Genomic DNA, 107,568 nt, shown 5'->3' with positions numbered 1-107,568 from the left:
GCGTCACGTGTTGGTGTGTCCTACGGGCACCGCTTCAACAGTGATAAGGCTGTGGCAAGCGATGTAGCTACAGTGTCCTTCTCTGTGGGCTTCTGACCCTCGCTGGATGACAAAACGCTCCGCAAGTGCGGGGCGTTTTTTGTCCATCCAAAATAGATTTCAAAAACTGCGGACATAAAAAAGCCACTGACATGCAGTGGCTTGGGTGAAACGTTAGTTTACGGTCGGCGCAGGTTTGTTCACCAGCTCCCACCATTCGATGAAATCAGCAGCAATGCCTGGCTCACTCAGCGGAAAGTCGAGAACGACCTTGTTGAGATGATCGATGGTGTGCGAAGGCTCACCGTCCCCTGTGCAGTACAGCAGTTCAAACTTCTTGCGACTGGCGAGTTGGAAACAAAGCAACCGTTTTTTCGGGTCAGTGTAGTAGACGCGGCAATTACCCGAATCAACCATCTTGAACTTCAGTTCAAGTTTAGGAATGGACGGTTTTACACGAAGCAGTTCACGATTGGCGGTTACCAGCGTGCGCAGCACCTCGAGGTCGATATCAAATCGAACACCATCCGGAAACAGCTCAGCTGCAAACAGCTCGGATAGATCCCACTTCAGTGAATCCGATACGAGTGAACACTCCATTGAGTCCGCGGCACGCTCGGCGATCCACGCCTCACGATCAGCCTCGTCCTCGAATGCCTGATAACTACCTTCGGATTCCTCCTCGCGAGCCTCGGCCATTATCCGTGCGGTCAGAACACATGCTTCCCAGGGATCGGTGGCATGTACATTTTGAGAGAAGGAACCCTCATCGTTATTTGGCCAGCGAAGGGTCACGTAGTACAGCTGAGCAGCGGTTGCAGTCAAAGTAGCTTGTTGAGTCATTTTGTTCACCATTCAAATAGTTGATTCGAGTGAGCAGCGATTGCAATCGAGAGCTAGTGTTTGTGCACCGGCATGGAAGGCATTCATCAGATCTGGAACGTCATTGAAAAATGCGGACGGCTCAGAAGAAGCGCCCCACCCGTACGCCCAGGCACGATCGCGAGCTTCCTGAAATTTAATTTCGGCGGACTCTTTCCCAGCGGTTTCCCGGGACAAGAGGACACCTAACGCCCAATCAGCACGTGCAGAGAAAGCGAGTTGAAATAGGGTGTTCATAGGGGCTCCAAGTGCGTTTGCTTTACACTTGGGTGATGTTGCACAGGCAGCCATAATGAAATTTGAGCAGCGCGGGCCTATGGGAAAAATAGCGACTCTCCAGACGCATGTTTTCCTTGTAGGAAGCAGAGCGATGCTAAAGAATCATGGCTTATTGATATCGGGGACAAAACAGCTATGTTGCTGACCATCGGGATGTTCATCGCGGCCTTTGCTGTTATCTGGCTGATGCTCGTTTTCTTGTTACTCATACACGAATCAGGTCACTTGATACCGATGCAGAAGATGGGCATCAAGCCCGACAAATTGATCATCGGCGGGGTGAAACTCTTTTCATTCCGGAAGTCAGGGATCATTCACGAGGTCGGCTTGATACCGCTTTGGGCCTACGTGGTAAGCACGGACTACGAAAAGGCGTCTTCTCGCCAGAGAGCGATCATTGCGGCCGGCGGCCCTCTGATCTCGGCCCTCACCGGCATTCTGTTTTTTGGCGTTTATTACTTGTTTCCTAACTGGCAGACGCTGGTTGCCGCACAGGGTTCGATTCTTCTGGCGGTCACAAACATCATCCCCCTGCCTCCACTGGATGGTTGGACCATTGCGGAACACTTTCTAAAGCAGCGCGGGATCCACATCGGCGACCGCAACCGCAAAGTGCTCCTGGGCATCGGGATTTCGACGATTGTTTTGATTACCCTGGTGCTCTAACCAATTACATTCCGCTGTGCGACCTCTCCTGTGGCAAGTAACCCCTCAGGAGATCGACAAATGAACACCCCTTCCGCAGCACTATCCCCCCAAAAACCACGCCCTGGCTTCTTCGAGGAAGCCTTTCGCGATGCTGTATTACCGCAACAACTTCGCACCTTTGCGGAAGCCTTCTGCACTCGCTTCGAGGTTCGTGGAATTTGTGATCCCATGTACTGCGCCAACGTCGCCGCCTTTGAAACAGGACTCGGGGATGGCCGCGGAAATTTCAACACTGTCAAAACGCCCACGGAAGCAGACATCGCCAATGTGGCCGACCGATTGCTTTTCGCATATTCAACCTGCATTTCCTCCGCCTCCACCGGCACAACGCAAGAGACCATCGCGACAATGCTGCGTAATGCCCTAAATGGTTCCAGCCTCGAAGAACTGCTGCCGGCCCCTGCGATAGCCCTGCAATCCCATTAACCATCAACCAGCCGCCTGCATCCGCAGGCGGTTTTTTTTTGCACCAAACATACTGTTTAATCGATTCGGATACTGATCGCGTATTGTTGAGTGTTAATATTCGGAAATATTCTGACAAGGAGTTGACCATGCTCAGCCCGCAGCACATTCCTACCCTCGACACTCAGCAGCCCAGTGTTTGCGAGAGCGGCGTAGCCTGGCTACCACAGGTGGTCATCGATCTTTCTTTTTGGCATGGCGGGCGCAAGTTAAAGGACCTGGAGCGTTTCGAATGGCCCGGGGATATCGTCGAGGCGCCGGCGCTGGAGCATGCTCAAAAAAATTGCGCAATTTTCGGCATTGAGCAGTCATCCACTCTCGAAATGTGGGCGTTCCGCTCGGACTGGATCATCGCCAACACACGCTCGGAGATCGATCACCATTGGTCCTCGGTAGCGCCTAATCCACGCGCAGCACACAAAATCTTGGTGAGTCATCGGCCGGTATGGTCGTCGAAACAAGGTGCGCTGCCGCCGTTACCACAGTGGCGAAAGTTCGAGGCCGGGTTCATGAAATTTGTATCCGTGAAAAGCACCTTGTCCCCCGATGATGATTGGACGGATCAGATCACCGCTCTACTCGTCGAGCCGGCGCTGATGGCTGGCCTGCAAGACCTGGCGCTCGTCGATGGGCGGATCACCGACCTCAAGGTAGTTCATCGTGGCAATTGCGACGGTGGTTCCCAGCTCATCCTGGTGACGGGTACCGTGCGGGTGGCCATCGGCCCGCATGCAAACCGGTCAAGTGAGCCAGACGTTGAGCAGGCGGTAAACAGCTTCTTGGATGTTCAACTGTTACCAACCACCGAGCTCCTCGAGCTGGATACGAGCGATACCGTCTTGAGGCCAACGGCCTGGCGCATAGCGATTATCCCAGAATCGATTTAAAGGATACATAACACGTAGCAATACTTCTGTTATGATCAGCGCGCCGTTGAATCTTTCTGCTCAATGCCCACCATCGTGGCCGGGGGCAAGACACCGCTTACATGCTCCTGTCTAGCATCACCGAAAGCAAGTTCAACGATTTTTGACTTTTGGAGATATTCCGATGGACGCTATCACCGTGCAACAAACTGAAGCTGAGCATCAGATGGACCTGGACTTCCGGCTGCAAATTTTCCCGGGCAGTATCAAGAAAGCGATGGCCAACGGAAATCGGGATGTTGTTGAAGCAGAAGAGGTTCCGATACTTAAATTCGGCTCCAGCGACCTCTGGAACATCGACCCACGGTGCATAGAGGTAATCCCCGGCTACAACGTTCGGGTTAAGAACGCTAAGTACTACGAGAAGGTGGAGATTCTCAAACAAAACATGATGGAATTTGGGTTTTCCAAAGACAGCCCATTGAGTGTCTTCGTTACTGATGAAGGTGATGGAAAAACCTCGTTCAAATTGAAACGTGGCCACCGACGCCTCGAAGCTGTTCTAGCAGTTATTGCTGCCGGAAAACCGATCAAGACTGTTCCATGTATAGTCGTAAAAGACGCGATATCCGAGCAGGATTTGACTGAAGATCTGGCAACCGGAAATAGCGGGGATCCTCTCTCCTCATACGAAAATGCCATCGTGTGTAAGCGTATGAGCCGCTGGCACCCTGACGATCACGCCATGATTGGTTTGAGGCTTGAACTCTGGCCATCGCAAGTGAGTGATTGTTTGCTTTTGATGAACGGCCCGGCCGAAATCGCGAACTGTGTTCGCGACGACCTTATTTCTTTCACGCACGCTATAGAACTGCTGAAAGAACACGGCCCTAAAGCCTTGGATGTCATCGAACAATCGCTGGCACGATCGAGAGCCGCCGGCAAGACAAAGCTAATGCCACGCTTTGTTCCGGGGAAGGTGATCAAGAAGGCTGTTACTGCTGCGGCGCCGGCGATGAAAGCGGCGATCGACGATATCAAAAAAGACAAGGCGTTCAGCCAGCTGTCCCCTGAGAACCAACAGAAACTAGAAGCGATCTTGGAGCAGTTCAAGAAAGCGGAAGAAGCTGAGGCTCAGTTGAACGCAGAAAATCCAACGGATGAACCTGAGCTCAACCTCAACCAAGCAGAGGTATAAGTGTTGTTGCAGCCCCTACAGTAACCACTGTAGGGGCTTTTTCATGTCCGCCTGGAAAGCCAGGCAGCCAGTCTCGTCAACCAGGTAGCCCTGACCTGTGTCCGCTCAACCCTGCCGCCCTTCTTCCATTCCACAGTGACCACGCCATCCGTTCCCGAACACAAAAACGAAAAACGTGTGAAGCTGCGGCACTGATCGCACGCTGCCAGGCCTTTGAGCCTGTAGGTATCTGCCATGACCATGCAGACCATACCTCGCTGATGCTGTGCACGCAGAACCCGGGCGCAGTTGGCGCAATCAATTTCTAAGTGATCAAGGCGTGTGCCATCTGCGAACCGTAGGGGCAGCACCTTACTCATGGGCTTCTCGGATTTCCATTGCGCAACTGCATTGATGACCGCTTCGTCAGGCACTGCTGCTCTCCGTACTGTGCTCTCTATTCCACCCATCGTTGACTGCCTGAAGATAGACCAACACCCAACCTGGTGCTCGCCGCCCTCCTCGCTCCCATTGCCCGACCGCCGCGTATGCGCGATCAAGCTCTGCGGCAAGCTGTTGCTGAGTCCACTTCAGGATCTGGGTTCGGATACGGCGAATATCATCGCCTGTAATTTCAGCAGTGGGGCAAACGACCTGTTGCGACAGCAAGGCGCCGGCTAACGACAGCACGGCACCAGGCACTGCCCCACGTTCCCATTTGGCAATTTGCGAACTGGACACACGAAGGATCTGGGCGAGATCGCGCTGAGTCTGACCAGCACCGCGACGCAACACTGCCAGATCGCCATTGCTTGCGGCCGTGAGGACGATGCTGTGCTCCTTGGCCATATCGTCGCGGTAACAGCGTGCGGCCTTCTTGGCACGCTGTGGGCCGCCGTAAGCCTGGTCGCGGAAATGGCGATCGGCGACGAATTGGCTGTCCTTCATCAACCGAACACGCCAACCAGCATCTGATGGGGCGGCGGCCCGGTGATCCCGCGTGATTCCCTGGAGCTCAGGATCGGTAATACGACGTGCGGCTCGTGCCGACCGAGTGGCTGTTCGAGGAGCTGCATTCAACGGGAGATCAGTCGACATAATTCGTCCTGGTAAGGTCGATCACTCCAAACCGCCGTCAACCGTGCTGCCGGCGAGCTCGCTGCCCTGGTCATCAGCTGCGTAAAACATCCCACCTCCCAATAGGATTGACGTCATTCCCAGATCAGGCAGGGTCAGCTTCGAAGCGTCATCGGCATTGGCGCCTTTGGGCTGCACCTTCGCTGGCATGGGGATGGTTGCTGCTTGAAGATGGATTGGCTCCAATGAGCTCAATGCATCTTGTGGGCGTGACTGAGGCTTCGGCCGTGGCAATGGATTGGAACGTCGTGGCATCAGCAATGGTTCACTGCCCTCCTCACTCTCCGGCACTGCGGTCGTCATTGAGGTGTCAAGGATGTCGAACAACTCATCAGACCGGGACATCAACTTGCGGAATATTGAATCTGGGAGGTCCTGATGTCGGCGCAGATTACCGATTGCTCGGACGGTATCTGTAGATATCGCGTCCAGAGCATGTCGAAGTTCTGTCCTGGTCGCGTGTGTCAGGTAGTTGCTCTTGAACAACGTGCGTTCAGCCTCTTCGATGCGAATTGCAAGCTTTTCCATCGCCCTCAGCTGCCGCTGCTCTCGTTGTTCCTGAGATTTGGAGAAACGCCGGACGCGTTGAACCCAGTAATACCCGCCGGCCAGCAGGGCGATGGCCATGCCCGAAGCGAGCAACGGGGATGCACCAGATTGAGTGCTCTCAGGGAACAGAGAAAAACCGTACGATGTCGACGCCAAAAGAGGCGCTGACAACACCCCTGTTACCACTGCCAAGACCATTGGTTTGTGCATATGAGCTCCAACCCCAAGCTTGTTTATTAGGATGTTTGTTTAGATACATAACGCGTAAACGTACGCAGCGTGCATTACACCCTTTCAACGCTTTCTTGTCACGCTGAAACAACTGAGCTTGAGGTGAAAAGTCTGTCGCAGGAGAAGATTTAAGTCTGTCGAGCACGTTGTACTTTGAACATCAGGGTGGATTCAGGTTGCTTGCAAGTGAGTTGTCTAGCGAACCCAAGCCAACCTCGATGGACGCTGGCCAGCCACCTGTTACGGGAACCTGAGGAGCAGGCCTACCAGGCCGTTGCGGCGGGATGAACGGAAAAACTGGTGTTTAAAAGAAAAGACGCGATCAAATCCAGAGGATCTGACCGCGCCTACGAGCCGGCTTTGGTGCGGTGCGGTTGTGGCAATTGCACCTTCGTAAGCGCGCTTTCTACACTGAACGAGTGTTCGCGACAGACTTAGTTCTTCCGAATGAAAAACTACATCTGGTCCAATTTGAACGATCCAGCCTTGGCGCCGGCGATAACGTCTGACTTCAAATTGCTCAGTACCGTTTCGCTCTCCTGAGCAACACCGTGGCCACGAATGCCCCCGGTTGGCACCCAATATGGCTTACCTGTACCTGACTCAATCACCTTCCGGTGAAGGGTCACCGAGTAACTGTAGAGCCGCTGCCCAGGCATGTAGTCGCCGGTCTCGACGATGGCGAACAACTGGTAGTCACTCCCGAGCTGAGAAACGGCTGTAGGCAAGTTTGAAATGATCGCGTCCTTAATCTGGCCCTGGGGAATTTCGGTCGCGTTCGACGACAAGGTCATTTCAACCGCTTGAGCGTTCGCCCAGAACAGGCAACCCCATAGGATGGCTGACCACTGAAGCTGTTTAGTCATCATGAAATCTCAAGATTGAAGTTAGGCTTCACAGGCAACCGGGGCGAGCTCAATGCACTCCCCGCGTTGTTGAAGCATCATGCTAAAAATGCCGATATCGATCGGATCGCCCTTTTCCACGTGCTCCCGCAGCATGCGACTCAAGGTTGCGGATGAGCACTGATCCTTCCGGTGCCACCCATCACGGCCCTTTGCGCGAGACTTGGCCATCTTGACCTTCAGCTGCACTGCAAACTCATTAATGGCCTCCTCGTCCTTTTCGGACTCAGCAGCGGCCTCAGGCGCGTTATAACGGCGAATCAGCGAATTCCCCTCACCTTTCACCGGAATCAACACGTCGACAGCGCCTATCGCTTCCAGAGCGCGTAATACCTGATCAGCGTTCGCTCGGTACGCAGTGCTCAACGCATCGAGCCAAACGCGCTCGACCGTGATTCCGTCGGTACCGGTCAACGCGAGGGAGCCCGCCTCGTTTCTGGCGTCCATCAACCACAACATGGTGTTGCAGCATGGGCATGGCTTAGCATGTTCTGGAGACATAACGGTGTATTTGGGGTCGGAGAGGAATCCACTACCGTCGCATTGCCGCACACCGTCGTGATAACGGCACGGGTGGTCTTGAGCCGCGGACTCGCCCAGGTTGAATTCATCTTCTGCCAAGACAGTGGCATCCGCTGTCCGTGCTATGCGGGCGAGTTCGCGGGCTGCTTCATCTGGTGGGAAGTCAGCAAGATCACGAATCAAACGGTTGAGTTTCCGCTTGAGGTAATCCATGTCGAGCCCAAACCGATTTTTCCCCGCGCTGGCCGGGCGGACTTGAGCCAGTCCATCGATAACCGCTTGGCTGATACGTGTGAGGTACACGAAGTCTGGATTCGGTCCTTCCGCATGCCCCGCGGCGTAAAACCACTCGTCACCGAACAGGTCAGTCATGAGAGTTGAGGGCAGCGATTCAAAAGCCACATAACCACGCAAGCTTTCGCAAGCGTTGTAGAGCCGGCGAGCTTCATCCTTCTCTAGAGAATCGTAATCGAGGCTGATGCCGAGACGCCGCTCCACGACGACACGTTTGGCATAGGCCACAAGCAGAGACCCGTCGTATACCGTCTGCCTCATCATCGGTGCCAGTGCTGATGCCAAATGTTCAGCGTTCTGCCAGGCAACGAACTCAGCGATTGAGTTGGCACCGGTGTTGTTCCAGTGATGGGTCCAGCTTCGCCCAAAGCAGGTAACTGTGAGGCTACCGCGGTACCGCCCTAAGTCTTGCAAGATACACGTCACAGGATCGAGGGCATCCGCGTCTGTAATCTCGAGTTTTTGGATCGTTGATGCCTCAACCTGCATAGTGAGCCTCCGAGTGATGGTGAGTGTTAAAGAAAAATGGATTGAGCTGTAGCTGGCTGCGAGGGGGCCTGAGCTTCAAAAACAGCTTGGGCTGCTGGTACGACGTCAACGTCTATTACCGCGCTAGCCGCTACCTTGGCGGCGGCAATAACCGAGTGATCCGCCTGGGACCAGTACACAAACGCGGAGCTACCGCTCAGGCGCACGGTGCTCGTCGGGCGAGGCCGCATCAGGTGCTCCACTTCAAATACAACCCATGCGCAATCGAACGGAAATTCGCGGTTTTCAATCCAAAAAAGGGCAGTTGGAATCTTGAAGAGCATTTCGAAGGTCGCAAGAGCCGCTGTCGCCAGAGGATCCTGACTCTTCTTGAGCTGGGCCATTACTGGCCCCAATTTCCTCAAAAGCTTGAGCCGGATGTCTTTCGCCCAGCAGACCGCGTTTTCACGCCCGGCGAGCGCTGGAAGGGCTAGCGGGAAGAAGCCTGCATCAGGATTCGCGATCAAACCGCCAAGCCTGGCTCGACACTCGCCACAGACAGTGGCGGTTGCGTACAAGGTGTCACTACGGCGCCCACTGCGGCCTTTGCTGCTGAAGCTGTACATGTCGATGTGACCGCACAGCCTTTTCGTCATCGCAGAGATATGGGCGTTGTTCATCAAAATCTCCTTTCACACCAGAGTGCTCATGGTTCGATACGCGTCTTGCATTGCAAGGATTCATAACACGTATACTTAATCTGTGATCGAAAGAAGTCAATCAGCAAAGCGTGTTCAAGCAGTTGGGAGCAGGGAAAGTATCAAAGGCCCCATGTCTTGTGCGGCGAACGATTCGGTGATGGACACCTTCACCAGAAAAGGAATAGGCCTACGCCCATCGCGTAGATCAGTCAGTTCGGTCAGTGACAGCCCCAAACGCTCCGCCAGACAGACCAGGTCAACGCCGGCTATCGTCGCAAGGCCATCAAAAAAACCAGCAACGACGTCTGCGTCCTCTCCGGCATCGAGGCGATCAAAGAAGCCGTAGATCAGCGTTCGGCGCACGAAGGAAGATTGGCCGTCAGCTGCTACAACGGCTTCCTTGACAGCAGTTGGCAGCGCTGCAATGAGGGATGATCGAGTCATTTCGACGCCCATTGCGGCAAGGATGCGTACTTTTGCCGCCGGTGGCAGGGGGCGCATCTGGATCCGGCACTGCCGGATCATGGAGATGCTGATGCCGATATGTTTACCCAGTTGGGTATCGGTCCACCCCTGTTCCACGCGAAGCAAATCCATCAGCTCAGCCCACTGGGCATTGCTTAACCCAGTGGGTGCAAGCGAGAAAAACTTGCTCCTGGAGGATAGGTAGCGAACGGGCTCTTTGGCTACCGCCACCACCTCGCTGAGACCGAACATTTCAATTTCTCCCTTCTGGCCCAGCAGCCATCGAATCGTCTTGTGGGCTGGTGCTGTCGCTTGAGATGAAGGCCTGCACCATGTTCAGCAGGGCGCCGCCGACGATCAGCACAAACATCCCCATGAAAATGTTTTTCGGAGAGAGATCGATCAATCCTGCGCGGGTGGCCATCAGAGCGATGAGGGCAGCAACCAGCACCACAAGGGCGGTAACAACTTTCATGATCAAACGGCGAGATGCATTGCTATCCATCGGATTAAGCCTTTTATGATTCGTAACGTGTACCAATATACACCCCACCATTCAAGCGGTAAAAACAAACCTTTCAGAATCCGCAATCAGGCACGCTGCAAGCCATCAGTTTTCACCAGCCTGCCGTTTGCCCAGTTTGAGCATCAGCACTTCTGTGCTGCCCACCCACTGGCCGCCCAAGTCCCCATCGGCGCCGCAGCGGGTGATCGCTTCATGCTGTACTGCAACAGCCATAAGCAGCTCATGCGTCCAGCCAGTGGAAGGTGCATTGACGGCTTTGAGTGCTTCGCCGTCGAGGGAGCGGATCTCGAACACCGCATGCATCACCTTGCGCAAAATGTCCGGTTCACCTGGTCGTTGATCGATTACGAGTTTCAGCATGGTGCTTTCCTTTCGCCCAAAAAAAACCACCCTCGCTATGCAAGGGTGGTCGATGTTGCAGTTACAGGATTGGCAGACAGGCGTGGGTCCCGAGTTGAGTGCCAATGAAGAAACCGCCCGAGCTGTTTTCGCTGCTGAGGCTTGTCGTCGTTTGAATCACTACCGAAGCGAGGCAACCGGTCTCCGCACTGGCGATGCCGATTGTGCGTTGCTCCAGGTGCGTTAGGCCTACCGGGGGACGATAGAGAACACGGAAAAAATCGTACGCTAAGCATTCGACCTGTCAGGTTGAGGCCAAAGAGGTTGACTCCTCTGCGTCAGCAAATGCAGAAAGCGGCCGTACTCTGACACGGGGCGAGTGATCCATCTGAGGGGTCATGCCGAGATAAGGGAAAATTAGGACATCAGGCCTGTAACTTAATGATTTTATTATCTTTTTATGGATCGTCATTTCACACAAACAAAACGCAAGCTTCGGCCCCTTCTGCAATGGTTATAGGCCCTTCTTGAGGTCCGCCGTCAATGCATAAGATTTTCCGGATGCTACTCCCTGACGTAGCCTGCATAGGCTTGGAGCTGGTTCACCAATACCCCAGTTAGCATGGATTGAGTCCAAGGTTTTGCCGGCATGTCACCTTGGATTGAGTGCCTTAGAACGCCAATACTCCAACCAGGTCTAATCGAACCTCCAACCCAGCGCCCTCAAGATCGAGGGCTAGATTAATGGTTTACGCCGTAAGAGCGAGCCGGCGGCGTTTTCTTCGAAGGCTCTAGCCTCCTCGATATAGCCGTGTACGGTGCCATCGTGCCGCCAGCCACCCTGGCGCTTGATCTCGAGAAAGTCAGCCCCAGCCCGGTAAGCGCTGGTGGCCAACCCTCGGCGCAGGCTGTGGCTGCTCATTTCGGGTACAGACAACAGTCCCGCGGCTTCGGCACGTACCGCCAGGATGGTATTCACGCTGCCCTCGTGCAGCGCCACCTCGCCGATCACGCCCCAGCGACTGACTCGCCGGAACAGTGGCCCCTGCTCGATCTGAGCGGCATCCAACCAACACCGTAGCGCCTTTGCCGGGCAGCAGACGCAGTCGCCGAACGGGATCGCCTTGTCCAGTCCCTCGCCCTTCTGATCGGTCTTGGAGCGCGGCAGCGTGATCCGCAGACCTTCCCGCTCCCACTGAAGGTACTGCACCTCCAACGTGACCAGCTCGCTGCGGCGGAATGCTCCGAAGTACCCCAGCTGTAGCAGCGCACTGTCGCGCCGCGCGGCAAGCCCTTCGACTGTGTCCAGGTGCGAAACGATGAGCTCGAGATCCTCCAGCAGCAGCGCCTTGGCTTTGTGTCGCGGCCGCCCGTTTACTCGCTCAATCCCGCGCATGGTCTTGCGGACGGTGGCGCTGGCGGCCGGATCGGGAAAGCCCTGATAGCGGTGCCATTGCGCCAGCGCGGTGAGGCGCAGCGCCAGGGTCCGCGGGTTCAACACGCCCGCGAAGGCCAGCAGGTAGCGAATCAGCGCGGCTTCATCGCACGGCAGCACGCCGCCCCAGGCCTGAAAGTGGCGGATGGCCGAGCGATAGGTGCGCCGAGTGTTGTCGGAAGTGGCTGCCGCGAGAAAGCTTTGATGTTGCTGGGCCCATTGCTCGGGCGTGGCAAGCGTACCGCGGGTACGGCCAAGCGCCGTTGGCTCGTTGGACCGGACTGGCGGCAGATTTTCGTCGTGATTGCGGGTCGTCATCCCAAAACGCCTGTTTAGGCCTCGTGTACCGCCGAGTATAGAGGCCAATGCCGAATTTGTGCGTATAACCCACGATAACCGCGCTTATCGTGGGTGAATTGGCAGTCTCACCGGGCTTAACTATTCTGTACTTAAATCGATGTATTACGTTCTTCATAATACGGTACGAAAAAATCCGAGGTAACAATGGCCCGTTCCGGCGTCCTCTATGTGCATGTCGCCCAGGCGGCAACCCGTCTCGTGGCCGAGGGCCACAATCCGACGATCGACGGTATCCGGGCCGCCCTGGGTGGGACCGGCAGCAAAAGCACGATTGCCCCCTTGTTGAAACGCTGGAAAAGCGCGCATCTCGGAACGGTCGCTCAGGCCGAACTGGGATTGCCCGCGGAGCTGGTCCTGGCGCTGAAAGGACTGTGCGAAAAAGTACAGGCAGAGGCGGCGCAGCAAGTCGAGCAGGCTGAGCAGGCTCATCAGGCCGCCACCGCCGTGTTGCAGGAGCAGTTGCAGCAAGCTTGCGTGGAGCGCGATGCGTTACTCACCGTTCAGGAACAGCAGGCCCAAGCGCTGGCCGCCGCCACTACGCACAGCCAAGGGCTGACTGAAAGCGTGCAGCGTCAGGCGATCGCCCTGGCCGGTCTGGGCAGCGAAAAGCTCGGGCTCGAACAGCGCCTGGTGGACCGCGCCGCCGAGGTGGCCTCACTGACCCAGCAGTTGCAGCAAGCACGGCTGCAGTTCGAGCATTACCAGGAGTCGGCTGCTCAACAACGCTCCGACGAACGCCAGGCAGTGGAACAACACCGCCAGCGCCTGGCGCTCGAACTGACTGAACTCCGGCAACGCCTGCTCGCCCAGCAAACTCGCCTGGGCGAACTGCAGGCTCAGGAACAACACCTGGCGCAGGGCAATGAACATTTACAAAACACCCTGCGCACAACCCAAGAGGCGCTCACCCAGCACCGCAGCGCGCATGAGCACGTGGTACTTCAACTCTCCGAGCTGAAACAGATTCATCAGGCACTGGAACAGCGACATAGCCACGGAAAGCAGTCTTTGGCTGAGGCGCAGACGAACCTGGCCGTGATCGCGCGGGAGCGAAGCCTACTGGCGCAACGTTTAACTCAAACTGAAACCCAACTGACCGAACTGGCCACAGTAAAGCAGCTCCTCCTGCAAGACAAAGCGGTGCTATCCAGTCAACTCGCGGAATGTCGGACTGAGGGTGACCGGCCCTGACCCTTGGGATCAATGAGAATCATCCCTAGGCGACCTGCATGTGTGTTGCCGTACTGTTCAGCACGAGCTGACGCAAATGTAATTTCGGCCTCAGCTACCTGTCAGGGATGAGTGTCTAGTTTGACATCAGGAGCGCTGCACTAGCGTTCCTCCCGGCCACCGAGCATTAACCCCAGAGTGCCGGGTAATCTGTACCCGCTTGAGGAGAATGTCTCATGAAACTTCTGAAACCTGTGCTTCTGATTGGCTCGATCCTGTTGTCGTCTGCGGTGTGGGCCGAAGGCGGCAGTGACCGAGCTTTGGCACGCCACGCCGCGCAACGCGATACGGTCGGAACCGTGATGCTGCAAGCTGAGCAAGCGCAGCCCGACCAGCGTCTCGGGCAGATGGTTGCGTGCAAATAAGTGTCTCGGTGCTATCTGATCGCTTTGTGGGTCGTAGCGGCGGTTTCAGCGGTACCCCTATGACCCTGCGGAGCGATTGGCGTCACTGGTTCCGCACTTGCCCTTAGTGTTGAGGAGCTTATCCATGCGTGTACGACCAGCTCATCGTTTCCCTGAGAAGCTGCGCATTGCTGTAATCGAGTCATGCACCGAACGGTCATGCTCTGACAGTGACACAGACGAGCTTTTGAGCTAGCCTCAAGGCGTGCTCTGCAAAAGTTGAGGGAGCGATATGTTGTGATGACTCGAAAGCTGGATAAAACGTTGATCAAGCTTGTTATGGTGCTGCTGCTATTTTTCGTGGCCGCACAGAGCGGAGTTTTGATGTTTAAATCCGAGGCTTCGAGTGTTTCCCTCAATTGTGTTGCTGCGGAAAGTATGCAGACCGAGTACAGTCAGGCCGATACCTGTTGCCCAGACATCCAGAGCCAAGTAGCTTGCTCGATAAGCTGTGCAACTCCTTACGCTGGGCCTATCGCATATCCTACTGAATCCTCTCTAATCTTAGTTTCTCCTCAGAACTTCTGCTATACGCCCTTCCTCGGCCGCATGGCGGTTGCTCCTGATCCTTTCCCACCCAAGATCACCAGCCTGTCCTGATCAGGACCTGAGTATGCTCGCTTGTTCTTCCAGCTAGTACAGCCAAAAGAACATCGAGATACAAACATGGTACCTGCAACTAAGACGTCTGTCGCCAATGGAAAAGGATTGGGTATTCACCATGAACAAGTCATTCACGCTTTTGGGTGGGATGTTACTGGCATTCGCCTCCCTTGCGATGCCGATCGCCCATGCTGCTTCTGGAGAAGCCGCTCTTTATAAGAATCCAAGCTGCAAGTGCTGCGATAAATATGCCGAGTACCTGCGCGAAGGTGGCTTCAAGGTTTCGGTTATCGCGGATTCCGCACAGTTTCAGCGCGTCAATACGGCGTCTGGCGTCCCCCCATCCTTGGCAGGCTGCCATGCCATGACGGTTGATGGCTACGTCGTTGGCGGTCACGTCCCGCTTGCGGCCGTTAATAAGTTGTTGACGGAGCGCCCAGCAATTCGCGGTATCACCCTGGCAGGTATGCCTGCGGGCTCGCCCGGCATGAACGGCACTCAACAGAAACCGTTTGAAATTTACGCCTTTGACGGAGCTAAAGCCTGGCTCTACATGACCCAGTAGGTATGTGCTGATCTATAGCTCGGCGACTGGAGTATGGAAGGCAATAAATGCTTAAACAAACTTTGAGGATTACCCCATGATCAAGAACATGACGCTGTACCTACAGGGCCTATTGCAACGTCACCCGCTGCTTGCGGGACTTGCTGTTGCAATAACGTTCACCTTGCTCTTTAACCTGCACAGCCTGTTTGCAGCAGCAACTCTGCCTGTTCTGTTTTGCCTGTTAATGATCGGGCTCTGCATGAAAAGTATGGTCGGAGAAACCGCCTGCGAGCAAAAAACTCCGGGTCAACCGTTATCTGCCCGGAGCCTGTCAGAAACCAAGGTCGTTGATCAGGAGAACCGCCATGCGTAACTCAAAAACTTGCACAACTGTACTTGCCGCTCTCATAACTCTTGGCGCCGTTTCCACGGGCTTTGCCGAGCAGTCTAAGAACACTGCAAAGGACAGTTCCGACATGATGAAAGGAGAGGATATGCACATGATGGAAGGCAATAAAATGCCGATGATGGACATGATGCAGGAGATGTCCTCAATGATGAAGGACTGCAGCAAAATGATGCAGAGTATGAGCATGATGAATATGGGGGATAAGGGACCTCAAGGCGACAGTAAGGCGCAATAGAGGTCAGATCTCTTGTCGCCAGTCTCTGTACCCCTCAGGTAGAGGGACATAAGAAATAAGCTCTGGGTAGCGGTACCGCATTAGCAGTGTCGCTACTCAGATGCTCCCATGTTGGTTCCAGGTGTCGGCGCTGCATGCCGATCCTCTGCTGATCTAGAAGGAGCCTGACCATGAATGACTTTGCCATGCACTATGGACACTGGAGTTGGGTGCTCATCACTGTGCTGATCGCATCCTGGCTTCTCTATCGCTTCGTCGCCCCACGCAGTTGGCGTGAGTGGATGGGCGCCGGCTTGGTGCAAGCGTTCATCATCGCGTTATACGCCGAGATGTATGGCTTCCCGCTGACTATTTATCTGCTGACTGGTTTTCTGGGCATTGATCTTCCGCTGACGGGCTTCTCCGGCCATCTCTGGGCCACCCTGCTGGGCTACGGCAGCACCGGGGCCATGCTGGAAATGCTGTTGGGCGGAGTATTTATCGTCATTGGTCTGGTGCTATTGATCCGCGGCTGGGTCCAGGTCTATCGCGCCAGTCTGGAAGGCCGACTGGCCACACAGGGAGTCTACGGTCTGATCCGACACCCGCAATACACCGGGATCATGCTGGCTGTTTTCGGTCAGATCATTCACTGGCCGACCCTCATTACGCTGCTGTTGTTTCCCGTGATCATCTACGCCTATGTTCGCCTGGCCAGGCGGGAAGAATCGGCGTTGGCCGCGCGCTTCGGGGAAGCGTATCAGACCTATCGGCAGCGCCTGCCGATGTTCTTTCCGCGTCGGCAGGATTGGCGTGGTTTTTCCCGCGCACTATTCTCCCCTCATCCGGAATAGTGGGGCGCCACTGAAGCACTTTGCCTTGTCCCGCCCCAGAGCGGGACAAGGCTGCCATACTGAAGCCTATGTCCTATGTGTCGGTTTCTTCGTTTTGAAGGCTGATGCACGTCGTTATACACAACTATCTGAAACGCTGAGGTTGATCTGACCGCAGTGACCATCAAAATGGCCCACGGTCAGATCAAGGTTAAGCGTCTATCGCGGACGAGCCGCTTGGCAGCAGTTAACCGGCTGCCGATCCGGTTGGTCAGGCTTTCAATGCCAGGATTCGGCGCGCGCCATTCAGTACGATGAGGCCAACCACCGTACCAATCACCAAATCTGGGTAGGGAGAACCTGTCCACGCAACCAATGCACCTGCTGCGATGACGCCAATATTCGCGAGCACATCGTTGGCCGAAAAAATCCAACTCGCTTTCATGTGTGCACCACCTTCGCGGTGGCCATAGATCATCAAGAGACAGCTGACGTTGGCAACCAGTGCGACTGCGCCAATCCCCATCATCAGCATCGACTCAGGTTCGCTGCCGTAGAGAAAGCGTCTCGCCACTTCCACGAGTACACCCAGAGCCAACACGATCTGAAAGAAACCCGCCAGGTGCGCAGCGCGAACCTGCAGCCGTGCACTCCGGCCGACTGCATAGAGAGCCAGGCCATAGACGGCAGCATCAGCAAACATGTCCAGTGAGTCGGCCACTAGGCCAGCCGATTGGGCGATCAAACCTGCGCCCATCTCGATGACAAACATCGCAGCATTGATACCGAGTAGGATTTTGAGCGTGCTTGCCTCCTTGGAAGCAGTCAGCTCTTCACTGGCACTATTGGCCGAGGCTGCTTCCTGACTGGCCGATTGAGTATCCAGTAACGTTGCGCCCAGGCCAAGTGACTCCAGTTTTGTAGTGATCAGATCAACAGGTCCGTCATGGAAAGCACGTACCTGCCTGCTGGTCAGATCAAAGGACAATGAATTGAGCTCAGACAAGCCATTCAATACGAGCCGAATCATCCGTTCTTCTGACGGACAATCCATCTTGGGCACAGAAAAACTGCTGACCCATGTTCCTTCATTCGACGACGCGGTTGCCGCTTCAGTGGTTGCCGACACTGGGCCACAGCCACAGGATTTCTCACAAGAACTCATGATCCGTTGCTCCTATTGGACTTGATTCTGCCGATTGAAAACCATATAGCAGGTATAGGGTCAAGCGTGGATATACTGGCTTTTTTACCAAGGGGCAGATAATGCGCATTGGCCAACTTGCACAGCTGGCGGGGGTGGACATTCAGACGATCCGTTTTTATGAACGCCAGGGACTGCTTCCCCCTCCTAATCGCCAGGACAACGGCTACCGAACCTATAAAGCAGACCATGCGGAAAAACTGCTGTTCATTCGCCGATGCCGCTCTTTTGGCATGTCACTGGAAGAAATTGGTGTTTTGCAGAGCTATCAGGAACAGCCGCAGCAACCCTGCACGGCGATCAATGCGCTCCTTGATAGACATATCGCCCAGGTAAGGACTCAGATCGCATCCCTGCACACCCTCGAAAACCAGATGGTGACGTTGCGGGGCTGTTGCGATAACGAGCGGCAAAGCCTGGACTGCGGAATACTTTCGGGTTTGGAGGGCGGCAAACCTCATTCGTAACTCACGGCTTAACGTCATTTTTCGCTTCGCCCCAATCCATAGCGCTTGACCCTGTAGCGGCTATAGGGTGTTCACTCGCCCATCTGTTGCGCAAGTGAGATCCAGATGAATACCACCCTTCGCATTGCCATCGATGAGGCCTTCTTTCGGGCAAGGAAAGCACTCGATAAAGAGGAGCCAACCGAGGCTTTCCCTTGGCTGGAACGAGTCCACATTTTGAGCCAGCGACTGCCTGTTCTTCATGCTCAGAGCCATTGGCTGATGCTGAGGGCTGGCTGGCAGTTGCGCGACTTTCGGGAGGTGCTCAGCCAAACACCGCGAATCATGGCGGCCCTGCTGTTCTCAAAGATCTGGGTGCCGCTCGGTAACACCGGGCGCGCTAGTGTCAGTGCTTTCGCGCCAATGCCCCTCTCACAGGAGTTGCAGCGACTTCTTGAAGGAGAGGAACCATGAAGTCGCCTCTTGGAATGGCACACTTTATTGCTCCATGGCTTTGGTGGACGCTATCGCTGGGCATTGCCTCGGCCGACCAAGCGTTCAAGAGTGCAATTGAGGGCTCGCTCCCGGTTGGCACCGTAATTCCTCTCGCCCCGTTCTTCAATCTGGTTCATTTCTGGAATACCGGTGCAGCGTTCAGCTTCCTGGCTGACGCGGGTGGTTGGCAGCGTTACTTTTTCATCGTCATCGCCTTGATCGTTTCGATGGTGCTGGCTCTGATATTGCGTAAACCCAGAGCCAACAGCGAAGCCCTGGGTTATAGCCTCATCTTGGGCGGGGCAGTTGGGAATCTGATCGATCGCGCATTTCGAGGCCATGTAATCGACTACCTGGATTTTTCCTGGCAGTCCTGGTATTGGCCTGCGTTTAACCTGGCGAATATTGGTATCGTCGGTGGCGCCGCCATGTTGATCCTGAGCAGTTTGCTGAGCCCGAATGCGGAAGCCGGCCGAGCCAGAGAATGAAAAGCTCGTCTTCAACGGACACGGTGCGCTGGGCAGGCCATGCATGGGTCGGGCCCGGCATCGGAGTCTTTCATGGCCGTGCCGGCCACCAGGACTGGCACCACCATCAGGCGCATCAGATTTCAGTGGGCCTCGATTCACCTGTATCGGTTGAAACCCCGTTGGGCATTCAAACAGGATCAGCCATCTTCATTCCGGCCGGCTTGAAACACCGGCTCAACGCAAGTCGAATTCTGTCGATCTATGTGGATGCGCTATCCGATGAAGCGCGTGCTTTACGGGGTACTGAAAAAGCGAGGGTGATCGAGATCACGCCGGGGGACATCGCACCGATTCTCGACGCGCTGCGCGAGACAGGGCATACCGCTCTCCAGGTTAGGGCGGGGGTGCGCCAGGCGCTACGGCTTCCCGATCCACCGCCCCCAGATCCTCGATTGACCAAGGTGGTAGAGGCGCTGCGTAGAGGTCAAATGGGACGCGACGAAATGGCCGCGTTGGTGCATTTGTCCCCCACACGCTTTTCCCATTGGTTCGTGGAACAGACCGGCCTGCCACTGCGCAGCTATGCGAAATGGCTACGCCTCACGCAGGCCCTCCAGCACTTGGCCAAAGGAGTACGGCTGACCGAAGCGGCTCATGAGGCGGGCTTTTCTGACTCGGCGCATTTCTCCCGGACATTCCGGACGCTGCTGGGTATTGATCCTTCCTCTGCCCTGGCTGAAGTCGATCTTCAGGAGTCGTAGCTCTTTCATTCAAGTCGAAAACGGGCCTCCCCACATACAGTCATGGCTCCCTATTCAGGAGCTGAGCGATGCCTATTTCCCTGCGATTCGCCATACGGTGGCTGAGCTATCCACTTGTGTTTGGCTGCTGTGCCGCCTTCATGATCTGGGCGCTGTATGCGGGAGTGCCGTATTGGCCCACCACACCCATAGTCGCCGCGGCGGGGCTGTTACTCATTGCTGGCTTGGAGCGCATCCAGCCTTTTCGCAAAGCCTGGCTTGAGGATCATCAAGACACCGCGACCGACCTGCTGCACCTGCTGGTGAACCTTTCTGTCATTCAACTCACCGCTGAAATTCTGGCCAGGCTTGGCGATGCGGTGCCGGCCTCGGTTCGACTCTTTCCGATCGAGAGTCCACTGTGGCTGCAGTTGTTCCTGGTTGCCGCCGTGCTCGATCTGGGCCTGTATTCCATGCATCGAATTAGTCACCGAGTGCGCTGGCTGTGGCGTTTCCACATGATTCATCACAGCGCCGAGCGGCTGTACTGGATCAACGGAGAGCGCCGACATCCCCTGCACGCCGCGCTCATGGCCGGTCCCGGGCTGGTGGTACTGGTTGCATCTGGCGCGCCGTCTGCAATGGTCGCCACCTGGTTTGGCATTCTGACCGTGCACTTGGCCTTCCAACATTCGAACCTGGACTACCGGCTGGGATGGCTGCGTCACATCATCGGGGTTGCTGAAATTCATCGTTGGCATCACAAGCGCGATTTTGAAGATGCCCAGGTCAATTTTGGTGAATTTATGATGGTGTGGGATCGACTGTTTGGCACGTTCTACGACGGTGCGGGGAAGCTGGGTGATGCCGAGGTCGGATTGCATGAAAAGGACTATCCAAAAGACTACCTTGGACAGTTCGCCAAACCCTTTGGGCGAGACCGTACAAGCAAAGGCTAACGGATTCTCTTGCAGTGCGGCCGCAACCAGACACGGCACGATGCCTCTGGAGAGTGGCTCTGGTTAGTTGCAAAAGCGTGAGCCCATTGAGATTGAATGCAAGCCGATGCCGCTGAATACAAGCTCGCTCGCAGTGAAGCGGCTGTTTTCAAACGTGAGCCGTTACACCTAGGGCTTCTTTCAGATTCGCAGTCGCCCGCGATACCCTTGCCTTCGGCTAACACTTCCCCTCGCCGGGTGTGTAGAGGACTTTCACCTCCAAGTCACCAGCGTGGCCACCACAGCCAAGCTGGTTGCGCTTACGCGCAACGCGCCATGCCTGGCGCACCAAAAAAAGGCGCCTAACTCAGGCGCCTAAAACCATCCTCCAAACCAAAGGAGCAAAACAAGAGGACGGTGGAGCAATCAACTCTTCATTACACAGCTTGGCTGCAAGACTTTCGCGAGCCAATGCGCCGATGAATGGCGGATGGCTGGTCCGGTATCAGCTTGTGAATGTCGAACCGGCCAGCCATGCCATTGCTACTTCAGAGTCTTGATAGATACGACGGTGGCTGCCATTCCCTCGGCGCGAAACTCAAACGCTACTCGATCCCCAACCTTCAGGCCTGCCTGTTGCTTGGCTGTTGCGTTGAATGCCATGGTCATGGCAGGCCACTGCACGGACGGCACAGCGCCATGGGCGATAGTCACCGTGTGTTTCGCGGTATCGACGGCCTTGATCGTACCCTCGGCTTTGGCCACTGGAGCCTGCTTTGTTTCCTGCTTCATCTGCATGCCTTCCATGGGCATATCGTCCATTTTCATACCCGGCATGTCCTCTGCCTGAGCAGAAAGGGACAATGCGACAAGGGTGCTTGCAACGGCGATCAGGGTCAGTTTCATACTACTTTTCCTTGAGGGTTGGTGGGTACAACCGGGAGGTGCCGGCGGCGCATCAAGCGGTAGGCCGCCGGAATGACGAACAGGGACAGTAAGGGGGCGGTGATCATGCCGCCGACCATGGGCGCGGCGATGCGACTCATCACTTCGCTACCGGTACCGCTGCCCCAAAGGATGGGTAACAGGCCAGCGATGATGACGGCCACGGTCATGGCCTTGGGTCGAACCCGCTGCACCGCACCTTCACGAATCGCGGCGATCAACCCACGCTCAGTGTTATCACCGACGTCTTCACGTTCGGTCCAGGCGTTCTTCAGGTAAAGCAGCATGATCACGCCAAATTCGGCAGACACGCCGGCCAATGCGATAAAGCCGACTCCGGTGGCCACCGACAGGTTGAATCCCAACAGATACAGGAACCATGCCCCGCCAGTGAGGGCGAAGGGCAAGGTAGCCATGATCAGCAAAGCCTCGTCGAAGCGGGCGAACGTCAGGTACAGCAGCACGAAAATGATCAGCAACGTGGCCGGCACTACCAGTTTGAGCCGTGCGTTGGCTCGTTCGAGAAACTCGAACTGTCCTGAGTAGTTCAGGCTCATGCCTGGCTGCAGCTTGACCTGCTCACTGACGACCCGGCGCAAGTCAGCAACCACTGAGGCAATGTCCCGGCCGCGCACGTCGATATACACCCAGCCGGAAGGTCGGGCATTTTCGCTCTTGAGCATCGGCGGGCCTTCACTGACCTTGACCTTCGCCACCGTGCCCAGGGTGATCTGGCTCCCCAGCGGGGTGTAGATCGGCAGTTGCTCCAGAGCGCCAAGCGAATCACGCCACTCTCGGGGATAACGCACGTTGATCGGGAAGCGTGCGAGCCCTTCAATGGTCTCGCCGACGTTTTCACCGCCGATAGCGCCGGCCACGATCGACTGCACATCGGCGATATTCAGCCCGTAGCGGGCAGCAGCCTTACGATCAATATCCACATCGATATAACGCCCACCCGTCAATCGCTCGGCCAGGGCCGAACTGACCCCGGGCACGTCCTTGGCCACCCGCTCGACCGCCTGAGTAACCGCATCGATCTCCGTCAGGTTGGTGCCGGCAACTTTCACCCCGATCGGACTCTTGATCCCGGTGGCGAGCATGTCGATGCGGTTGCGGATCGGTGGTATCCAGATATTGGTCAGGCCAGGGACGCGTACCACTCGATCCAGTTCTTCTACCAGCTTTTCCTGGGTCATCCCTGGACGCCATTGCTCGTGCGGTTTGAACTGGATGGTGGTTTCGAACATCTCCAGCGGGGCCGGGTCGGTGGCGGTTTCGGCGCGGCCAGCTTTACCGAAGACGTGTTCGACTTCGGGCACTGTCTTGATCAGGCGATCAGTCTGTTGCAACAGTTGCGACGCTTTCTGTGCTGACAACCCCGGCAGAGCCGAGGGCATATAGAGCAGATCGCCCTCGTCCAGCGCAGGGAGGAATTCGCCACCCAAGCGAGAGATCGGCCATAGCGTGCTGAGAAAAATCAGTAGCGCGACCAGCAGGGTGATTTTGGGGCGACGCAGCACTGCGTCCAGGGCCGGTTGATAGATCCTGATCAACCAACGGTTCAATGGGTTCTGTTGCTCATTGGGAATCCGTCCGCGAATCCAGTAACCCATCAACACCGGCACCAGGGTCACCGACAGTCCGGCCGCCGCGGCCATGGCGTAGGTCTTGGTGAAGGCCAGTGGGCCGAACAGACGGCCCTCCTGCGCCTCTAGGGTGAACACCGGAATGAACGACAGGGTGATAATCAGCAGGCAGAAGAACAGCGCCGGCCCCACCTCGGTCGCCGCTTCGGTCATCACATGCCAGTGATGTTCGCCCTTCAGCTCTTCCCCTGGATGGGCCGCGTGCCAGGCCTCGACCTTTTTGTGGGCGTTTTCGATCATCACCACGGCGGCATCGACCATGGCGCCGATGGCGATAGCGATCCCGCCCAGGGACATGATGTTGGCGTTGATCCCTTGGTAACGCATGACGATGAAAGCAATCAGTATCCCCACCGGTAGCGAGATAATGGCCACCAGAGATGAGCGCAGATGCCAAAGGAAGATCGCGCAGACCAGCGCGACGACGATGAACTCCTCGAACAGCTTGTGGCTGAGGTTTTCCACGGCGCGGTCGATCAGCTTGCTGCGGTCATAGGTGGTGACGATTTCCACCCCGGCCGGCAGACTGCTTTTCAAGTCGTCGAGTTTGGCCTTGACCGCCGCGATGGTCTCGCGGGCGTTCTTGCCACTGCGCAGAATCACCACGCCACCAACGGTCTCGCCTTCGCCGTCGAGTTCGGTGATGCCGCGACGCATTTCCGGCCCCAGTTGGATCGTGGCTACATCGCCAAGGGTCACCGGTACGCCAGCAGCACCGAGCTTGAGTGGAATCGCGCGAAAGTCATTGAGGGTCCTCAGGTAGCCGGAGGCGCGCACCATGAACTCGGTCTCCGCCAGCTCCAGCACAGCACCACCGGTTTCCTGATTGGCCTTGCCGATAGCTTCGGTCACTTCAGCCTGAGTGATACCCAGGCTGGCCAGTTTGAGCGGATCAAGCTGCACCTGGTACTGCTTGACCATGCCGCCGACGGTGGCCACCTCCGCAACGTTCGCCAGGGTCTTGAGTTCGAACTTGAGGAACCAGTCCTGCAGGGCCCGCAGTTGCGCCAGGTCGTGTCCGCCGCTGCGATCCACCAGGGCGTACTGATAGATCCAGCCCACCCCGGTGGCATCCGGGCCCAGCGCCGGTTTGGCGCTGGCCGGCAAGCGGCTTTGTATCTGGCTCAGGTATTCCAGGACCCGTGAACGCGCCCAATACATATCGGTACCGTCTTCGAACAGCACGTAAACGAAGCTGTCGCCGAAAAATGAATAGCCGCGCACGGTCTTCGCCCCCGGTACCGAAAGCATGGTGGTGGCTAACGGATAGGTCACCTGGTTCTCAACGATCTGCGGCGCTTGTCCCGGATAAGGGGTGCGAATGATCACCTGAACATCGGAAAGGTCTGGCAATGCATCGATCGGAGTGCTCTGAACCGACCAAATGCCCCAGGCGGTGACAAAGAGCGTCGCCAGCAGCACCAGGAAGCGGTTGGCTACTGACCAGCGGATAAGGGCCGCGATCATGGCTGGCCCCCTAGTTTTTCCAGGCGCTCAATGCGCAAACCATCATCGGTTTGACTGGCTGATACACGAACCTTGTCGCCCGACTTGAGCCCTTGCATGAGCGTAGGGTCGGCTAACGGAAAGGTCATGGTCATGCCTGGCATACCCAATGTCTTGAAGGGGCCGTGGGCGAGCGTCACGTCTTTACTATTGATCTCGACGATTTGCCCCTCTGCCTCATGTAAGGCGGAGGCTGTGGCGGCAGGTGGTGATGTTTCCAGCGTGCTGGCGATGATGCCCTTGAGGCTGGCCTCGGAGTCGAGCAGGAACTGGCCGGAGCTGACCACCTGTTGACCTTCTTGCAAGCCTTTCAATACCGCCGTCTTGCCGTCGTTTTCCTGCCCAAGTTGCACTTCTACCGGACGGTAGCGACCCGCATCTTCAGCGAGCATGACCAGCGTGCGCCGGCCGGTGCGGATGACCGCCTCGCTCGGCACCCACAACACACTTTGCTCGGTCGTATGGTTCAGGCGCACCTGAGCCGTCAATCCGGGTCTGAGGCGCCCGTCAGGGTTGGGTAGTTCGACGCGTACGCGAAGGGTGCGACTGTCCGGATTGGTTTCGGGAAGAATCGCGCTGACCGTGCCGTTGAGCACAGTCCCAGGGAAGGCTGGCAGGCGTGCTTCGACCGTTTGACCGACGACGATCGATCCCGTCTGCGACTCTGGAACCGCTACAGCTAGCCAGACGCTGCTCAAACCATTGACACGGGCCAGCGTCTCGCCGGTGGCCACGGTCATACCCGAACGTACATCCAACGCTTGCAGCACACCACCAATGGGACTGGTGAGCGTCAGGTTCGGCTGAACCTTGCCGCTGCGCTCTACCTGAGTAATCAGAGCCGTTGGCATCCCCGTGAGGCGTAGCCGTTGGCGTGCCGCCGCCAACAAGTCGGCATCGCCATTACGCTTCAGTGCGAGGAATTCTTCCTGAGCAGCCGCCCATTCCGGTACCAGGATATCCGCCAATGGCGCATTGGCTTTGAGCACATCGCCTGGAGCATGGGCATACACCCGTTCCACAAAACCCGCGGTACGCGCCTGAATCACGGCGACATTCCGCTCGTTGAACGCCAGCACACCGACCACGTCCAGGCTGGAGGCGAGGACTCCGCGAGTGACGGTTGCAAGGCGCAGGCCGAGATTCTGGGTCAGGCTGGGGTCGATACTCATGGCTGCACCGTCTGCCGCTGCATCAGCGTATCGGGGCACCAACTCCATATCCATGAAGGGCGATTTGCCCGGTTTATCGAACTTCTGCTGCGGGACCATCGGATCGTACCAATACAGCACCTTGCGTTCGTCTTGCGTCTTGGGACTCTGCTCGGCGGCCGCATCAGGCATTGCGTTCATGCGCTGCTGAGCGAACCAGTAACCGCCGCCAAGGCCTACGGCTACCGAGAGGCCTGCGAGCAAAGCCCCTTTCCAGATTCGAGTGCTCATTGGCTGGTTTCCCCGTAAGTGAAATACAGGCGCGCACTGGTCAGTGCTCGCTGTTCTTCGAAGTCAATCTGTTTGAGGCGGGCCTCGATGAGTTCACGCCGGGCAGCGATGACCGGTGCTAGCTCACCTTTACCGGCGCGGTAGCTGGCCATGCTCAGCCCGACCTTTTCCTTGGCCAGGGGCAACAGGCTGTCGTGGCTGCGGCGTACGGCGCGGTTCAGGCGTTCGTATTCGGCCAGATCCGCCTCCAGTTGCTCGGTATGCTCGCGTGTCAGGGCTTCGCGCTCGGCCTCCAATTGATTCAACTCGGCGTATTTGGCGGCGATCTTCGGGTTCTGTCGAGAGCCGGGGAACAGTGGCAGGTCGAAGGTGAATTGCACGCTGACCATGTCGCCAAATTCCCGCCCGCGGCGCTGGTAATCGAGTTCCCAGCTCCAGTCGGACTGTTTTTCCGCTTGCGCCTCACGCACCTTGGCCTGCGCTTCACGGGTCATCGGGGCGAAGGCCGTCAGCGCAGGATGATGTTGCAGCTTATGGGCGTACCCCGAAGTATCGATGGGCCACTCCGGCAGATTGCCTACTGGTTGGTCATTGGCGGCCGGACCAATCCAGCGTTTGAGCGCGGCTCGGGCTTGCGCACGCAGGCGAATCAGTTCGTCCTGTTGCTCCGCCAACTGAGCGGCTTCCTGTTTCGGCGTGACAGCATCGGCTGGCTGAGCACGGCCGCCGGCGATCTGTGCCCGGACGGTATCGGCCAACAGACGGTTCTCTCGATAGAAGTCCTGGAACAGTGCCTCTTTACGCTCGACTGAATAGCTGCTGATCCAGGCCAATGCGGTGGCCTGGCGGACATTCAGGCGCTCCACACGGCCTTCAGCCGCAGCTCGATCGACGGCCGCCTCGGCGACCTCAACACGTGCTTTACGTTTGTCGCGGTTGGGCACTTCCTGCATGACCCCGACCATTTGCATGGTCATGAAGTCCTGGTCTATGCGCCAGCGATCGGGACCGCCAATGGGGTAATTCTGCACGCCCAGCAGTAATTTCGGATCGGGTAATTCGCCGGCTGGAATGGCCGCGCTGCTGGCGGCTTGCAGTTTGGCCGCTTGGGCCGTCAGTGATGGGGCGTTGTTTTCGGCCAGCCGCAAGGCTTCATCGAGTGTCAGCGGGGCGGCGACGCTCGGCAATGCCAGTACGCTTGCCACCAGGCCGGCCACGAGGGACCAGCCTGTGCAATAGCACTTGGAGTTCATGCTCACGATTCCTGTGATGAATAACTGCGCGCCTCTTAGACATGCACGCAGAAATGCCATCCCGCCAGGGCGGGATGAGACTCAGTGTGGTACAGGAATCAAGCGCGAGGCGGTCGCCACACCCCGGAAGGGCTCTGGGCAGGCAGGAAGTCGCTGGAGAAGGAAAGCACTACGGGGCTGGACAAGGTGACAGGAGGCTTGATGATCGAGACTTGCAGCATGCCACCAGTCTTGCATTCCTGGCCAGGCTTGCAGGGTTTGCCATGATCGGAGGGGCTTTTCATGTCGTGGCAACAGTCCTGGGCCATATCCCCCATCATCGCCATGCCCATGGTTTCCATCGGGCAAGGTTCTGTCGGTGCCTGGACGCCCGCCATCCCGCTGAGGGGAAGCACCAAGCTAATCAGAAAAATGAGGCAGCACCGCAGGTAGCGTTTCATGTGGGGGAGTCTAGCCGCTGGTCGCGGGCCACACAACTACTGTTATGTGAAGCTTGCATGCAGGACAGTCATGATGAAGCACCGCTCGTTAAGGCGTATTTGTCAGTCAAGCGGGCCGCCCGTGTCACGATTGAATGCAGGCGGAGATGCTCCTCATGCATAAGGATGCGCCCGTTTCTGTGAGGCCCCGCGCGGCCTCTGCGTCTGAAAGCCTGCATGCTCATTAGGCGCTGGCACATAACCGGAGGAGTGGGAACTAGAGAGACGAGCCTGGACGTTCAAGCGTACCCTCGCTGATCCACTGCTTAAGCCAAGTGGCGGCCTGTAGCGGCGCGGCATCGCTATAGGCGGTCAGTACGACACACAGCTCGCCGAAGTTCCAGCCGTCGACGGCCATGCCGTGCAGCGCCTTGGTCTCCGCCGCGCCCAGGCTGCGGTAGCGGCTGACCAGGCCCTGGCGCCAGATCAGGCAGACCTCTCCCTGCTCCAGCGCCAGGCTGGCTGGAAAGTCTTGCGCCTCGGCTTCGGCCTTGCCCGCGCGCCAGAGCGCCAGGCTGTTGTAGCGGCAGACCTGCCACTGCACGCTGGGCACCAGGCGTACCTGCAGGCTGGGCCATTCGGCGGGCGGCAGGCTGGCCATGATTTCCAGGGTCAGGGGCACGCCCTCAGGCGCGTCGAAGGCCAGGGTGAAGGCCCATTCCAGGCGCGCCAACTCGGCGAGGGGCGCGCTCTGCTCGGCCACCAGGTAGCCTTCGATGAAGGCTGGCAGTCGCGCTCCAAGCCAGCGCAGGCTGTAGTGCTGCGAGGGGTGGACGCGCAGGTAGGCACTCGCCAGACGCTCGAATTCGTCGTCGCCGAGCCAGTGACACAGCGAGGGGTAGTCCTCGCGAAGGGTTTCCAGCAGACGTGCACGGTACGCGTTGTGGTAGATCGCCAAGCCTTCCTCGACGCTCAGGACGGGGCTGCCGAGCAGGCTGTCGCGCAGCGCCGCGGCAGGCAAAGGCTGATCGCCGAGCAGGAAGGCCTCGAGCTCAAGCTGCCAGTCAATCAGGCGCATATGGCCTCCGCCTTGAGGGCCGCGGCACCGAGGGTGCGGGCCTTGTCCAGCTCGACGAGCAGCTCGGCCAGCGGAGGGAAGTGGTCGTCGCGCTCCAACAGCGTGGCGACCGGGCCCAGATGGCGCAGTGTGCGCTGGTAGAGCTGCCAGACCGGATCACTGATCGGGTGGTCATGGGTGTCGATCAGGTAATGCCCATAGTCGCTGTGCCCGGCCAGGTGCAGCTGACGGATACGCCCGGCCGGCAGGGCGCTGATGAAGGTCCAGGGGTCGAAATCGTGGTTGCGCGCGCTGACGTAAACGTTATTGACGTCCAGCAGCAGCTCGCAGCCGCTGAGGTCGCTGAGGGCAGTGAGGAACTCCCACTCGCTGAAGTCGGCATCCGCCGTGCGCACATAGCTGGATACGTTCTCCAACACCAACGGGCGCTGCAGCGTGTCCTGCACTTGGCGCACGCGGGCGGCCACATGCTGCAGACTCTCCTCGCTGTAGGGCAGCGGCAGTAGGTCGTGCAGCTGGTGAGCGTTGCCGCGACTCCAGCACAGGTGGTCGGAGATCCATGCCGGTTGTACCCGCTCGGCCAGCTGCTTGAGCCGTTGTAAGTAGTCGCGATCCAGCGGGTGCGGGCCGCCGATGGACAGCGAGACGCCGTGCATCACCAGTGGATAGCGCTCGCCGATGGCGTCCAGGTAATAGAGCGCCTTACCGCCGTCGACCATATAGTTTTCCGAGACTATTTCGAACCAATCCACCGTTGGGTGCTGCTCGAGTATCTCGCTGTAGTAGGTGCTGCGCAGCCCCAGGCCGTAGCCGAGGCAGGGAGTAGCTGAAGACATACCGGGCTCCTTCGCCAAAGAGATCGGGGCGCCCCGCAAGGGCCGCCCCGCGCCCACTTAATTGCCGACCTTGCCACCGGAGTTGTTGCACTCGGCCTTGGTCATCTTCAGAAAACCTTTGCCTTTACAGGTGCCTTGTCCTTTACAGGCGTTTTTCGCGGTCATGCAGTCGTTCTTCCCTTTACAGGCGTTGATACCGTAACAGTGTATCGTCTGGGCTTCCTCGGCGACGACCGGGGTCGGGATGCTGGAGAACAGGCCAGCGGCGGCGAGAGCCAGGGCGGCACCGGTCATGGCAATTTTAGTGGTCATTTGTTTGTTCCTCAATTGATGTGGGGGTTTCGGCCGTGGACGGCTCACTCAGGCTCGACACAGCCAAAAGTAGACCACCACGGCGATACAACGGCCGAAGGTACATTTCGCTTAAAGCGGGACGTTTCGCTCGCCGTGCGTAATCCTTTGCGTACCGCTCAGATACGCACGGGCAAACCATCCCGCCAATGCAAGTGGAGATCAGTTTGATGCAGGAATCAAACGCGGGGCGGTCGCCATACCTCTGAAGGTGCTTGGGCGAGAAGGAAGTCGTGGAAGAAGGAAACGACAAGGGGGGCCGACCGTATGACGGGGATTTTCACGATCGACACTTGCAGCACGCTGCCGGTCTTGCATTCCTGGCCGGTTTTGCAGGGCTTGCCAGGATTGGAAAAGCTGTTCATATCGTGACAACAGTTCTGCCCCATCTTTCCCATACCCGCAGTTTTCATCGGGCATCGGTCTGCCTGCAGCTGAATGCCCGCCATCCCGCTGAGGGGAAGCGCCAGACTGAGCAGGAAAACGAGGTAAAGCCGCAGGTAGCGTTTCATGCGAGGAGTCTAGTCGCCAGTAACGAAGCACACAATTATCGATACACAAAATAGAACCCGTATGGATGTGTTCGCTGACCAAGAGATCGCGTCCTCGCCTCGAGCAAATGCAGGCAGGCATAGAAGTGCACCTCTGCCCTCAGTCAGCTTGTGGGCCATGAAAGCGGTTACAGATCACGGTTCATCGTTGGGGTTGCGCTCTGTCCGCTTGGCCTTCTGGGTGTCGTCGGCAGCGGGCGCATCCTTGTGCATGCCGCCCATGAACAGCATCGACAGCGGACAGAGCAGCAACAGCAAGATCAGCCCGTTCGCCACGATCCAGGTTTGAAAAGCCGGGAACAAGACATAGGCAGCCACCAGGATAATGGCGGCACCGATGCCCAGCCGAGTCATGGTGGATTTATTGCAAGTCATGATGTTCTCCTTTCAGATAGGTATTGGGGGGCCGGATCATCCAGAATCGGCCCAGGTGGTCGCTCAGAGTCGTCGCAATGCTCGGCCAGGTAAGACAGGGCCTCGCGCATGACCTGCAGCGTAGCAATACGCGTATTCAACGCCTCGAGGTAACTTCGGGCGACGGCATCAACCTCAACGTCTGGACGCGTACGGTACCGCCATAATGCCAACACGCTACGCACCTGCGCGACCGAGAAGCCCAGATCTCGCGCATTGTGAATGAAACGCAAAACCTGTATGTCGTTCTCGCGGTAGACGCGATAGCCGGCCTGCGTGCGTTGTGAGGACGGGATCAGGTCAATGCGTTCGTAGTAACGGATCATCTTGGCGGACAAACCACTTTCACTTGCCGCTTCGCCAATGTTCATCGATTCCTCCTCCTCGGTAAGCCACCGAGTCAGTCCAGCTCTCCCAGTGCCGGCCGCCAACGCTTCAGCAGCAGGGCGTAAGTGACCACCGACACGCTGGACAACGCCATCGCCGCGCCGGCCACCACCGGATTCAATAGACCGAATGCGGCCAGTGGAATGCCGACCAGGTTGTAAACGGAGGCCCAGAACAGGCTCTTCAGAATCCGCCCGTAGGTGCGACGGGACAGCATCAACGCATCCGCCACCAGCGCCGGGTCGCCGCGCATCAGGGTGATGCCGGCAGTGTGCATGGCCACATCGGTGCCGGTCGACATGGCGATGCCGACGTCGGCTGCCGCCAGCGCCGGCGCATCGTTGATGCCGTCACCGACCATCGCCACCACTGCGCCATCGGCCTTCAGCGCCTGCACCACCGCCGCCTTGTCGCCGGGCAGCACCTCGGCGCGCACTTCGTCGAGGCCAAGCTGCGCGGCCACGCTGGCGGCCGCGCCACGGTTGTCGCCGGTGATCATCACGGTGCGGATACCCAGTTCGCGCAACCGCGCCACCGCCTGCCGTGCGGAGGGCTTCAGCGCATCGCCGAAGGCGATCAGGCCTACCAATAGTGGCTGCTCGGATAGGTCGGCAAGCCAGGACACGCTATTGCCGGCCTGGGCCAACGTCGCCGCGCAAGCCGCGAGCGGCGACAGGTCCACGCCGAGTTCCTGCATCAACCGCGTGCTGCCCAGGCGCAACTCACAGCCTGCGACCGTGGCCGCCAGACCGCGCCCCGGCAACGCCGTGACCCTGGATGCCGGTAATAAGTCAGCGCCCTCTTGCTGGGCTCTGTCCAGTAGCGCATGCGCCAGAGGGTGCTCGCTGCCGACCTGCGCCGATGCGGCGAGTTGCAGCAAGCGCACGGGATTGCCATCCGCCGCCTCTAGTGCCGTCACCTGGGGTTTGCCCAGTGTCAGCGTGCCGGTCTTGTCAAAGGCCACCACGCTCACCCGGCGTGCGATCTCCAGCGCTTGCGCATCCTTGATCAGGATGCCGTGGCGCGCGCCAACCCCGGTACCGGCCATGATCACGGTCGGCGTGGCGAGGCCCAGCGCGCAGGGGCAGGCGATCACCAGCACCGCTACCGCGTTGATCAGCGGGCCGGCCACCTCGCCGGTCACCCACCAGCCGATCAACAGGGCCATGGCCGCGATCACCAGCACCACCGGTACGAAGACGGCGCTGACCCGATCCACCAAGCGCTGGATCGGCGCCTTGGTAGCCTGGGCGTTTTCGACCAGACGGATGATCCGCGCCAGGGTGCTTTCCGCGCCGACCGCCGTGGTCACGATCAGCAGCAGCCCCTCACCGTTGATCGCGCCGCCGGTCACCGGGTCGCCTTCACCTTTCGCCACCGGCAGGCTCTCGCCGGTCAACAGCGACTCGTCGAGATGGCTGCGCCCTTCGTGCACCACGCCGTCCGCCGGTACCCGCTCGCCCGGCCGCACCACTGCCAGGTCGCCGACGATCAACGTACTTGCCGGCACCTCATACTCCACCCCATCGCGGCGCACGCGGGCGGTGTCCGGCCGAAGCGCCTGCAGCGCGCGAATGGCGTCTCCCGTGTGGCGCTTGGCGCGTGCTTCCAGCCACTTGCCGAGCAGGATCAGGGTGATCACTATCGCGGACGCCTCGAAATAGAGATCCGGGACACCGGGACCGGCATGGGTCGCCAGCAGGTAGACCGACAGCCCGTAGCCCGCACTGGTGCCGAGCGCCACCAGGAGGTCCATATTGCCGCTGCCGACGCGCAAGGCCCTCCAACCGGCCCGATAGAAACGCGCGCCCAGCCAGAACTGCACCGGCGTGGCCAGTAGCAGCTGCACCCAGCCCGGCAGGCTCCACCGCGCCCCCAACAACACGGCGAGCATCTGCACCACCAGCGGCAAGGACAGCGCGGCGGCCACAGCCACCGGCCACCAGTCGCGGTGAGGCGGCGCGGAGACAGCCACTTTCGCAGCCGGGACGCTAGCCTCGTAGCCGGCGGCCGCTACCGCCTGGATCAGCGCCGCCAGCGATACCACGCCGGACACCACCCGGACCCGGGCCGCCTCGCTGGCCAGATTCACCGTGGTCGCCAGCACACCCGGCACCTTCAGCAGGGCCTTTTCGACGCGCCCGACGCATGAGGCGCAGGTCATGCCGCCGATGGCCAAGTCCAGTTCGTCTTCCTTCACGCGATAGCCCGCGCCCACTATCGCCTGGAGCAGAGGCGTCAGCGCGACGTCGGCATCCACTTCAATCGTGGCCGCTTCGCTGATCAAGTTGACGCTGGCGGCAGCAACACCGGGCACTCGGGTCAATGCCTTCTCGACACGTGCCACGCAGGATGCGCAGGTCATGCCATCTACGCCGAGCGTCCATTGCTGGACTGAACCGGCGGGCAAGGCAGGGGTGGTTTCGGGGAGCGCGTTGGTCATCACCAACCTCCGGAAGTATCTCTCTGTCGTAAGGTTGGACCTTGCCATTGCGGCAATGTCAAGCAGCAACGCGATTGCTGGACGAGTCCGCGAAAAGAGGATTGAGGCGGGTCTGTCGACTGAGTCACCAGCTCAATGCTGATGACGCCGCAAGATTCGCTAATTCAAGGACTTACAGAGTGAACAGCCTGGTTTGCGCCTTGTCTTGGTGTGTCTCCTATACTGATTCGCGCCGACAGGTTCAACGCAGACACTCGAACGCCGTCGCAACAGCCGTCAGTGTGCTGACAGCTACCCTTCCAGTCACTGTAAGGAGATCGAACATGGCAATCCGTATTGGCGACGAAGCACCGGATTTCACCGCCGAAAGCACCGAAGGAACCCTCCACTTCCACGAGTGGATCGGCGACAAATGGGCCATCCTGTTTTCGCATCCGAAGGACTTCACGCCTGTCTGTACCACCGAACTCGGTTATATGGCCGGGCTCAAGCCGGAGTTCGACAAACGCAACACCAGGATAGTCGGGCTCAGCATCGACCCGGTCAGTGACCACCGGGCCTGGATCGGCGACATCAAGGAGACCCAGGGGCATGCGGTCAACTATCCGATGATCGGCGACGAGAATCTGGTGGTGGCGAAGCTCTACGACATGATTCACCCGAATGCCGGTGGCGGCCCACGGACTGCGGTGGACAACGCTACGGTGCGCTCGGTGTTCATCGTCGGCCCGGACAAGAAGGTCAAGGCGATGCTGATCTACCCGATGAGTGCCGGGCGCAACTTCGACGAAGTGTTGCGCCTGCTCGATTCGCTGCAATTAAACGCCAAACACGCGGTCGCCACCCCAGTGAATTGGCGGCCGGGCGAGGACGTCATCATTCCCACTTCGGTGTCCGACGAAGAGGCCAGGAAGAAATACCCGCAGGGCTTCAAGACGTTGAAGCCCTATCTGCGTACCGTGGAGCAGCCGAAGTAACAACCGCGGCTATGAAAGAGGGAGCACCTTGCAGCGCTCCCTTCTTCATAGCGCCACCCTAGTGATGCCTCTGGCTCGTGTTTAGAGTGGGGGCCATCAAACGAAGGCGTTTGATCGAGTTGGCCACGGTTGATGCCCACCCGAATGGCGCCGCCGATACCCATAAGGAGCCGCAGGTTGGAGATGCGACTGTGCGACTGCAGATAAGCGGGCTCGTTCTCAAGCAACAGTGCAGACATACCCTTTCCTTCGTTATGGGGTTTGCAGAGTAACGGAACAGAAAGTGCACTTAAGCCCTGCCATCTCCTCTCAGCGCAATAGTCCAGGTACTCCAGCTCTATCCTCTGCTTGATTCCGTACTTAACTACGGAGATAGAGTCGACTCGTGGGTAGAAAACCCGAGAGGAGGCTGTTATGAAATACCTAAGACTGCTACTGATAGTGGGTTCGACTCTGCTGTCATCCACCATATGGGCCGAGGGCGGGAGCGATCGTTCGATTGAGCGGGCCGCTTCTATGCACGACAAGGCTGAGGCGGCCTTGGTGGTGAAGATTGAGCAACGAGGGGCCACGGCGGCTAGCCGTGTCGAAGAGCAGCCCGCCTGTTCACCTGCAAGGTAGTACATGAGCGACCGCTCCACGCTCCGCTCGACCAGACTCAGCGTGAGTTTGTCCTGATAAGGCGTGAGCGTAAATGTCAGATTACCCATCTGTGGCCTCTGCAAGTGCTCCTTTGGCCATTCAGCGGTGCTCATTGAGCGCCGCTTTTTTTTAAGCTCCAGCCGACAAACAGGGGCGCCTTACGAAACTGCTGATCGTAGGTCAGCGCGGCTCTTTGTTCCTATGCAGCGAAACGATCAGCGGACAGGAAACAGTCCCGTGGCTCGCACAACAGTCGTGAACCAGTTGCTCCAAAACTGACTCGATCCGTCGCAGATCTGTGAGCTTGCCGCGCACGTCCTCGAGCTTCTGCTCGGCGAGCACGCGCGCTTCATCACAGTGAGCGCCGTCATCCAGCCTCAATAGCCCGGCCACTTCTTCGAGGCTAAAGCCTAGCCGTTGCGCGGATTTTACGAATTTCACCCGTGCGACATCCGCCTCGCCGTAGCGGCGAATGCTGCCGTAGGGCTTGTCCGGTTCGGGCAACAGCTCCTTGCGTTGATAGAACCGGATGGTTTCCACGTTGACCCCGGCCACCTTGGCGAAAGCGCCGATGGTCAGGCTTTCCAAATTGTTTTTCATACCGCTTGATTCCGTACATGACTACGGGATTAACCTTAAACCATCGATCAAATGCTCGAAAGGAGAAATGCATGTCTGAACCATCAAACGGGCGCGCCCCTCTTGTCGTCGGGGGGCTTGCTGCGATTCTCGCCTCGACTTGCTGTCTTGGGCCGTTGGTACTGATCGCACTGGGATTCAGCGGGGCCTGGATCGGCAACCTGACCGTGCTGGAACCTTATCGCCCGATCTTTATCGGCGGGGCGTTGATCGCGCTTTTTTTTGCCTACCGGCGCATTTTTCGCCCGGCTCAAGTCTGCAAACCCGGGGAAGCCTGCGCGACTCCTCAGGTACGCACCACCTACAAGCTGCTGTTCTGGGTGGTTGCGGCATTGGCGCTGGTCGCGCTCGGCTTCCCTTACATCCTTCCCTTGTTCTACTGATCAGGAGTTCGCCATGAAAAAACTGCTCGCATCCTTCGCCCTTGCCACTCTCGTCGCCACACCTGTCTGGGCGGCCATCCAGACCGTTACCCTGTCGGTGCCCGGCATGACCTGCGCCGCCTGCCCGATTACGGTGAAGAAGGCGTTGACCAAGGTCGATGGCGTGACCAAGGCTGAGGTGAGCTTCGAAAACCGCGAGGCCACCGTCACCTTCGACGATACCAAGACCAATGCCCCGGCGCTGACCAAGGCGACTGAGGACGCCGGCTACCCATCCAGCGTCAAGCAATAGGCGGGCATTCCGATGGCAAATTCTTTCAATCTGTTCACGCGGATCGGTGACAAAGCCGGTTCTGTCGGCGTGCTGGTTTCCGCCATAGGTTGCGCCTCGTGTTTTCCCGCCCTTGCCAGCCTGGGGGCCGCGATCGGTCTGGGCTTTTTGAGCCAGTGGGAAGGCCTGTTCATCACCACGCTGCTGCCTCTTTTTGCTGGACTGGCTCTGCTCGTTAATGCCCTTGGCTGGCTCAATCATCGGCAGTGGCGACGGACTGCGCTCAGTCTGATCGGTCCAGTCCTGGTGCTGGCAGCGGTGTTTTTGATGCTGGCTTACGGCTGGCGGAGCGGCTGGCTGCTCTATATCGGCCTGGCCCTCATGTTTGGGGTGTCGATATGGGATCTGGTGTCGCCCGCCAACCGCCGTTGCGGGCCGGATTCCTGTCCGACTCCGCAGAAACAGTAATACCGACAAGAGACCCATCTGAGGAATAACGCTATGACCAAACTGCAAATCGTCGGCATGACCTGCGCCTCCTGTGTCGAGCATGTGAAAGATGCCCTGGAGCAAATTCCGGGCGTGCACCAGGCGGATGTTTCCTACGCCAGCGGGAAGGCCGAATTGAAGGCCGACGAGGGCGTAAGCCGAGAGCAAATGCAGGCCGCCGTCGAGGCTCTGGGGTATCGAGCGGCGTTCGAAGATTCCACGATACAAGCCCGTCCTGGTCTGCTCGACAAGGCGCGGGGCTGGTTGAGCGGCAGCACTGGCGCCGGGAAAGAAGACGGTAGGCTCCACATTGCGGTCATCGGCAGCGGTGGCGCGGCGATGGCGGCCGCGCTCAAGGCGGTGGAAGGCGGTGCCCGCGTCACCCTGATCGAGCGCGGCATCATCGGCGGCACCTGCGTCAACGTGGGCTGCGTGCCCTCCAAGATCATGATTCGTGCCGCGCATGTGGCCCATCTGCGCCGCGAGAGTCCGTTCGATACTGGATTGTCCGCCACGACACCGACGGTCCTGCGCGAGCGACTGCTCGCGCAGCAGCAAGGCCGTGTCGACGAACTGCGCCACGCTAAATACGAAGGTATTCTGGAGAGCACCCCAGCCATCAGCGTGCTGCGTGGCACCGCCCGTTTCCAGGACGGCCACACGCTCAGCGTGGAACTAGCCGAGGGCGGCGAGCGCATCGTTGCCTTCGACCGCTGCCTGATCGCCACCGGCGCGAGCGCGGCCGTTCCGCCGATTCCCGGTCTCAAGGACACGCCCTACTGGACCTCGGACGAGGCGCTGGCGAGCGATACAGTCCCTAAGCGGCTCGCCGTGATCGGCGCCTCCGTAGTGGCGGTGGAACTGGCGCAGGCCTTCGCCCGGCTGGGTAGCGAGGTCACGATCCTGGCACGCAGTGCGATGTTCTTCCACGAAGACCCGGCCATCGGCGCGGCGGTGACGGAGGCCTTCCGTATGGAGGGCATCGAAGTGCTGGAGCAAACGCAAGCCAGCCAGGTGTCCCACGCCAACGGCGAGTTCGTACTGGCCACCAACCATGGTGAGTTACGTGCCGACAAACTGCTGATTGCCACCGGGCGCTTGCCGAACACCCAGGGCATGAATCTGGACGGCGCCGGCGTGAAGCTGGACGAGCGCGGTGGAATCCAGATCGATCAGGGTATGCGCACCAGCGCAGCGGATATCTATGCGGCCGGCGACTGCACCGACCAACCACAGTTCGTCTATGTGGCGGCGGCGGCGGGCACCCGCGCGGCAATCAACATGACCGGCGGCGAGGCAAAGCTCAATCTCGACGTCATGCCGGCCGTGGTGTTCACCGATCCGCAAGTGGCCACCGTCGGCTACAGCGAAGCCGAAGCGCAGCACGCCGGCCTCGAAACCGACAGCCGCACCTTGACCCTGGACAACGTGCCACGAGCGTTGGCTAACTTCGACACGCGGGGTTTCATCAAGTTGGTCGCCGAAGCGGGCTCCGGCCGGCTGCTGGGCGTGCAGGCGGTGACTCCGGAAGCGGGGGAAATCATCCAGACCGCCGCCATTGCCATCCGCGCCCGGATGACGGTGCAGGAACTGGCCGATCAGTTGTTCCCCTACCTGACGATGGTCGAGGGGCTGAAGCTCGCCGCACAGACCTTTAACAAGGACGTCAAACAATTGTCCTGCTGCGCCGGGTAATGAGCGAGGGAGGTTGAAACATGAGCAACACGGCAGGCGAACTCGGTAGGTGCGACAGCCTACGCAAGACATGGCAGGTGGTCAGCTTCTGGGGGCTGCCTGCCGTCGTGGCGACGATAGCGATTGTTCTGTCAGATCGACGCCCCGCGTTGTTCCTGGCAGTGGGCGCCACGCTGGCCGTGATGGGCGGCGCCTGCCTGGTCAACGCCACGCGTTGTCACCGCCTTCACTGCTACATCACGGGGCCTTACTTCCTGTTGCTCGCGGTTGGTGCGCTACTGGCTTATGTGTTTGACCAAAACGGCGAGCATCTCTCCAGGCTTTGGCTGCTACTGGCTCTGGGTGCTGCACCGTTGCTCATCTGGCTACCTGAGCGCCTAGCCGGAAGGAAATATCTGAGCGCCCCAGTTTGCGGTGAAGATCGGGTGTGTCGGCGATGAATGCCTACTCCATATCCAGATTGGCCGAGGACGCGGGCGTTAGTGTCCATATCGTCCGAGATTATGTGCTGCGCGGCTTGCTGCACCCCGCGCGGCGCACGGAAAGCGGTTACGGCATTTTCGATGAGCGGTCCCTGGCGCGGCTGTGCTTCGTGCGTGCCGCCTTCGAGTCCGGTATCGGGCTCGACGAATTGGCGCGGCTCTGTCGAGCGCTCGATGCGCACGATAGTACCGATGTGATCGGGTGTATCGAGCGCTTGCTTCGGCAAATCGCGACACGGCAGGCGGCTTTAGCCGCAGTGAAAACGGAGTTGGCCGGGCTGACCCATTGCGCCGTCGAAGGTCACGCCCATGCGTAACACCAACCAATCCGAATCAATCAAGATACCCCGCTGGCGCGCCTACACGTGGGGTGTGCTCGCCGCGCTCACTTGCCCCTGCCATTTGCCGGTGCTGGCATTGCTGCTTTCGGGGACTGCGGCCGGGGCCTTCGTCAGCGAACATTGGGGCCTCGCTGCGCTCGTGCTGGCGGTTCTCTTCATCCTCTTCCTGAGAGCGGCACTGCCGGCCTTTCGGGAGCGGCAGTGACCAGCTCAGACACTGCGCGGTCTCCGCTGCAGAATTGTGGCAGGCTCGGGAGCGTCGGGAATTTCTACTGCACTACCAGCCGCAGGTCGATCTGTGCACAGGTTCAATCACGGGTGCGGAAGCGTTACTAGTTCTTGGACGATGGAGGAACCCCATCATGAACGCAAACAACACCCCTACCATCAGCTGCTGCGAATGGTGCAAGGACATTCCCCTTGACGCCGCGCTTACGCCGGAAGGTTCCGAGTACGTCGTGCACTTCTGTGGCCTGGAGTGCTATCAACGCTTTATGCAGGGTGATAAAGCCGACCAACGACGCCACCGACAACGATATTCCCGCCAGCCACATGGCGATCACGCTACCGATCAGCACCATCGGAATATTGCCCATAATCATGGCGGCCAATATCGCCGATTTATAGCGGCTGTAGAGCACCATAAAAATTAGCGAAAGAGAGATCAGCGACAACCCGGCGATCAACTGACTGGCGGCTTCTTGGGCCTGAAACTGCCCTTCCAAGCTGACAAAGTAGCCTTCGGGCATTTTCTGATCGGCCAGTACCGCGCAAATCTGCGCAATGATGGCGGCCATGTCCGAGCCGTCGCTGTTGGCGGCCATCACGATGCGCCGGCGGCTGTTCTCGCGGCCGATTTGATTGGGACCATCGGACTCCTCGATGCTGGCGACTTGCGACAACGGCACCTTGCCTTTTGGCGTATCGGATCACGCGCCGAGTCAGGCAGGCGCACCACCAGATTGAAGCGCTTGTCCGGACAGAACACAGCCAAAGCTGCACCTCCCTCCTTCGGGCCTTTCGAGAGCAGATGCGGCCAGTTCATCACGCAGACTTAGCTCTGATAGTCAGGAGTTAGCTCCACTAAAGCGCTCAGTTGCTCGTAAGTAGCGTTCAAGCAGGAACTTAAAGCTACGAGTTCATCCTGTAGCCGCTCGGCTTCCTCCCAAATACTGTCCACATCGGCTGTGGGGATAGTTAGAGGAGCACCATCCAGCACCGTCAGTGCCATGGCGTGCAGGCGTAAGAGATCATCTCTAATGCTACCGATCCCTCCGATTTCAGCGAGGCAGGCATCCAGCCGGTCCACCACGTTAATCAATTGAGAAGTCTCGTAGCTCGCGCGTAGGGAATCAAGTGCCTTGGCATCGACTTCCCCGTAGGGTGTCACTCGAAACGAAGCGGGTGGAATGTGCATCAGTTCGCCTCAACTTTGCTATTGGGCATCTGTTGCGCACGCATTGAACCCGCAGCGTGCTGGAAAATGGAATCCTTGATCCAGGGTTCTGGTGGACGCTTGAGGCTGAGATTGAATTCCCCAAAGCGTTTGACGTTGCTGGTCAGGTAGGGACTGAGAAACGATACGTCTTCGTCGGTAAAATGCCAGCCATCACGGGCGAGCTTCTGCAGGATCCGCATCATGTCGACGGTGTTCTGCAAGATCACCGAGGAAGCGATCATATCGCTGTAACGCAAGCGCTTCTGTTGCTCATCTGGATCGTTCTCGGCGATGACATCGCCGCCGAAGGACAGCCACTTCGAGAAACCGTTGTAGGACTCGATCTTGTTGGTATTGGCGGTTACTTCTTGGCGCAATTCTCGGTTGCCGATCCATTTGAGCAGGAAAATGGTCCGGATCACACATCCCAGCTCCTGCGCTGCATGGTAGAGCTTGTTGCGCCGACTGTAAGAGCCGAGTTTACGCAGCAGCATTGGCGAGGATATTTTGCCGGCCTGAATCGACAGCGCCACCTGCATCAGATCCTGCCAATGGGTCTCTATCTGGCTCCAGCTGACGGTATCAGTGAAGAAGCTGTTGATGTGCTTGTACTTGGCCGAGCGATCGGGCCGATACATGACCAGGTTGCGCCAGTTGCGGATGCGAGGCATTAGATTGATACCCAACAAATGGGTGAATGCAAACACTGTTGCGGACTGGCCTTGAGTGTCTGAATAAACCGTATCGACTTCAACGCTATGATCCGCTTTCAGCAGGCCCTCGATGACATAGATAGCCTCCCAGATACCCGGAGGGATGAAGTGCTGAAAGACCGCGATGTAGTTATTTGCCACATGTCGGTAGGCGACCGCGCCCATCTTGCGATAACGAAAATGGTAGCCGGCGAGTAAGTTTTCATCGTAGAAGTCAAATTGTGTCCCGTCGGCCGCGACCGCCTTGCCGTCGCCCCAGAGCTTGGGCAGATCGAGCTGGAGATAAAGCTCGACCAACTCCCGGTTAGCCTTATCCAGCTTGTCGAGTGGCAGGTGCCGACGATTGGTGTAAGACAGCATGTGTGGGGTCACGTTACCCGCCAGATGGCGAGCGGCCTGGTTCGGCCCTAAATTGCAGCCCATGGCGAAGATCGTCATCAGGTAGCGCTCGGCCGGATCTTTCAGTTTGGGATCGCTGCCGGACATCGGCCCGAAATGACGGGTGAACTGAATCCAGTGTTCGATGTTGGCCATAATGTCAAGCACATGCCTGGCAGGCATACGCTGTGTGATAGCCGTTTGTAGCGAGATTGCTGAAGGCGGGATGTCACGGGCGACCACTCGGCGCAACACAGGATCACCGGCCTCATTAATTGACACGTCACTGCGGCAACTGGGAAATTGGTCATCCAACTGCTGAGCAGTATTCTCAAGTTGCTCCTTCAAGCTGGCGACAAACTCTGTGGCCGTACTCGGCAGGCCGACCTTTTCGCAGTATTCCGGTAGACGAGCCAGACACTCATCCCAAGGCAATAACTGTTTGCGGTAGTCAGCAAACGACTCCGAACCAAGCACACAGATATCGCCAGAGCGAAGCTCATTGGCCAGATGGGAAAAAACTCAGACTTCCAGGAAGCGCCGGTTGGTCGGCGGCCCTTCGCTGGCGGCGCGACGGACAACTTTGATCCAGCGATCCGAGCCGAACGACAGGTTCACATGCTCGCCGATCCATTCCCTATGCAGGTTCTCATTGTTCTGGACCAACTGCAGAGCCTCGATAAGCGAGCGATCCTGGGTTGTTGGCTTCAGTTGCAGCAGATGGCTCAAGCGGAACAGCAGTGATCGATGGGATTTGAAGTGCTTCCAGAGTAGCGGGAGATAGTTACTGCCGCCTGTGGCCTGGACTTCGGCGCAGGCCTCGCGAAGGTGATCAAGACTCCCTTCGGGAGACAGATACTCGCGAATCAAGCTACCGGCTTCCTGGTTACTTGGTTCTTGGCTGAGAATTTGAATCACGCCATCCAAGGTGGCCACGAGCAACTCTAGCTTTTTCCGCTGACATAGCTGGATTTGCTCCAACTCATCCTTGGCTCGTTTGTGAATCGTCGCGATTCGCTTGATGAACATCTCAGCAAGGTGATCCCGTGCTCGTACACGCATGAGGTAGATCAGAGCCAGCATCAATGTGTAGCGCTTTGGAAGCGAACAATCCTTAAGCTCTGAAATATCCGCTTTCTCCGCTTGATTCGCAAAAAACCAAATCTTGGTATCAACGATCCCCTCAAAGATGGCGTTGAGATCACCGAACCCCTCCAACCAGCCTAAGTGGTCGATCAGTATCTCCAAGTGTTTGCGAGAGGGTTTCTTGGGGATCTGCTTCAGGCCATTGAAGTCGCTTTGGCGACGACCGAAATCGGTGTCAAGAAGCTCTCTGAGACGGTAGATCACATCAATTGGAGCTCTATCGACGACTCGATTGAAAATCTTTTCCTGGAAAGCAACTTGGGCGTCTTCAGCCGCGTCATTGAGCGTCGAGTAGGCCGGGAGTTCGTAGCCTCGCTCAAGCAGCTCACCAATCAGGACATTGATGACATCAACGCGCTGATCAAGGACCTCCGCCGCTTCGTGGGCAGTTTTCTCGGCAATTTTCAGAGCATCGCTCCCATAAAACGGGGTGATCTGTAGATATTGACGGATAGCTGTTTGATGGCGATACAAGGTTCGGGGGTTCGCATAGCGAGGCGCTATGCGAACCCCGTAACGGAGGCAAGACCTGACATGATTGACAATTTCAGTTGGAATCTCTTCAAGACTGGGGAAGTAATGAAGTTGTTGGAATGTTTTCAGCAGAACGGCTAAGCCAATGGTAAGAGCAGGGCTTTTAGCCGTTCTAGAGAGCCATTCAAGCTCAGATTCTGAGAGCGAATAGTACTGATGAAGTTCTTTCGTCGACAGGTGCGCCGGCACCTTCGGATAGGCTGTCCGCTCCAGAGAGGCCATAGGGTTCGTCCCTCAAGGAAAAGCAAATGCTTCAGCATAGACGGCTAAACTTAGGCGAGGTCAGGCATCACATTATAAAATTTAAACTTTAGCTATATCATAATGTTACGGAACGAATGTCCTAATTTTCCCTTATCTCGGCATGACCCCTCTGACGCCCGGTTGAGGCATACTTAACCTGGACGGATGCAGCGGGCTTTCGTGGGTTTTGGGTTCCATTGCCCCCCGTTTACGAGAGCCGTTTCGGCGAAGCCCCAACACGCACAGCGGTCATAATCAGCTTCCGTTCTGCTCATCCGGTGCCTGTGCATGTTGCGCAATGTAGTTCCGAATGTACTCCAGTATGCGATTCGCACCCTCGACAGACTCAGCGAGCTCAATCGGTCGCTTGCCATCCAGATAAGGATTGGGCTGCTCCATCCATTTGAATGCTGCCGCCTTGCTCCCACGCACCGGAATAGCTAAATCCAGGATCTCTTGCAGCAGTTCAGGTTGCCCGTACCAAGATTCCGGTTTGATGGTCGGCTTCCTACTCTGGATGACGCGGGGCAACTGGCAAGCTGCGAGTTCGCTTGCGTTGACATACTCCCGCTTCCAATGCGCGAGCTTCACGAGATCAGTGTTCGGCGGGCGTGTGTGATCAGTGGTTGGCACAACCACGCCGATCAGCACATTGGTATGGACTCTGATCATTTCTAGCGCCGGTGCAATGTCCGTGTCGTTAGTGACAATGACAGCATGGTCGATCTGCCCGGTGATCGCGTCGTGGTAGGCCTGCAGGGCCAGGTTCACGTCACTCTGTTTCTCCTCGACCTTCCAGGCTTGGATTTCCTGGCATTCGCGGGGCGCCCTGTCGGGATGCTCGGCGTCGACGATCTTCACCTTCATTTTGTTGACAGCGTAGTAGCCTTCGATCAGCTCGATTCGACCGTCATGCAGCTTGCGCAACGCGGTGTGATAACGCGCCTGAGACGATACAGAGTCGGGAGCTCGGGCAACGGATTCGATGATTTTCGCGGTGAAGAACTTGATCGAGGGGGAGGTAAGAAGGGTCGATTGCCGGATACGGCCATCGCCATCCTTGACTAGCGCGGATGGCAGGATGTGTTTTTCGAAGAGGGGCAGCAGATCCAGCCACTTGTGGGGAGTGCCACGCAAGCAGCCGTAGTAGAAGTTGTATCCGTCGATGTAGATTCGAGTGCGCAGAGGCTCTAGCTCAGGCGTTCCCTGCATTTCTCGTACTCCAGAAACGAAAAAACCGGCTAGCGCCGGCTTTTTCCCCCTCCAACCAGATGGTCAAGCCACGCCGGTCATGAGGGTTAGTTGTTGCGCGAAGTATCGCGCAATGGCGGTCGTAATGCAAGGGAACACAAGGGGATGCAAGGTGATTTGGCATTAACAGGCTTAAGCGCATTTTCTGTTCCGTTGCTCCCCAACCCCCTTGATTGCGAGCATGGCGGTTTTCGATGCAAGCCGCTACAGCTACGGCAGGTCAGAAAACCTTAGCGTACGATTTTTTCCGAATTCTGCACGCTCCCCTACCGGGTGAAAATCTGCGCCCATGTCCCGCTGAAGGTCAGCATTTATCGCGTTGCACATTTCACCGGCGGTGGTCTCAGCCAATGCCATCGCGGATATCGCGTCGAAACACACACCCTTCACGGTCACTTCAGTACCTGCTGCACCGTCTTCAAGACCAACGACAACATGCGCGGTCAGCGGCGTGCCTTGGCCAACGACCAGGTCAGTGATAACGGCCGAGCGATTCATCTCCTCGATCATAACCATGACCTCATCTCGCACGGAGCCAGCCGGAAAGTCACCAACACCACCCAGCAAACAGCCACGGGTATCTACCGGTGCGGATGCGACTTTTGCGTACAGCAATGCCAAATTATGAAAGCTCATGTTCATTCTCCTGATAGGTGGATGCAAGGCTCTTGCGTAAGCCTTGCTTCAGGTAATGAGATTCATGGGTACATAATTGAACGTCTTCCATCATTCACCTTCCTTGATGCACGTCTGTCAGTTTGAGAGCCGCTGCAACTTAAAACCCAATTTACCCATCGAGACCGAGTACAGTGCGCGACCAATGATGTCGTTTCTTGGTACAAACCCCCAATAACGACTATCGAGGCTGTTTCCACGATTATCGCCAAGTACAAAAAAAGAGTCGTTAGGAACTAAGCACTTCAAGCCCTCAGCATTCCGGTCACAACCCGGTATATCGGGAAAATCAGAACCTCTGCCAAGTTCCTGGGCCTGTGAGTCATGTAATATTTTGAATCGGTATCCCGCCAACTCTTCAGTCATTGCCTCACTTAGTTTGGCCTGCCCTGAACGCTCATCGATATACTCATAGTGCTCAGTGCTTTCTTCCAACACTTTCACATTATTCACGTAAAGGTCCCCTGCCCTATATTCAATCAGGTCACCAGGAATCCCAATTACTCGCTTAATGTAGGGCTTGCTTCTGTCCAAGGGAAAGCGGAACACAAGTACATCGGCACGTCGCGGCGAGGTAACGTCCAGAAGCAACTTGTTAGATAACGGAATTCGAAGCCCATAAGTGATCTTGTCGACCAACACAAAATTACCAACGGCAAGATTTGGACGCATCGAAGAAGAAGGCACAACGTAGGCCTCTGCAATGAACGATCTAATCACAAGCAACAGCAAGGCAACCGGCACAAGCTCTACTGCAAATCCGATGACACCGACGGTAAGACGGCTCTTGCTGCGGGCTTTCCGAATGCGCTCGGCCATCCAAAATGGGGCTCCGACTGCTGCACACAGTAAAAGGACGATGTGCATCTCGACGAAGGTGCAAAGCAGGAAATAGGGCCCCAGGACAGCAGCGATGCATCCCAAGGTATACGCCCACTGAGGACCGCCAGCTGCAATGGTTTTACGACACAGAACAGGGGCGACGGCAGTGAGACCAAGCCCTGAAAGAAAAAGGCTCACAGGAATTTACCCGAACGCCTTGCATGAAGGTATTTCCCCATTAATAGCAGAAATATAACGAGCGAAACTAACCCGCCCCCCCACCCGGCGTAAACAATATAGACGCCTACTCGATTAATCCAGCCATCAACAATACCGCCTGGAACAGATTGCAGCCCAGACCCAATACACCACATCAAGGCCGACAACACCCAGCCATTTAAGAGGACCTGCACGTTGTATCTAACCCCCTTTATCGGGGTAGGACCTGTAAGCATATTCACTCCGAAAGTACGACTGTCCAACCAAACCGATCAATATTGAGCTGCCATCCTGAGAATGCGTTGATAAGTAGCCCCTCGTCTACCGAAGCGCTCTTGCAGTCAAACTCGTAGCAGTAAAAATTAGATATCTTTTCTACATCCGCGCGAAACGATTCCCAGAACGCTTCATATTCCGGACTATCCGCATCGGGCTCGCAATATTCATATTGCAAGGGGAATGGGTGAAGTGCGTAGAGTGCAAGTTTAAACTGTTTATTAACGCGTTCGGTAATCGAGGTAAAAAACCTGTGGCTTATGCCAAGATGATTATAATCGGTTCTTACCTCCAACCGATTGAGTACAAGTATTCCTCCGCTAGAAACCACACCGAACAAATCTTCAACGCACGTCTTGGATAAGTCGTTGACAACCTTATTGAGTGACTCACTCAGGAGCTCGCATGATTCAGAAACCCCCATCCCTCGCCCGGTGCCTCTCGAAAGAACAGTCGCATCCAAAACAGCGACAGGAACAGCGTCCCCAGGCCTGCAAAGCAATGCAGAAAGCGCCCGGCCTTCGCAGGCAGATCCACTGTTGAAGACGTCTTCAGACAAGCAGAAGCGAGCCGTAAGCCCTTCTCCGACCGGGACTGACTGAACGGCACTATGAAGCAAAGGGATTCCGTTAAAAAACCCGCTTTCATCACGGTCTCTGCGCATAAAACCAGGCAGCGCTTGCGGGGTCGCCATGTAGGTTCCTCAACTCAAGCCCGAACCAGCACGACGAGGATCAACCGCCTTGGCACCGCGGCGATAGAAGCGCTTAAGCACTTGGCAATACACGATCGCCACCAACAGCAACAAAATGCTCGGCACCACAGCAAGCAGACCGATGTAACCGATCTTGAACCATACGAACACAAACGCAGCCAATGCCAACGCGGCCGATGGCTGGCCGATTAGCCACAACGTACGATTTGCCCAATACAAAAGCTTCATCGAATGTTCCTCATAGGTTTTTGATGCACAACACGTACGCCCAGGATTCTGACGCTGGCGTTCATCACTTTAGGATCGAAGGGCTCCAACCGACCGGCAAGCCCCCCCCTGGCAGGCCGAACTGTTTATCAGGCTGCGACCATGATCGAGTAAATGCAGTACGCCAATGCGAAGGAACCGAGCCCGCCGCACAGCCACAGCTGAAGGGTTGTATCCCGGATCTCGCGGGTTACGAAGCCCTGGAGAAGAGCAGCCTGTGCTTCACGCGCTGTGTTTTTCACAGTGAAAAGGGCCTTGCGACGCTTGAAAGCAATCGAAAAGATAATCGCGAGCACAACAACGGTAATGCGAGCAACAATGTCAATGGTAAGGGTCATAGCGCAGTCCTTGAGTAACATGTGGGTTATTGATTCGTATCACGTACGCATAACTTACTTGCGCGGTTACGGTGACGTTCGATCCATATTGTCGATGCTCACCGAGTCATTCATCTGCTTGATCGCTGACAACATGGGATCGGTCGGCGCAGCCTCCTCCCCGTCGCAATGAGGTCGCCGCTCACCGGGCTTGATCAGGCAATACCGGCCGACCACCTTGACGTCCTGGCCGGCGAACTGTGGTGCAGCTTTTGGTAGCGGCAAAAGAAAACCCGCACCGACAGCCAATGCACTGACGGACAACGTGGCCAGACCCGCAATCAAGCGGGAATTCAGCAGGCGGGAAGTCCCGGCTCTAAGCAAGCTCCACCCCCGTCGCGAGCACCGTCATAATAACTGCCAGGTTGGGGTTGATCACGCCCTTTGCCGCCAGCCCTTTGATTTGCCCCGAAAGAAACTGAACGAAAAACCGATGCGAGGCGTCGACAGCATCATCAGCACTGCTGTGGCCAGCGACCAGAGTGCGTTGCTCATTTGCGGCGGCTGCCGATGACACCACGGCAGTCATCAGATCCGCAAACGTCGTTTCACCTGTCTTTGTGAGCTTCTGAATGCTCAACTGCGAAACGATTTCAGCGGGGAGGTGCACGGTGGATACCCCACTGTCGTACGCGCCGTCGTACACTCGAACGCCCCCATCCTCCAGGGCAACCACCGTGAAAAAACGGCCGAGCTGGTGATGAGGTTCACCAGGTTGCATTTCGAGGATCGGAGGGTTGGACACCTCGTACCCCTCCCCGACTACAAGATCAGTCATGCTCATGAATTTCTCCTGAATGAAACCGCGGCACAGCGCCGGAGGTATTCTAATAATACATAACACGTAGGTATATTTAACAGAATTTTTTTCGATACAAGCGGTAGCTTGGCGGTATTCGACGTCATGCGGCATGGGGCGCCCACCCTCTCCCCCATGCTGCGACAGATTTCCCGAGCACAAAAAAACCCACCAGCACTGAAAGTGATGGTGGGTCAGATGAAGCGTTTGCTTAAAGCTGCTCTTTAGGTAGAGCTTTTATTTTGTTTGTATCTGCTCGATGTTACGGCGAGCACCACGCTGAACGCGCTGGAACTCATTCCTGACAGCGTTAATTGCTCCAACAAGTGGTGCAAAAAATAAACGTGGTGCTTGCTTTGCCGCACTTACGAACTCGGATCCAAACGTATTATTCATTCGCCAACTCCTTCAGAGCACGATAAATGCCCAGGGCAAGGTATATGAGAAACAACAGTCCGTCTGTAACGGTTAGAGCGACCTCAAGGAAAGTAAGAACTCCAATCGTCACAGAGCTCACACCAATCGATTCTAGGTAATGAACCAGAAACGAGAGCCCGACAGCCGGAAGGCCGATAATGATAAAAATGATAGAGCCGACAAAGCAGTGTGCAGCAAAGTGAGCGATGGGGCTCCACCAAGGTTGGTTTACGGTTTTTGACATAGTTACTCCTGAAAGGACCTGATCGGTCGTTGAGTGAATGCATAGGCCATACTTGCGCGTAGTCCTAGCGATTGGAGATGCTTAACGCGGTCGTGTAATTTCAGACAAAAAAAAGCCAGACCGAAGCCTGGCTGCATTACATTTCGAACCGAATCACTTCGGACGTGGGTGACGAACTCGCCCAGGGGTGAATTGCCCAGAAAAAGAGAACCCCTTTTCTCGAACCAGCTCACGCACCTTGATCTTGTTCGGTGTCGAGCCGTTCTCCTTGTGTAAAGCGACATGTTCCGCTTCAACTTTCAGCAGAAATTCAATGTCTTTCTGGCTCAACTCAAGTTTTGTCTCGAGTTTCTTGCGATCCGAAAACCGCTTTCCGATTAACGCCGCACATACCGCGGCCGTCACGGTGCTGAATACAGCTGCACCAGCCTGAATCAAAGCGGATTGCACTGCCGGGTCATTGAGGGCCAATGCCATGTTCATTCTCCTGAAAGTTGTACTTGCTCAGGGAGATGTTCGACGCGGGACTGTATTCTGCCACCGAATGAACAGATACAAAAAACCCGCCAGAAGGCGGGTTTAGGTGGCTGCAAAATTTTATTGCTTCGCGGAGGGAGCCAGCGGTGCCTGGCCAACGGATTCATCTTCAACCCGACGGAACTCAGCCTTGATTGCCTTGGCAGCCCCCATCAACGGTACAAAATAGAGCCGTGGAGCTACTTTTGCAGCGCTCATGAATTCAGAAAAAAATGTCGTTTTCATAGAAGTAACTCCTTTGTTACCTGAAACCGAAAATCTCATTCATGTATAGCAAACCCAGTCGTAACCGGCAAGCGAATCCCCCACAGGTCATCATGTGGCGATAAAAAAACCCGATGCGCAGTGCGCACCGGGTTGGGTATTGCTTTTACCGTCATGACGGCATGTTGGATTAGTGAAAAAGGGCCATAGTCCCTGTTTGGGCAACAACTGGTTCAGGAGTTTCTACAACAAATGCTGGCTCAGGAACAGTGCGGCGTTTTTGGAATTTCAGAATGTTACTGCGAGACCTCATCAAAAAACTGCCGATTTCTTCACCAACAGAATCAAATTGGTCGTAGCAAACGGATTGCCCTGCAATTTCATGCCCGGTTGTTTCTGATACACCCTCAAGCATAACTTGAGGAATACCTTTGATCCTTGCATGTTCAGCTTTTGTAAAAAGCCGACTTAGAGCCGGATTTATTGGATGAATTAGGAACGGTTCTGTTGAACGACCCTTTTTATAGCCTTTTCCAAGTACACCGCAGCCGTCTTCGGAGCCGGTCAAAAGTTGCCGACCAAATCCTTTACCAGCAGCCTTGTCACGCGCCTCCTTTTCTGCCAAGTAGTCGTACGATTTCCAACTATCATCTTCAAGGGCTACATGGTCAAGAATATCGTTGATGCACGATTCCCGGACCTTGTTTACTTTGAGGTTGTCAAACGAAAAGGTGTCGCCTAGTCCCTGGGTAATTGCGACTACCACCATGCGTTTACGTCGCTCAAGCGACCCGAAGTCCCATCCATCCAAGACTGTTTCGTGTACGTCGTAGCCCAAATGCTTGAATACGCTGCGAATCGCAGACATTGAAGCGGTGTTAGCATATTCGCCAACATTTTCTATGATCGCTATTGCCGGGTTAGTTGCACGAAGCCAATTAAGATAATCAATGTACAAAGCGCCTGCTTCATCATGATCTTCTGCAAACTCAAGCGAGTTCTTAGAGCGACCGCTCTTACTAGCCCCAGCACATGGAATACCCCCGATTAATATCGATGCTTGCGGCGTTGTATCACTTAAGTGCACATCTCGTATATCTGAGCATATGGCAATTGAGTCATTTGTCCAGATTTGAGGGTTGTTACGAAGCGAGGCGTCGAGGTACTCGCTTTCAAGCTCAACACCGACTTGAACGAACGAGCCAACGCCCGATCGCAGCATGCCTGAGTGAATTGCACGGTCAAGCACGCCGCCACCGTGAAAAAGGCTTACAACATCAAGCTTCTCGCCACGATCAAGCTTTTCCTTGATGCGCTTGAGTCGTTCGCGGATCTTGGTTTGGATCTGAAGTGCCGTAATGACGATACGGCCGCGGCGCAATGCAATCCGCACCTTGTCGTCTTCTGCAAACACTTCACGGATTTGCTCACTACGTATTTCGATCAGCGGGTGAACTACCCCGTTGCGTTCCCGCTTTGAAACGGTGACGTGCTTACCAGAAAAATCAAAAGGCACTTCGATCAGCTCCAGCCGCTTGGCAGCAACATCAGCTTTGATTGAGTATTTCTTCCCGATCTGGACACCGCCATGGTGCAATTTTTGGCCTTCCATCCAGACACGCGGTAGACCTTTCGATTCACCTATTTTCGCGTTGATAATTGTCGTCATGGTATTGCTCCTATTTGACGACACAGTTCCCCTGACGGGGTCTGTGCCCAGTCGGGGGAAAAGAGATTTGGTTTGCTTCGTGCCTGGGAATGCTGAACAGGAGCTGATACTTTCTCCGGACGAAAAAAAGCCCCCGGCATGCGGAGGCTTGATTCAACGATTGATGTGAGTGGGGGCTACCCCTGGCCGTTGTAAGCGCGGTTGGAACGTCTAGTTACACCGAAGACCACAACTCACCAGGGAGTCACCCCATATCTGAATCAACATTTCCTACTGGCTCCTGGCCAGGCTGTAGCTCTCCTTCGCCCGCGCTAATTCAGCTCTTTGCGAGTCCAGGAGTGCTCTCAATTCTTCTGCATGCATTAATAAAAACGGACTGGAATGGAAGGAGTCAGGCACAAAATAGCCAGTGCCCTTTAAATTTTTGCGTACATCTGCGTACCAGGGAGTCAGTTTTTCATGGCCATTTTCACTCGTCGGGTCCTGGTACATTGGTAGCGTTCCGGCCGTGTCGAGAGAAAGCATTTCCCTGCACTCTCGCCCTTCGTAGCTGAAGCAGCCGATCTTGGCAGTTCCATCGATTACAGCCGAACGAAATAGAGCTGCGTCGTTGGAATAAACGAGCATGCAAACCCCGATTGGTACCATCGCGAGGCCAGTTATTAATCCACGACCCGTAACGGCCAATAGAATGCCAATACCGATGACGAATGCCGCAAACACTTGCGGCAAACATTGCCCGAAATAGTGCTCGTTCGTATAGCTGAGCCAAGAGGCAGATCGAAGATCTTCGTACGACACCGGCACCTCGCGATCTAACTCAATGCTTGAATAAGCACAGAGGCCAAGGTAAGCCAAATAGGCGGTAAAGAACGCTACCTCCGCCCATTTGGTCCACCGCGACTGGTTGGGTGGCGGCATCGTTTTTTCAGTTTTTGCATTGGGCATATAAACTCCTCAACAGGGTTCAGATCTGACTGGCATCAACCACCGAAGGGCCTGTCAGGCCCCTTGCGGTTATTCTTCCCCGCCCAATGCGTCGAAGAGCTCCGGTAAGAATTCCTTAAAGGTGAGCATCATCAGGGTGAAGCTGGCGTCCAGTTGGCCAAGGGCGTCTTCGCCCCCATCGGCCGCCGCCTGATCCTCCAAAAGGTCTTCGAAACGCAGACGTTTGATGATCATTTTGTCGTCGAGCACAAACGACAGCTTGTCTTGCCACGCCAACGACAGCTGCGTTGCAACCTTACCAATGCCCAAGTGGGTCGCGATCTCTTCCGTTGTCAGGTCCTGGCGCTTGCAACGCACAATGCCGCCATCTTCGTGGGTGTCCCGCAGTTCGCATTCGTCCAGGACGAAGAAGCCCTCGGCGGCTTTCTGCGTTTTCAACCATTCGGTCATCGTTGCGCTCGGCGAAACCTTCACAGTGAGCGGTCGAACTGGCAGCGACCCCATGACCTCGCGTAGCGTCGACAGCAAGTCTTCAGCTCGCTTCGGGCTCGCGCCGTTCACCAGGATCAACCCGAGCTTGGGTGCGATCGCTGCGAAGGTGGAGCTGCGGCGAACAAATGCTCGAGGCAGGAACGCTTGAATGATTTCATCTTTGATCTGATCACGTTCTTTCTTGTAGACCTTGCGACTCTGCTCGGTCTCGATTTCTTCGATCTTTTCCTTCACGGCATCGCGGACAACAGAGCCCGGTAAAATGCGCTCTTCTTTGCGGGTGGCCAGCAGGAGAAATTCACCGCTTTGATGGAGCAAGGGTGCATCTTCGCCTTTGCCGAATGGGGCAATGAACCCGTACGTTTGCACCTCCTGGCTAGCACACGCCCGAGCAGGCTTGCTCTTGAGCGCCAATTCCAACGCCGCGGCATCGAATGGAATGTCCTGGGTCAGTCGGTACACCAAAAGATTTCTGAACCACATATCGATTTTTCTCCAGTGAGGAACGCCATACCGACCTCAAGAAGAGGTCGGATGGAAATTGAATTTTGGTTTTAACGCAGAAGCTGAACTGGAGGGCGCCAACGGGCTCACCCTTTCTAACCCGCTTTGCTGGCCGGCGAGGGAATCAAATTGCCTGCCTCGATCTCTGAATGGGCGTCAGGCTTTTGTACATGGGCCCACCAGCCGCCCCACTGTGCACAGCTCACAGCTTTAGCCAGCCCCAATTGCCCTTCGCTGACACTGAAACCACCCGCTGCCGCATCCCTGCGCACCAGGACAAGATCGGCTTCGACGCCCGGCTGCCCACCCCAGTTCCAGTAATGACCCGGGCGATCAGGGAGCGACCGGGTCCAGACGTGCGTGCTCAGAGCCACTGGGGCCATTTGGGGGGGCATCTGGTCCGTGCCTATGGGTAAGTCGCCATCTACCTCATTGGCCGCCTTGATGGCTTTGGCGTGGCCAATACAGACTTGAGTCGGACTGCCGCGCTGATCCAGGTTCTCGTGACACATGAACTTCTGGCTGCCGCACGCGCTATACACGGCGTCCTCGGTGGTCACAGGCGACTGATTGGCGTGTGTGCCGTGCCGGTAGACGCACCCAGAGCAGGTTCCCCGAGGATCAATCCCCGCTGCCAGAATCGAACCGGACATCGCACCGGCCAGCGTGGGCAGGTTGATGTCCTCAGCGACATGGGGATGCAGCCCGCCCTCGGTGATGAGCAGGCCGACTGCGCCAACTCGGCAATTTTCTATCACGGCATTGGCGCACCCGATCACCTGGGAAAGCAGCCTGATTGCATCACCGAGCCCCGCCGAATTGGCGTAGCGTGAAAGCAGCCCTTCCCGTTCATGGGTAGAGGCCTGCACAACCTTGAGCAAAAACTCGGCCTCGACAGATGTCAGCTCGTAAGCGAGGGCGGCCGCCGGCGCCACGAAGTCGAAGGGAATGGCAGGAAGGGGCCACTTGGACATCGCATCGTCGACCTCGACATCGAGCTCGAATCCACCCAGCGGGTCGCCCATGCCCAGGCGGACCATCGGCACATTGGCATGTCCAGTGCGCAGTGCCTGCTCGCGCAGCCAAAAGTAACGCTGTGCCGCGGCGAGATAGGCTGCTCCTTGGTCAGCCTGAGAACTGACGTAAATGGCGCTTACGGGTTGTGGTTGCATGCCCATACCGGCCTCCTGATGGCAGTTATCCGCGAGCAGCAATTTTCAGTTGGGCTCCGGGAGCCCGAGCTTCAAGCTCTTCACAGCGCCGAGTGACTTGTTCAAGCGCCCGCTTGAGCAAGCTAACGGTAGGCTGGTCTTGCAACTGTTCCAACCGGGCCTCGAGCTCTTTGCAGCGATTGCTCAGTTGGTCCATCAGGTCCACGTTCAGAATGCCCGTAGCGTCTTCGAGCAACGTGCGCTCCATGCGCTTGATGATTTCACTGTTCATGGAGCGATGATTCTTGGCTGCTACTTCGTTAATCTGGTCACGCATACCGTCAGGCAAACGAACCACAAATTTATCGGCATCGCGGGAGGAAGTGGACATGGATTACCCTCAGAGTTTTGGGCCGAAGGGTGGCCCGAATAGAGTTTAAAGATCAGGCTGCCCGCTGATGCCGGGCTTGGTTTTCGCGCCGCTGCTTCGCTTCGACTGTCAGCAACGAACGAGGGTTGGACAGCAGACGGGCGAGGCCGATTTTTTCACCCGTGTCAGCGCACCAGCCGTACTCATCGGCGTCGATCGCATCAAGAGCCGACTTGATGTCACGCAGGTTTTGATTCTCGCGGTCGATACCGCCGAGCAGTGCTTGTCGTTCCTGCTCGTTGAGTGCGACATCCACCTCGTCGGCGGCTTTTTCAAGACCAGCCATGTCCCCGCGCAATGTTTCGATCCGCGCAATCGCATCGCGACGCTGGGACAGCAACAGGTCACGGAAAAAAGAGGTCTGCTCAGGCCCCATGTACTGGTCATCAGGTTGATCGATCAATTGTTGCGGCGTCATCTGTGCGGGCCCTCGTAAAGTCGTTAACTGAACCTGCGCCCGGTCAGGGCAGCAGCAGTTCAGCCAGGATTGAACACGGATCGATAATACTGGCGGAGTCACATCATAGCAATAATAAATTATGCGTACGTGTTACGTTTTCAGAATGATGTGCCTCGACCCTATAGCCAGCGGCGGCGCCCACAACCTTCCACCGAGCGACGAACGGCAGCGCTTACGAACAGTATCCAGTGTGGCGGTTCTCAATCACACCCGGTTAGGCTAAGCGGGGGATCACCACATTCATCGGAGAGCTACAGGCATGACCTTGAAGAAAATGACGGCGCTGATGATCGAGGCCGGGCTATTACAGCTGGAGCATCGAGCGAGATCCGATGCATCGGTGGCGCCATGGCGTGATGCCCTGCTCCACTTGAAGTCTGGCGATGTTGAGTCAGCGTCTGAGATTGCGGCCAGGGCATACGGCAGCGGTGCCAGCCTCGAAGTCCGGCGCGAAGTGATCGACACAATTTCCATGGTTGCGGTTGAGAAAGGTGAACATGGCCACTGGTATGAATCGCTGCTACTGCTCGCTGCCGAAGGTGGGCTCAGCCATTGCGCTTACGACGTCGGGAACCTGATCAGCCAACGGGCTTCGACACTTGCCGAGCATGTCCTCGCCCACCGCTACTACACCCAGGCAGCAAAGAACTCTACCGATCCTGCAACCAAGGCCTCTGCCCTGGTCAACTCTTGCGACCCCATTCGTGACGGGCTGCTCACCGGCGAGCCCGACTGGGAAAAGGCTGTTGAAATTTACGAACAGGCAGCTGAGTTGAACCTAGCCGTTGGCATGTTCAACGCCGGCAATGTTTCCTGCTGGCTCAAGGACAATGGCCAGTATGCATTCGCTGCCCGTGCCGTGAAGTGGTTCACTCGGCTGATCCAGGCCGTCGATGAAGGCAGGCCGTTCGTAGATATCGGTGGTTACTCCGAAATCCTGCCGGTATATCGAAGCGCCAAAAGCCGGCTGGCTGAGCTGCATGCAATGAATCAAGTCGAAGTGGTGGACGTGGATTTAATACTGTCCGCAGCCCTGGACGATCCAGACCCGCGGCGTCGAGCATGGTTGCGAAACCGTGGCTACGATCACCGGCTTCGAAGTACCCCCGTCCAGGCCAAACCAGCCGCATGGGAGAACTGGTTGTCTGTACTGTCCATCATGGGTTGGGAACTTGACAGCACACCAGTCGAGTTGAATCTAGGGCCGGACACTGGTGACTCAAGGCTTCTCAGTTTCAAGCGTACCTCAGGCGCCCCCCTAGCCTTGGCCGTAGTTGACCTGGATGAGCTTGAGAGCAATGGCGGTGTTTACAGACTTGCCGAACTTGCCAATGACATTCAGGAAACTCATGCAGGCCCCTGTCTAGCCATTGGAGCGAAGGGTCTTTTCGTCCAAGTTAACGCGGCCGACAGTTACAACTCCTACTCAGTGCTCGTATCGACCGACGCCGACAAGATTTCCTTAATCCCGATCTGGCCCGGCGCCACACCAGATGCTGTAGCCAAGCTGGTCGAGGGTGACGCGCCGCTGTACACCGAAGAGAATGCTGACCTTGGCAACACCATCCCGATACTGATCAATGCGCTCGGCGCCGGTGAGTCGCTTAGCGGTGACAGCTTCCCCGTTGCGATCTATGTCAATGTCGGAGGGGTCATCAACAGCCCTGTGTTCTCGGTAGAGCAAGGGCTGAGCCTGAGCCATCACCTCATCCAACCTCTGAAAGCCGAAGCCATAGCGGAGGAACTTGCCGGCGTGAAGGCTCACTTCGCAGATTTGGAAGCGAGAAGGCAGCGGTTTCTTGGCAATCCGTAGCACCGTACACCTTCACCATACGCACCCCATTATCCTTTACCTTGAAGTGCGAGTGCAGTCGACAGATTCATGCCGGCTGTCGCAGGGGCGACGCATTGTTTTAAGGTCTGCTAGTTTTACAGAACAGGAATAATGAGCATTTCCTAACTGGGGCTTTTTATATGGAACAAGTATCCATAGGCGATCTAGATCAATTATTACTTGGTCATAAGGTAGGAGATATAAAAACTGACCCGCTCGAGCGAGAGAGGCTATCTGGGCGCGGGTATCTATTTGTTAGTGATGATGAAGCAATGAGGGATTCTGCAATAAGTCGCCTCAGAAAAATTATTGCAGTTCGGTATCTTGATTTCAATGTGGAACCTCAGGGAAAGAAAATCTCAGAGATGTGCTTAAACGCTTTTGGAACCTCATATCATTCACAAAAGGAATATGGATTTGATGTTTCAACACTGGCAAGGAAAAATTTTGAAGGTATCGGCTTAATCGTTGATAATTTTCAGGATATAGGCTTACTTTCGGCTCGAGATGTGAAACTTTCACTCGCATTTTTAAGATCACTTGGACGGCATCCCTACGACATACCTGTCATAGGAATTGGTTCAAAAGAATCATTAGACCTAATTAAGCAAGATGCTCAGCTGAAATACAATTGGGCAGCATACGCCCTTGTCAAAGACTGAATTCAAATCCAAGAAGGCAAAAAAAGACCCCGTCGCAGTGCGATGAGGTCTGGGGTAACGCGTTAGCCAATCGCCGGCAATGACAGTCCGTGCGTAACGCTTCGGACGTCGAGGTAGAGCGATGAAACACTTTTGTAGTGTTGCGGATAGCAATCGGCGAAACAGGTCAATGCAGCACCTGGGCTTCCACCGCCAGTTCGAAACAAGCGGAGCTGACCGGAGTCAACTGATCGATACACGATGACGAAAGCTGCGTCCTCCGGATAAGAGTTAAACGCATAGTCTTCAGACACGCCCGTAAGCCCCATCATCTCGACGACCCACTGCATGGTGCTCGATTTCGCTTGTAGTTCAGCAGCAGCTTCTTTGCTGTCCAACGCAAATGAAGTGGCTGAAAAGTCACCGATCATGTAGGCATGGGCCTGCTTTTCAAAATCACGCAAGAACAAATGCGCGAGGTCGCCAAACTTGAGCACCAGCCTGGCTTTCTCAAGATCCAGCTCCCGGTAAAACGGAGGAGCCTTCCAATCGTCGGCAACGCCGGTCACTTGGGTTTCGAGAGATGTTTGTACTTGAGTAATTGCATTCATTTGTGTGCTCCCCTGAGCGTTATGATCGTACTCGGGGATGTCGGACATCGTGCTGTAATCGGCGACTGGTCAGGCCCTGCCAGCCCTGACCTTTCGCACAATCACGCCTCGCTGCTCGAAGGCTGTGGCCACCCTCTGCTGCCGCTCGATTTGGCGATCGCCAAAGATTATTGCATGCGTTACTCCGCCCGGGAGAGTGCCTGGGTTTGGGTGCCGAGCCACCGCGGCAGCCGAAACCTTCAAGGCCTTCCCCAACTTCTGAAGCTTTGCACCGGACGTCATCAGCGGATCTGCCACCAGCGCGAGGACCTGGTGATCTATGATCATCGAGGCGATTTGAAGGATGTGCGCTTCACTCAGAGGCGCATCGGCTGTGCTGACAAAGAGTTTCGGGATGACGTTGACGTTGGCATCGACTGGCGTCTCTTCTTTTTTAAAAATTAGCGGTTTGCTACAGGCCCTGCACCTGTATCCGTATCCTCTCAATATTTTGTTGTGCTTCGTCTTTGTAAGGGGATGCTCTCTGCAACCACAGGTGTATATGAAAGCCCGCTTCGCAGCGCTCGACGTATCCATTTGATGACAGCGTGCTGGCTGTAAATTGTAGACGTCGATCATTACTGCCTTCCACTCGGAACCATGGGGCTTGATTCTTTTTCCCCACAGATTCATAGAGATGTAATGAGCTACTTCGTGCGGACAAATTTGGTCAAGGTACTCCTTCAAGTTTTCTCGCACCAAAACCCGGTTGAATCGGAAGTATCCGATGTGCTTCCCGGTATCAGGACACTCGTCGTAGCAATAGTACCCACCGACTCTCCCCGTCAGGTCAAACTTGACGGGAATTTCCGGGAACGTTTTGCCAAAATGTGCGGAGGCCAAATGCAGGCACTCAGTCACCCGCACCTTGATCGCCTTGAATTCGTCAACGGGCGCCATGCTCAGGCCTCTGTTGCCCGCTTGAGTTGCTCCAGCAACTGCGTCGGGAGACTACGAATCAGCAAAGTGCCGTTCTGTTCGTCAAACTCAAGCTTGTTCCCCAGCAGGTGCTGCTCGAAGCTGATGGACAACCCTTCTGCCCGCCCGGTAAAGCGCCTGAATTTGTTCAAGACCTTTTTGTCAGCGGGGAACTCCTCGCTCAGGCCATAATCCTGGGTACGCAAGTGCTCAATGAACGCTTGTGGTCTGTCTTCATCGAGCAGCTCCGACAGTTCAGTCAGGCCGACGGCCTGACCCATTTTGGCTTGGCTGCTGGCGTACTGGACCAGTGTCTGGGTCTTTTCACGAGCGGACTCTTCAGGAAGATCCTCGGTCTCGACGAAGTCGCTGAAGGCTTTCAAGAGCGTTCGCGTTTCTCCCGCGGAATCGACGCCCTCTTGGCAGCCGATGAAGTCGCGGAAGTACTCACTGACTCTGCGTCCCTGCTTTGCCTTCAAAAAAGACACATATTGTTTGGATGCGGGGTTACTTTGCCATTCCGAGATATTCACTCGGGCCGCCAGGTGGACATGGCCAAAGTCCAGATGCGGTGCCGCCACCACATTCATCTCTTGGTCCAGGCTCACGCCGGTGCTCTGGTGCAGCAGCGCGATCGCAAGGTAATCGGTCAGCCCTTGTTGGTAGTGCACGAACATCGCGTGCCCGCCGACGGACAAGTTCGATTCTTCCATCAGCTTGGTGAGGTGCTCCACCGAATCCCGGCTGAACTGCATGAAGTCGGTCTTCCCATCAAAATAGGCCTTCAGCCAGCCGCTGAAGGGATGTGCGCCCGATTCAGCATGGAAAAGGCCCCACCCCTTCGACTGCTTGCCGTTGTAGGCGTCATTGAAGTCGCTCAACAAATTCTCGAGGACGTCCGTTTGCGGCAGCTCAGTGTCACGTAGATGCAGAATTGCGGGGTTTCCATCTGGCTTTTTGTCGATCGTGTGGATGACGCAGCTTTTTAAGGGCATACCGATTCTCGCGGGCTCATGGGATGAGCCGATATTACACTTACGCGTTAAGAATCTAAATGGCATTTCACGGCAAAAAAAAAGACCCCTGCCGATTGGCTGAGGTCTGTGGTGTCGCGTGTAGAACAGGGCTGAGTGCCGATGACTATCGTGGCACCCATGTTATGGCGGCCAAAATGATCCGGTCGTAGCGTTTGTTCAATTGAATGAGCCGGCTGCTTGTTACGTTGTCATCAGAGCAAGCCCTGACCACCATGCGCTCATGACGTGACAATGCACGGCGCAGCCGTTGACCTTTTTCGCCTCGCCAAACAGCAAGGGGCATCGCGCCAGCGCTGGCGGGTATCGAGGTGAGGCTTCCCATTATGCAATCCATCCTGAAGTTGCGTTTACGTGTCGTCAGGTGATGGCCAGCAGGCACTTGTAAATCGTTCCGGGCCGTAGGGCGCACTTCCTGCACGTTGCTAAATCAGTTCCATCCAAGGGACAAGGTATGTGCCACCCACTCCCAGTACCCACTGAGCGTGTATTCTTGAGCAACTGCTTCACGCCAATCAGAACGCGTGTAGTCCGGATGTTCGCCGCCTCCGTCAGGATTGTATTTTTCATCGAGTTGAGAGGGTGTCAATTCGTCATCCGCAGAGACCTGGGTAGAGTTGCACTGCTCGGCGTTGATTGTCGGTTGTGTGGTGTTCATTGGGATAACTCTCCAGAAGGGGTAGAACTTGCTTATGGAGATGACCAACAGTGAGTGTGAATTGCAGGCATAAAAAACCCCGGAGGTACCGGGGGTGATGAAGCAGTTACACAAGAGGCCAGTGACCTGGGTAATTGATAGAGGGTGTATCAATGTCCGCAGGGTACTTCGGCTCATTGACCCCGAAGCCGACCAGCAAGATTTCGAGCAACTCAGCATCGCCAGCTGGCAACGCTTGCCATTTACCACGAATGCTATTCGCCTGACTGAACTCGTCCCATAGCCGTTCGAGGTCGAGTTCAAACGCCATGTAGCCTCCACCGGCGAGTACAGCACGCATTCTGCGGACATCCTCTGGGTAAATCAGCTTTGGTGTGTGGTATTGAAGGAACTGCATTGGTTGGGCGGCGTTATCCATGGAACTCTCCGGAAGGTTTGATCTGGTACCAAGGGAATGGCTAACACAGAACAGGAAACAGCAGCGACTGCTGTCGATTGACCTTCTGCAAATCGCAGCCATCGGCATAGGGGACGGCCTTCATAGGCCGCTCCCCTGCCACACCACCCGGCATGCGGGTCCGCACCGGGCGGTTCGAGAGATTGAGGTTATGAGAGGCGCGCCAATCCCAGCCTGTCGAACCACGCAATATTCAGCACACGATTCAACTCAAAACGGCTATTACGCCACCAGCGATGAGAGTTACTGGCCACCCTCTGCGCCACCTGCTGGCTCGCCCCCAGTGTCCGCAGCTCTCGATAGATCGTAGGGCCACGCTTCCACTGCCTGAGCTGGATCGCTCTCAGTCGATGTCGTATCCATTCGTCCAGCTTGCGCCAGACTGCCGGTGTTTGCGACAACGTGAAGTAGGCTTTCCAGCCCAAAAGATAAGGCCGAAGATTATCTGCGACCTGTTGCAAGCTACGCCCGCAGGAGCGCCGGGTAAGCCAGCGGATACGCTGCTTGAACTGTTTCTGCGCCTTATAAGAGACCGCGCGCTTGACTTCACTTCGGGCTGACCACAACTCATAGCCCAGAAACTTGCGACCAAACGCGCTCGTCACTGCACTCTTGCTCTCGTTGACGCTCAAGTGCAGCTTTTCGTACAGCCGCCTCAGCAGGGCCATTACCCGCTGCCCCGCCTTCTGACTGCGCACATACACGTTCGCATCGTCGGCATAGCGCACGAAACAATGGCCTCGGCGTTCAAGCTCCCGATCCACTTCGTCCAGCAGCACGTTCGCCAACAACGGCGACAGTGGGCCGCCTTGCGGCGCCCCGCAGCGGCTTTTCTCGACCACGCCATTGATCAGCGTTCCCGCATCCAGATAGGCGCGAATCAGCCGGATAACCGCCTGATCCGTAATCCGTTTGCGCAAACGATCCATCAAGATTTCGTGATCGACCCGGTCGAAGAACTTCTCCAGATCAACATCCACCACCACTTTACGTCCTGAAGAGACATAGCGCTGAGCCGCTAAAACGGCGTCCTGCGCACAGCGTCCCGGACGGAAGCCGTAGCTGTGTTCACTGAAGGTCGGATCGAGTAATGGCTGCAAGGCTTGCAGCAACGCTTGTTGGATCAAACGGTCGGTGACCGTTGGGATACCCAACTCGCGTTGACCGCCGTCAGGTTTGGGAATGACCACACGCCGTACCGGACTGGGCCGGTAGACTCCTGAAAGAAGCTGTTCACGAATCCCCGCCCATTGGGTCAGCAGGTACTCGGCCGTCTGATCAATATCCAGACCGTCGACTCCCGCTGCACCTTTGTTGGCCTTGACCCGTTTCCACGCCCGTTTCAGGTTTTCTCTCGCAAAGGCCCGTTCCAGCAGCCCTTGTCCTGCGTTATCGGGTTCATTTTGCGGGCGATTGACCTCGTCGCTGACAGGATTTCTCACGGTTTCACCGCTCGTTATCTCCGTCCGCCCCGCGTTTGGCAGGCATCTGACTTCCGGTCTTTCGCATCAACATGGCCTATGACGCTTTCTCTCGTTCGGCCCTTCGTCAAAAAAAAAAGACTACTACGGCCTCTGCTGACTTCTCGCTCCGACTCGCGCCGTCGCCCTTTCAGGCACAAGGCGAGATCTCCCCAGGTAAGAACGCAATCCTTCACCGCACAACCGCCGGATTTACGCTGCCTGACCCTTGACCACAAGAGCTTCGCGGTTTTATGCCCGCTCGCCCTGGTCGGCTTCGCCTTGTATCCGGTTCTTGTACATCGGCTCGCGGTTTCGATTCACGCTTCCTCCCCACACTCGGTCGCCCTCATGCAGTTGCGCTTCACTTCGTTCGCTGTGGTCAGCTTACGGCGGGACTTTCACCCACAAGATTGCGCCCATGCTGGGCGCACATAAAAAAGCCCGCTGGACGGCGGGCTGGTGTGTAGCGTTTTTTCTCTAGCTGAGCTCCCAGCTGTGAAGAGTGATTTCGGCCATTTCATAGCCGTTGCCCGTAGCCTCATCGAACCACCCGGATACGGTGGCCGAACGACCGGACAAAATCGTTTTAATGTCCGGCTCTGCAACCATGCCAGAAATATCGCCAAGCGCTTCAACCTCCTCGCGCTCTTTCCAACCAGTGATTTTCACGAATTTGTTGATGGTTGCCATCGTTTTGCTCTCGTTTCGTGGCTGATGATCAGGCTGGCTCATAGCGACCATGGTCGTAGGCCTCCATGACGTTTTTTTCTGTCAGTGAGCTGACGCGTACCAAGCCGTCGATCATCCTGCTGCGGTCTTTGAAGTACACAACTTTGACTGGCCATTCGGGGATCGATTGGTCGATGGCAACGACCCATGCCTCCAAGGTCTGGCCTTCTGGGGTGTACTGACGACCTGTGTTGAACTCGATCGAGTTCAATTGAGCATCAGGACCGGGTTTGCTGATGATGTCGCCAAACTCGGCGACCAGAGCGGCGTAATGATCATCCGTGGTGGCATCACCTCGCAGCTCATACACGTGGTTTTCGCTTTTCGCTTCCACCAGGAAGACTGGCTTGTCACTGAATCGACTTTGCCCCACATAGATCTGGGCCGTGTTGCGCAGCAAGGCGATGACAGTCGGTTTTGAGTTGTTCATTGTGAGGCTCCGATGCGGGTTGTCTGTATGCATCGGTGATGCCGAACAAGTGCCGATAACCAGGTGCGCCTTGCGCCGGAATTTCTAGACCCTATTTTGGCTGGCGACGAAATCTGACGGCCGGCATGCTGTCGGTTATACCCATAACCGAGTAACGCCTGCATGCACCAAAAATTCATTTGCCTGTTCGTCCTCGCGGCAGCCTTCAATACATCCATGGCGGCCAGCTCAGGCGACGTCGCTCCGACCTTGACCGTTCGCAAAACGGCTGACGGCTTGATCGTCGACGCTGTTCGTCAGCACGCCGGCCAAAATCAGCGGGACACTACTGGCTTGATCCCTGGAGCCACCGCTCTCGGGGCCCAGTTGTTCAAGCTTCGTTTTCAGGGGTGTGGTGAGGTCAAATTCATCGACCGGGAGAACGATCACGTCGATGGCGTTGCCGCCGGCCGTGGTACTACCCCCCAGTGCCAGATAACTAATTGGGATGTTCAGTGGAAGGTGCAGCACGCAGACGGGTAACAGGAGAAACAAGCAATCAAAGACCCGAAAATGTGCGCCCTTCTTCTGAATTAGCCCCAGCGTGTGTAGACAGAGCTTGGGGCTTCTGGGGGGCTATACCTTAGGCCAAGCCCACAAACTCCTACTCGATGGATTTTTCCGCTCAGCAGCTGATTCAACGGCATACGCTTCGATCTTCGCAGCAAGAATTTCTTTGTGCCGCATACACTCACCCTCATCATGCTGCCATGGCTTTTTGACCCACCCTGATTGCAGATCCATGTTCCCGCGATTCAGCTTTCGTAAATCCGCCATGTACTGCTTGTTGCACCGATTATTGATCACCGGAACAACAAGCAGAACGAACCCAAATTCAACCAGAAGCGCTACTGCGATAATCCAATAATTTCCCGTCGCCAATGAAGCAGCAGCAGCCAGGGCGAGAAATAACAGCAGCTTGCGACCCATGGCTATTTCCCTTCACCGAGTACCCAACGATCGCAAACGAAAGAGACAATCAGCGCCGCCACTATGCCGGTAGCCATCCGCGTCAAAAACGGTTGCTCGTACCAAAACCAGTTTGCCGCGATAGCAGCAATGATCATCAGCAGAATCTTCAATGACATTATTCCTACTCTCCGAAGCAACACCCTGAGCAATCTATACCCAGGATGCCGACCACTACTCACTGACTAATGGAATGCGAATGGCGCTCTGAACCAGGAGGAGTGCTTTATCACCGACATCGCTTGTTTTCAGACCTATTCCTCCCGTGCTATCGACGAGTGCACCGGGCACATCGGTTGCGACAACAGCCCCGTCTTGCTGCATACAAGCAATGGTGACGATTCCATCTTTCGGGTCAATTCGCCCGGCAGCATTACGAACAATACCGAAGTGAACAGCGCATTTGTGAGCATGAAGCTGATCAACGGCTCGATTGCTCGCTGAGGTGAAGGTGCCGTTTTCCGCACTCAGGGAGCCCCAGTTTTTAAAGTACCCACTGGTCATGTCACCCGCGTTATTTACAACAAAGGGAAGTGTCGTCAAATTCGGGACGACAATCGAATCATCATCCGCTAAGACCGGGGAAGCCAGCGCCATCATTGCCAGTGCTACTAGAGCCTTATTCATCGCCGCTCCGTGGATTTTCGTTGATCAGTATGTTGAAAGGTTTGTGTTTCATTGTGCAATGAACCTGGGTAGGACAAATGACTGCCCGCAGCAGGTTGGCGCCAAGATAATTCCGTCAGCAGCAATTGCCTTACCGGCCTCGAGGTGAATCGATGTTTTGACGTTTGCAAGGATCTCGTTGACGGCGGATTGGGACATGTTCAGTAGATCGGTTGTATCGGTAGTGACAATCACTTTTTCGTTGGCCATCGTTGTTCCTCATCATTCTTCAAATTCGGCGTATTTGCGAGGCGTCAGCATCGTCGCGTGTATTTTCCGTCATCTGTAACCCCCTACGTGGGTGAGAATCGAATGCCCTGCAATTGCGATCAGCTCGTTTTATGCTTGGCGGCGGCCTTGTTGAGCTTCACCCAGTTCGACGTGTCGTATTCGTTCACAGATTTGGCAGTTGCAAAGACGTCCAAGCCGGTGTGTTTCACCGTCTTGGTGTAAAACTGCTCCCATAAACCTTCACGTGTCCTGGGCCCAAACAATGTCTCCACTTCCAGCAGGAAACGTTGTCCGAGCAACGGCCACGCGATGGTGAAAGCGAACCATGAGTAAAAGACAAAAACGGCAACAGCAATGCCTATGGCATCAATCTTTTCCATTCCATCCGCCAACAGAAACTTGCAGAGAAGCAATGCTCCAACGAATAGGGCAATGCTCGGTAGAACAAAGTGCAGAAGCTTCCGCTTCGTGGTGTGGTAAGCAATTGCCGTATAGAGCAGCTGCCTTCTCTGCTTAGGGGTTTCCTCTTCCCCTGGTACCTTTGGCTTCGAGGTATCGAGTGGGGTCTTTTTGCTCATACATTCCCTTCGTTTTGCGGTCGCGGTTTAAGTGGCGAACTGCGGTAATGCCGCTGTTGATGCCACTGACAATTCAAGCATTCACCGATACCACCCCTTGAATGCCATTGTGGCGACGACGATGGGAGCGGCTTTACACCTCGTGACATCAGATACAGCGTGTATCCGTGAAAAGGTATGCTTACGTGTTATAGATTCTGAAGATAGCCAAAAATAACCCCTCACGCAATGGCAAGGGGTCGAGCAACTGGTGCTGCTGGGGATAAAAACTGTCACGGGGGAATAGAGTCTGTCGTAACTCTCGCCGTACTAGAACCGGCTTTTCGGCCTACTGCTACCCAGCAGCGCCGAGGCCAGCCTGTGCACCAGGGCGTGCATAGTTCGGCCGGGGCCGGCAATCAAGATTCGTGCTGGCGCGGACCATCGCAACCCGGATAGCTGGCCATGAAAACCCTGTTGTGGGCCTGGATGAGCTGTGCGGCGTGCTCCGAAAGCCCCCAGTGCGAAGGGTCGCAAAGCTCGCCCATCATCGTCGAGTAGGGATCAACCAGACCTTCGTCCAGCTGCACTTCTTCATTGCTGAAGCACACAAGAATTTCCGGGGCATCGACTTCGGCATACTGGTCGTAATCTCCAAGAGGGTATTCGCCCCACTGGAGTTCAGGGTGCAGTTGCTGTAGTGCAGCGATGAGGGCTTTGCGTGTGGCAGCCATCAAATTTTCCGGATCGTCCGGACTTGAAGGCAGCGATTCAATACCAAGTACCTCCTGGCAATCAGAGTTGGGGGCCATGGATGAAAGCAGTAGTTGCCGTTGGGGAACATCTGACATGGCCGACTCCTCGCCATCAGAGAGCCGCTCTGCCATCCGCTGCATCTTCGCCTGGATGGCGCTGTATTTCTTTTGCGCCGTCGCGGTGAACACCGTCTGCTTGCCACTGAAAAAAGCCTTGCTGCCACCAATCACATTGGAGGCGCACATCTCCATCCCTTCCAGAGCTTCGGAGCAGGCGCTGTAGGTCATCAGATTCCCAAGGGCAACATCGGTGTGTTTCAGTGGTTTGGTAGCCATGTCAGCGTTTCCAAGTAGGTGTCTACGTGGAATTATAGGTGCGTTTAACGCACCTGTCAAAACTCTTTGAACGTCACCGATAAGCTGGTGCTGATTTCTTGGTGACAACGAAAAAACCCCGCCAGCGTAAGCTGTGCGGGGCGTGGTGGGACATTTTCGATCACTGCAACGCATGAGTGCGTCAGTTGAGCTTTCCACCCTGAATCAGCCTCAGAGCTGGCCTGATGGGTTGTTGGAGCGCCGCTTTCGCAGCATTTATCATTGCGTAAGCCTCGATGCGCTGGTCAGCCGCCGCGAGACGTTCGGTTACAGCGGCAACGGCATGCCTGTGTGCACCAAGATCCTCGGGGGATGCTCGACCACATTTGAGGGAGGATACTTCGTCCAGGAGCGCTTGGGTAACACGCTTCCAGGTGCGAACCTCATCAGCAGAACAGCACGCGTGGTAGTCGCTCAGCTTGCGGTAGAGGTGTTCGTAACGCTGGCGAAACTCGCCAACTTTGACGGTGTTTTGATTGGACTGCGACATGGTCAAATTCCTTTTCGGTTAGTCGTCGAGCGATTCGATTCGTTGTTTTTCGGCCTGTACTTTTGCCATCTGCTCAGCGGCATTCGCCGCTTCGATCAGGCTTTTGTGCACGTGGTCTGATACGCCCGAAAGGTCCATCTCACCGCAGCTCCAGCCAGCGAGGTACCCACCATTGTCTGGAAGGCTAAAGACCAGCCCCCAAACTTGAGTGCAGTCCTCTGGCGGTTCGCTTGCGTAGTACGGTCCCGAGCAGTCGACTCCAGCAATATCGTTGGACCACTGATACGGGTACGGAGGCATACCTGGTTGTTCGAGAACAAATTCACGTTCATTACCGGTCATAGATTTCTCCCTATACGCCGCGACGTTCCAGTTCGATGGCAAGAGCAGCCAACACTTCCGGCACGCGATGCTTATTAGCGGTGTAGGCATCGAGCTTTTCGCCAAAAGGCTTGTGGCCACCGACGATCACGCCGCCGAAGGACGCTCGAAACATTTCAGTTTGGGTGCTCGTCACTTTGTCGCAGAGGCACAGGCGGCCAGCTGAAAGCACGTCGTTGATGTCTTGTGTGTGCATACCTTCGATGTTCATAGTCATGTCCTTGAAAGGCGTTGTGCCGAAGGCGATCGCCCCGGAATTGAATTACTTGCTTCAGGGAATGCTGAACACGAAACGGTAATTGCCTTCAACGCTGTACGGTCGCGCCCTTCTGTGTGCCATGGCAAAGTTGAACGAACCCACCCATCAAGGCGCTGGCTTGTGTAGACACATCGATCGCGTACATCGATTGACGTTGATCGTCGTAACGGAAGCGCACCCCAACTGACCTGGCACGCTGCATCTCCACCAACTGCTCTGCCCTGGGTGGGAAGTCAGACATTGCCGTTCGGCCCATCATTTGAACCGGCTGCCTGAGTTCGACCGCGGACGTTCGACCATCAACCAACAGATCCACACTGCGGACTCGCCCTTTCCCGTCGGCGTCGACCATCACAGCAACGGAAACGTCTTGCTGAGCGGTGCATGCCAGTTGAATTTCAACAGTGCTGCTGATGGTGCTTTGCACACCTTTCAGGACAAGAGCACCCTGCTCACTCTCGATACCCCAGACGGCAACTTCTTTCCCCGCATTCACCAAACCGAGGTTGACTTGATCGGCCACCGACAGCTTCTGCATCGCACTGGCCGGAGTTGCCGCCATCAAACTGAAGAGCTGAGTACTAACACCCATGTCGCGGAGGAAATTGACCGTTGCGGCCGAGAAGATCTGCGCATCGGCCATTGCCTGCTGTGAGGTAGCTTGGTCAGCTGCGGCGAACTGGTGAACGCCCACCACCGAGTCTGGCTGAATCAGCCTGAAGCGCCCGCCGGCAAGCAACATGACGCATGCACTCTCGCAAATGCCCGCTTCATCACTTATCGACGACACCCCCTTCACGCCAACCTGGGTCGAAAACCCGAGTTCACGAATGCGACGGCCGAGCGCAAGCCCTGCCCGCATGCTGCCGCCAAAGGAGTTGAGGTGAACGATCACACCGTTGCGGCCCTTGAGGTATGCGAAGGTGTTCAGCCGCTCCATTACATCTGCATCTATGCGTCCATCCAAAAAGAGATCCACCACACCTGACAGGTCTGGATTCGAACTCATGGTGACGGTTGCGGACGCGACGCGAGGGGCATTGCGCTCCCCGGCATTTACGTTCGCAGTGATTGCCAACCCAAACACCCAACAGAGGGTGCTATGAAATAGCGCCTGGAAGAATCTTGAAGTGTTCATGCGATCGCCCTTATGCGGTTAAGTAGTGTTCTGAAATGCTAAACACCTCTCCGTAAGACGTAATGGCCCTGGCGATCGGAGTCAGGCCAGCAACGAGTAGTACGCCTCTTGCTGCAATACGTTCCTGACGGCACGGGTCCGCTTTGTGTCGCCAAGCCCGCTCGAGCGATCGGGCGCCAAGCTACTCGCTTCGATGCTGATTTTTCGTGTCCTGGCGCGAAGCCAGTTCGCGTCCGCCGTGTAATTAGCCTCAGGATTGTTGGCCTTCAGGGCGTCGATTTTTTGAATTAGCACGTCCGTCATCACCACCCTGCCAAGGATATGGAAATCCGTATGGTGGAGGGTCGAGCAATCGTCAGCCGACATAGCTTCGAGGTTGCTAGGTACGCCGACACAGAATCGATCGGAACCGAACGTGTCCTTGGCCAATGCGAGCATTTGAGCGGCATCAAGGACCCCACGTTGCAGCGGGACAATTACGCGAACGCCCTTCGCGATCCAGCTTTTTACCCGCTCCGCGTGCTCGGTCCAGAGCTTCAATGTCGCTACCTGATCACCGATTACATCCGGAGCTACGATGCTCAGCCCTTGCGGTTTGGCAGTCATCAGGATCACGGACTCGTATTTTTGAAACACCCGCTCCCAAATGATGGTTTCACCCTTTTGGAAGGCCGCAAAGGCGCCGGAGTCAATAAAGACTGATCCCCCGGAATCAAGGTGTCTCGGCAGCGCGAGAAAGACTTTGGAGAGGCTCAGCAAGGGGGCCACGACCCCGATGGGAACACCAACATCCACAGCAGCGCGTAGATCGCTGCTTGCGGACATCCCCGAATGGAAAGCCAGGTGCCAACGGTGAGACATACGAAAACCCTGTTTGATACTGTCAGTATCTTTTATCGTATGCGTACGTGTTATGCAATGCCAGGCAGCCAATGAATGCAGTCTTGATCAGATGCAGGGGGTGTCTACAAAAATGTCAGGGGCGTAGCATGTTGACGAAGGCGCAGCGTCCAACAACGGACGATTTCACCGTCACCGAACTGGCGAGTAAGCGACTTACTCCGATGGGAAAAGAATGATCAATCGTGAAGCACTCGAAAGAATAGCTGCATCATGCCGCTTCGGCCTTCTCAGCCTTGCTGAGAAAAACAGCTCTATGTTCCATAAGTTCCCAAGGGGGGCATGTGGCCCAGCCTCTGAGGTGCTGGGCCGAATATTGAAAGAAGAATTTCAAATCGAAGGTATGTACGTTTGCGCCAGCGACCATTCGCAGCTCAACCAAGAGCAATCTCACGCATGGGTTGAAGTAGGCGAATTCATCATCGACATCACCCACGACCAGTTTCAAGGAACTGGCCTCAGCGGTTGGGTATTCGAGCGAGGGACGGGATGGCACGCTCAATTTTCCGAGATAGATCTGCGCCGCAATGTGTTCTGTACGCCAGAGAACTGGCCGTTTTATCCCCATGATGGGTACCACGCAGCTTTGGAAAAGGTTTTGAGCGAAGTCCAGAATTAACGACGTGCGCTTCGATGGCAATTAGCGCCCAATTCGATGCTCTCCAAATATTCCACCAGCAGGACAAGGTATGCGCCAGGTGCAAAAGATCGGTGTGACAAGTGAAAACATCTGCGGAAAGTCTGTATTTACGTTCGATAGCCACCATGAAGCCCTTCTTCCCTGGGCGCAATGTGCGCGTGACTTGGGTTTCGCTCCGCGCCTATTGACGCTGGATTATCACAGCGATACACGCCCTGCCTTCGTAGGCCACAGCTCCGTGGACATAACCGTGGGTATGGACGATGAGGGGTGGGAGGAACGCGCCGCGGCTGAGGTTGCCAAAATCGATTTTCGTGTCGAGGAAACGGTTCGAGACGCGATCCTGAATCTTCGCTTTGACGAACACATAAGTGCTGCCGTGCAATCACGCACTATCGACATTGCGTTTGCGATTGTTGGGGGTCTGATCACCAACGAATACCAAAGCAACGAACAACTTGCGGCTGAATCAGAGTGGCGTGAGAGGGCACATGATACGCCAGGGGTATCCAAGCCTAAGGCCCCGCCGCCCTACACGTACTCCATTCCAGCAGAGCGAATCGTCGAATTACCTCGTCAGAAGGTGCGGTCTAATGACCAACCCCGATCCAAGGGGTACGCCAACCAAGCGTTGGAGTCCGACTTTCTTCGCCGACACCTTGATTTTATCGAGAGTATTTCTCAGTCCAGCGGGATCCCCGGACTGTTTGAAGCACCGTTTATTCTCGATATCGACCTTGATTACTTCAACACCAGGCAGTCGATTCAACCTGTCGACCACGAGCTCTTCCATGAGCTTATTCGTCGAGCCGACATCATCACCATTGCGCGTGAGCCGAAGTGCGTGATTGCCTGTCAGAAACCCGGTGAGAAGCTGGCCAGCGATTGGCTGGAGACTGAGTTGAAACGACATATCAGAGAGGCGCTCAGCACATCGCCGAGCGAGGACGACCTGACAACTCCGAAACAAACGAGCGCCTGATGACAGACCTACTCACCAAGTTGCAATCACTCAACAAAGAACAAGGGGCGAAGGTCCTTCTGTACTGTGACCTGCGGGGCATGCAGCGGGACCTGGTCGTCCGGGGCGCCTGGGGACTGGCATTCCTTGGTCTGGCAATGATCGTGCTGAAATCATTGGGCCGATCGGATAATTCCTTGCTGGCCCCTTACCTCGACTGGATGGGTATCGGGATATGTTTCGTCGCACTGCTTTACGGCGGTATATCGCTCTTCATGGTCTGGAGTATTCGGGCTACCCGCCACTCACTTTCCGAAATGGGGGTCAGACCCGAGCTTGTTGAGCAGCTTGACGCCCTCCCCTCTAAATCCCTCGCCCGTCGTCGCATAGAGCAATAACAGGCGCCGACACCTGAAATTCATCTGTTCCCCATTACTGGCATTTCACCGATTTCAGTTGATTGAAATCGGTGGTGAAACTGGCCGACAGGTAATCACGCTTCATTGCCCAATGTGCCACCGGCGGTTCCAGCGCCAGCCGGAGGCTGCCCCTCCCATACCGGGCGTTGACCTGGTCAATGACGCCCATGAGCGCATCTGCATTGCGCCGCGGTGTTGGAGCAAACAAGTCAGATTGGTAGCTGTGCGGCGAGCAAAATTGCGACAGCACAATGCCGGCCTTCGCATACCGGTACCCTGGCACATAGATGCGCTGGAGTCCCGCCAAGGCGGCGGCGACGAAGTCGCGAGTGTCGGCGCTGGGCACCTCGAGCCCACAAATGGCAGTTCGACTATAAGGGTGATCATCGAAGCGGCTTGTTTGGATGAAAACCTGAAGACACGACGCCAGTTGCCCCTCGCTACGCAGCTTCACGCATGCCCTGGACACGTAGGTGGCCACCGCTTCGCGCAGCCCTTCAATCGTAGTGACCCTCTCGCCGAAGGAACGGGTCGACGCGATGGTCTGCTTGGGGCCCACGCTCTCGTCGAATCTGAAACAAGAGACACCGGCGAGTTCCAGGGCAGTTTTTTCAATATTTACGTTGAAAGAGCGGCGTAGGGTCTTGGGGTCGAATTGCTGGAGGTCGAAGGCTGTATTTATCCCCATGACCTTCATCTGGGCAGAAAGCTTCCTCCCAACACCCCACACATCTTCACTTGGCATAAGACTCAAGAGCCGGTCCCGACGGGCATCATCCAAAGGCCCAACCACCCCACCAGTCTTTTTATAGGTTTTCGCGGCGCGATTTGCAGCCTTAGCCAAGGTCTTAGTTGTACCGAATCCGACCCCAACACCTATGCCGATTTGTTTCCTCACGTCAGCCTGGATCTTACGGCCCAGAGTTTCGTAGCAGGTATTCATGCCAGTGGCATCAAGCCAACATTCATCGATGTAAAGGAAAGATTTCAAGCTATGGACATGGTTCCGCACCTTGCGACCCGGTGGTTCAAGCACGGCCTACAGCTGTCCATGGCAACAAGACATTTTCTGTCAATCCTGCCCAGTTATGTCCATAGCTGCTAGCCCCAATGCAACAGGACGGTCGGACATATAAGACGCTCAGGTTACTCAATTAGCGCGTTTGGTATTGAGTTCTGCCCTGTATCGCATTGCTTTGGCTTCGATGCCTTCAACCGTCCAACCGAACTTTAACCATAGGGGTTCAAGGATGGCTGTTAATGCAACATCAGTTTCGTGGAATAGATTGATGTCTTCATTCAGACTGGTCACGATTTCGTTGAAGCCACCAGAGTAAAGTGAATTGACACCAGATTCGTAGACATCTTCGAGCGGTTGATCGTGGCCGATTTCTGCCGTTCGTGATGGGCAGCAATCGGCCAATAGTAGTTCACAAGCGGCAGCTCCCGGCCCCAAGCTTTGGAATAACAGGCAGGGTTTGAAGTCTGCTCTGCTACATAAAGCAATCAGCTTTGTAGGCCCTTCGCAGTACTTGGTGACCGGAGTAAGCCACAACCCGCCAGTCGGAAATTTTGACTAAACCATAGGCAAATGTCCGATTTTCCGTCCATTTGGCCAAAAAAACGCACTTTCTACTATGCTCAATTGGTTGAAGTAAACGTCGCTTACGACACAGCCAGGGCCGACTGCATCGCGAGCACAATGCGGAGGCAGAAATGGCATCGATATCCAGAAGACTCTTCCTGAAAGTAGGAGGTGGGGTTGCGGCAAGCGTGGCGATAGGTTTGCCCGAACTCACGCAAGCCGCGACACCAAAGCCAACGGCGGAGGGTCGAGTCAATCTTCCCTACCAAATGCAGGCGCTCTCCAAAGCTCAGAAATTGCAGGTCAACACACCAGTCCTATTTTCCTATCCCGACGCGGCCTCACCTTGCGCATTGATCAAGATGGGCACGCCCGTTCCAGGCGGTGTCGGCCCAGATCGAGACATTGTGGCCTACAGCACGCTATGCACGCATATGGGCTGTCCGGTTGCCTATGACCCTGGGCAAAAGGTGTTCAAATGTCCCTGCCATTTCAGCATTTTCGACCCTGAGAATATTGGCCAAATGGTTTCCGGCCAAGCCACTGAGAATCTGCCGATCATAGTTCTTGAGTACAACCCCAATGACGATTCGGTCCGTGCTGTAGCCGTCGAAGGGTTGATCTACGGACGTCAGTCCAACCTCCTTTGATAAGGAGATTCAAATTGGCAACGAACAAAGATCGTGTGGCACTGCCTCCGACAGATGCCCAAAAGACCAACCTGACATGCCACTTCTGCATCGTGGGTTGTGGCTATCACGTGTACAAGTGGCCGGAAAATCGAGAGGGGGGACGGGCACCCGAAGAGAACGCACTGGGGCTCGACTTCCGCAAACAGTTGCCTCCGTTGGCTATCATCATGACGCCGGCAATGCAGAACACGATCACCGACAAGGACGGCAAGCGCTACAACATCATGATCGTGCCGGACAAACAGTGCGAAGTTAATAAAGGGCTTTCGTCCACACGAGGCGGACAACTGGCCAAGGTCATGTACAGCCCCGATGGGGTAGGCAGGGAGCGTTTACGCAGCCCACGTGTTTATGTAGCTGACCAGTGGGTGGACACCAGCTGGGATGATGCGCTGGCGCTTTACGCCGGGGTGACCAAGAAGATTCTGGACAATGACGGGCCTGCCTCACTCGCCTTTGACTGCTTCGATCACGGAGGCGCCGGAGGCGGATTCGAGAATACCTGGGGCACCGGCAAACTGATGTTCACCGCCCTGCAAACCCCATTGGTGCGAATCCACAACCGCCCTGCCTATAACTCCGAGTGCCACGCCACACGCGAGATGGGCATTAGCGAACTCAACAACAGCTACGAAGACGCCGAATTGGCCGACGTCATTGTTGCTATCGGCTGCAATTCATACGAAACCCAGACCAACTACTTCTTGGCGCATTGGCTTCCCAACTTGCAGGGGCAGACAGTCGACAAGCGTAAACAGCGTTTTCCTGGGGAAACCGTTGCTCCAGCCAAGGTGATTTTTGTAGACCCTCGCAGGACGCCGACCATCGCTATAGCGGAGCAAGCAGCAGGTAAAGACAACGTGCTGCACTTGGATATCGAACCGGGAACGGATATCGCTCTGTTCAATGGTCTGCTGACTTACGTGGTCGACCAAAAATGGCATGACCAGGAATTTATCGCGGCCCATACCAAAGCGTTTGAGCAGGCACTTCAAGCCAATCGAATGTCGCTTGAGGAAACCAGTCGCGTTACCGGGGTATCGGTGGACAAGCTCAAGCAAGCAGCCGAATGGGCTTACAAACCCAAAACCTCTGGCCACCGTCCCCACACCATGCACGCCTACGAAAAAGGAATCATCTGGGGCAATGACAACTACCTCATCCAGTCTGCATTGGTCGACTTGGTGCTGGCCACTCACAACGTCGGACGACGAGGTACGGGGGTGGTGCGGATGGGTGGGCACCAAGAGGGGTACACACGCCCCCCTTATCCAGGCAATACCAAGATCTATGTGGATCAGGAGATCATCAACGGCAAAGGCATGATGTACACGGCATGGGGGGCCAATCCCTTCCAGACCACACTCAATGCTGAGCAACATCGTGCGGTCATTCTAAAACGCGCGAACATTGTCAGGGAGGCCATGGCCAATGTTCGCGGCGGTACAACTGCGCAGATGGTGGACGCAATCTACGACGCGGTGAAAAACAAAGGCGGTCTCTTTTTCGCCAACATCAACCTCTACCCTACCAAACTGGCAGAAGCCGCCCATGTGATGCTGCCGGCGACCCATCCAGGCGAAATGAATCTCACCTCAATGAATGGCGAGCGCCGGATGCGCCTTTCACAAAAATTCATGGATCCCCCTGGTTCGGCGAAAGCCGATTGCCTCATCGCAGCGGCTATCGCTAACACCCTTCGGCAGATGTATACGGACGAAGGGAAACAGGACATGGCGGCGCGTTTTGCAGGGTTCGACTGGAAAAGCGAGGAGGACGCCTTCAACGACGGCTTCCGTATGGCTGGCCAACCCGGTGCTGGCCCAATCGACAGTCAGGGAGGCACCACGGGCAATCTCGTCACTTACGAGCGGCTGAAAGCCATGGGCAACAATGGCGTCCAGTTACCCACTAAAGAATACCGAGAAGGCAAGCTGATCGGCACCGAGATGCTCTACACCGATTACAAATTTGACACTCCGGACGGCAAGGCTGAGTTCAAGCCAGCGACATGGCCCGGATTGCCAAAACCGGTGGCAGAACAGAAGGAGAAACACCAGTTCTGGGTCAACAACGGGCGCATCAACGAAGTGTGGCAAACGCTCTACCACGATCAATACAACGACTTCGTGCAACGGCGTGTGCCGATGGCCTATCTGGAAATTAACCCCGACGATGCCCAAGTCTTGGCTATTACATCTGGGGACGTGGTCGAGGTGTTTAACGACTACGGTTCATCCTACGCGCTGGCCTACCTGGAGCCGGATATCAAGCGTAACCAGACGTTTATGCAGTTCGGCCATTTCAACGGTGTGATGGGCGATCTGACCACGCCATGGACAGATCGAAACGTAATCCCATATTACAAAGGGACGTGGGCGAGCATTCGCCGCATTGGGAAAGTGGAGGAATTCAAAGAGAAGATCAGCTTCAAGACGCGCAGGTTTACTACGTAAGAAAGTCGTCTAGTACTAGCGTGACGCTTTTCACGAGTGCGTTAATCCAAGCCCCCCGCCTATGTAAGCCATATCGCGGGGGGCTTCGTTGTGAATGCCAGATTTCCAAGCTCTACCCAGGGATTGCACACCCCGTAGGAGACTCCCCTCTCGATATGAGCTGGATCAGTTGGAGTCAAAATTGAATCGCTATACTGGACCGTCTTGCATCGATCTAAGGTTCGTCCAATGACTGATTCGCTCAGCGCTCAACTAGACGTAGTCATTATCGGCGGGGGTCAATCAGCCTTGGCTGTAGCGTATTTCCTGCGCCGCACACCTCTTTCGTTCGTAATCCTCGACTCAGAGGAAGAACCCGGTGGTGCCTGGCGACATGGCTGGAACTCGCTGCGTCTATTCTCGCCCGCCACCTGGAGTTCGATACCTGGCTGGATGATGCCCCCTACGCAAGATGGCTATCCTTCACGAAATCATGTGATCGAATACCTCAACCAATACGAACAGCGCTACCATTTCCCGGTCGAGCGCCCAGTTCGGGTCACTTCTGTTGAGCGAACGGAATCTGGCCTGCGTGTACGTTCTGAAGACAAGCATTGGGATGCCAAGGTTGTTGTCAGCGCTACAGGCACCTGGAGCAATCCCTACGTACCTCACTATCCCAATGCAGAGCTATTCGAGGGTCAGCAGTTGCACTCCGCGAATTATGTCGAAGCGTGGCCGTTCGCGGACAAAAAGGTGTTGGTGGTGGGTGGAGGGTGGAGGTAACTCAGGGGCACAAATTCTTGCCGAAGTTTCAAAGGTCGCTGCGACCACGTGGGTAACCCCAGTAGAACCGATGTTCTTGCCTGACGATGTGGATGGGCGGGTATTGTTCGAGCGTGCAACTGATCGCTGGAAAGCCCAGCTGGAGGGGCGCGTCATTGAGCAGCCGGTTGGTGGGCTGGGCGATATCGTCATGGTTCCACCCGTTGCCGAAGCCCGAGAGCGCAATGTTCTCAAGTCTCTACGATCTTTCGAAAGTTTTACTCCTAATGGGGTTGTTTGGGTCGATGGTTCCGAGTCTGCGGTGGACTCGGTGATTTGGTGCACCGGATTTCGGCCAGCCCTTCAGCATCTGGATTCACTGGGGGTGGTCAACACCGAGGGCCGCGTTGAGGTCGAAGGCACCCACTCGATCAAAGAGCCAGGGCTGTGGCTGGTCGGTTACGGCGAGTGGACAGGTTCAGCTTCCGCCACACTGATCGGTGTAACACGGACAGCACGGAGCACAGTCAATGAGATCGTAACTTTTCTTGCCGATCAGTCCACCTGAAGTGGCCGGCAGCCGACCTTGAAATACACCGCTGATTGTTGAGGAGAACCTTGCCTGACATCTTCCGCAGAAGCGTAAAGCTCGACACTGGCCATGCACTCGTTTATGCGCTGAAGGAGGATGTCCTTCAGCCGTCCTTGGCTGCTGGCTGGACAGTCGCTACCCTCTTTTACCACCAGGGATGCTCGCTTTTCGTCGCGGCTAATCAGGCTGCCAAACTCCGCCGTACAATCACCCCATTGCAGACTGTCGGCGGAAAGCCGAAACGACGGTAGCGCCAAAGCATCCCTCTGGTTATTGCGCCACTCACCTATAAACCATGTCCCCTCAATCGTCTTGTCCATACCGGACGGATGCTTGGCAGGTGTCTCACCTTGATCACAAGCGGTCAATGCCAACGCTGTAATCACCACAAAGGACAGTGTGGGGATGCTGATTGATTTACTCATGGCGTGCCTCCGACATGTGCTGATTCAGGCTCTGCCAATTCCTCCACACGCACGTAGCGCGAAGAGGTTCACTCCGTCCTGTCTGACGGATTCATATCGCCTCGGCATGCCTAGGTAAGGCGATAGAAATCAGTGCTGCGAGCAGCACAAAGGCGCTCGATATCCACAAGCATGCTTCCAGCCCATACACCTGATAAACCCAGCCGGACAGCACCGTGCCGATCAGCCGTCCCATGGCGTTGGACATGTAATAAAAACCCACATCCAGCGACACGCCATCTTCCTTGGCGTAGGACACGATCAGGTAGCTGTGCAGCGACGAATTCACCGCGAATAGCGCGCCAAAGACCATCAGTCCGCCGAGCAACACCACCTGTTGTGACCACCCGGTGCTCAGCCCAAGAGCAATGGCCGCGGGCAACCCTGCCAGTGCTAGTGCCCACAAAAATGCCGCACGACCATCCGGTACGTGCCCACGTTTCTTGCCGGTGATGTTGGGCGCGAAGGATTGCACGATGCCGTAGCCAATCACCCAAGCCGCAAGGAAGCCGCCAACCTGCCAGAAGTCCCAGCCGAACACGCTGCTCAGGTACACCGGCAAGGCCACCACAAACCAGACATCGCGGGCACCGAACAGGAACATCCGCGCCGCCGAGAGGATATTGATCGCCTTGCTCTTGGACAGAATGTCGCGAAACTTGGGCTTGGCTTTCGCTTTGCCCAGGTCCTTCTTCAGCAGTATCAAGCTGCTGATCCAGATCAGCGCCAGAACACCCGCCATGGCCAGCAATGCACCTTTGAAGCCGATCAATGCCAGCAAGGCTCCGCCGAGAAAGAAGCCGACTCCCTTGAGTGCGTTCTTCGAGCCGGTGAGGATCGCCACCCACTGGTAGAGCTTGCCCTGCTGCCCATCAGGAACCAGAAGCTTGATGGAGCTTTTGGCACTCATCTTGTTCAGGTCTTTGGCAATCCCCGACAACGCCTGTGCGCCCATCACCCATGGAATGGTTAGCCAAGCCACAGGAACGGTCAGCATCAGCAGCGCCGCGACCTGGATGCCCAGCCCGATGTTCATGGTTCGGTTCAGCCCCAGTCGGGCGCCGAGATAGCCACCCACCAGGTTGGTGATCACGCCAAAAAGCTCATAGAACAGAAACAACGCGGCGATTTGAAGTGGGCTGTAGCCCAACGCGTGAAAGTGCAGCACCACCAACATGCGCAAGGCGCCGTCGGTGAGGGTGAAGGCCCAGTAGTTGCCCGTCACGAGCAGGTACTGCCGCACTTCCGGAGCGAGGGCTGACAACGCTTTCATGACCGCTCCTTAGACTGCCAGACCGACCATTTTGGCCAGCTCAACGGTACGGTTGGCATAGCCCCATTCGTTGTCGTACCAGGCATAGAGTTTGACCTGGGTGCCGTTGATGACCATGGTCGACAGCGCATCGATGATCGATGAACGAGGGTCGGTACGGTAGTCGATGGACACCAGTGGACGCTCCTCGAAACCGAGGATGTCTTTCAGCTCGTTCTCGGAAGCGTCCTTGAGCAGTTGGTTCACCTCTTCGACCGTTGTGGCTCGCTCAACTTCAAAGACACAGTCGGTCAGCGAAGCGTTGGCCAGCGGCACGCGTACGGCATGACCATTCAGGCGTCCACGTAGCTCCGGGAAAATTTCGGCAATGGCCGTGGCAGAGCCGGTGCTGGTCGGAATCAGGCTCATGCCGGAAGCACGCGCACGGCGCAGATCCTTGTGTGGCTGATCGAGAATGCTTTGGGTGTTAGTCAGGTCGTGGATGGTAGTGATCGAGCCGTGACGAATGCCCAGCTTCTCGTGGATGACTTTCACCACGGGCGCCAGACAGTTGGTGGTGCACGAAGCGGCGGTGACGATGCGATGTTCCGCCGCATTGAACAGCTGATGATTGACGCCCATGACGACGTTCAGCGCGCCTTTTTCCTTGACCGGAGCGCAGACCACCACACGCTTCACGCCTTGGTCGAGGTAAGCCTGCAACACCGCCACGGTTTTCATCTTGCCGCTGGCCTCGATCACCAGATCGCAACCCGACCAGTCGGTGTCCGCAATCGCTTTGTTCGCGGTGACCTTGATGCGCTTGCCGCCAATCACCACCTGATCGCCTTCAGCGCTGGCTTCGTTGTGCCAACGACCATGCACGGAGTCGAAGTTGATCAGGTGCGCATGGGTTACTGCGTCGCCTGCCGGATCGTTGATCTGAACGAACTCAAATTCTGGCCAGCTCCAGGCTGCTCGTAGCGCGAGGCGACCGATCCGACCAAAACCATTGATACCAACTTTGATAGTCATATTGTTGTGCTCTGTATCTGCTGTCAGTGGGCATTCGACTGGGTGTCGAACTGGCCGATGTATTCGATATGGGCGGGATGCTGAATGGCGCGTGGACGCAACGACTGAACATCGCGGATGGCATCGCTGAAGGGCACACCGCTCTCGATCAACAGTTGAGCCGCGATCAAACCGGTACGGCCCGAGCCGCCTTTGCAATGGATGGCGATGGTTTTACCTTCGGTCAGCAATTGCTTGAGACGCGGATGGTGCTGCTCCCAGGCGGCTTTGAAAGCGTCGCCAGGCGCTTGATCGTCTTCAACTGGCAGGTGAAACCACTCGATGCCGAGCATTTGGCACTCTTCGGGCAGCAGATCGACCTCGTTCTGAAGCAGCTCCTCGGTCGGCATTAGCGTCAGCAACGCCGATGCCCCCGCATCCTTGAGGGTTTGCAGCGCCTCGAACGGTCGGGTGCCCTTCGTGCCTGGGCACGGGGTGAAGATCAATTGGCCATTGAACTGTGCCAAGGGAAGTACGGAGTATGGGTGTTGTTGCACGGTGAAAAATCCTCAGATGGAGCGCTGATTGACACGTTTCATGAGTTCTTCCGCCGACTCCTTGCGCTCGGAATAACGATCGACCAGATAGTCCTGACGGTCGCGAAGCAGCAGCGTGAATTTCACCAACTCTTCCATTACATCAACGACACGGTCGTAGAACGGAGAAGGTTTCATCCGGCCGCTATCGTCGAATTCCATATAGGCCTTCGGCACGGAGGATTGGTTGGGGATGGTGAACATGCGCATCCAACGTCCCAACACTCGCAGCTGATTGACCACGTTGAACGACTGCGAGCCACCGCACACCTGCATGACGGCAAGGGTTTTGCCTTGGGTCGGGCGTACCGCGCCCATGGCCAGTGGCACCCAGTCGATCTGAGCTTTGAAGACCGCGCTCATGGAACCGTGACGTTCTGGAGAACACCAGACCTGCCCCTCGGACCACAGCATCAGCTCGCGCAATTCCTTCACTCGAGGATGATCGTCGGGGGCGTCATCTGGCAGCGGCAAACCGGACGGATTGAAAATCCGCGCCTCGGCGCCGAAGTGCTCCAGCAGCCGAGCGGCTTCTTCTACCAACAGGCGGCTGAAGGAACGCTCACGGGTTGATCCGTACAGCAGCAAAATGCGCGGCTTATGGATAGAGGTCTTTTCAATACCGAGTTTGTCTGCCGATGGGAGGTCAACCAGTCCGGTATCGAGCTGGGGGATAGGGTCATCAAACATAGTCTTTGTCCTGCGCAACGGCGCTCTTGGATTCATCGAACCAGCGGCGTTTCAACCAGAGAGCAGCACCGACCAGAGAAATCAGTACCGGCACTTCCACCAGCGGACCAATCACCGTGGCGAAAGCGACCGGGGAAGCCAGGCCGAAGGTGGCAATGGCCACGGCAATCGCCAGTTCGAAGTTGTTGCTCGCGGCGGTAAAGGCCAGCGCCGTGGTGCGTGGATAGTCAGCTTTGAGCAATTTGCCCATCCAGAAACTGATGAAGAACATCACCACGAAATAAATGGTCAGGGGGATCGCGATACGCAACACATCCAGCGGCAATTGCAGCACCACGTCACCCTTGAGGCTGAACATGGCCACGATGGTCAACAGCAGCGCCACCAGCGTCAGCGGGCTGATCTTTGGAATGAAGCGCTCCTGGAACCACGCTTCGCCTTTACGGGCGATGAGAATCTTGCGGGTCAGGAAGCCCGCCAGGAACGGCAGACCCAGGTAGATCAGGACCGACTCGGCAATGCTGACAAAGCTGGTCTCGATCACACTGCTTTCCAGCCCGAACAGCGGCGGCAACAGCCCAAGGAAGACCCAGGCATACAGACTGAAAAACAGGATCTGGAAGATGCTGTTGAACGCCACCAGCCCGGCGACGTACTGATTGTTGCCACCCGCAATCTGATTCCAGACCAGCACCATCGCGATGCAGCGAGCCAAGCCGATCAGGATCAGACCCGTCATGTATTCCGGCTGGTCCCGCAAGAAGATGATCGCCAGTGCGAACATCAACACCGGGCCGATGACCCAGTTCTGGACCAAAGACAAAACGAGGATGCGTTTGTCCTTGAAGACCTCCGGTAGTTCCTCATAGCGAACCTTGGCCAGAGGCGGATACATCATCACGATTAAACCGATAGCGATAGGGATGTTGGTTGTGCCCACAGAAAGACTGTTGAGCCACTGTGGCCAGCCTTCGAACAGGCTTCCCAAACCGATGCCCAAGGCCATGGCGAGAAAAATCCACAGCGTCAGGTAACGGTCCAGAAATGAAAGGCGGCTTTTAATCATGATCATTGCTCCTGTGGTTACAGCGTGCCAATCAGGGCCAGCTCTGCCTTGAGCTGTTCGGCACTCAGTTGGGAAAGCGGTAAAGCCAGGAAGGCTTGGATACGGGTTTTGATCTGCTCCAAGGTGGCTTCAAAAGCCGCCTCGATCTCTTCTTGCGTCCCTTGGTATTCCGAAGGGTCGGCCAGCCCCCAGTGCGCCTTGGTAGCTGGCCCGAAAAATACCGGACAGGCCTCACCGGCAGCCTTGTCACATACCGTGATGACGAAATCAGGAGCCAGGTTCACATGGACATCGCTGGACTTACTGGACAGCCCGAACGTCGAAATACCAGAATTCCCCAATGTTTTGAGGCTCAGCGGATGCACTTCACCTTTGGGCTGACTGCCCGCGCTGTAGGCTTTCATGCCTTCCGGTGCCAAGTGATTGAAGATCGCTTCACAGAGGATGCTGCGGCAGCTATTAGCAGTGCAGAGAAACAGGATTTTCATCGAGCGGTCTCGTAGTCGAAGGCGGAATCAGGCGATTTTGCTTTCACAGCACACGGCTGCCCGTTCAGGACGGTCACCCATTTCATCAAGGCGTTTGGCATCAGGGCTTAACCAGTGCTTGTTGCTTTCGAGCGTAGTGGTCAGCACTTGATGAACCCAATTAGGGAGATTCGGGTGCAGTCGGTAATAAACCCATTGGCCTTGCCGACGGTCCGACAGCAAACCGCAAGTGCGCAACTGCGCCAGGTGCCTGGAGATTTTTGGCTGACTCTCGTTCAACGCGCAGGTCAGCTCGCAAACACATAGCTCTCCTTCACGGGTGATGAGCAGCATCGTGCGGACACGGGTGTCGTCAGCCAGGCATTTGAATACAGTGGTCGGTGTCAGATGGTCAGCCATATCGATTCTCAGCGTTTGCTTTTCACCAAGACGAACATCTTGATGCGCTCATGAATTTCGTGAAGGGTGTGACGGAATGCATCGGGTTTAGTGCTGGTGGCCGGATCTTCAAAATTCCAGGCCAATGCCTCGCCGGCTCCAGGTAGCGACTGGCATTCCGCTGCGGCTTTATCGCACAAGGTGATGACGTAATCGAAACGCTCACCTCGGAATTCTTCGATCGACTTACTACGCAATCCTTCGGTATTCACCCCAAGGTGGGAAAGTGCGTCAAAGGTGCGCGGATCGACCTGAGTTGGGACAGTGCCGGCGCTGAACGCCTCGAAATGCTCCGAATCGGTATGCCTCAGCAGCGCTTGGGCCAACTGTGAGCGGGCAGCGTTGGCGGTACAAACGAACAGAACACGGGCTTTGCTGGTCATTGTGCAATCTCAGCTGATATACGGTTAAACGAATATATGTTTTTTCGCATGCAAGGTAAAGACCCTGCGACGGAGTAATTTGGAAAAGACCAGCTCCTGGCTAACGGACTCACCTACAAGCCCGTAATATAGGGGGCGTAGGATATTCACTCAGCGGAACGCTTCAGAAACATTTGGAAAAATGTATATGCGAATACTGTAATAAGTTTGTCATCCGTCAGGGGATAGCCTCTGCTCCGATCCAACCAATCAGGAGCCAGGAAAATGAAAAAACTGACGATCACCGCCGCCTTGCTGACCAGCTTGTTTGCGAGCGTTAGCTTCGCGAGCCAGTACGACAAGCCAGGTTTCTTTACCAAAGTAGAAGACGGACGCCTTTGGGTCTTTCGTGAAGGCTCTGAACAACTGAAAGAATTCAAGGCACACGGCGAACCGGCCAAGCAATACACGGAAATCGGCACCGGCCCAGACGGGATGACCGTTAAGTCGGGTGACGAGAAGGCGCTCAAGGACTATCTGAGCACGCTTAAAAAGTAAAACAGTGAGATTTGATCCGCCCCTATCGCAGGGGCGGATATCGGTTGTTGGTACTAGCCTTTGCAACAACCTGGAGAGGTACGAGGTGCAACCTCAGGGATTGCGCCGCCAGCACCGCAACAAGACGCCTGACTGGTCGAAGCCTTAAAACGGTCATCGACTTCATCGAAATCCGAGTTGCATATGCCAGTCTCCGGGAGAACCAGTTCAACCCTCTTCGCTGCATCCCAATCACCCGCCAATGCCGCGACGACAGACCGTACCTGCTCATACCCTGTCATCAACAAGAACGTAGGCGCCCGGCCATAGCTCTTCATCCCCACAATGAACAAACCTTCCTCAGGATGGGCTAGTTCTACCGCACCGTGGGGCCTGACCGTACCGCAACTGTGCTCATTGGGATCAATCATTGGAGCGAGCAACACGGCGCTTTGGGTCGCGTGATCAAGCGCGATACGTAGCTCGGCTAGCAGCCGTATGTCTGGGCGGAATCCAGTCGCCACAATGAGCTCGTCCACAGGTGGAAGTACCTGCTCTCCCGCCTTCACGACCAACCCTTGGCCATTGCCTACAACCTGATCGATAGCGACGTTTTTGAACAACTCGATCACGCCATCATTCAGCAACCGACGAATTTTCAGGCCGAGCTTTCCGCGCTCTTCCAATTGATCATTCGCACCACCACCCAGAATGCGCTCAAGAGAATTACCCCGGATCGCCCATAGCGCTTTGGTATGCGGTGCCTCCTGAATTAGACGCACCAGATCCTGGAGGGCGTTAAACGCGGAGTGACCACCCCCCACTACCAGCACTCTTTTGTTGGCATAGCGATTCCGGGCACGGCCCAGTACATCCGGAATGCCGTACGCAATGTGCGCTGCATGCTCGATCTCGCCCAATGCAGGGATGCCATGGGCACCCATCCAGTTCGGTGTCAGGTAAGTGCCCGAGGCATCAATGACAGCACTGGCCAGCACATCCTGTTCACCCGTTGGCCCTACGACACGCAGTAAAAAAGGAGCTGCCGATCTGCCCTGGGTCTTCATCACATCCTGCCCGACGCGAGTGGCCGCTAGAACACGGGTATTGAGCTGCAAGTGACGCTTGATCTGTTCGAGGTCCGCGAGAGGTCGAACAAACTGGTCCAGCAGTTCACGACCTGTTGGATACTCGTTCTCCGGCGGTGGAGTCCAACCATCGACCAGCAGAAGTTTGGCCGCCTCCTTGTCCACGTTGAACTGCCATGGAGAGAACATCTTCACATGCGCCCATTCTTCAATACTGGACCCAGCTTTCGGACCAGCTTCCAGAATCAGCGGAGTGATACCTCTGGCCAGCAAATGGGCAGCTGCGGCGAGACCCACTGGGCCTGCTCCAATGATGGCCACGGGAAGATGATTGTTTTCCATGATCGATTCCTTCTTCAGGCTGGCTGATTGATCGGAAACAGGAGCTCGACAATCGCGCAGTCGAGCCAACGCCCTTCCAGGCAGGCGTGTTTTTCATACACCCCCACTTGGCGGAAACCGGAGGCTTCGCACAATGCGAGGCTGGCGTGATTGAAGGTAAAAATACGTGAAAGGACTTTCCAGAATCCGCGAGCTTCGGCTTCTGTCAGCAGTGACTGAAGTAACTGCTTGCCGAGCCCCTGGCCGCGAACACTGCGGTCCAGGTAAATGGAAAAATCCGCAATGCCGTCGTAACAGGCACGAGCGCGATAGCTACTGAGTCCTGCCCATCCAACAACCTGATCCGTTTTATCGATCATGACCAATACTGGATAACGCTCCATTGAGTTGATGCGATCAAGCATGTCTGCCGGGCTTCGAGGAGTCGTTTCAAACGTAGAGCTACGCTCCTCGATCCCCTGGTTGTAGATGGCAGCTATTGAAACAGTGTCTTTCGGTTCAGCTAAACGAACTCGCATTGTTGGAGCCCTATTACGTTGGTAGTAACAACATTATTCACAAAAAAAGGGCGTTTTTCCCTTTCAATCCTTGCTCTTCACGGCTGGGCAGCACTCACTCACGAGCCCGCAGCGAATCTCCGTGGCCCGCGTAATCTGCCTGAGCAAACTCAGCGCTCCCTGCCTAGCTTCAGCCGACAGGTTCTCAATCATCGCTCGCTCCTCAGCAATCAGATCAGCTCTGATTTTCGCGTATAGCTCACGTCCAGCATCCGTTGCCTGAATTCGCACCGCACGCCGATCTTCATTATCTTCAACGCGGGACACATACCCTTTGCGCTCCAGGGTATCGATCACTCGACTCGCCGTGCTCTTGTCCAAGAACATTTCTTCCGCCAAGACCTGAAGGCGTAGCGCGCCCCTTTTGACCAGTGTTTCGACGGCATAGCACTGGGTTACAGACACGTCGTAACAGCAGATCCGATCTCGATCACGGAACTGATGGACGCGAACCAGCTGGTTCAACGCCTCGTACAAGTCCTCGGAATCCTGAGTCAGCTGATCGTTTTTACCCTTCGTCATACCCGTCACAATTTAGTTGTTAGCTGCAACAGTAATCCCGGTATCTCGGAATCGTCAACACCGATCTCTGGTTGACGGTAGCCAGACGAAGACGCTAGCTTGTTGTTACTGACAACTAAAAGACGAGTGCGCCGGTCGTGACACTTCCAGAGCAGATTCATCCCCCGATCAATCGCTCCAGGCTCGTATGGGCCATGGGTTTCACTCAGATTCTTGCCTGGGGGACGACCTATTACTTGCCTGCTGTGCTTGCGTCTCCGATAGCCAAAGAGACGGGGTGGTCCATTACCAGCGTAGTGGGCGGCCTGTCTTGGGGATTGCTGGTAGCCGGAGCTGCCTCGCCGGCAGTTGGTCGTAAGATTGATCGTCATGGCGGACGCTCTGTCCTAGCCGCCAGTTCACTGCTGCTGGCTCTCGGCATGCTACTGATGGGGCTGGCGGACAACACTGCCAATTACTATCTCGCCTGGACCCTGATCGGCGTTGCCATGGCAGCGGGTTTATACGACGCAGCCTTCTCAACCCTAGGACGTCTTTTCGGCGAGGGGGCTCGAACGTCAATTACCGGGCTGACCCTGTTAGGTGGGTTCGCCAGCACCATAGGCTGGCCGGTGATAGCGGGACTGGAGAGTTGGATCGGTTGGCGAAGCGCCTGCTTTGTCATCGCAACTGTTCACTTGCTAATAGGATTCCCTATTCATGCCCTGTTGATTCCCGGAAGCACAAAACAACCGCCTCACCCCGTCATTACAGAAGCGCCCAATGCATCAGAGCTTCGCCCCGACACTACCAACCATCTGTTCTTGCTGATTGGCGCGATGCTGACGATTCTGGCGCTGGTGGTATCAGGCATCTCAGTGCACCTGCTCAATGTCCTTAATCAGCTGGGGATTGCGACTGCTGTGGCCTTGGCCGTCGGCATGGTAATTGGCCCTTCGCAAGTCGTGGCACGGGTGGCAGAGTTTTCCATAGGCAGAAACCTCCACCCAACTTGGTCCGCACGAGCTGGTGTGTTGCTTTGTTTGATAGGACTTGGACTGCTGATCTCAGGCCTGCCTTGGCTGGCCTTCGCGGCGATTGCACTTTACGGAGCAGGTAACGGCATCCTTACCATTGCTCGCGGCACTCTTCCATTGGCACTGTTTGGACCTCAAGGATATGGCGCACGAATGGGACTGCTCGCAAGGCCCGTCCTTGTTGCCCAAGCCTGCGGCCCCATTGCCGCAGCTTTTGTTTTGGAACGCTTCGGAGCATCGGCATTACTCGGTGTTATGTGCGGGTGTCTATTGGTTTGTTTAATCGCCACTTCGTGCCTGCCAATAACGCAAAAAGAAAAATAATCACGATGTCCGCTAGACGCAGGATAGAGTTTGCCTAAGAGCAGGCTAAATTCAGCAGCATCGTGTTCACGACAGGGGATCGATTCGGTTTTCTCGCAAAAGAGCCTCGGTGTGGATTTCTACTCTTGGCGTCAAAACGCGCAACCTTTTAGCAGCGATATCAAGATAGCCTTCTAGTGTGCCGCGTAGTAGCGTTGCGCCATGCTTGAGGAGTAGTATGAATCATATTGTGCCTAAAAAACGATTACTGCCAAGAGAGCGTTTCTAAAAAATGGATATTAAAATTGAAGTCGCCCTGCCAAGCTCGGCCTCAACTAAAGAGAAAGGCGATCTGCTGGAAAAGTTGACGGCACAACTCTTATCTGCCCAATCATATGAAGTTATAAATGAAATTCGTTTCACGGCAGTCGAGCTTGACCTCCTCTGCAAACACAAAATAAGCGGAAAGGAAATTTACGTAGAGTGTAAGGCATACAGGGATAAGCCTATAGACGCGAATATACTTAAAAATCTAGCCGGCACACGAGCTTTGATGGAGTACTCAGAAGCATGGTTAGTCAGCACCGCTGAATATGGCAAAGAAGCCAAAGGCTTTATGGAGACATGGCAAAACAAACCCACCGCTCAAGCCACGACCCTAAGCTTTTATGAGCCTAAAGATGTAATAAATGCATTAATAGCTGCAAATGTGATTAAAGAACCTCCACAGCCAAAAGCACTTGATTATTGCAACAGCCAGAATCTTTTAGGTGGCTGGGTGTTGTTAGTCACCCCCTATGGGAATCTATGGGCTGTAACAATCCTGGCAGGGGGCATCCCTAATAAAGTTATTTTCTACTACGCCTCTAACAACGAGCCAGTAACAGACTCTAAATTGATAGCGAACTTATTGGGAACTGACACATCGCTTGGATCACTGGAATTTGAAGCTCAAACTGCCAGCACAGTCAAGCCGATTCTACCAGTAGCTGAAGATGTTGGAGAGGTAGCTCAAGTACAAACAGGCGTTGAGTGGAGCGATTATCGCCCCGCTAGACCTCAAGACTTTGTAGGACGCGCTAAAGATATAAATTTTGTTTTTGATTTTTTCAAGCTGGTGCTCTCCCAGTCGACTACAACAAGAATATTTGCTCTCACCGGAGACTCCGGCATGGGCAAAAGCTCACTGGTAGCGAAGCTTTCTGACAAGTCGAGGAATGTCCAGAATAGGAACAAATACTTCATATTCCCTGTGGACGTCCGAGCAGCCACAGGTCCATCCTATATTTATTCAGCACTGCTAAAATGTCTATCTGCGGCACAAACTCAAGGCTATGGCGACGCGTCGATTGAACTCGTCGTTTCTGACGTAAGCAACCCGCTAAACTCAACATCATTAAAAAACTACTTAGCTAGTGTCGCCGCGCAAAAAAAATTAATTGTTCTAATTTTCGATCAGTTCGAAGAACTATATTCGAAACCAGAGCTTTTTGAAGTTTTCAATAGAGCCAAATCATTACTACTCAACGCGGCGAGCGTATGTAGCTGCCTGTGCTTAGGATTTGCTTGGAAAAGTGACAGCACCACCCAGGGTGACCATCCGGCTTACTTTTTTTGGCATCAACTATCAGACTATAGAGTTACCAGAAAGCTTTCACCATTTTCTGATAGTGAATCTAACGCCGCAATTAATATTTTTGAAAAAGAACTCGGACAGAAACTTCAAAACGATTTGAGACACAACTTAATTGTGAGTAGCCAAGGTTACCCATGGCTATTGAAAAAATTATGCATACATATTTATGAAAAAATTCAGTCTGGCGCTGACCAAGAAAAACTTTTAGCAAACAAATTGGACATTGCAAGTTTGTTTGACACTGATCTAAATCAACTTAGCAAAGCAGATCGTACATGCCTGAATATAGTCGCGCAAAGGGCTCCGGTAGACTGGTTTGAGGTAATAGAGTCTTCAAGCGCTGAAGCATTAGATTCTCTGATGCATCGCAGACTTGTAATTAAAAGTGGTGACAGATTAAACGTATACTGGGATATCTTCCGAGAGTATCTGCTAACACAAAAGGTTCCTGTAATCCCGTTACGCTATCTACCATCAACAGAACCGGCGTCCGTAATAAAAGTCGCCAAACTGCTGCAAGCAAACAAACCACTTTCCACGCACGACCTCGTGACAATTTCGGGATTGACAGAAGGCTCAATTCAAAACACAGGCACAGATATTAATATGTTTGGTGTGGCCACGCGAGAAGGCGGAACCTACCAGCTAAATCCAGGCCTAGTCCAAGGCGATGAAGTAGCGATACTTCAAGCCGTTAGAGAAAAATTCAAAAAACATGCATTCACGCTTGCAATCCAGGATCGCACATCAAATTCGATAATGACGCTCAGCGATGCAATTGCTATTCTTCAAGAAATTTTTCCTAACAGCACCTATGCCGAAAAAACCTGGCATGTGTACACGCTGAGGATATGCAAATGGCTTGAACTCTGTGGCTTCCTTGTTAGCTCTTTAAATGGCTGGATATATCGAGACCAAGGCGGAGTTCTTAAAGACGGCATTAAAACATCCAGAAGACGCCGATCCACCAAAATTTTCTCTCCGCTTGCCTCACCTCTTGTAACAATTGAGTGCTTAAAATGGCTTGAAGCTAATAAGAGCATCAAGAAAGCTGATAAATATCCGGCTGGCTATGTTAACGCTTTACGCATCCTAGCTAGATTTGAACTAGCGGCACAAGATACTACTAGCTTTAGCTTGAACAACGGAAAAGCCGCAAAATACGCCTCACATTTTGATGCTGTTCTATCTATAGCTTCCTCCGAGCCAATAATGTTGGAAGTGGACAAAATAATTAAAACTACGCCAAATATTCATGCAAAGGATTTGGGTGCGCTTCTCACGACCAAATACGTATTAAACTGGGGGGAAGCATCAGCACTGCGTAGCGGTAGAGAGATTTTGTCTTGGGCAAAATGGATTATACAGAGCAAAAAGAATATTAAGGACGCAATGCTCGGCCTTGCAGAAGCCCAAAGTACATAACTGAGTATGGGCTCTACATAGTTCCATGGTTTTCAGAGCGCTGTCGTACTTTGCTGGTTTCAGGCGTCAATGCTTGGACCAGCGGTTTGCGAAATAGGAACGAGCTCCATGGACATCAAACTGATTTTTTGTCCATATATTCCTCTATAGGGCATGGACATCCTCAATACGACTGAAACAGTTGTATTTAGGGCGCTGAAGAAGATGTCCATGGAAAGCTTGACGAGTGTGCCCCTGTCATTACGTAAGATTATTTTGCTGGCAGGTGTCCGCACGCCCCAATGATAGTGAGGGATTTCGATCCACGAGTCATCGCGACATAACCGGCACTTGGGGTGCACTACCCCCAAACATAAATGGCCGTCATGGCCTAGCCTCCACTTCAGACGAGCTCAAAATGAGAGGTTACTATGGAATTGAAATTGTGCAGATTGGCAATCAATCACTCGTTACGCGCGAAAAAAACTTAAAAGAAGTTAAATTAGGTAAGTGACTGATTTATGGAAGATAAAACACATGTAACAGTTAGCAAGGCTCCAGAACTTATGCGCGAGGTGTTAGCGAACAGTTCAGGAAGAACCGTTGCTTTAAGCGAAGCGGCCGTTACAGCAGCCGACACACCCTGCGAGCCCACGTGCGCCACTGGGCGATCTGTAATCGACTCTTCTAAGGCCATTGAAGGTTCCTGTTGTCATCTGGTTGTCGATAGAAGGGTTCCCTGCCAACCGAAATCATCGGCGGGGAATTTTCGCGAAGCATAACACGCACGTATATTTTGTGAAGGCCAAGTGACGGCCTTTTTAAATGTCGTGGTATCACCTGGAGAGATACCGAATCGAGAAGGCGGAAGTGTCGGGGGAAAGAGAGGTCTTATTTTGCGAGGGGATTCCCCGCGATCGCGCATCCGAAGGCCCGGGCAGTGGGGCCGTCGAATGCTTCACCTGGTCAGAGGGGAGGTAAAACGAAAGAATCGAGGGTTACTCGTTATTCGGGGGGCACTCAATCTGGACCTGATCCGGGGGCTTTTTCTTGAACCCGAAACCGTGCCCAGTGAAGTGGTACACAAACGGTAGGAGCCCCCAGTACCCAATCACGAACGATACGACCTTAGGCGTCAATCCGTGTAGCTGGTAAAGAGCTCCGGAACCGGCAACCGCAAGTGCGCAACCAACTCCGATCAGGATATTTTTTACTACGATGGGTTTGTGAGCGGGATCCACGGGGTGCTCGTGCATGTGTCATTTGTCCTCGCCGTAAGCATTGGCAAGACCCGGTATGTCGAGGCCCAGGCTCTCCACTTCTTTAGTCTCAGCGAAAGCCTTGTAGACCCCCTGGCTAGTCCGAGGACCATAGTCTTTCTCAATCGCGCCGAGAATTCGCTTGCCGTTGATCACCAAGTAAAAATACATCAGCACGAGGGCCAATATGAGAGAACCGACAACAAAGACTGAAAATACTAGCAGGCCGGGCATGTCCTCTTTGAACTGCTTGAGCGTTAACCCGACCACCAGAAGCGAAACCATATAGGGGACGCCGAAATTGCCAATTGGATTGCCTAGTGTCATGGCTATGCTGCGCAGAACTTGAATCGATTGCTTCATTGGTCTACCTCTATCGGTGCCCTCCTCCGCAAAGGTTCGGGCTTTGACGTCACCGGGCTCGTTGATGCATGTGTAAAAAGTGGGGTTGTTCGGCGACGGCCGGGCGGTCAACGCTTGGCTGTGTCAAATGCTGCTGACTGAAGATCAATCTTCACGCAACGATCTTGAACCGATCCAATGTCTCTTCGCGAAATCTCGCGTGACATGCGGTTAGCATCGGTGAGCATTTGTTTCACGCACGGCGAACCGCCAGCGATCGCCGCCTGGATCTCCTCCACGGAAGCGGGCTCAAAGTCATGAGCAAGGTGATTGCCTGCGATGACACACACCAGCACCGCAACGGCACCGGCGAGAATTGGAATCGGTTTCATTTTTTACCTGTCAGTTGATCGCGCACGGCTTCGCAAATGTTGATTCCTAACGCGTACGCATACTATACGATCGAAACGAATACAGGGAAGTTGCTCTTTGCAGTTTGTGGTTGGGGGCCCGGGTGCGCATCAGCCTGAGGAAACGTCTTGCTACTGCTCAGTAGTCAGGCGTCTTTTTTCCAAACCGTAGCTGACCATCTTCAAAACATCGGTCGGGTCTTGTCCTTCCTCGACCATCCTGAATGCCGCATCGACAAGGCCTTCCAGGTGTTTCGGAACTGTCGCATATGCATCCGCCAGTTCGTCTTTGCCTTCTTTTTTCTGAGACATTGGGGTCTCACCTCAGCGGAACTTCGATGGTTTCGGCCCGGCCACTCAATGTCTGGAAATCACAGAGGCCAAATTGCACGGCGCCTGGCTGGTGGTGTGCAGCAGCCACCGCCACCTGTTCAGTAAAGGCCGATATTTCCCTGGGCAACACCTCCCGGCCGGTGGCGATCCTGATCTTGTCTCTGAATTGCCTCAACGCTTCTTCCATAGGTGCTGTCCTTCTACTCCGGGATGGCCCGCGGTGGCCACGTTAGGGTACCTGTAGGGTGCTTGTGGTCTTGATCATCCGCCCACCGATGCCGGGGAGTGAGTAAACAAGGGGGCCTTCGAGGTTTTCGCCACGCTGGCCAATAACCGCCCTCACCTCTTGGCTCTGGAGCTGAGGTAAATGCGAGGAAACCTCCACGCTTGCCTTACCAGACGGCAAGGGGCGCTCTCCGTCGACGCTAAACCGTGTAGACGCAAACCGGCCATTCACCACCTCGACGTTCTGCATGCCACCGTACTGGCCGGGAATTCTGAGCGTTACGGTGAGAAGGGTTCCGTCCGGCATATTGGTCTTGCCATAGATGATGGGGTAGCCACCTCGATCGGCCTGGATGGTGACCTCCGGCACAAGCGCCCAGGTCTGTGCTGCGATTCCGAACAAGATCAGAAATGCAGATCCGCCGACAAGAGATAGCCGCCCCTTCATCTGTTCGCCCCTTGATGGATCGAGCCGGCTGGTGTAGCCGAGACAGATTTACTTTAGCTGCTTTATTGGCTCGTTCTTGCTCAGCGATTCTGTGGCCAGAACAGAACTCGGAAAAAGTTTGCCAAGCCCCTTCAACACCAGGATGACCGCCGCTACGCCCAGCACCAGACCAAGCACCATACGAATCAGCATGGTCATGTCGTTGGGACCATTCAGCTGATCACCGGCGGACAGGACGCTCGTAACCCCCAACAACATGTTGAGTTCGGTCGGGTAACCAAACACGCAGAGGTACCACACGCTCCAGAATGCGAGCACCCCGAGAAATTTCCTGGCTTTCGACATCAACTGTGGAAGTGTCACGGTTTGTCTCTCCAACTCTCTTCTCGACGCAGTATCGGCATTGACCTCTCTCGCAGCTGTCGTGAGCCTCGCGAAGTACAGATGGGGAAAGCCAATTACTTCGTCGAAGTGGAAAAGTTTTTCCGGTTAAGTGCAAAGTTTTTCGAGTGAGCGCAAACACGCAATCAATCGACTTGAAGTTCAACCTGCCAACGACAATTGTGAGTGCTGCCCGGGTAACGCCAGCCCGCCCCTACAATCAAGGTGATGCCCTCGGTGGCGTCCTCGTATACGCGGCAAGATAGCTCTGCGACGTCACCCGCTGGTTGCGAGGTCGCGGTACCTTTGAAGAGGGACCCCTGATGCCGCTTGAGAGCTACCGTGTAGCGATAGCCATCGGAGTGCGACAGGTCAAACGCGATCTCGTTTCCATCATTGCGCGAGACGACTGCCGTGATGTCCTCACCGTCGTCCAGATCGTAAAACCGTCCAGTCAAATTCATTTCGAAGTGTCCTTGATCACTCAGTTGAGGTTTGGAATTCCGATCGCATCCCAATCACCAGGTTGCGGGTGGTAGCCAAGAATCCAGGGCCATTCCACCGTGAATTCATGGTCTTCGGACGCGAAGGTAGCAGTTTCGGTGTCGAGGTAGTCAAGCACCCACATATGCGTCTTGTGGCCATCTTCCAGCGTGACTGGCGTCAGAATGGCAACCAGATGGCGATAGCCAGGTGGTGGCGCGGGCGCCGTCCAGCCGGGCACCAATTTGGCATGGTGGGGTGGATGAGTTGTGTCGACCCCTTTGAAGATCTCAGCATCTTTTTGAGTGAGCAAGTTAAAACCCCTTCGATTTACGCAGCTGCTTGGGCGGGACGAAAAACACATTTGCAATCGTCGAAATGAGCGATCGTGGCCCCCTCCTCATCGAAGTACTTCACGTTCCAGGTCGGGTGGCAGTTGTGAAGATGGTCGCCATGCTTCAACTGGTTGGTAAAACGAACGTCAAGATTGGCACTGCCGTTAATGCCTTCGATAGTGCCCATGTCACCATTGACCTCAACCATCATGCCGAGTCGAGCAAACTCGATACCGCGGCAGCGGATCATCTCCTCTTGGAACTGCTCCGCCTTACTTTTCTTTGCTGATGTGGCCATGGTCACTTCCTAGTTTTGAGGGTGCATCTGAGCAATATTCCTACTTAATACGCTTCTGACGGTTACGCGCCTTCTCGCCCTTACTCCGCATGGCTGGAGTAAAGGGGTCGAGCTTTCTCTTCTGGTTCTCCATGTGAAATTTCTTCCAGAACCCAGATACGGTTTCAATGGCTACGAAAACCTCAGACACGGCGCGGATAACTGCGCTGTGGCTGATGAATGACATTCCTGAACCTTCTCTCATGCTCGATTCCGTTAACAAATTGGTTGTTGTGGCCGAATGCCTTTAGAAGCATTAAATCATAACGCGTACGCTTAATACCACGACAGTACAAGGAGAACCCTTGGTCATAGCTCTGGCGAATCAGCGCCACCGCCTGCAATTTCCACCGGTACCACTGCCTCATCGATAACCGCCGGCGCCGGCGTGTAAGCCAGCGTACCGTCGAGGATTGCTGCCTTGATCGCTTCAAACTCCCAGGCGTGATACTGCGACTCCGCATAAACGCGCATTTCACCGTAGTCATGCTTCTTGCGCCGGATGAACGCCTCGGCGGCATCCTTGGTGAAATGGCTGTTCACGATCTCCCAGCGCGTGTTCCAGCCGGTAACGGTGTGGTCTTCAAGCTCGCTGAGGATCTCCCATTGATCATCTTGATCCGCACGCATGAACTTGCACTGACAGTGGGCTTGGGCCTTTCTGTTGATGCTGGCTTTCTCATTCCGATCGAGGTGTGCCCAGTATTCTTTGGGGCTGAACCATGACCGATCCTCAAGGCAGACGACGCGACCTTTGGCATAGTCCACCTCAAAGCCGTAATCGATCTTCTTGACCTGGACGGTGAACAGGGCTGCCGCGGTTCCGTGGGAACGAACACCCAGCCCCACACAGTCATGCCGCAGGCGCTGAACGAAATCAGCCCACGTTGCTGCGTTGAGATCTGCGCCGGTGGCCAGGCTCGGTGCTGGCTCAACTTCAGTACTCATGGGGCCAGTCATCACACCGCCTCCGTCGACAACAGGTCATGAGCACTCACAACCGTCATCCCAAGGCGTTCGGCGATGATCACTTCAAGACGGGCGCCCTTCGAATGCTCCCAACCCGATAGCGTGGCCAGGGTGTAACACTCCATCAGGGCGACGATGTCGCGGCGCAAGCAGTCGCTCCAGTCCTTGGTTGGGTGGTCGAGTTCGGCCGGGTTGACAACGGCATGGCCGGCTGCCCGTAGGCGAGCAGCCATCGCATGGAAAGCCGGAAAGTTCAGGTCGGCCAACCCGGTCATGGGCCCTGATAGGTAGATTGGCTTTTGCGGTGTGGCATCGTGCCAAGTGGCGACCTCGAACTCCCCGGGTTTCAGCCCCAGCCGCTGCCCGTCGGGCATAACCGCCGAAACAGCGCCGTAGCTATTCGTCCACACCCGGAAGGTTTGACTGATCACCGCCGTAGGCACTTCACCTTTGATGTAGGCAAAGCCAATCCCCGGCATAGGGTCTGCGGTCACGGTCTTGACCATGCGCACTGTGCGCGGGACACGATCACCGAACGGGTAGCCCTGGGCCCGATGGTGCAGCGCCGGGCAGTCGATTTCGGGTTCAATGATCATGCGGCCTCCTGGGCTTGCCGGAATACCGGCAAGGCGCCGGCTTGTTCGCGCACCTTCTGCATTTCATCCTCGGCGTAACCCCAGATGTTTTCGCCCCCGAAGCGCTCAGGCCCGAGATAAAACGGACTCAGCGGCTTGCCGGTGAGAATGAAGTCTCGGAATCCTTCAACCACATTGCGCAACGTGCCGCCGCTTGTGAAGCCGCGCCACTTGTTCCAGGGCGTCGGGTGTGTGTAGATGCGCTTGAGGCTGTAGTAGTCGATGAACCAGACGCGTCCGCGGTCGTCCACTTCCATGCTTGCATAGGTCTGCTTGCTGGCGCTGTAGAAGAACCGGCGACCATGGGCGGCAATGATTTGAATAGCCTGGTTCACCTGTTCGCAGCGCTGCCGCTTCAAGGCGAGTTTGTTCTCTTTGGGCATGACGGGTCCTGTGCCGGGACAAGCCCGGCAGTTGAGGGGTGGATTACGCGGCTATTGATCGGCGATCGACTGACCGCCAAGGGTCGTTCGCCCGGGCGAGGGCTGCCATCGGTGGCGGGCTAACGCTGTTCCCGCACATATGCACTTGTTTTGTGATGGTGAATGGCTTGCCGTCGGCACCGTGAGTAATGTTGTAGTCCGCGGGGAAACCCTGGGCCTTGTACAGTTCAGCTGGTTTGAGCATCCGCAGGCAGATATCGACGATCACGTACGGCGTGCCTTGCACCATCACCGTGACCATCGCCAGTCGATCTTTGGTGGTGATGGTCGGTGCCGGGGCATCGCAGCCGCTGGTGTTATCGGCGCCGTAATAACTGATCAAGAAAGCGGCGACCCGCAGCGCACCAGCCTCGTGCTCCGGGGAAAGCTTCAGCGATATCAGCGAACTCTTACCACCACCGCCGGCGGTGATTGTCGGTGCCGGATCTTCTACCCCAGCCCCTACGCTGGCGCCAAACTGACGCTCCAAAAATGCAGAAACAAGCCCGTGGTGCTGGCCACCGGCGCTGATGGTGTGCAGCGGGTCATCGACATCACGAGCATCACAGTTGCCGCGCATGTGCACCAAACTGGCCGCGACCAGCTGCTGCTGGCTGCCCGTGTTGGTTACCGTGGTCATTGGCTCGTCAATGCCCTTGGCGTCGGTCGTGTTGAAACCACCGTTCATCTGGGCCATGAACACTGAAGAAATCCCCATGGCATGGGCAGCGCCAGCCGGGCGCTTATAGTTGCCACCGCTGGTAATGGTTGGCACTGGCTCGTCGAGCGGTTTGCCTTCATCGTTGAAGCGAAACTTCACCAGGTGTGCAGCTGCAAGGGCCCGGTGATTCTGGGTCATCAGCGTTCCCGCCGGTTGATCAATGGCCACTGGCTTGCCCGAGTACTCAGGACCGCCAGCACCAACCATTACTGCGCTGGCGAGAGCATGCTTTACACCGCCGGCAACAACTGTTCCCAGCGGGTTGTCCAATCCCGGTACCCGAGGTTGCTGGCCTTCGCGCTCGCCGTAGCCGGACTGGATCAGGGTAGGACTGATCAGCGTCAGTTCACCACGATTTGCACAGGTCACAGTCGGCATCGGCGCTAATGGATCATTGATTCGATCGCTACCTTGGTGGGTGGCCGGGGCGATGACCGGGCTGACAACGCTGAAGGCTCCACCCTTCGGATATGAAGTGATAGTGCGCAGCGGCTCGTCACCGGACTGAACTGTCTCGCCGGACCAGTTCGCAATCGGCACGATGAAAGGGTTGGCGTTATCGATGACGAATTTCTTCATGCCTTTGGCTACACGGCGCAGGGTCGCCGGGGCCAGATCCTTCTTGCGCCCGAAGATGCTTTTGCCGAGGTCGCTAAAGTCGATGCAGTCGGCGGCAGTGCGCCACGGCAGCTGGCCTTTCGAGGGAGTCTTGGCGTGGGTCGGCTCTGGCCACACGATAGGCTGCCCGTCGCAACGCGCAATCATGAACAGCCGCTCCCGGCTGGTCGGTGCGCCGAAGTCGCAGGCCTTGATCACACGCCACTCGACCTGATAGCCCATCCCTTCGAGCAGGGCGACGAATCGCTTCCAGGTACGGCCGCGGCGTTTTGGGTCCGGAATAAGGAACTGCTGACTCACTGGCACCACCTCACCAGGTGCGGCAACTTCGCCACCCAGTTTCACAACGCGCCCCGTTGCCTTGTCGCGCTTCGCAATCAATGGGCCCCACTGCAAAATCTGCTTTACGTTTTCGAGGCTGATCACTCGAGGGCGCTTCTTCCCGCCCCACTTCAAGCCGATCCACGACAGGTTGCGAATCTCGCGTTTGCGCGGCTGTCCGCCGGCGGCCTGGCTGTGGTGCGTGCAGTCCGGTGACATGTGGAACCAGCCGACGGCCTTGCCGCCGCACTCCGTATCCGGATCACCTTCGAAAACGTCGGTTGTGTAGTGCACGGCACTTGGATGATTGGCGCTGTGCATGCTGATGGCGTCGGGGCTGTGGTTCTTCGCGACATTGACCGGCCGACCCAAGCCCATCTCGAGCCCGGTACCCGCCCCGCCACCGCCGCAGAAGAAGTCCACCAAAATTTCATCGTCCTGAGGGTTGAAGCTGAGACCGTATTGAGTTTTGAAATCCAGCGAATGTTTCTTCTGTAAAGCAGACATAGATGACCCTCGTCGGCGGGTGTGATTCGTATGAGTGGGCGGGGTCTTAACTGGAAATAATACCAGACAAGGCCGTATTGATTCATAACACGTACGTATACGACCGAGAATAATAGAACCATCTGCAAATTTTCAACAGGTACTTTCGCGTTGTTTAATTTATTTGCGAGAGTGCAAAAATGGCTTTGACAGGTGCCTTTAACGCACCTATGATCTTGAATTGAACCGCATAGGAATTGCCCGGAGGAAACGACTATGGGTGTCATCGACGACCAGGAAATCATCCAAATTGGGCGCACCCCAAACATGATGGGAAGCTCCCTTGCTATGTTCCTGACCTTCGATGGTCGCTGGTACCGCGTCCGCACCCGGCTCGAAACCCTGGGCAAGTACAAACGTCGCGAGCGGGCTGAGTTCCTGTTCCAGAGCTGCGAGGTGGCGGCTTGAGCCGTCACCATTGCCAAGTTGTACTGCTGATAGGTAAAGCCATCGACAGTAGCGGTTGGCCTGCCGAGCAAGGCGCTGTTTGTGACAATTGCCAAGGGTGCGAAAGCTATTCGGCAAACATGGGCTTGGCCGCTGCTGGAGTTGAGTTGGTGGCATCTGATGCAGGAAAAGGACTCGCCTTGATTTGGCGTTGCCCAGGCTGCGGCATCTCGGTCAGCGAATCGACAACACCACTGGATTCAATTGAGACCGCCAGGATCGTGCAAAAAGACCCGCTCTGCTGGCGCTGCCGAAAGTAATCGAGGAATGCATTCATGACCGAACAAGACGAAGAAAAGTACATAGCGATCATGGCGGGGGTCGATTCTGCCATGTTGGCTCATGAAAGCCGCCGGCCTGAGCCCATGTGTCACTTCAAAGCCATGACAGCACTGGGACGACTCGCATCCAGCGTCTGATGATGTTTGGTACGAGTGTGACCATTGTGGCCACACCGAGGACAGCACCGTTGCATGGTCGGAGGTCAGGGCCCGCGAAGCAGTCAGTGCGAAAACCGGTAGCTCGCTATGACGGCAATCGTGAATAATTGCGGATGTTGAGGTCCGGCAATAGGAAGCAAGGGAATTTATGAAACAACGATGTAAAGAGTCGAACCACCGTTGGAAGAACAACGGGGAAGAATTCATCAAAATCGACTTGATGACCCAACCACAGATTTGCATGCGGTGTGATGCCACACGGGATTACGTTGCGTCGATGTCAAGCGATGAGAAGAAAAAAGCGCCTTGGGTATGGATTGCAATAGCCGCGTTAATTTTGACCCCAATTCTCTACCTGATTTTGCACAAATAGTCATCTAGTCAGTGCATTGAGCAGCTCCTGCCCAATGCACCACACATACCAAAGTCGCACCCTATCTTGGACAGTTCTCGCCACCCTCACAGAGGCTGAGATGGTGATTTCCCATCAGTAACCTTGGCATACGCTGCGATCAGGCATCAGTTCGCCTGCACGGTGCTTCTGGGCACATACGGAAACCTCCACACCATATGGCAGCGGCAGGTGCACGACCTCCCCGTAGGCCACCTCGATCCTCTTCGCAATCACCTGGTTAGCTTGCAAAGCCTGCACATCCGCCGGCACCTCCTGCTTGTATTGCTGGCCCTTGGCGTTGAACGAATAACTGCGTCCAACCTGGAAGTTCAGGTTGATTGCCACAATTGCGCTGGTTGCGTTCTGCGAGATGATTTCGGCGGTGCCTTTGATCACCCCAATGCCCAACGAACATTCTGTTTTAGATGGGTTACAAGCACGCAACTCCATCGCAGGAAAGCTGAGGCGTGTCGCCTCTCCCGAGGACTCTCGAACATCCAATCGCCCCCCGACACCATGCTCGTGCTGGCCGGAAATATCCGGACCGTATGCGGACACCGTAACTACGGCTGCGTCTTTCGGCGTAGTTGTACCACCTGCACAACCAGCAACCATGACGACGGCGAACAAAGCGGCGAATCGAAAACCCATTTGCATATAGCGACATCCCTAAATTAATTGGTCACGTCTGCCGTGATGGCCGGCGCTCAGCAACCATATAGCTACGTTTCCCCGATTTCATCCGAATAGCGTGTAAATTCGAAGCCCAAAAAAACCCGACCTTGGCCGGGTTTACAATCGTCAAAACTTTCAACGAGTCAGGCGATTTCCTGTCCATACACACGACGCATCAGATGGTTACGCCTGCACAAATCAGAGATAAGGGGGGCAGGTAAAAACGTCGAGTGTGAGTTTTTACTGGCGTGACCAGCGCAACCGTGAGATCGCCTTGAACTGAGATATTCCGACTGATCCCCTCTCATTCCGTGCTTTTGAGCCAGGCCTGGTCAACAACTCTTCTATCGCAGGTCGTTCTGCCTCATAGATCGCGAATGCATTCAGGTCGGAATCCAGCAGAACCAACTGAACAACGTCGAACGGCTGCCTGAGATCGATAGAGCCGACCCTGCCAACAACTCTCTTCAAGTTGGTAATCACGCGCCCCTTGATTTGCACCTGGACAGGAATGCCATCCCTTATTTCCGTGGCATCGTACCCGGCTGTACGCGCCGCATGCAGATCCAAACCAAGGATCGCGGCAGCCTCACATTCGGCAATTTCACCGGTGATACCTAACGGCTTCCCAGTCAGCTGCTGATATCGGGTGGCTAGGCGTTTTGCCTGTTTCAAAAGCTCTAGCAACTCAGCACGATCAGATTCAGGCGGTATCTGTACATCGGGTTGGGTCATGGTGAATTGCCCTTAATGGCGTGCTGGTTAGGCAAAAAAAAACCGCTCCAGCGAGGCTGAAGCGGCCACCTGTGGACCTTAAAGGTCGTCTAAGTGATCCCGCAGGAACTGGTACAAGCGAAACGCTTGAAACACCCTCCATGCGGAGTCCAACGTACGTCGTGCAAACTTGTACATACTGGGCCCTCCCATTGGTTGGGCCAATCTCCAGTGCGCTTACCGGAACACGCGCACCTTCGGGAAAACTTGCACCAAGTGTTCCCTGTGAAATGGCTGGATTTGAGGCCTCCCGAGTCGATCCGGCACGGGTTCCTAATCCGTGTCGAGAGGGCCAAACTTAATGCGTAATTTGTGGCGAATCATGCCGCGCTGCGAGATCAATGGCCGAGCAACCACCAGCACCGCTAGTCGCTAATATTGCGCGTAGTGGTACCACCTGTGTAAGCTTGACGACGCACCAAGTGTTCCCTGTGAACAAGCAAGCCGGCTTCCTACCGTGACTTGCTACGAAGAAACCGCCCTCCTACGGCGGTTTTTTTGTGCCTCTCGTTGGCGTTTGAAATCCAGTCAACTCGCGGTGCTGAGGTTGTACTTCAGTGCCTGTAGTGGCTGCGCTGAATATGGCGCAATTATATGGATGTTTTTCAGCCGGTGGTGGGGCGAATCCGCGCATGGAGCGGACGAGACGGAGGGTTTTTCGGTCGGAGCGAGGGTTTACAGGGCTTTGGCTGAATGTCGCGGGTGCAGATTTTTTTTCATAAATTTTTACGGGCAGTTTTTTTGTTCAAAAAACAACCAAAAATGGCATATTTACACTACATGTTGTGTTTCAAGGATGGCGTCAGGTTTCAAATGCCTCTCAGCCGCTTCTAACACTCGGCGGCCGCACGCGTGCCCCTCCTTAACCAAGCACCAGCATGAAAAAACCCCGGCCATCTCAAGACGGTCGGGGTGGGTGTCGCGTTCAAAAAAAGTTGAATTCCGGTCACCTGAAGTTTTGCGGGAACAGCAGTTACTCGTGCCCTATGGAATAGCCATGATCCAGCGATGGCCACCCTCTACGGGTCAGGATTCCATTGACGTCAATGTACCCTCCCGATTCGTTCTGCCACCGTACTGAGTAATACCGCTCACTCGAAGGCAGTTCAGCATCCATCGTGTACACGGTGAGTTTCCAACCCTCGACAGCCTTGGCGAACCCGGCATCATCAAGGCGTTGAAGCGCATAACGAGCCAAGCGAAAGGCCAACCCCTGAGTTATTACCTTGTCGGTGATATGCAGGTGATCTGGAAGCTTTTGCCCCACCATGGTGAAACGCGATTCGCCACGCTGGTAGACCTCAGTGACAACACTATTCATACGTCCTCCTGGGAGGCCGGGTGCTCTGAGTCCATCATGCTTTTGAAGTCGGCGGCTTTTTTCTTCGATGAAAAATGGTAGAGAACAGGATCCTCTGACGGATCCGCTTTGGTGTCTTCAACCATCCACGGTTTTTTCGGGCTGGAACTTGGGCGAAGCTGGAATCGCTCGTTTTGCATGGTCACATCTCCCTGAGAATTAACTTCGTACCAGAGAGATGCGCAACACTGGCTCAGAAATGGGCCGAGCCTCTTCCTGTACCGCCGGAAGAAGTCTCACGAGGTCAACGCAGAAGAGCCTCTTCGACGTAC

The 107,568-nt window shown here is 55.6% G+C and carries 134 protein-coding genes and 4 pseudogenes (1 of these 138 running past the window's edge); 39 read left to right on the top strand and 99 right to left on the bottom strand.

What is annotated here, in order from left to right; all coding sequences use genetic code 11:
- Positions 1–96, top strand: the final stretch of a protein-coding gene (locus AC3IX1_RS29970; RefSeq protein ID WP_102599523.1) for an autotransporter domain-containing protein. The gene continues 2,160 nt to the left of window position 1, outside the view; the window shows 96 of its 2,256 coding nt (coding positions 2,161–2,256); the start codon falls outside the window, past its left edge; its stop codon occupies positions 94–96.
- Between the two features lie 117 nt (positions 97–213).
- Here AC3IX1_RS29970 and AC3IX1_RS29965 read toward each other — a convergent pair whose 3' ends face one another.
- Entirely contained in the window at positions 214–882 is a 669-nt protein-coding gene (locus AC3IX1_RS29965) for a hypothetical protein (RefSeq protein ID WP_146013507.1), read from the bottom strand.
- A 12-nt stretch (positions 883–894) separates the two neighbouring features.
- Positions 895–1,158 carry a hypothetical protein gene (locus tag AC3IX1_RS29960; protein ID WP_102651205.1) on the bottom strand — a complete coding sequence of 88 codons (264 nt, stop codon included), beginning with the start codon at positions 1,156–1,158 and terminating at the stop codon, positions 895–897.
- A 177-nt stretch (positions 1,159–1,335) separates the two neighbouring features.
- On the opposite strand from AC3IX1_RS29960, the gene AC3IX1_RS29955 reads away from it, so the two are divergent.
- The 4 genes from AC3IX1_RS29955 to AC3IX1_RS29940 all read left to right on the top strand — a co-directional run bounded on the left by AC3IX1_RS29955 (position 1,336) and on the right by AC3IX1_RS29940 (position 4,437).
- Positions 1,336–1,866: a site-2 protease family protein gene (locus AC3IX1_RS29955; protein ID WP_102599525.1), complete on the top strand. Its 531-nt coding sequence runs from the start codon at positions 1,336–1,338 to the stop codon at positions 1,864–1,866.
- 60 nt (positions 1,867–1,926) lie between these two features.
- Positions 1,927–2,334 (top strand): hypothetical protein, encoded by a 408-nt coding sequence (locus AC3IX1_RS29950; protein WP_102599526.1) that lies wholly within the window; start codon positions 1,927–1,929, stop codon positions 2,332–2,334.
- A gap of 128 nt (positions 2,335–2,462) precedes the next feature.
- On the top strand, positions 2,463–3,260 hold the full coding sequence (locus tag AC3IX1_RS29945; RefSeq protein WP_102599527.1) for a hypothetical protein: 798 nt from the start codon (positions 2,463–2,465) through the stop codon (positions 3,258–3,260).
- Between the two features lie 163 nt (positions 3,261–3,423).
- Positions 3,424–4,437: a ParB/RepB/Spo0J family partition protein gene (locus AC3IX1_RS29940; RefSeq protein ID WP_102599528.1), complete on the top strand. Its 1,014-nt coding sequence runs from the start codon at positions 3,424–3,426 to the stop codon at positions 4,435–4,437.
- Positions 4,438–4,842: 405 nt separating this feature from the next.
- Here the strand turns inward: AC3IX1_RS29940 and AC3IX1_RS29935 are convergent, their stop codons facing one another.
- The 9 genes from AC3IX1_RS29935 to AC3IX1_RS29895 form a co-directional block, all read right to left on the bottom strand.
- Positions 4,843–5,364, bottom strand: a complete 522-nt coding sequence (locus AC3IX1_RS29935) for a helix-turn-helix domain-containing protein (protein WP_219736104.1) — start codon at positions 5,362–5,364, stop codon at positions 4,843–4,845.
- Between the two features lie 171 nt (positions 5,365–5,535).
- Positions 5,536–6,312: a hypothetical protein gene (locus AC3IX1_RS29930; protein ID WP_102599530.1), complete on the bottom strand. Its 777-nt coding sequence runs from the start codon at positions 6,310–6,312 to the stop codon at positions 5,536–5,538.
- A 476-nt stretch (positions 6,313–6,788) separates the two neighbouring features.
- Positions 6,789–7,202 carry a hypothetical protein gene (locus AC3IX1_RS29925; RefSeq protein ID WP_173678006.1) on the bottom strand — a complete coding sequence of 138 codons (414 nt, stop codon included), beginning with the start codon at positions 7,200–7,202 and terminating at the stop codon, positions 6,789–6,791.
- Positions 7,203–7,220: 18 nt separating this feature from the next.
- Positions 7,221–8,543 (bottom strand): phiTE_072 family protein, encoded by a 1,323-nt coding sequence (locus AC3IX1_RS29920; protein ID WP_489388823.1) that lies wholly within the window; start codon positions 8,541–8,543, stop codon positions 7,221–7,223.
- Positions 8,544–8,569: 26 nt separating this feature from the next.
- Complete coding sequence (locus AC3IX1_RS29915) at positions 8,570–9,202, bottom strand: hypothetical protein (protein ID WP_102599531.1); 633 nt, start codon at positions 9,200–9,202, stop codon at positions 8,570–8,572.
- Positions 9,203–9,316: 114 nt separating this feature from the next.
- Entirely contained in the window at positions 9,317–9,940 is a 624-nt protein-coding gene (locus AC3IX1_RS29910) for a helix-turn-helix domain-containing protein (protein ID WP_102599532.1), read from the bottom strand.
- 1 nt (position 9,941) lies between these two features.
- Positions 9,942–10,193: a hypothetical protein gene (locus AC3IX1_RS29905; RefSeq protein WP_102599533.1), complete on the bottom strand. Its 252-nt coding sequence runs from the start codon at positions 10,191–10,193 to the stop codon at positions 9,942–9,944.
- Positions 10,194–10,298: 105 nt separating this feature from the next.
- Positions 10,299–10,574 carry a hypothetical protein gene (locus tag AC3IX1_RS29900; protein ID WP_102599534.1) on the bottom strand — a complete coding sequence of 92 codons (276 nt, stop codon included), beginning with the start codon at positions 10,572–10,574 and terminating at the stop codon, positions 10,299–10,301.
- A 715-nt stretch (positions 10,575–11,289) separates the two neighbouring features.
- Positions 11,290–12,306, bottom strand: coding sequence for a site-specific integrase (locus AC3IX1_RS29895; RefSeq protein WP_102599536.1), 1,017 nt, complete (start codon positions 12,304–12,306; stop codon positions 11,290–11,292).
- A gap of 186 nt (positions 12,307–12,492) precedes the next feature.
- On the opposite strand from AC3IX1_RS29895, the gene AC3IX1_RS29890 reads away from it, so the two are divergent.
- From AC3IX1_RS29890 to AC3IX1_RS29860, 7 genes are all read left to right on the top strand, one after another.
- The gene (locus AC3IX1_RS29890) at positions 12,493–13,539 is read left to right on the top strand and encodes a DNA-binding protein (protein ID WP_489388822.1); all 1,047 of its coding nucleotides are present in this window, start codon (positions 12,493–12,495) and stop codon (positions 13,537–13,539) included.
- A 215-nt stretch (positions 13,540–13,754) separates the two neighbouring features.
- Positions 13,755–13,943: a co-regulatory protein PtrA N-terminal domain-containing protein gene (locus AC3IX1_RS29885; RefSeq protein WP_411961190.1), complete on the top strand. Its 189-nt coding sequence runs from the start codon at positions 13,755–13,757 to the stop codon at positions 13,941–13,943.
- A 279-nt stretch (positions 13,944–14,222) separates the two neighbouring features.
- The gene (locus tag AC3IX1_RS29880) at positions 14,223–14,582 is read left to right on the top strand and encodes a hypothetical protein (protein WP_489388821.1); all 360 of its coding nucleotides are present in this window, start codon (positions 14,223–14,225) and stop codon (positions 14,580–14,582) included.
- A gap of 121 nt (positions 14,583–14,703) precedes the next feature.
- Complete coding sequence (locus AC3IX1_RS29875) at positions 14,704–15,150, top strand: DUF411 domain-containing protein (RefSeq protein ID WP_489388820.1); 447 nt, start codon at positions 14,704–14,706, stop codon at positions 15,148–15,150.
- Positions 15,151–15,226: 76 nt separating this feature from the next.
- Positions 15,227–15,505, top strand: a complete 279-nt coding sequence (locus AC3IX1_RS29870; protein WP_489388819.1) for a hypothetical protein — start codon at positions 15,227–15,229, stop codon at positions 15,503–15,505.
- Positions 15,498–15,776: a hypothetical protein gene (locus AC3IX1_RS29865; protein ID WP_489388818.1), complete on the top strand. Its 279-nt coding sequence runs from the start codon at positions 15,498–15,500 to the stop codon at positions 15,774–15,776. The genes AC3IX1_RS29870 and AC3IX1_RS29865 overlap by 8 nt, the downstream gene beginning before the upstream one ends.
- Positions 15,777–15,946: 170 nt before the next feature.
- Positions 15,947–16,609: a methyltransferase family protein gene (locus tag AC3IX1_RS29860; protein ID WP_489388817.1), complete on the top strand. Its 663-nt coding sequence runs from the start codon at positions 15,947–15,949 to the stop codon at positions 16,607–16,609.
- 250 nt (positions 16,610–16,859) lie between these two features.
- Here AC3IX1_RS29860 and AC3IX1_RS29855 read toward each other — a convergent pair whose 3' ends face one another.
- A complete protein-coding gene (locus AC3IX1_RS29855; protein ID WP_489388903.1) occupies positions 16,860–17,756 on the bottom strand; it encodes a cation efflux transmembrane domain-containing protein in 897 nt (298 codons plus the stop codon).
- A 98-nt stretch (positions 17,757–17,854) separates the two neighbouring features.
- On the opposite strand from AC3IX1_RS29855, the gene cadR reads away from it, so the two are divergent.
- The 5 genes from cadR (at position 17,855) to AC3IX1_RS29830 (ending at position 20,902) form a co-directional block, all read left to right on the top strand.
- Entirely contained in the window at positions 17,855–18,259 is a 405-nt protein-coding gene (gene cadR / locus AC3IX1_RS29850) for a Cd(II)/Pb(II)-responsive transcriptional regulator (protein ID WP_489388816.1), read from the top strand.
- A 105-nt stretch (positions 18,260–18,364) separates the two neighbouring features.
- Entirely contained in the window at positions 18,365–18,712 is a 348-nt protein-coding gene (locus AC3IX1_RS29845; RefSeq protein WP_489388815.1) for a DUF3703 domain-containing protein, read from the top strand.
- Entirely contained in the window at positions 18,709–19,221 is a 513-nt protein-coding gene (lspA, locus tag AC3IX1_RS29840; RefSeq protein ID WP_489388814.1) for a signal peptidase II, read from the top strand. Before AC3IX1_RS29845 ends, lspA begins: the two co-directional genes overlap by 4 nt.
- A complete protein-coding gene (locus tag AC3IX1_RS29835) occupies positions 19,218–19,964 on the top strand; it encodes a helix-turn-helix transcriptional regulator (protein ID WP_010466002.1) in 747 nt (248 codons plus the stop codon). The genes lspA and AC3IX1_RS29835 overlap by 4 nt, the downstream gene beginning before the upstream one ends.
- Before the next feature lie 68 nt (positions 19,965–20,032).
- On the top strand, positions 20,033–20,902 hold the full coding sequence (locus AC3IX1_RS29830) for a sterol desaturase family protein (protein WP_489388813.1): 870 nt from the start codon (positions 20,033–20,035) through the stop codon (positions 20,900–20,902).
- 522 nt (positions 20,903–21,424) lie between these two features.
- Here AC3IX1_RS29830 and AC3IX1_RS29825 read toward each other — a convergent pair.
- The 12 genes from AC3IX1_RS29825 to AC3IX1_RS29770 all read right to left on the bottom strand — a co-directional run bounded on the left by AC3IX1_RS29825 (position 21,425) and on the right by AC3IX1_RS29770 (position 34,155).
- Entirely contained in the window at positions 21,425–21,787 is a 363-nt protein-coding gene (locus AC3IX1_RS29825; RefSeq protein WP_489388812.1) for a copper-binding protein, read from the bottom strand.
- Positions 21,784–24,942, bottom strand: coding sequence for an efflux RND transporter permease subunit (locus AC3IX1_RS29820; protein WP_489388811.1), 3,159 nt, complete (start codon positions 24,940–24,942; stop codon positions 21,784–21,786). Before AC3IX1_RS29820 ends, AC3IX1_RS29825 begins: the two co-directional genes overlap by 4 nt.
- Entirely contained in the window at positions 24,939–26,423 is a 1,485-nt protein-coding gene (locus tag AC3IX1_RS29815) for an efflux RND transporter periplasmic adaptor subunit (protein WP_489388810.1), read from the bottom strand. Before AC3IX1_RS29815 ends, AC3IX1_RS29820 begins: the two co-directional genes overlap by 4 nt.
- Positions 26,420–27,676 carry a TolC family protein gene (locus tag AC3IX1_RS29810; protein ID WP_489388809.1) on the bottom strand — a complete coding sequence of 419 codons (1,257 nt, stop codon included), beginning with the start codon at positions 27,674–27,676 and terminating at the stop codon, positions 26,420–26,422. Before AC3IX1_RS29810 ends, AC3IX1_RS29815 begins: the two co-directional genes overlap by 4 nt.
- A gap of 98 nt (positions 27,677–27,774) precedes the next feature.
- Complete coding sequence (locus AC3IX1_RS29805) at positions 27,775–28,116, bottom strand: hypothetical protein (protein ID WP_411961205.1); 342 nt, start codon at positions 28,114–28,116, stop codon at positions 27,775–27,777.
- Positions 28,117–28,372: 256 nt separating this feature from the next.
- Positions 28,373–29,173: an HvfC/BufC family peptide modification chaperone gene (locus tag AC3IX1_RS29800; RefSeq protein WP_454865489.1), complete on the bottom strand. Its 801-nt coding sequence runs from the start codon at positions 29,171–29,173 to the stop codon at positions 28,373–28,375.
- Positions 29,164–30,009 carry an MNIO family bufferin maturase gene (gene bufB / locus AC3IX1_RS29795; RefSeq protein WP_010466021.1) on the bottom strand — a complete coding sequence of 282 codons (846 nt, stop codon included), beginning with the start codon at positions 30,007–30,009 and terminating at the stop codon, positions 29,164–29,166. Before bufB ends, AC3IX1_RS29800 begins: the two co-directional genes overlap by 10 nt.
- A gap of 57 nt (positions 30,010–30,066) precedes the next feature.
- Positions 30,067–30,321, bottom strand: coding sequence for a BufA2 family periplasmic bufferin-type metallophore (gene bufA2, locus AC3IX1_RS29790; protein ID WP_489388808.1), 255 nt, complete (start codon positions 30,319–30,321; stop codon positions 30,067–30,069).
- A gap of 218 nt (positions 30,322–30,539) precedes the next feature.
- Entirely contained in the window at positions 30,540–30,872 is a 333-nt protein-coding gene (locus AC3IX1_RS29785) for a hypothetical protein (protein WP_010466025.1), read from the bottom strand.
- 174 nt (positions 30,873–31,046) lie between these two features.
- Complete coding sequence (locus AC3IX1_RS29780) at positions 31,047–31,286, bottom strand: DUF2933 domain-containing protein (protein ID WP_010466027.1); 240 nt, start codon at positions 31,284–31,286, stop codon at positions 31,047–31,049.
- The gene (locus AC3IX1_RS29775; protein ID WP_010466029.1) at positions 31,283–31,696 is read right to left on the bottom strand and encodes a MerR family transcriptional regulator; all 414 of its coding nucleotides are present in this window, start codon (positions 31,694–31,696) and stop codon (positions 31,283–31,285) included. The genes AC3IX1_RS29780 and AC3IX1_RS29775 overlap by 4 nt, the downstream gene beginning before the upstream one ends.
- A gap of 29 nt (positions 31,697–31,725) precedes the next feature.
- A complete protein-coding gene (locus AC3IX1_RS29770) occupies positions 31,726–34,155 on the bottom strand; it encodes a heavy metal translocating P-type ATPase (protein WP_010466031.1) in 2,430 nt (809 codons plus the stop codon).
- Between the two features lie 323 nt (positions 34,156–34,478).
- On the opposite strand from AC3IX1_RS29770, the gene AC3IX1_RS29765 reads away from it, so the two are divergent.
- Positions 34,479–35,132 (top strand): peroxiredoxin, encoded by a 654-nt coding sequence (locus tag AC3IX1_RS29765; protein WP_010466033.1) that lies wholly within the window; start codon positions 34,479–34,481, stop codon positions 35,130–35,132.
- A 414-nt stretch (positions 35,133–35,546) separates the two neighbouring features.
- Positions 35,547–35,753, top strand: coding sequence for a co-regulatory protein PtrA N-terminal domain-containing protein (locus tag AC3IX1_RS29760; RefSeq protein WP_010466038.1), 207 nt, complete (start codon positions 35,547–35,549; stop codon positions 35,751–35,753).
- A gap of 201 nt (positions 35,754–35,954) precedes the next feature.
- On the opposite strand, the gene merR is transcribed toward AC3IX1_RS29760, so the two are convergent.
- Positions 35,955–36,374 carry a mercury resistance transcriptional regulator MerR gene (merR, locus tag AC3IX1_RS29755; RefSeq protein WP_010466040.1) on the bottom strand — a complete coding sequence of 140 codons (420 nt, stop codon included), beginning with the start codon at positions 36,372–36,374 and terminating at the stop codon, positions 35,955–35,957.
- A 71-nt stretch (positions 36,375–36,445) separates the two neighbouring features.
- Here merR and merT point away from each other — a divergent pair, with 71 nt between their 5' ends.
- The 8 genes and pseudogenes from merT to AC3IX1_RS29715 form a co-directional block, all read left to right on the top strand.
- Positions 36,446–36,796 carry a mercuric ion transporter MerT gene (gene merT / locus AC3IX1_RS29750; RefSeq protein WP_102599625.1) on the top strand — a complete coding sequence of 117 codons (351 nt, stop codon included), beginning with the start codon at positions 36,446–36,448 and terminating at the stop codon, positions 36,794–36,796.
- 13 nt (positions 36,797–36,809) lie between these two features.
- On the top strand, positions 36,810–37,088 hold the full coding sequence (gene merP, locus AC3IX1_RS29745; protein WP_019819715.1) for a mercury resistance system periplasmic binding protein MerP: 279 nt from the start codon (positions 36,810–36,812) through the stop codon (positions 37,086–37,088).
- Between the two features lie 12 nt (positions 37,089–37,100).
- On the top strand, positions 37,101–37,535 hold the full coding sequence (merC, locus tag AC3IX1_RS29740; protein WP_102599624.1) for an organomercurial transporter MerC: 435 nt from the start codon (positions 37,101–37,103) through the stop codon (positions 37,533–37,535).
- Positions 37,536–37,568: 33 nt separating this feature from the next.
- Positions 37,569–39,251: a mercury(II) reductase gene (gene merA / locus AC3IX1_RS29735; RefSeq protein ID WP_489261486.1), complete on the top strand. Its 1,683-nt coding sequence runs from the start codon at positions 37,569–37,571 to the stop codon at positions 39,249–39,251.
- Positions 39,252–39,271: 20 nt separating this feature from the next.
- Complete coding sequence (locus tag AC3IX1_RS29730; protein WP_489388807.1) at positions 39,272–39,691, top strand: hypothetical protein; 420 nt, start codon at positions 39,272–39,274, stop codon at positions 39,689–39,691.
- Positions 39,688–40,050 carry a mercuric resistance transcriptional repressor MerD gene (gene merD, locus AC3IX1_RS29725; protein WP_010466052.1) on the top strand — a complete coding sequence of 121 codons (363 nt, stop codon included), beginning with the start codon at positions 39,688–39,690 and terminating at the stop codon, positions 40,048–40,050. The genes AC3IX1_RS29730 and merD overlap by 4 nt, the downstream gene beginning before the upstream one ends.
- Positions 40,043–40,279 (top strand): broad-spectrum mercury transporter MerE, encoded by a 237-nt coding sequence (gene merE / locus AC3IX1_RS29720; protein ID WP_010466053.1) that lies wholly within the window; start codon positions 40,043–40,045, stop codon positions 40,277–40,279. Before merD ends, merE begins: the two co-directional genes overlap by 8 nt.
- A 142-nt stretch (positions 40,280–40,421) precedes the next feature.
- Positions 40,422–40,568 (top strand): annotated as a pseudogene (locus tag AC3IX1_RS29715) (DUF3330 domain-containing protein); the annotation flags it as partial.
- A 3-nt stretch (positions 40,569–40,571) separates the two neighbouring features.
- Here AC3IX1_RS29715 and AC3IX1_RS29710 read toward each other — a convergent pair.
- The 21 genes and pseudogenes from AC3IX1_RS29710 to AC3IX1_RS29610 form a co-directional block, all read right to left on the bottom strand.
- A pseudogene (locus AC3IX1_RS29710) lies at positions 40,572–41,047 on the bottom strand (efflux RND transporter permease subunit); the annotation flags it as partial.
- Between the two features lie 81 nt (positions 41,048–41,128).
- On the bottom strand, positions 41,129–41,491 hold the full coding sequence (gene tnpC / locus AC3IX1_RS29705) for a Tn3 family transposase post-transcriptional regulator TnpC (RefSeq protein ID WP_102599622.1): 363 nt from the start codon (positions 41,489–41,491) through the stop codon (positions 41,129–41,131).
- Positions 41,491–44,505, bottom strand: a pseudogene (locus AC3IX1_RS29700) (Tn3 family transposase). The gene tnpC and the pseudogene AC3IX1_RS29700 overlap by 1 nt, the downstream one beginning before the upstream one ends.
- A gap of 276 nt (positions 44,506–44,781) precedes the next feature.
- Positions 44,782–45,738: a 6-hydroxy-3-succinoylpyridine 3-monooxygenase gene (nicB, locus tag AC3IX1_RS29695; RefSeq protein WP_102599621.1), complete on the bottom strand. Its 957-nt coding sequence runs from the start codon at positions 45,736–45,738 to the stop codon at positions 44,782–44,784.
- Positions 45,739–45,987: 249 nt separating this feature from the next.
- Positions 45,988–46,413, bottom strand: coding sequence for a hypothetical protein (locus AC3IX1_RS29690; RefSeq protein ID WP_102599620.1), 426 nt, complete (start codon positions 46,411–46,413; stop codon positions 45,988–45,990).
- A gap of 117 nt (positions 46,414–46,530) precedes the next feature.
- Entirely contained in the window at positions 46,531–47,472 is a 942-nt protein-coding gene (lepB, locus tag AC3IX1_RS29685) for a signal peptidase I (RefSeq protein WP_102599619.1), read from the bottom strand.
- Positions 47,473–47,731: 259 nt separating this feature from the next.
- Complete coding sequence (locus AC3IX1_RS29680) at positions 47,732–48,463, bottom strand: hypothetical protein (protein ID WP_102599617.1); 732 nt, start codon at positions 48,461–48,463, stop codon at positions 47,732–47,734.
- Positions 48,464–48,472: 9 nt separating this feature from the next.
- Positions 48,473–48,712, bottom strand: coding sequence for a hypothetical protein (locus AC3IX1_RS29675; RefSeq protein WP_102599616.1), 240 nt, complete (start codon positions 48,710–48,712; stop codon positions 48,473–48,475).
- A 128-nt stretch (positions 48,713–48,840) separates the two neighbouring features.
- A complete protein-coding gene (locus AC3IX1_RS29670; protein WP_102599615.1) occupies positions 48,841–49,089 on the bottom strand; it encodes a hypothetical protein in 249 nt (82 codons plus the stop codon).
- Positions 49,090–49,155: 66 nt separating this feature from the next.
- A complete protein-coding gene (locus AC3IX1_RS29665) occupies positions 49,156–49,413 on the bottom strand; it encodes a hypothetical protein (RefSeq protein ID WP_102599614.1) in 258 nt (85 codons plus the stop codon).
- Between the two features lie 31 nt (positions 49,414–49,444).
- On the bottom strand, positions 49,445–49,912 hold the full coding sequence (locus tag AC3IX1_RS29660; protein WP_102599613.1) for a hypothetical protein: 468 nt from the start codon (positions 49,910–49,912) through the stop codon (positions 49,445–49,447).
- 252 nt (positions 49,913–50,164) lie between these two features.
- On the bottom strand, positions 50,165–50,323 hold the full coding sequence (locus AC3IX1_RS29655; RefSeq protein ID WP_173678028.1) for a hypothetical protein: 159 nt from the start codon (positions 50,321–50,323) through the stop codon (positions 50,165–50,167).
- On the bottom strand, positions 50,316–50,588 hold the full coding sequence (locus tag AC3IX1_RS29650) for a hypothetical protein (RefSeq protein WP_102599612.1): 273 nt from the start codon (positions 50,586–50,588) through the stop codon (positions 50,316–50,318). The genes AC3IX1_RS29655 and AC3IX1_RS29650 overlap by 8 nt, the downstream gene beginning before the upstream one ends.
- Before the next feature lie 153 nt (positions 50,589–50,741).
- Entirely contained in the window at positions 50,742–51,065 is a 324-nt protein-coding gene (locus AC3IX1_RS29645) for a hypothetical protein (RefSeq protein WP_102599611.1), read from the bottom strand.
- Between the two features lie 120 nt (positions 51,066–51,185).
- Positions 51,186–51,350 carry a hypothetical protein gene (locus AC3IX1_RS29640; protein ID WP_173678027.1) on the bottom strand — a complete coding sequence of 55 codons (165 nt, stop codon included), beginning with the start codon at positions 51,348–51,350 and terminating at the stop codon, positions 51,186–51,188.
- 169 nt (positions 51,351–51,519) lie between these two features.
- Positions 51,520–52,998 carry a DNA cytosine methyltransferase gene (locus AC3IX1_RS29635; RefSeq protein ID WP_102599610.1) on the bottom strand — a complete coding sequence of 493 codons (1,479 nt, stop codon included), beginning with the start codon at positions 52,996–52,998 and terminating at the stop codon, positions 51,520–51,522.
- 270 nt (positions 52,999–53,268) lie between these two features.
- On the bottom strand, positions 53,269–53,946 hold the full coding sequence (locus AC3IX1_RS29630; protein WP_102599609.1) for a hypothetical protein: 678 nt from the start codon (positions 53,944–53,946) through the stop codon (positions 53,269–53,271).
- Positions 53,947–54,015: 69 nt separating this feature from the next.
- Entirely contained in the window at positions 54,016–54,921 is a 906-nt protein-coding gene (gene rdgC, locus AC3IX1_RS29625; RefSeq protein ID WP_102599608.1) for a recombination-associated protein RdgC, read from the bottom strand.
- Between the two features lie 116 nt (positions 54,922–55,037).
- Entirely contained in the window at positions 55,038–56,120 is a 1,083-nt protein-coding gene (locus tag AC3IX1_RS29620) for a hypothetical protein (RefSeq protein ID WP_102599607.1), read from the bottom strand.
- A gap of 19 nt (positions 56,121–56,139) precedes the next feature.
- Complete coding sequence (locus tag AC3IX1_RS29615; RefSeq protein WP_102599606.1) at positions 56,140–56,484, bottom strand: Arc family DNA-binding protein; 345 nt, start codon at positions 56,482–56,484, stop codon at positions 56,140–56,142.
- A gap of 52 nt (positions 56,485–56,536) precedes the next feature.
- Positions 56,537–56,941, bottom strand: a complete 405-nt coding sequence (locus AC3IX1_RS29610) for a TraR/DksA family transcriptional regulator (protein ID WP_102599605.1) — start codon at positions 56,939–56,941, stop codon at positions 56,537–56,539.
- A gap of 301 nt (positions 56,942–57,242) precedes the next feature.
- Here AC3IX1_RS29610 and AC3IX1_RS29605 point away from each other — a divergent pair, with 301 nt between their 5' ends.
- Entirely contained in the window at positions 57,243–58,796 is a 1,554-nt protein-coding gene (locus AC3IX1_RS29605; protein WP_489388897.1) for a hypothetical protein, read from the top strand.
- Positions 58,797–58,957: 161 nt separating this feature from the next.
- Positions 58,958–59,479: a TniB family NTP-binding protein gene (locus tag AC3IX1_RS29600; protein WP_489388896.1), complete on the top strand. Its 522-nt coding sequence runs from the start codon at positions 58,958–58,960 to the stop codon at positions 59,477–59,479.
- 62 nt (positions 59,480–59,541) lie between these two features.
- Here the strand turns inward: AC3IX1_RS29600 and AC3IX1_RS29595 are convergent, their stop codons facing one another.
- The 20 genes from AC3IX1_RS29595 to AC3IX1_RS29500 all read right to left on the bottom strand — a co-directional run bounded on the left by AC3IX1_RS29595 (position 59,542) and on the right by AC3IX1_RS29500 (position 72,518).
- Entirely contained in the window at positions 59,542–60,069 is a 528-nt protein-coding gene (locus AC3IX1_RS29595) for a hypothetical protein (protein ID WP_489388895.1), read from the bottom strand.
- 69 nt (positions 60,070–60,138) lie between these two features.
- Entirely contained in the window at positions 60,139–61,008 is an 870-nt protein-coding gene (locus tag AC3IX1_RS29590; RefSeq protein ID WP_489388894.1) for a SprT family zinc-dependent metalloprotease, read from the bottom strand.
- Positions 61,009–61,010: 2 nt separating this feature from the next.
- Positions 61,011–62,021 carry a nucleoid-associated protein YejK gene (gene yejK, locus AC3IX1_RS29585; RefSeq protein WP_102599603.1) on the bottom strand — a complete coding sequence of 337 codons (1,011 nt, stop codon included), beginning with the start codon at positions 62,019–62,021 and terminating at the stop codon, positions 61,011–61,013.
- A 469-nt stretch (positions 62,022–62,490) separates the two neighbouring features.
- Positions 62,491–62,718: a hypothetical protein gene (locus AC3IX1_RS29580; RefSeq protein ID WP_102599601.1), complete on the bottom strand. Its 228-nt coding sequence runs from the start codon at positions 62,716–62,718 to the stop codon at positions 62,491–62,493.
- A gap of 106 nt (positions 62,719–62,824) precedes the next feature.
- Entirely contained in the window at positions 62,825–63,136 is a 312-nt protein-coding gene (locus AC3IX1_RS29575; protein ID WP_102599600.1) for a hypothetical protein, read from the bottom strand.
- A 188-nt stretch (positions 63,137–63,324) separates the two neighbouring features.
- Positions 63,325–64,617 carry a group II intron reverse transcriptase/maturase gene (ltrA, locus tag AC3IX1_RS29570; RefSeq protein ID WP_102616888.1) on the bottom strand — a complete coding sequence of 431 codons (1,293 nt, stop codon included), beginning with the start codon at positions 64,615–64,617 and terminating at the stop codon, positions 63,325–63,327.
- A gap of 498 nt (positions 64,618–65,115) precedes the next feature.
- Positions 65,116–65,328, bottom strand: a complete 213-nt coding sequence (locus AC3IX1_RS29565) for a hypothetical protein (RefSeq protein WP_146013529.1) — start codon at positions 65,326–65,328, stop codon at positions 65,116–65,118.
- 28 nt (positions 65,329–65,356) lie between these two features.
- Positions 65,357–65,797 (bottom strand): hypothetical protein, encoded by a 441-nt coding sequence (locus tag AC3IX1_RS29560; RefSeq protein WP_173678030.1) that lies wholly within the window; start codon positions 65,795–65,797, stop codon positions 65,357–65,359.
- A gap of 228 nt (positions 65,798–66,025) precedes the next feature.
- Positions 66,026–66,331 carry a hypothetical protein gene (locus tag AC3IX1_RS29555; RefSeq protein WP_146013528.1) on the bottom strand — a complete coding sequence of 102 codons (306 nt, stop codon included), beginning with the start codon at positions 66,329–66,331 and terminating at the stop codon, positions 66,026–66,028.
- 81 nt (positions 66,332–66,412) lie between these two features.
- A complete protein-coding gene (locus tag AC3IX1_RS29550) occupies positions 66,413–66,766 on the bottom strand; it encodes a hypothetical protein (protein ID WP_102599824.1) in 354 nt (117 codons plus the stop codon).
- Between the two features lie 2 nt (positions 66,767–66,768).
- Positions 66,769–66,918, bottom strand: a complete 150-nt coding sequence (locus tag AC3IX1_RS29545; RefSeq protein ID WP_158244048.1) for a hypothetical protein — start codon at positions 66,916–66,918, stop codon at positions 66,769–66,771.
- Positions 66,919–66,979: 61 nt separating this feature from the next.
- A complete protein-coding gene (locus AC3IX1_RS29540) occupies positions 66,980–67,432 on the bottom strand; it encodes a hypothetical protein (RefSeq protein ID WP_102599823.1) in 453 nt (150 codons plus the stop codon).
- Positions 67,433–67,480: 48 nt separating this feature from the next.
- On the bottom strand, positions 67,481–67,681 hold the full coding sequence (locus AC3IX1_RS29535; protein ID WP_102599822.1) for a hypothetical protein: 201 nt from the start codon (positions 67,679–67,681) through the stop codon (positions 67,481–67,483).
- 119 nt (positions 67,682–67,800) lie between these two features.
- Entirely contained in the window at positions 67,801–68,280 is a 480-nt protein-coding gene (locus AC3IX1_RS29530) for a hypothetical protein (RefSeq protein ID WP_102599821.1), read from the bottom strand.
- A 398-nt stretch (positions 68,281–68,678) separates the two neighbouring features.
- Positions 68,679–69,350, bottom strand: coding sequence for a hypothetical protein (locus AC3IX1_RS29525; protein WP_102599820.1), 672 nt, complete (start codon positions 69,348–69,350; stop codon positions 68,679–68,681).
- Between the two features lie 181 nt (positions 69,351–69,531).
- Positions 69,532–69,879, bottom strand: coding sequence for an acetate and sugar kinases/Hsc70/actin family protein (locus AC3IX1_RS29520; protein WP_173678029.1), 348 nt, complete (start codon positions 69,877–69,879; stop codon positions 69,532–69,534).
- Positions 69,880–69,897: 18 nt separating this feature from the next.
- On the bottom strand, positions 69,898–70,221 hold the full coding sequence (locus tag AC3IX1_RS29515) for a hypothetical protein (protein ID WP_146013527.1): 324 nt from the start codon (positions 70,219–70,221) through the stop codon (positions 69,898–69,900).
- 10 nt (positions 70,222–70,231) lie between these two features.
- Positions 70,232–70,471 (bottom strand): hypothetical protein, encoded by a 240-nt coding sequence (locus tag AC3IX1_RS29510; RefSeq protein WP_102599819.1) that lies wholly within the window; start codon positions 70,469–70,471, stop codon positions 70,232–70,234.
- Positions 70,472–70,565: 94 nt separating this feature from the next.
- Positions 70,566–71,657 carry a COG3904 family protein gene (locus tag AC3IX1_RS29505; protein WP_102599818.1) on the bottom strand — a complete coding sequence of 364 codons (1,092 nt, stop codon included), beginning with the start codon at positions 71,655–71,657 and terminating at the stop codon, positions 70,566–70,568.
- Positions 71,658–71,738: 81 nt separating this feature from the next.
- Entirely contained in the window at positions 71,739–72,518 is a 780-nt protein-coding gene (locus tag AC3IX1_RS29500; RefSeq protein ID WP_256580187.1) for a hypothetical protein, read from the bottom strand.
- A gap of 214 nt (positions 72,519–72,732) precedes the next feature.
- Between AC3IX1_RS29500 and AC3IX1_RS29495 the strand changes: the two genes are divergently transcribed.
- The 3 genes from AC3IX1_RS29495 to AC3IX1_RS29485 all read left to right on the top strand — a co-directional run bounded on the left by AC3IX1_RS29495 (position 72,733) and on the right by AC3IX1_RS29485 (position 74,556).
- On the top strand, positions 72,733–73,176 hold the full coding sequence (locus AC3IX1_RS29495; protein ID WP_102599817.1) for a hypothetical protein: 444 nt from the start codon (positions 72,733–72,735) through the stop codon (positions 73,174–73,176).
- 70 nt (positions 73,177–73,246) lie between these two features.
- A complete protein-coding gene (locus AC3IX1_RS29490; protein WP_102599816.1) occupies positions 73,247–74,179 on the top strand; it encodes a UPF0489 family protein in 933 nt (310 codons plus the stop codon).
- Positions 74,179–74,556, top strand: coding sequence for a hypothetical protein (locus tag AC3IX1_RS29485; RefSeq protein WP_102599815.1), 378 nt, complete (start codon positions 74,179–74,181; stop codon positions 74,554–74,556). Before AC3IX1_RS29490 ends, AC3IX1_RS29485 begins: the two co-directional genes overlap by 1 nt.
- Before the next feature lie 34 nt (positions 74,557–74,590).
- Here the strand turns inward: AC3IX1_RS29485 and AC3IX1_RS29480 are convergent, their stop codons facing one another.
- Together AC3IX1_RS29480 and AC3IX1_RS29475 are read right to left on the bottom strand one after the other, a co-directional pair.
- Positions 74,591–75,589, bottom strand: coding sequence for a DinB/UmuC family translesion DNA polymerase (locus tag AC3IX1_RS29480; protein WP_489388902.1), 999 nt, complete (start codon positions 75,587–75,589; stop codon positions 74,591–74,593).
- A 138-nt stretch (positions 75,590–75,727) separates the two neighbouring features.
- Positions 75,728–76,132 carry a hypothetical protein gene (locus AC3IX1_RS29475; protein ID WP_146013525.1) on the bottom strand — a complete coding sequence of 135 codons (405 nt, stop codon included), beginning with the start codon at positions 76,130–76,132 and terminating at the stop codon, positions 75,728–75,730.
- A gap of 161 nt (positions 76,133–76,293) precedes the next feature.
- Between AC3IX1_RS29475 and AC3IX1_RS29470 the strand changes: the two genes are divergently transcribed.
- The 3 genes and pseudogenes from AC3IX1_RS29470 to AC3IX1_RS29460 all read left to right on the top strand — a co-directional run bounded on the left by AC3IX1_RS29470 (position 76,294) and on the right by AC3IX1_RS29460 (position 80,622).
- Positions 76,294–76,812 (top strand): arsenate reductase (azurin) small subunit, encoded by a 519-nt coding sequence (locus AC3IX1_RS29470; protein WP_102599784.1) that lies wholly within the window; start codon positions 76,294–76,296, stop codon positions 76,810–76,812.
- Positions 76,813–76,826: 14 nt separating this feature from the next.
- Positions 76,827–79,310, top strand: a complete 2,484-nt coding sequence (locus tag AC3IX1_RS29465) for an arsenate reductase (azurin) large subunit (RefSeq protein WP_102599783.1) — start codon at positions 76,827–76,829, stop codon at positions 79,308–79,310.
- 228 nt (positions 79,311–79,538) lie between these two features.
- A pseudogene (locus tag AC3IX1_RS29460) lies at positions 79,539–80,622 on the top strand (ArsO family NAD(P)H-dependent flavin-containing monooxygenase).
- Here AC3IX1_RS29460 and AC3IX1_RS29455 read toward each other — a convergent pair.
- The 9 genes from AC3IX1_RS29455 to AC3IX1_RS29415 form a co-directional block, all read right to left on the bottom strand.
- The gene (locus AC3IX1_RS29455; RefSeq protein WP_102599781.1) at positions 80,610–81,071 is read right to left on the bottom strand and encodes a hypothetical protein; all 462 of its coding nucleotides are present in this window, start codon (positions 81,069–81,071) and stop codon (positions 80,610–80,612) included. The pseudogene AC3IX1_RS29460 and the gene AC3IX1_RS29455 overlap by 13 nt on opposite strands.
- A gap of 91 nt (positions 81,072–81,162) precedes the next feature.
- Positions 81,163–82,383 carry an organoarsenical effux MFS transporter ArsJ gene (gene arsJ, locus AC3IX1_RS29450; RefSeq protein ID WP_102599780.1) on the bottom strand — a complete coding sequence of 407 codons (1,221 nt, stop codon included), beginning with the start codon at positions 82,381–82,383 and terminating at the stop codon, positions 81,163–81,165.
- A gap of 9 nt (positions 82,384–82,392) precedes the next feature.
- Positions 82,393–83,397, bottom strand: coding sequence for an ArsJ-associated glyceraldehyde-3-phosphate dehydrogenase (locus AC3IX1_RS29445; protein ID WP_102599779.1), 1,005 nt, complete (start codon positions 83,395–83,397; stop codon positions 82,393–82,395).
- Between the two features lie 23 nt (positions 83,398–83,420).
- Positions 83,421–83,933 carry a cyclin-dependent kinase inhibitor 3 family protein gene (locus tag AC3IX1_RS29440; protein ID WP_102599778.1) on the bottom strand — a complete coding sequence of 171 codons (513 nt, stop codon included), beginning with the start codon at positions 83,931–83,933 and terminating at the stop codon, positions 83,421–83,423.
- 12 nt (positions 83,934–83,945) lie between these two features.
- Positions 83,946–84,662, bottom strand: coding sequence for an arsenical resistance protein ArsH (gene arsH / locus AC3IX1_RS29435; RefSeq protein ID WP_102599777.1), 717 nt, complete (start codon positions 84,660–84,662; stop codon positions 83,946–83,948).
- Complete coding sequence (gene arsB, locus AC3IX1_RS29430; RefSeq protein WP_102599787.1) at positions 84,655–85,728, bottom strand: ACR3 family arsenite efflux transporter; 1,074 nt, start codon at positions 85,726–85,728, stop codon at positions 84,655–84,657. The genes arsH and arsB overlap by 8 nt, the downstream gene beginning before the upstream one ends.
- A gap of 17 nt (positions 85,729–85,745) precedes the next feature.
- Complete coding sequence (locus AC3IX1_RS29425) at positions 85,746–86,216, bottom strand: arsenate reductase ArsC (RefSeq protein WP_102599776.1); 471 nt, start codon at positions 86,214–86,216, stop codon at positions 85,746–85,748.
- A gap of 27 nt (positions 86,217–86,243) precedes the next feature.
- Positions 86,244–86,615, bottom strand: coding sequence for a metalloregulator ArsR/SmtB family transcription factor (locus AC3IX1_RS29420; protein ID WP_102599775.1), 372 nt, complete (start codon positions 86,613–86,615; stop codon positions 86,244–86,246).
- A gap of 8 nt (positions 86,616–86,623) precedes the next feature.
- Entirely contained in the window at positions 86,624–87,037 is a 414-nt protein-coding gene (locus AC3IX1_RS29415; RefSeq protein WP_102599774.1) for an arsenate reductase ArsC, read from the bottom strand.
- A 264-nt stretch (positions 87,038–87,301) separates the two neighbouring features.
- Between AC3IX1_RS29415 and AC3IX1_RS29410 the strand changes: the two genes are divergently transcribed.
- Positions 87,302–87,574 carry a hypothetical protein gene (locus AC3IX1_RS29410; protein ID WP_102599773.1) on the top strand — a complete coding sequence of 91 codons (273 nt, stop codon included), beginning with the start codon at positions 87,302–87,304 and terminating at the stop codon, positions 87,572–87,574.
- Between the two features lie 53 nt (positions 87,575–87,627).
- Here AC3IX1_RS29410 and AC3IX1_RS29405 read toward each other — a convergent pair whose 3' ends face one another.
- The 3 genes from AC3IX1_RS29405 to AC3IX1_RS29395 all read right to left on the bottom strand — a co-directional run bounded on the left by AC3IX1_RS29405 (position 87,628) and on the right by AC3IX1_RS29395 (position 90,062).
- Positions 87,628–88,983, bottom strand: coding sequence for an NAD(P)-binding domain-containing protein (locus AC3IX1_RS29405; protein WP_102599772.1), 1,356 nt, complete (start codon positions 88,981–88,983; stop codon positions 87,628–87,630).
- Between the two features lie 14 nt (positions 88,984–88,997).
- Positions 88,998–89,501 (bottom strand): arsinothricin resistance N-acetyltransferase ArsN1 family A, encoded by a 504-nt coding sequence (locus AC3IX1_RS29400; RefSeq protein WP_102599771.1) that lies wholly within the window; start codon positions 89,499–89,501, stop codon positions 88,998–89,000.
- 63 nt (positions 89,502–89,564) lie between these two features.
- Positions 89,565–90,062: a MarR family winged helix-turn-helix transcriptional regulator gene (locus AC3IX1_RS29395; protein WP_102599770.1), complete on the bottom strand. Its 498-nt coding sequence runs from the start codon at positions 90,060–90,062 to the stop codon at positions 89,565–89,567.
- 194 nt (positions 90,063–90,256) lie between these two features.
- On the opposite strand from AC3IX1_RS29395, the gene AC3IX1_RS29390 reads away from it, so the two are divergent.
- On the top strand, positions 90,257–91,402 hold the full coding sequence (locus tag AC3IX1_RS29390; RefSeq protein ID WP_102599769.1) for an MFS transporter: 1,146 nt from the start codon (positions 90,257–90,259) through the stop codon (positions 91,400–91,402).
- Positions 91,403–91,673: 271 nt separating this feature from the next.
- Complete coding sequence (locus AC3IX1_RS29385) at positions 91,674–94,442, top strand: nSTAND1 domain-containing NTPase (RefSeq protein ID WP_102599768.1); 2,769 nt, start codon at positions 91,674–91,676, stop codon at positions 94,440–94,442.
- Between the two features lie 1,238 nt (positions 94,443–95,680).
- On the opposite strand, the gene AC3IX1_RS29380 is transcribed toward AC3IX1_RS29385, so the two are convergent.
- The 14 genes from AC3IX1_RS29380 to AC3IX1_RS29315 form a co-directional block, all read right to left on the bottom strand.
- Positions 95,681–96,043 carry a hypothetical protein gene (locus AC3IX1_RS29380; RefSeq protein ID WP_102599766.1) on the bottom strand — a complete coding sequence of 121 codons (363 nt, stop codon included), beginning with the start codon at positions 96,041–96,043 and terminating at the stop codon, positions 95,681–95,683.
- A 107-nt stretch (positions 96,044–96,150) separates the two neighbouring features.
- The gene (locus tag AC3IX1_RS29375; protein WP_102599765.1) at positions 96,151–96,414 is read right to left on the bottom strand and encodes a hypothetical protein; all 264 of its coding nucleotides are present in this window, start codon (positions 96,412–96,414) and stop codon (positions 96,151–96,153) included.
- Between the two features lie 150 nt (positions 96,415–96,564).
- On the bottom strand, positions 96,565–96,744 hold the full coding sequence (locus AC3IX1_RS29370) for a hypothetical protein (protein WP_102599764.1): 180 nt from the start codon (positions 96,742–96,744) through the stop codon (positions 96,565–96,567).
- 7 nt (positions 96,745–96,751) lie between these two features.
- Complete coding sequence (locus tag AC3IX1_RS29365; protein WP_102599763.1) at positions 96,752–96,952, bottom strand: hypothetical protein; 201 nt, start codon at positions 96,950–96,952, stop codon at positions 96,752–96,754.
- A gap of 42 nt (positions 96,953–96,994) precedes the next feature.
- Positions 96,995–97,438: a hypothetical protein gene (locus tag AC3IX1_RS29360; RefSeq protein WP_102599762.1), complete on the bottom strand. Its 444-nt coding sequence runs from the start codon at positions 97,436–97,438 to the stop codon at positions 96,995–96,997.
- 48 nt (positions 97,439–97,486) lie between these two features.
- Complete coding sequence (locus AC3IX1_RS29355) at positions 97,487–97,801, bottom strand: hypothetical protein (RefSeq protein ID WP_146013524.1); 315 nt, start codon at positions 97,799–97,801, stop codon at positions 97,487–97,489.
- A 164-nt stretch (positions 97,802–97,965) separates the two neighbouring features.
- Positions 97,966–98,283, bottom strand: coding sequence for a hypothetical protein (locus AC3IX1_RS29350; RefSeq protein ID WP_102599760.1), 318 nt, complete (start codon positions 98,281–98,283; stop codon positions 97,966–97,968).
- A gap of 20 nt (positions 98,284–98,303) precedes the next feature.
- A complete protein-coding gene (locus AC3IX1_RS29345) occupies positions 98,304–98,615 on the bottom strand; it encodes a hypothetical protein (RefSeq protein ID WP_256580174.1) in 312 nt (103 codons plus the stop codon).
- A 17-nt stretch (positions 98,616–98,632) separates the two neighbouring features.
- Positions 98,633–98,935 (bottom strand): hypothetical protein, encoded by a 303-nt coding sequence (locus AC3IX1_RS29340; RefSeq protein WP_102599758.1) that lies wholly within the window; start codon positions 98,933–98,935, stop codon positions 98,633–98,635.
- A gap of 40 nt (positions 98,936–98,975) precedes the next feature.
- Entirely contained in the window at positions 98,976–99,179 is a 204-nt protein-coding gene (locus tag AC3IX1_RS29335) for a hypothetical protein (protein ID WP_102599757.1), read from the bottom strand.
- Positions 99,180–99,283: 104 nt separating this feature from the next.
- Positions 99,284–99,922, bottom strand: a complete 639-nt coding sequence (locus AC3IX1_RS29330) for a hypothetical protein (protein WP_177432056.1) — start codon at positions 99,920–99,922, stop codon at positions 99,284–99,286.
- Between the two features lie 11 nt (positions 99,923–99,933).
- The gene (locus tag AC3IX1_RS29325; RefSeq protein ID WP_256580173.1) at positions 99,934–100,539 is read right to left on the bottom strand and encodes a DUF4406 domain-containing protein; all 606 of its coding nucleotides are present in this window, start codon (positions 100,537–100,539) and stop codon (positions 99,934–99,936) included.
- Positions 100,536–100,961, bottom strand: coding sequence for a hypothetical protein (locus AC3IX1_RS29320; protein ID WP_102599756.1), 426 nt, complete (start codon positions 100,959–100,961; stop codon positions 100,536–100,538). Before AC3IX1_RS29320 ends, AC3IX1_RS29325 begins: the two co-directional genes overlap by 4 nt.
- Positions 100,962–101,004: 43 nt before the next feature.
- Positions 101,005–103,167 (bottom strand): DNA cytosine methyltransferase, encoded by a 2,163-nt coding sequence (locus AC3IX1_RS29315; RefSeq protein WP_102599755.1) that lies wholly within the window; start codon positions 103,165–103,167, stop codon positions 101,005–101,007.
- Positions 103,168–103,422: 255 nt separating this feature from the next.
- Here AC3IX1_RS29315 and AC3IX1_RS29310 point away from each other — a divergent pair, with 255 nt between their 5' ends.
- Positions 103,423–103,614, top strand: a complete 192-nt coding sequence (locus AC3IX1_RS29310) for a hypothetical protein (RefSeq protein WP_102599754.1) — start codon at positions 103,423–103,425, stop codon at positions 103,612–103,614.
- A gap of 106 nt (positions 103,615–103,720) precedes the next feature.
- On the opposite strand, the gene AC3IX1_RS29305 is transcribed toward AC3IX1_RS29310, so the two are convergent.
- From AC3IX1_RS29305 to AC3IX1_RS29285, 5 genes are all read right to left on the bottom strand, one after another.
- A complete protein-coding gene (locus tag AC3IX1_RS29305; protein WP_146013523.1) occupies positions 103,721–103,987 on the bottom strand; it encodes a hypothetical protein in 267 nt (88 codons plus the stop codon).
- Positions 103,988–104,580: 593 nt separating this feature from the next.
- Positions 104,581–105,144: a hypothetical protein gene (locus tag AC3IX1_RS29300; protein ID WP_102599751.1), complete on the bottom strand. Its 564-nt coding sequence runs from the start codon at positions 105,142–105,144 to the stop codon at positions 104,581–104,583.
- 258 nt (positions 105,145–105,402) lie between these two features.
- Positions 105,403–105,897, bottom strand: coding sequence for a DUF6998 domain-containing protein (locus AC3IX1_RS29295; protein ID WP_102599750.1), 495 nt, complete (start codon positions 105,895–105,897; stop codon positions 105,403–105,405).
- Positions 105,898–106,909: 1,012 nt separating this feature from the next.
- On the bottom strand, positions 106,910–107,257 hold the full coding sequence (locus tag AC3IX1_RS29290; protein ID WP_020191003.1) for a hypothetical protein: 348 nt from the start codon (positions 107,255–107,257) through the stop codon (positions 106,910–106,912).
- On the bottom strand, positions 107,254–107,436 hold the full coding sequence (locus AC3IX1_RS29285; protein WP_102599749.1) for a hypothetical protein: 183 nt from the start codon (positions 107,434–107,436) through the stop codon (positions 107,254–107,256). The genes AC3IX1_RS29290 and AC3IX1_RS29285 overlap by 4 nt, the downstream gene beginning before the upstream one ends.
- Between the last annotated feature and the right edge of the window lie 132 nt (positions 107,437–107,568).

Source organism: Pseudomonas sp. KH_046_2 (genome assembly GCF_057838985.1).
This window is presented reverse-complemented; position numbering and strand designations above follow the sequence as displayed.

What these genes read in the sequence shown, in the direction of transcription:
- AC3IX1_RS29965 (WP_146013507.1), bottom strand. Translation starts at nt 882, where the DNA reads ATGACTCAACAAGCTACTTTGACTGCAACCGCTGCTCAGCTGTACTAC.
- AC3IX1_RS29960 (WP_102651205.1), bottom strand. Translation starts at nt 1,158, where the DNA reads ATGAACACCCTATTTCAACTCGCTTTCTCTGCACGTGCTGATTGGGCG.
- AC3IX1_RS29955 (WP_102599525.1), top strand. Translation starts at nt 1,336, where the DNA reads ATGTTGCTGACCATCGGGATGTTCATCGCGGCCTTTGCTGTTATCTGG.
- AC3IX1_RS29950 (WP_102599526.1), top strand. Translation starts at nt 1,927, where the DNA reads ATGAACACCCCTTCCGCAGCACTATCCCCCCAAAAACCACGCCCTGGC.
- AC3IX1_RS29945 (WP_102599527.1), top strand. Translation starts at nt 2,463, where the DNA reads ATGCTCAGCCCGCAGCACATTCCTACCCTCGACACTCAGCAGCCCAGT.
- AC3IX1_RS29940 (WP_102599528.1), top strand. Translation starts at nt 3,424, where the DNA reads ATGGACGCTATCACCGTGCAACAAACTGAAGCTGAGCATCAGATGGAC.
- AC3IX1_RS29935 (WP_219736104.1), bottom strand. Translation starts at nt 5,364, where the DNA reads ATGAAGGACAGCCAATTCGTCGCCGATCGCCATTTCCGCGACCAGGCT.
- AC3IX1_RS29930 (WP_102599530.1), bottom strand. Translation starts at nt 6,312, where the DNA reads ATGCACAAACCAATGGTCTTGGCAGTGGTAACAGGGGTGTTGTCAGCG.
- AC3IX1_RS29925 (WP_173678006.1), bottom strand. Translation starts at nt 7,202, where the DNA reads ATGATGACTAAACAGCTTCAGTGGTCAGCCATCCTATGGGGTTGCCTG.
- AC3IX1_RS29920 (WP_489388823.1), bottom strand. Translation starts at nt 8,543, where the DNA reads ATGCAGGTTGAGGCATCAACGATCCAAAAACTCGAGATTACAGACGCG.
- AC3IX1_RS29915 (WP_102599531.1), bottom strand. Translation starts at nt 9,202, where the DNA reads ATGAACAACGCCCATATCTCTGCGATGACGAAAAGGCTGTGCGGTCAC.
- AC3IX1_RS29910 (WP_102599532.1), bottom strand. Translation starts at nt 9,940, where the DNA reads ATGTTCGGTCTCAGCGAGGTGGTGGCGGTAGCCAAAGAGCCCGTTCGC.
- AC3IX1_RS29905 (WP_102599533.1), bottom strand. Translation starts at nt 10,193, where the DNA reads ATGGATAGCAATGCATCTCGCCGTTTGATCATGAAAGTTGTTACCGCC.
- AC3IX1_RS29900 (WP_102599534.1), bottom strand. Translation starts at nt 10,574, where the DNA reads ATGCTGAAACTCGTAATCGATCAACGACCAGGTGAACCGGACATTTTG.
- AC3IX1_RS29895 (WP_102599536.1), bottom strand. Translation starts at nt 12,306, where the DNA reads ATGACGACCCGCAATCACGACGAAAATCTGCCGCCAGTCCGGTCCAAC.
- AC3IX1_RS29890 (WP_489388822.1), top strand. Translation starts at nt 12,493, where the DNA reads ATGGCCCGTTCCGGCGTCCTCTATGTGCATGTCGCCCAGGCGGCAACC.
- AC3IX1_RS29885 (WP_411961190.1), top strand. Translation starts at nt 13,755, where the DNA reads ATGAAACTTCTGAAACCTGTGCTTCTGATTGGCTCGATCCTGTTGTCG.
- AC3IX1_RS29880 (WP_489388821.1), top strand. Translation starts at nt 14,223, where the DNA reads ATGACTCGAAAGCTGGATAAAACGTTGATCAAGCTTGTTATGGTGCTG.
- AC3IX1_RS29875 (WP_489388820.1), top strand. Translation starts at nt 14,704, where the DNA reads ATGAACAAGTCATTCACGCTTTTGGGTGGGATGTTACTGGCATTCGCC.
- AC3IX1_RS29870 (WP_489388819.1), top strand. Translation starts at nt 15,227, where the DNA reads ATGATCAAGAACATGACGCTGTACCTACAGGGCCTATTGCAACGTCAC.
- AC3IX1_RS29865 (WP_489388818.1), top strand. Translation starts at nt 15,498, where the DNA reads ATGCGTAACTCAAAAACTTGCACAACTGTACTTGCCGCTCTCATAACT.
- AC3IX1_RS29860 (WP_489388817.1), top strand. Translation starts at nt 15,947, where the DNA reads ATGAATGACTTTGCCATGCACTATGGACACTGGAGTTGGGTGCTCATC.
- cadR (WP_489388816.1), top strand. Translation starts at nt 17,855, where the DNA reads ATGCGCATTGGCCAACTTGCACAGCTGGCGGGGGTGGACATTCAGACG.
- AC3IX1_RS29845 (WP_489388815.1), top strand. Translation starts at nt 18,365, where the DNA reads ATGAATACCACCCTTCGCATTGCCATCGATGAGGCCTTCTTTCGGGCA.
- lspA (WP_489388814.1), top strand. Translation starts at nt 18,709, where the DNA reads ATGAAGTCGCCTCTTGGAATGGCACACTTTATTGCTCCATGGCTTTGG.
- AC3IX1_RS29835 (WP_010466002.1), top strand. Translation starts at nt 19,218, where the DNA reads ATGAAAAGCTCGTCTTCAACGGACACGGTGCGCTGGGCAGGCCATGCA.
- AC3IX1_RS29830 (WP_489388813.1), top strand. Translation starts at nt 20,033, where the DNA reads ATGCCTATTTCCCTGCGATTCGCCATACGGTGGCTGAGCTATCCACTT.
- AC3IX1_RS29825 (WP_489388812.1), bottom strand. Translation starts at nt 21,787, where the DNA reads ATGAAACTGACCCTGATCGCCGTTGCAAGCACCCTTGTCGCATTGTCC.
- AC3IX1_RS29820 (WP_489388811.1), bottom strand. Translation starts at nt 24,942, where the DNA reads ATGATCGCGGCCCTTATCCGCTGGTCAGTAGCCAACCGCTTCCTGGTG.
- AC3IX1_RS29815 (WP_489388810.1), bottom strand. Translation starts at nt 26,423, where the DNA reads ATGAGCACTCGAATCTGGAAAGGGGCTTTGCTCGCAGGCCTCTCGGTA.
- AC3IX1_RS29810 (WP_489388809.1), bottom strand. Translation starts at nt 27,676, where the DNA reads ATGAACTCCAAGTGCTATTGCACAGGCTGGTCCCTCGTGGCCGGCCTG.
- AC3IX1_RS29805 (WP_411961205.1), bottom strand. Translation starts at nt 28,116, where the DNA reads ATGAAACGCTACCTGCGGTGCTGCCTCATTTTTCTGATTAGCTTGGTG.
- AC3IX1_RS29800 (WP_454865489.1), bottom strand. Translation starts at nt 29,173, where the DNA reads ATGCGCCTGATTGACTGGCAGCTTGAGCTCGAGGCCTTCCTGCTCGGC.
- bufB (WP_010466021.1), bottom strand. Translation starts at nt 30,009, where the DNA reads ATGTCTTCAGCTACTCCCTGCCTCGGCTACGGCCTGGGGCTGCGCAGC.
- bufA2 (WP_489388808.1), bottom strand. Translation starts at nt 30,321, where the DNA reads ATGACCACTAAAATTGCCATGACCGGTGCCGCCCTGGCTCTCGCCGCC.
- AC3IX1_RS29785 (WP_010466025.1), bottom strand. Translation starts at nt 30,872, where the DNA reads ATGAAACGCTACCTGCGGCTTTACCTCGTTTTCCTGCTCAGTCTGGCG.
- AC3IX1_RS29780 (WP_010466027.1), bottom strand. Translation starts at nt 31,286, where the DNA reads ATGACTTGCAATAAATCCACCATGACTCGGCTGGGCATCGGTGCCGCC.
- AC3IX1_RS29775 (WP_010466029.1), bottom strand. Translation starts at nt 31,696, where the DNA reads ATGAACATTGGCGAAGCGGCAAGTGAAAGTGGTTTGTCCGCCAAGATG.
- AC3IX1_RS29770 (WP_010466031.1), bottom strand. Translation starts at nt 34,155, where the DNA reads ATGACCAACGCGCTCCCCGAAACCACCCCTGCCTTGCCCGCCGGTTCA.
- AC3IX1_RS29765 (WP_010466033.1), top strand. Translation starts at nt 34,479, where the DNA reads ATGGCAATCCGTATTGGCGACGAAGCACCGGATTTCACCGCCGAAAGC.
- AC3IX1_RS29760 (WP_010466038.1), top strand. Translation starts at nt 35,547, where the DNA reads ATGAAATACCTAAGACTGCTACTGATAGTGGGTTCGACTCTGCTGTCA.
- merR (WP_010466040.1), bottom strand. Translation starts at nt 36,374, where the DNA reads ATGAAAAACAATTTGGAAAGCCTGACCATCGGCGCTTTCGCCAAGGTG.
- merT (WP_102599625.1), top strand. Translation starts at nt 36,446, where the DNA reads ATGTCTGAACCATCAAACGGGCGCGCCCCTCTTGTCGTCGGGGGGCTT.
- merP (WP_019819715.1), top strand. Translation starts at nt 36,810, where the DNA reads ATGAAAAAACTGCTCGCATCCTTCGCCCTTGCCACTCTCGTCGCCACA.
- merC (WP_102599624.1), top strand. Translation starts at nt 37,101, where the DNA reads ATGGCAAATTCTTTCAATCTGTTCACGCGGATCGGTGACAAAGCCGGT.
- merA (WP_489261486.1), top strand. Translation starts at nt 37,569, where the DNA reads ATGACCAAACTGCAAATCGTCGGCATGACCTGCGCCTCCTGTGTCGAG.
- AC3IX1_RS29730 (WP_489388807.1), top strand. Translation starts at nt 39,272, where the DNA reads ATGAGCAACACGGCAGGCGAACTCGGTAGGTGCGACAGCCTACGCAAG.
- merD (WP_010466052.1), top strand. Translation starts at nt 39,688, where the DNA reads ATGAATGCCTACTCCATATCCAGATTGGCCGAGGACGCGGGCGTTAGT.
- merE (WP_010466053.1), top strand. Translation starts at nt 40,043, where the DNA reads ATGCGTAACACCAACCAATCCGAATCAATCAAGATACCCCGCTGGCGC.
- tnpC (WP_102599622.1), bottom strand. Translation starts at nt 41,491, where the DNA reads ATGCACATTCCACCCGCTTCGTTTCGAGTGACACCCTACGGGGAAGTC.
- nicB (WP_102599621.1), bottom strand. Translation starts at nt 45,738, where the DNA reads ATGCAGGGAACGCCTGAGCTAGAGCCTCTGCGCACTCGAATCTACATC.
- AC3IX1_RS29690 (WP_102599620.1), bottom strand. Translation starts at nt 46,413, where the DNA reads ATGAGCTTTCATAATTTGGCATTGCTGTACGCAAAAGTCGCATCCGCA.
- AC3IX1_RS29680 (WP_102599617.1), bottom strand. Translation starts at nt 48,463, where the DNA reads ATGGCGACCCCGCAAGCGCTGCCTGGTTTTATGCGCAGAGACCGTGAT.
- AC3IX1_RS29675 (WP_102599616.1), bottom strand. Translation starts at nt 48,712, where the DNA reads ATGAAGCTTTTGTATTGGGCAAATCGTACGTTGTGGCTAATCGGCCAG.
- AC3IX1_RS29670 (WP_102599615.1), bottom strand. Translation starts at nt 49,089, where the DNA reads ATGACCCTTACCATTGACATTGTTGCTCGCATTACCGTTGTTGTGCTC.
- AC3IX1_RS29660 (WP_102599613.1), bottom strand. Translation starts at nt 49,912, where the DNA reads ATGAGCATGACTGATCTTGTAGTCGGGGAGGGGTACGAGGTGTCCAAC.
- AC3IX1_RS29655 (WP_173678028.1), bottom strand. Translation starts at nt 50,323, where the DNA reads ATGAATAATACGTTTGGATCCGAGTTCGTAAGTGCGGCAAAGCAAGCA.
- AC3IX1_RS29650 (WP_102599612.1), bottom strand. Translation starts at nt 50,588, where the DNA reads ATGTCAAAAACCGTAAACCAACCTTGGTGGAGCCCCATCGCTCACTTT.
- AC3IX1_RS29645 (WP_102599611.1), bottom strand. Translation starts at nt 51,065, where the DNA reads ATGGCATTGGCCCTCAATGACCCGGCAGTGCAATCCGCTTTGATTCAG.
- AC3IX1_RS29640 (WP_173678027.1), bottom strand. Translation starts at nt 51,350, where the DNA reads ATGAAAACGACATTTTTTTCTGAATTCATGAGCGCTGCAAAAGTAGCT.
- AC3IX1_RS29635 (WP_102599610.1), bottom strand. Translation starts at nt 52,998, where the DNA reads ATGACGACAATTATCAACGCGAAAATAGGTGAATCGAAAGGTCTACCG.
- AC3IX1_RS29630 (WP_102599609.1), bottom strand. Translation starts at nt 53,946, where the DNA reads ATGCCCAATGCAAAAACTGAAAAAACGATGCCGCCACCCAACCAGTCG.
- rdgC (WP_102599608.1), bottom strand. Translation starts at nt 54,921, where the DNA reads ATGTGGTTCAGAAATCTTTTGGTGTACCGACTGACCCAGGACATTCCA.
- AC3IX1_RS29620 (WP_102599607.1), bottom strand. Translation starts at nt 56,120, where the DNA reads ATGGGCATGCAACCACAACCCGTAAGCGCCATTTACGTCAGTTCTCAG.
- AC3IX1_RS29615 (WP_102599606.1), bottom strand. Translation starts at nt 56,484, where the DNA reads ATGTCCACTTCCTCCCGCGATGCCGATAAATTTGTGGTTCGTTTGCCT.
- AC3IX1_RS29610 (WP_102599605.1), bottom strand. Translation starts at nt 56,941, where the DNA reads ATGACGCCGCAACAATTGATCGATCAACCTGATGACCAGTACATGGGG.
- AC3IX1_RS29605 (WP_489388897.1), top strand. Translation starts at nt 57,243, where the DNA reads ATGACCTTGAAGAAAATGACGGCGCTGATGATCGAGGCCGGGCTATTA.
- AC3IX1_RS29600 (WP_489388896.1), top strand. Translation starts at nt 58,958, where the DNA reads ATGGAACAAGTATCCATAGGCGATCTAGATCAATTATTACTTGGTCAT.
- AC3IX1_RS29595 (WP_489388895.1), bottom strand. Translation starts at nt 60,069, where the DNA reads ATGAATGCAATTACTCAAGTACAAACATCTCTCGAAACCCAAGTGACC.
- AC3IX1_RS29590 (WP_489388894.1), bottom strand. Translation starts at nt 61,008, where the DNA reads ATGGCGCCCGTTGACGAATTCAAGGCGATCAAGGTGCGGGTGACTGAG.
- yejK (WP_102599603.1), bottom strand. Translation starts at nt 62,021, where the DNA reads ATGCCCTTAAAAAGCTGCGTCATCCACACGATCGACAAAAAGCCAGAT.
- AC3IX1_RS29580 (WP_102599601.1), bottom strand. Translation starts at nt 62,718, where the DNA reads ATGAACACCACACAACCGACAATCAACGCCGAGCAGTGCAACTCTACC.
- AC3IX1_RS29575 (WP_102599600.1), bottom strand. Translation starts at nt 63,136, where the DNA reads ATGGATAACGCCGCCCAACCAATGCAGTTCCTTCAATACCACACACCA.
- AC3IX1_RS29565 (WP_146013529.1), bottom strand. Translation starts at nt 65,328, where the DNA reads ATGGCAACCATCAACAAATTCGTGAAAATCACTGGTTGGAAAGAGCGC.
- AC3IX1_RS29560 (WP_173678030.1), bottom strand. Translation starts at nt 65,797, where the DNA reads ATGAACAACTCAAAACCGACTGTCATCGCCTTGCTGCGCAACACGGCC.
- AC3IX1_RS29550 (WP_102599824.1), bottom strand. Translation starts at nt 66,766, where the DNA reads ATGGGTCGCAAGCTGCTGTTATTTCTCGCCCTGGCTGCTGCTGCTTCA.
- AC3IX1_RS29540 (WP_102599823.1), bottom strand. Translation starts at nt 67,432, where the DNA reads ATGAATAAGGCTCTAGTAGCACTGGCAATGATGGCGCTGGCTTCCCCG.
- AC3IX1_RS29535 (WP_102599822.1), bottom strand. Translation starts at nt 67,681, where the DNA reads ATGGCCAACGAAAAAGTGATTGTCACTACCGATACAACCGATCTACTG.
- AC3IX1_RS29530 (WP_102599821.1), bottom strand. Translation starts at nt 68,280, where the DNA reads ATGAGCAAAAAGACCCCACTCGATACCTCGAAGCCAAAGGTACCAGGG.
- AC3IX1_RS29525 (WP_102599820.1), bottom strand. Translation starts at nt 69,350, where the DNA reads ATGGCTACCAAACCACTGAAACACACCGATGTTGCCCTTGGGAATCTG.
- AC3IX1_RS29520 (WP_173678029.1), bottom strand. Translation starts at nt 69,879, where the DNA reads ATGTCGCAGTCCAATCAAAACACCGTCAAAGTTGGCGAGTTTCGCCAG.
- AC3IX1_RS29515 (WP_146013527.1), bottom strand. Translation starts at nt 70,221, where the DNA reads ATGACCGGTAATGAACGTGAATTTGTTCTCGAACAACCAGGTATGCCT.
- AC3IX1_RS29510 (WP_102599819.1), bottom strand. Translation starts at nt 70,471, where the DNA reads ATGAACATCGAAGGTATGCACACACAAGACATCAACGACGTGCTTTCA.
- AC3IX1_RS29505 (WP_102599818.1), bottom strand. Translation starts at nt 71,657, where the DNA reads ATGAACACTTCAAGATTCTTCCAGGCGCTATTTCATAGCACCCTCTGT.
- AC3IX1_RS29500 (WP_256580187.1), bottom strand. Translation starts at nt 72,518, where the DNA reads ATGTCTCACCGTTGGCACCTGGCTTTCCATTCGGGGATGTCCGCAAGC.
- AC3IX1_RS29495 (WP_102599817.1), top strand. Translation starts at nt 72,733, where the DNA reads ATGATCAATCGTGAAGCACTCGAAAGAATAGCTGCATCATGCCGCTTC.
- AC3IX1_RS29490 (WP_102599816.1), top strand. Translation starts at nt 73,247, where the DNA reads ATGCGCCAGGTGCAAAAGATCGGTGTGACAAGTGAAAACATCTGCGGA.
- AC3IX1_RS29485 (WP_102599815.1), top strand. Translation starts at nt 74,179, where the DNA reads ATGACAGACCTACTCACCAAGTTGCAATCACTCAACAAAGAACAAGGG.
- AC3IX1_RS29470 (WP_102599784.1), top strand. Translation starts at nt 76,294, where the DNA reads ATGGCATCGATATCCAGAAGACTCTTCCTGAAAGTAGGAGGTGGGGTT.
- AC3IX1_RS29455 (WP_102599781.1), bottom strand. Translation starts at nt 81,071, where the DNA reads ATGAGTAAATCAATCAGCATCCCCACACTGTCCTTTGTGGTGATTACA.
- arsJ (WP_102599780.1), bottom strand. Translation starts at nt 82,383, where the DNA reads ATGAAAGCGTTGTCAGCCCTCGCTCCGGAAGTGCGGCAGTACCTGCTC.
- AC3IX1_RS29445 (WP_102599779.1), bottom strand. Translation starts at nt 83,397, where the DNA reads ATGACTATCAAAGTTGGTATCAATGGTTTTGGTCGGATCGGTCGCCTC.
- arsH (WP_102599777.1), bottom strand. Translation starts at nt 84,662, where the DNA reads ATGTTTGATGACCCTATCCCCCAGCTCGATACCGGACTGGTTGACCTC.
- arsB (WP_102599787.1), bottom strand. Translation starts at nt 85,728, where the DNA reads ATGATTAAAAGCCGCCTTTCATTTCTGGACCGTTACCTGACGCTGTGG.
- AC3IX1_RS29425 (WP_102599776.1), bottom strand. Translation starts at nt 86,216, where the DNA reads ATGAAAATCCTGTTTCTCTGCACTGCTAATAGCTGCCGCAGCATCCTC.
- AC3IX1_RS29420 (WP_102599775.1), bottom strand. Translation starts at nt 86,615, where the DNA reads ATGGCTGACCATCTGACACCGACCACTGTATTCAAATGCCTGGCTGAC.
- AC3IX1_RS29415 (WP_102599774.1), bottom strand. Translation starts at nt 87,037, where the DNA reads ATGACCAGCAAAGCCCGTGTTCTGTTCGTTTGTACCGCCAACGCTGCC.
- AC3IX1_RS29410 (WP_102599773.1), top strand. Translation starts at nt 87,302, where the DNA reads ATGAAAAAACTGACGATCACCGCCGCCTTGCTGACCAGCTTGTTTGCG.
- AC3IX1_RS29405 (WP_102599772.1), bottom strand. Translation starts at nt 88,983, where the DNA reads ATGGAAAACAATCATCTTCCCGTGGCCATCATTGGAGCAGGCCCAGTG.
- AC3IX1_RS29400 (WP_102599771.1), bottom strand. Translation starts at nt 89,501, where the DNA reads ATGCGAGTTCGTTTAGCTGAACCGAAAGACACTGTTTCAATAGCTGCC.
- AC3IX1_RS29395 (WP_102599770.1), bottom strand. Translation starts at nt 90,062, where the DNA reads ATGACGAAGGGTAAAAACGATCAGCTGACTCAGGATTCCGAGGACTTG.
- AC3IX1_RS29390 (WP_102599769.1), top strand. Translation starts at nt 90,257, where the DNA reads ATGGGTTTCACTCAGATTCTTGCCTGGGGGACGACCTATTACTTGCCT.
- AC3IX1_RS29385 (WP_102599768.1), top strand. Translation starts at nt 91,674, where the DNA reads ATGGATATTAAAATTGAAGTCGCCCTGCCAAGCTCGGCCTCAACTAAA.
- AC3IX1_RS29380 (WP_102599766.1), bottom strand. Translation starts at nt 96,043, where the DNA reads ATGAAGCAATCGATTCAAGTTCTGCGCAGCATAGCCATGACACTAGGC.
- AC3IX1_RS29375 (WP_102599765.1), bottom strand. Translation starts at nt 96,414, where the DNA reads ATGAAACCGATTCCAATTCTCGCCGGTGCCGTTGCGGTGCTGGTGTGT.
- AC3IX1_RS29370 (WP_102599764.1), bottom strand. Translation starts at nt 96,744, where the DNA reads ATGTCTCAGAAAAAAGAAGGCAAAGACGAACTGGCGGATGCATATGCG.
- AC3IX1_RS29365 (WP_102599763.1), bottom strand. Translation starts at nt 96,952, where the DNA reads ATGGAAGAAGCGTTGAGGCAATTCAGAGACAAGATCAGGATCGCCACC.
- AC3IX1_RS29360 (WP_102599762.1), bottom strand. Translation starts at nt 97,438, where the DNA reads ATGAAGGGGCGGCTATCTCTTGTCGGCGGATCTGCATTTCTGATCTTG.
- AC3IX1_RS29350 (WP_102599760.1), bottom strand. Translation starts at nt 98,283, where the DNA reads ATGAATTTGACTGGACGGTTTTACGATCTGGACGACGGTGAGGACATC.
- AC3IX1_RS29340 (WP_102599758.1), bottom strand. Translation starts at nt 98,935, where the DNA reads ATGGCCACATCAGCAAAGAAAAGTAAGGCGGAGCAGTTCCAAGAGGAG.
- AC3IX1_RS29335 (WP_102599757.1), bottom strand. Translation starts at nt 99,179, where the DNA reads ATGAGAGAAGGTTCAGGAATGTCATTCATCAGCCACAGCGCAGTTATC.
- AC3IX1_RS29330 (WP_177432056.1), bottom strand. Translation starts at nt 99,922, where the DNA reads ATGAGTACTGAAGTTGAGCCAGCACCGAGCCTGGCCACCGGCGCAGAT.
- AC3IX1_RS29325 (WP_256580173.1), bottom strand. Translation starts at nt 100,539, where the DNA reads ATGATCATTGAACCCGAAATCGACTGCCCGGCGCTGCACCATCGGGCC.
- AC3IX1_RS29320 (WP_102599756.1), bottom strand. Translation starts at nt 100,961, where the DNA reads ATGCCCAAAGAGAACAAACTCGCCTTGAAGCGGCAGCGCTGCGAACAG.
- AC3IX1_RS29315 (WP_102599755.1), bottom strand. Translation starts at nt 103,167, where the DNA reads ATGTCTGCTTTACAGAAGAAACATTCGCTGGATTTCAAAACTCAATAC.
- AC3IX1_RS29310 (WP_102599754.1), top strand. Translation starts at nt 103,423, where the DNA reads ATGGGTGTCATCGACGACCAGGAAATCATCCAAATTGGGCGCACCCCA.
- AC3IX1_RS29305 (WP_146013523.1), bottom strand. Translation starts at nt 103,987, where the DNA reads ATGGCAGAATCGACCCCCGCCATGATCGCTATGTACTTTTCTTCGTCT.
- AC3IX1_RS29300 (WP_102599751.1), bottom strand. Translation starts at nt 105,144, where the DNA reads ATGCAAATGGGTTTTCGATTCGCCGCTTTGTTCGCCGTCGTCATGGTT.
- AC3IX1_RS29295 (WP_102599750.1), bottom strand. Translation starts at nt 105,897, where the DNA reads ATGACCCAACCCGATGTACAGATACCGCCTGAATCTGATCGTGCTGAG.
- AC3IX1_RS29290 (WP_020191003.1), bottom strand. Translation starts at nt 107,257, where the DNA reads ATGAATAGTGTTGTCACTGAGGTCTACCAGCGTGGCGAATCGCGTTTC.
- AC3IX1_RS29285 (WP_102599749.1), bottom strand. Translation starts at nt 107,436, where the DNA reads ATGCAAAACGAGCGATTCCAGCTTCGCCCAAGTTCCAGCCCGAAAAAA.